Origin of the sequence: Amnibacterium kyonggiense, assembly GCF_004364555.1 — a bacterium.
GTDB classification, from domain to species: domain Bacteria; phylum Actinomycetota; class Actinomycetes; order Actinomycetales; family Microbacteriaceae; genus Amnibacterium; species Amnibacterium kyonggiense.
Genome location: NZ_SOAM01000001.1, coordinates 218,622 through 331,490 on the forward strand (window position 1 = coordinate 218,622; position 112,869 = coordinate 331,490).

Below are 112,869 nucleotides of genomic sequence, written 5' to 3' on the forward strand. Positions count from 1 at the left end.
GCGTCGGCGGGCGGGCGGGTGGAGGGACATGACGTGCTCCTTGCAGTGGTCGACTTCATCGTGACCGGGGCCGACTTCGGCGGCGGTTGCCGAGAAGGAGAAACGTTTTCGCTCGCGGCTGCAACGGTTTCGGAGAGTTTCGACACCTTTCGACGCGACGCGCCGGAGGGCCAGGGCTCCCGGTGCGCGCTCGGCGCGGATGCGCGAGGCTGGGCGGGCCCGTGCGCCGCCGCCGGGCGGATCGGAGGTCGTCGGTGAGTCCCGATGCGGTGCCCGAAGGGGCGATCCGCCGTGCCCGCACGAGCGGCGGCGACCGCTGGGTCGTCCGCCGCGACGGCGTCGACCACCTCGTCGAGGGCGGCCTCGCCGACCTGCTCGCGCTGCCGCTCGAGGAGGCCCGCGTCCGCGTCGACGCGGCCCGGCCCGTCGACCACAGGTTCGCCGTCGTGGCGCCGGTGGACCTCCAGGAGGTCTGGGCGGCGGGCGTGACCTACGAGCGCAGCCGGGACGAGCGGATGGCCGAGTCGACGGAGGCGTCGATCTACGACCGGGTCTACGCCGCCGAGCGGCCCGAGCTGTTCTTCAAGGCGCCCGCCGGACGCGTCGTCGGTCCGGGCGAGCCGGTCGGCATCCGCGTCGACTCGGCGTGGGACGTGCCCGAGCCCGAGCTGGGGCTCGTGTTCACGAGCCGGGGCGAGCTCTTCGGCTACGTCCCGGGCAACGACATGTCGAGCCGCTCGATCGAGGGGGAGAACCCGCTCTACCTGCCGCAGGCGAAGGTCTACGAGGCGGCGTGCGCGCTCGGGCCGGCGATCGTCCCCGTGTGGGCGGTCGAGGGCCCGTTCGACATCCGGCTCGAGATCGAGCGCGACGACGCGATCGTGTTCGAGGGCACGACCTCGACGTCGTCGATCACCCGGACGGCGGAGGACCTGGGCGCATGGCTCTTCGCCTCAATGCCGTTCCCGCAGGGTGCGATCCTCCTGACCGGGACGGGGATCGTGCCACCGGAGTCGTTCACGCTCGCCGCGGGCGACGTCGTCCGCGTGACGGTCGACCGCGTCGGCGTGCTGGAGAACCCGGTCCGCGAGGTCGGTGTCGACCTCCGCGGCCGCGCAACGGGAGGACAGCGATGACCGACACGACCCCGGAGCAGCTCGACCGGGTCCTCGACGCGGCGGTCGCCGCGGCCGGCGTGCTGCGCGATCGGCCCCCGGCCGAGCGCGCGGGCTGGCTGCGCGCGGGCGCGGACGCCCTCGACGCGGCCGCCGACCGGCTGCTGCCGCTGGCGCAGGAGGAGAGCCGGCTGCCCCCGCCCCGTCTGACCGGCGAGCTCAAGCGGACGACGTTCCAGCTGCGGCTCTTCGCCGAGGAGATCGAGGCCGGGGCATACCTTCACGCCGTCATCGATCACGCCGATGCCGATTGGGGCATGGGTCCCCGCCCGGACCTGCGGCGCATGCTCGTGCCGCTCGGCCCGGTCGCCGTCTGGGCGGCCAGCAACTTCCCGTTCGCCTTCTCCGTCGCGGGTGGCGACACGGCGTCCGCGCTCGCGGCCGGCTGCCCGGTGGTCCTCGTCGCGCACCCGGGGCATCCGCGGCTGTCGCACGCGACGGCGGAGGTGCTCGTCGCCGCACTGGAGGGCGCGGGTGCCCCGGCCGGCGTGTTCGCGCTCGTCGAGGGGCAGGACACCGGCCGGGCGCTGATCACGGACGCCCGGATCACCGCCGGGGCGTTCACCGGCTCGCTCCGCGGCGGCCGCGCCCTGTTCGACCTCGCGAGCGGGCGGGAGACGCCGATCCCGTTCTACGGGGAGCTCGGCAGCACCAACCCGGCCTTCGTGACCGGCGGTGCCGCGGCCGCGCGGGCCGAGGAGATCGCGGCCGGGTTCGCCGGCTCGATGACGCTCGGCGTCGGGCAGTTCTGCACGAAGCCCGGGCTGCTGTTCGTGCCGGCCGACTCCGCGATCCCCGGGCTCGTGGTCGAGCGACTGCGCGACGTCGCGGGCGCGCCGATGCTGAACGACCGCATCCGCTCCGGGTACGGCTCGGCGCTCCGCACGCTCGCGTCGCACGAGGTCGTCGAGCTGCTCGAGGGGACCGTGGACCCCGACGACGATCCGACGCCGACCCTGCTGCGCACGAGCGCGGCGGAGGTGGTCGCCGACCCGCGACCGCTGACGGCGGAGGTCTTCGGCCCGGCCGCGCTCGTCGTCGAGTACGCGGACGACGAGGAGCTGCTCGCCGCCGCGCGGGCGCTCGACGGCCAGCTGACCGCGACCGTGCAGGCTGACCCGGACGACCAGGTCGTTCCCGCGCTCCTCGACGTGCTCGCCGAGCGTGCCGGGCGGGTCCTGTGGGGCGGCTGGCCGACGGGCGTCTCCGTGACGTACGCGCAGCAGCACGGCGGCCCCTACCCGGCGACGACCGCCGTCACCACGACGAGCGTGGGCACCGCGGCGATCGAGCGCTTCCTCCGCCCGGTCGCCTACCAGGACCTGCCGGAGGCGCTCCTCCCGGAGCCGCTGCAGGACGCGAACCCGTGGTCGGTGCCGCAGCGCGTGGACGGCGCCCTCCCCCGCTGACCTCCCGGATCCGCAGTTCTGCCGCGGATCCGCAAATCTCCCTCGACGGCATGGAGACGCACGCCGGTGCGGCCGCGGTGGAGCGCGATCACGTCCGCGACGCGACGATCGCGCAGTTCGGCACGCCGCCGCTCCGCTTCACGCAGAACCAGGCGATCCGCGCGACGACCTGGGTCGTCGACGTCCTCGAGCGCGTGTGGCTCCGCGGATCCGCAGAAACGGCCCGACACGCCGCGCGTCGACCCGCCGAACGCGGCGTGTCGGCTGAGAAGTGCGGATCCGCGACGGAACTGCGGATCCGGGAGGGTCAGCCGGCGTAGGCGTGCTGTCGCGCCCCGCGGACCCCGGTCTCCAGGGCGAAGACCGAGCCCGCCTCCGGCTCCGCGTGCTCCTCGCCCCAGCCGTCGCGGGAGGTGGTGATGTACAGCGTGGACCGGTCGACGCCGCCGAACGCCGGGCAGGTGACGTCGCGCGTGGGCACCTCGACGACCTCCGTCGGCGTGCCGTCGGCGTCGAAGCGCCGCACCGCCCAGCCGCCGTACATGGCGACCCAGAGGCCGCCCTCCTCGTCGATGGTCATCCCGTCCGGGTGCCCCTGCTCCTCCGACAGGTCGATGAACGGCTCACGGTCGTGGAAGGTCCCGTCGGACCCGTCGTAGTGGAACCGCCACACCGTGTCGGTGGGGGTGTCGACGTAGAACGCGGTGCCGCCGTCGGCCGACCACTGCAGCCCGTTCGAGATGGTCACGTCCCGGAGCACGGGCGTGACGGAGCGGTCGGCGTCCAGCCGGTAGACCGTGCCGCGACCGGTCGCCGCGTCGTAGGCCATCGAGCCGACGAGGAGGCGCCCCTGCGGATCGCAGCCGCCCTCGTTCATGCGGACCGTGGCGTCCTCGAACACGGGGAGGTCCTCGCCCGTCGGCGCGAGGTCGTCGTCGAGGAACCGGAAGCCGCGCTCGACCGCGAGCACGTACCCGCCGGCGTCGCGGCGGCGGATCACGGCGGCGATCCCGCCGAACTCGTGCCGCGCGGGCACGAGGTCCGGTCCGAGCTCGACGACGGCGCCCGCGAGCATGTCCACGAGCAGCACGCGGCCACGGGGCTCGTCCCAGAACACGCCCTCGCCGTGGAACGTGCAGCGGTCCGTCACCCTGGTCGCCCTGCTCATCGCAGCCCCCTCGTCCTCGACCCGCCGGTGCGCCGTGCAGGCGCGGGGCCGTCCGGCAGCCAAGCACAGCAGGATGCGAGCCGCGCCCGCGGCCGCCGGCTCAGGAGCGCTCGGGCGCGGCCGCGCGCGACGCGACGGCCTCGTCGAGCAGCGCCGTCAGCGCGCGCCGCTCGGCCTCGTCCACGAACGCGGCGTCGAAGGAGTTCCGCGCGAGCGTCTCGAGCTGCGCCTCGGTGGCGCCCGCGGCGCGGAGGGCCTCGAGGTTCGCGTCGACCTGACCGCCGAAGTACGCCGGGTCGTCGCTGCTGACGGTCACGCGCGCGCCCAGCTCGAGCATGGCGAACAGCGGGTGGTCCTCCATCCGCGGCACCGCACGGAGGGCGACGTTCGAGAGCGGGCACACCGTCAGGGCGATCCTCTCGTCGACGATCCGGGCCATGAGCTCGGCGTCCTCCATCGCCCGCAGCCCGTGGTCGATCCGCTCGACGTGCAGGACGTCGAGGGCCTCGCGCACGTAGTCGGGTCCGCCCTCCTCGCCCGCGTGCGCGACGAGTCGCAGCCCGTCCGCCGCCGCACGCGCGAACACGTCCCGGAACAGGGAGGGCGGCCAGCCGACCTCGGCGGAGTCGAGGCCGACGCCGATGAAGTGCTCGCGGAACGGCAAGACCGCGTCGAGCGTCGCCTCCGCGGCCTCCGCGCCGAGATCGCGGGTGAAGCACACGATCAGGTCGCACGACATGCCGGTCGCGCGCGCCTCGGCGAACGCCGATCCGAAGCCGCGCATCACCGCCTCGACCGGCACGCCGCGCTGCAGGTGCACCATCGGGTCGATGAACGACTCCGCGCGGACGACCCCCGCGGCGCGGGCGGCGCGCAGGTAGGCCGCGCCGAGCTCGTGGAAGTCCTCCTCCGTCCGCAGCACGGCCAGGTCGCCGTCCCGCCGGTCCAGGAAGGACTGGAGGTCCACGAACTCCGGCTCCGGGTCGGTGCCGTCGAAGGCGGTCCCGAACCCGTTGAGGCGCGCGAAGGACCGCAGCAGGTCCGGGCCGAGCGCCCCCTCGACGTGCAGGTGCAGCTCGGCGACGGGCAGCGGTACGCGTGCGGTGGTCCCAGGACGCGGATCGGAGGGCATCCGGGCATGATCGTCGCCGCCCGTGTCGGGGATGTTTCCGAGCGCGATCAGCGCGACCGCAGCCGCTCCCGGGTCCGCGTGACGAGCCGCCGCGCGGTGTAGGTCACGAGCTCGCGGGTGCCGACGCCGTTCAGGTCGGCGGGCGCCCGCCCGGTGATCGAGTCGAAGCGGGGCATGCCGTGCGCCGACGCGGTCATCATGCCGACGAGCAGCTCGGCGGCCGCGTCGATGCTCACCGTGGAGGGGTCCTCGACGGTCGGCACGGGCGCACGCGACGGCGCCACCAGGGCGTCGAGGTCGCCGACGGTCCGCACGCCGGCGTCCCGGACACCGGCCACCATGTCCGCCATCAGCTCCCCCGCCCGGTCGGCGGCCCACTGCGGCACCTCGATGCGCTGGTCGGAGCGCAGCAGCTCGGGGTGCTCGCGCAGCGCGCGGATGGCGCCGAATTCGATGAGCACGGCCTGCACGTCGGCGCTCGATCCCGGCAGGCTGTGGAAGCGCTCGTTGAAGCGCCGGACGACCTCGGCGAGCGGGTGGCTGAGGGACACGTTGTCCGACTTCGGGTCCGGCACGAGCGTGCCGTCCGGGAGGCCGGTGAGCGTCTCGAAGGTGCGGAGGACGAAGTCCCGCGGCGCGTCCGCGAGCGACACGACCGTCACCCGCTCCGGTCCGACGAGCGTCGCCCACCGCCGCGCGAGCGCGTCGACCCGGGTCTTCTGCCAGAACTCGGGCTGGGAGCCGTGCAGCGTGTCCTCGCGCAGCAGCATCGACTCGAGCCACTTCGGGTAGGAGGTCCGCGAACCGGTCTGCACGTACTGCTGCCAGGAGGACGACAGCATGTCGACGAGGGGTCGCATGGTGATGACCACGTGGGTGCGGCCCGCGCCGAACGCGTCGATCACGTCCTTCGCGCGCGCGTCGTTCGCCCGGGCGAAGGTCTCGCTCGAGATCACCACCATCCGCGCGGTCGATCCGTTCACCTCGTCGACGAGCTTCGGCCAGGCCTCGAGCCCCGAGTGGTGACCCGCGATGCGGCGGCCGAGGGCGACCGCGCCGGCGGCGGCGCGAGGCTGGGAACCCCTGCCCGCGTAGTGCACGCCGTGGGCCGCGAGCGCCTCGCGGTTGTGGTGGAACCCGCTCTGCAGGCTGGTCGTCCCCGTCTTCGCGGGGCCGATGTGGAGGAGTCGGGTGCCGTCGGGCAGCGGTTCGGTCATCGGGATCCTCCAGTGGTCGGGCCGGGATCGTGTCGTCGTGCCGAGGTCGCGTCGGGCAGCCGATCGGACGACCATCGGTCCCTGCAGTGCACCTGACCGCGGTATGCGCACACCATGAACGCGGCGGCACGTCGCCGTGCGGCGCACCCCATTGTTCATCTTCTTGCCATGTATCCACCGCCCGTCGGCGCGTCGTCTCGCGTCCGGCGGCGCCCGTCGTGTTGCGTCGTGTGGTCCGCGGGCAGACCCGAGCCGCAGGACGCACTCGAGGAGCACGCGATGGATGTGAACCCGGCGATGGCCGTCGTGGGTCTCGCCATCGGCACCCTCGTCGGCCTGACGGGCATGGGCGGCGGCGCCCTCATGACCCCCGTGCTCGTCTTCTTCTTCGGCGTCGACGCGCTGGCGGCGATCTCGAGCGACCTCGTCATCAGCCTCTTCATGAAGCCGTTCGGCGGGGTCGTGCACCTGGTCAAGCGCACGGTCGACCTGCGGCTCGTCGGCCTGCTCATGATCGGCAGCGTCCCGGCGGCGTTCCTCGGCGCGCTCAGCACCGCGCTCCTCCCCGGGGATCACGTGCAGTCGGTCCTCCTGGTGCTCCTCGGCTGCGCGCTCCTCCTGGCGTCCGCCGGCCTGATCGCGCGGGCGTGGATGCAGATGACGCGGGCGGGCGCACCGCTCGGCGAGGGCGCGGCGCGGCTGAGCCGCCCCCCGATGAAGCTCCGTCCCGCGTCGACGATCGCCCTCGGCGCGGTCGCCGGACTCATCGTCGGACTCACCTCCGTCGGCGCCGGCTCGATCGTCATCGTCGCGCTGCTCCTCCTGCACCCGGCGCTGAAGGCGTCCCAGCTCGTCGGCACCGACCTCGTGCAGGCGGTGCCGCTCGTCGCGTCCGCGGCGCTCGGCCACGCGCTGTTCGGGCAGGTGGACCTCGGCGTCGCCGGCTCCGTCCTGATCGGCGCGATCCCGGGCGTGCTGCTCGGCGCCTGGCTGTCCTCCCGCGCGCCGGGCGGCGTCATCCGCCGCGTGCTGGCGGTGCTGCTGATGGCGAGCGGGCTGAAGCTGATCGGCACGCCGACGCCCGTCGTGATCGCGGCCGGCGTCGGCGCCGTCGTGCTCGGGAACGTGCTCTGGATCGCCCTGCGGCACCGCTACAGCCCGACGCTCCGGGCGAGACGGGCGGCCGAGGTCCAGGAGGCCGGTGCGGGGGCGACGCGTGACTGAGCGCGCGGTCGCCGGAGCCGACCTCGACCTCCTCGAGCTCGCGCTGATGCTCGGTCTGCGGCTCCCCGGTGCCGAGGCGGGCGTCCTCACCGACGCGGAGCGCACGCCGATCGCGCGGATCGAGCCCGACGGGTCCGTCAGTGCGCTGCGTCCCCTCGCGCCGCGGCCGGAGCTGCGCGGCGCGGCCGCGCCGGCGCTCCCGCTCCGTCGACCGGGGGTCGGCGCGCTCGTCTTCGACGACCTGCCGACCCGCGACCAGGTCGGTCTCGCCGACGCGGCCGGCGGCGAGCTCGTCTGGATCGCGCTCACGGGTCGCGAGCGTGACCGCATCCCCGCCGGCGCGCTGCTCGCCGCCGTGGAGGCCGCGGCCTCCGCGTGGTCGGCGCGGACCGGACGGCCCGCGTCCGTCGTGCCCCTGCCCTGGTCGCTCGACGCGCGGCCGACGCTGCTGCCCGCGCCCCAAGAACTCGTCGGCGGCGGCGACGCGCTCGCCGGCTGGATCGCGGAGGCGCTCGGAGTCGAGACCGCGCTCGTGCTCGGCGAGACCGACGGGCACCGCGCGCTGCGCGGGCTCGAGGAGGACGCGGCGCACACCGCGCGGGCGCTGCTGCCCGCCGCGGTGCAGCCCTTCCGCCGGGGTGCGCCGGACCGCGGACTCGTCGTGCTCCTGAGCGGGCTGTCGGGGTCGGGCAAGTCGACGATCGCGCGCGCGCTCGCGGCGGCGCTCGAGGCCGACGGCACGACCGTCTCCGTCCTCGACGGCGACGAGGTGCGGCAGCTGCTCTCCGCCGGGCTCGGGTTCGACGCGGAGGGCCGGGCGCTCAACGTGCGGCGGATCGGCTGGGTCGCGGCCGAGATCGCGCGGGCCGGCGGCACCGCGATCGCCGCGCCGATCGCGCCCTTCGCGGCGGGGCGCGCCGAGATGCGACGGATGGTGGAGGAGCGGGGCGGCCGCTTCGTGCTCGTGCACGTGGCGACGCCGCTCGGGGTCTGCGAGGCCCGCGACCGGAAGGGCCTCTACGCAGCCGCGCGGGCGGGACGCATCGCCGACTTCACGGGCATCTCCTCGCCGTACGAGACACCGCTCGACGCCGACGTGACGGTGGACACCGCCGTCGCCTCGGTCGAGGAGGCGGTCGCCGCGGTGCGCGCGGCCGTGGAAGGAGGCGCCCGATGACGACGGACGACACGGCCCTGGCCGGGGAGCTGGCCCGATCGGCGGTCGCGCTCCTGCAGGAGCTGCGCGCGGGGAGCCCCCTGGAGGGCACCGCGCTGAAGGACGCGGGCGACGCCGCGAGCGAGCGGTTCCTCGCCGAGCGGTTCCGGTCGGCGAGGCCCGGCGACGCCGTGCTGTCGGAGGAGGCGGTCGACGACCCGGCGCGCCTGACCGCGGACCGCGTCTGGATCGTCGACCCGCTCGACGGCACGCGCGAGTTCTCGGAGGGGCGCGACGACTGGGCGGTGCACGTCGCGCTCTGGGAGCGGGGACTCGGTCTCACCGCCGGCGCCGTCGCCACGCCGACCGGCACCCGGACCACCGGCGACGCGGCACCCGGCGACGCCGGGCTCGCCGAGGCGCTGGACGGCCTCCGGCGGCTGCGGCTCGCGGTGAGCCGCAGCCGGCCGCCCGCGCTCGTCGGCGGCCTCCTGAACCTGCTCCGCGCCGAGGCGGTGCCGATGGGCTCGGCCGGGGTGAAGACCCTCGCCGTCGTCAGCGGCGCCGCGGACGCCTACGTGCACGCGGGCGGCCAGTACGAGTGGGACTCGGCGGCGCCCGTCGCCGTCGCCCGTGCCGCCGGCCTCCACACGAGCCGGATCGACGGCAGCCCGCTCGAGTACAACCGGGCGGACCCGCTCCTGCCCGACCTCGTCGTCTGCCCGCCCGCCCTCGCGGACCGGCTGCTCGGCGCCATCGCCACCGTCCTGGAAGGGGAGGCGTGACCCCCATCACCCGCAGCATCTCGTACGCGCTGTCGACCCTGCGCGCGCTCGAGGCCGAGAGCATCGCGATCATCCGGGAGGTGGCCGCGGAGATGCAGCGGCCGTGCCTCCTGTTCTCGGGCGGCAAGGACTCCGTCGTGCTGTCCTACCTCGCCCGCAAGGCGTTCGCCCCCGCCCGCGTGCCGTTCCCGATCATGCACGTGGACACCGGCCTGAACTTCCCCGAGGTCCTCGCCTTCCGCGACCGCTGGGTCGCGGAGCAGGAGCTGCGGCTCGTCGTCGCCTCCGTGCCGGACGCGATGGCGCGCGGGCTGGTGCAGGAGGAGCCGAGCGGCTCCCGGAACCGCATCCAGACCCCCGTGCTGCTGGAGGCCGCCGAGGCGAACGGCTTCGACGCCCTGTTCGGCGGAGCGCGGCGCGACGAGGAGAAGGCCCGGGCCAAGGAACGCGTGTTCTCCTTCCGGGACGAGTTCGGCCAGTGGGACCCGAAGGACCAGCGGCCGGAGGTCTGGTCGCTCTACAACGGCCGGGTGCACCAGGGCGAGTCCATCCGGGTGTTCCCGCTGTCGAACTGGACCGAGCTCGACATCTGGAACTACATCGCGGAGGAGGACATCCCCCTCCCCTCGCTCTACTACGCGGCCGACCGGGAGGTCGTCGAGCGGGCCGGGATGCTCTACGCGGTCAATGGGTTCGTGCCGCTGCGGGACGGGGAGACGAGCGCCGTCCGGCGCGTCCGCTACCGCACCATGGGCGACGCGAACCTGACCGCGGCGGTCGAGTCCGACGCCGCCGACGTGCGCGCCGTGGTCGCCGAGATCGCGACCGCGCGGGTCACCGAGCGCGGCGCGACGCGCGGCGACGACCGGGTGAGCGAGGCCGCCATGGAGGACCGCAAGAAGGAGGGGTACTTCTGATGGCCGATCTGGTCCGATTCGCCACGGCGGGCAGCGTCGACGACGGCAAGAGCACGCTCATCGGGCGCCTGCTGCTCGACAGCAAGTCGCTGTTCGACGACCACCTCGAGACGGTCGAGCGGGTCAGCCGCGAACGCGGCGACGACTACACCGACCTCGCCCTGCTCACCGACGGCCTGCGGGCCGAGCGGGAGCAGGGCATCACGATCGACGTCGCCTACCGCTACTTCGCGACGCCCAAGCGGAAGTTCATCGTCGCGGACACCCCGGGGCACGTGCAGTACACGCGGAACATGGTCACCGGCGCCTCGACGGCGGACGTGGCCCTGATCCTCGTCGACGCGCGCAAGGGCGTCTCGGAGCAGTCGCGGCGGCACGCGTTCCTCGCGAGCCTCCTCGGCGTGCCGCACCTCGTGCTGCTCGTGAACAAGATGGACCTCGTCGACTGGGACGAGGGCGTCTTCGACGCGATCAGCGAGGAGTTCGCCGAGTTCGCCAGCCGGCTCCGCATCCACGACCTCACCTTCATCCCGGTGTCCGCGCTGCACGGCGACAACGTCGTCGACCGCAGCGCCAACACGCCCTGGTACGGGGGCAGCACCCTCCTCGGGCACCTCGAGCGGCTGCACGTCTCGTCCGACCGGAACCTCGTCGACGTGCGCTTCCCCGTCCAGTACGTCATCCGCCCGCAGTCCTCGAGCACCGTGGACTACCGCGGGTTCGCGGGCACGGTCGCGTCCGGCGTGCTGAAGCCCGGTGACCGGGTCACGGTGCTGCCGAGCGGGTTCGAGTCCACGATCGCCGCGATCGACGGCCCGACGGGACCGGTCGAGGAGGCGTACCCCCCGATGTCCGTCGTCGTCCGCCTCGCCGACGAGATCGACGTGAGCCGCGGCGACATGATCTGCCGGCCGCAGAACTCGGCGACCGCGACGCAGGACCTCGACGCGCAGATCTGCTGGATGGACGAGCGCGCGCCGCTGACGGCCGGCCGGGTCTACGCCGTGAAGCACACGACGCGGTGGGCGCGCGCGAAGGTCCGGGAGGTCGCCTACCGGGTCGACGTCAACACGCTGCACCGGGACGCCGAGGCGACGCAGCTCGGCCTCAACGAGATCGGACGGGTGCGGCTGCGCACGACGTCGCCCCTCTTCGTCGACGCCTACCAGGACAACCGCGCGACGGGGTCGTTCATCCTCGTGGACGAGTCGACGAACCGCACCGTCGCGGCCGGGATGATCACGGGATCCCACGGGGCCTGACGACCTTCGTGCCAGGGGCGCCCCGCGATCGCGGGACGCCCCTGGCGTCGTTCACCGGCCCGACGCGCTCTGCCCTCGCGCGCTCGGACGACGTGCTCCGCCGCCTCGACCGCGGCCGCCTGTGCGCAGCGTCTTGCACTGGATCGAACACTGTTCTAAATTCTCGAACACCGTCCGAGAATCGGACGCCGTTCGAGAGTGAGGTCCTCCCATGAGCGCTTCGACGATCATCACCGCACCCCGCACACCCCAGACGCTCCGCGCCGCCGCCGTCCCGCTGGCCGCGCTGTGCCTGGCCTTCTTCGTCGAGATGGTCGACAACACGCTGCTCGGGATCGCGCTGCCGACGATCGGTCGCGCACTGGACAGCGGGACCACCGGGCTGCAGTGGGTGACCGGGGCCTACTCGCTCACCTTCGGCGGCCTGCTGCTGACCGCGGGCTCCGCCGCCGACCGCTTCGGGCGTCGGCGGGTGCTGCTGACCGGGCTGGCGGCGTTCGGGCTGATCAGCCTCCTCGTCGTGCTCGTCACGAGCATCGGCCAGCTGATCGCCCTCCGTGCGGCGCTCGGCCTCGCGGCCGCCGCCATGGCGCCCGTGACGATGTCGCTGATCTTCCGGCTCTTCGAGGACGAGAAGCTGCGCATGCGCGCGATCACGATCGTGATGGTCGTCGGCATGTCCGGCTTCGTCCTCGGCCCGCTGCTCGGCGGCACGATCCTCAGCAGCTTCAGCTGGCAGTGGCTCCTCGTGATCAACGCGCCGATCGCGCTGATCGCCTGGATCGGCGTGCGCATCGGCGTGCCGGCGGACCACCGCGCGGACCTGACGTCCGACCGGCTCGACCTGCCCGGCGCCGCCCTGACCGTCGTCGCGATCGGCCTCGGCTGCTACACCCTCACGAGCGGCGTGCAGGCCGGCTGGCTCTCGCCGATCACGATCGCCTGCGGGGTCGCGACCGTCGCGGCGATCGCCGCCTTCATCCTGCGGGAGCGCCGGGCGGCGGTCCCGATGCTCGACCTCGCGCTCCTGCGCACCGGCCCCGTCCGCGGCGCCGCGCTCACCCAGCTCGGGGCGAACGTGGCGTTCGCCGCCGTGATGTTCGCGCTGATCCTGCACTTCCAGGACGCGTACGGGTGGAGCCCGCTGCGCGCCGGCCTCGCGAACCTGCCGTTCATCGTCACGATGATCGCGGCGACCCCGATCGCGGAAGGGCTCGCCGGCCGCCTCGGTCACCGGATCGCCTGCCTCGTCGGCACGGGCTTCCTCGTCGGAGCGCTCCTCGGCATGGCTTGGGCGGTGGACGAGGGCTACGTCGCGATCGCCGTGATGATGGTCCTGCTCACGATCGGGCTGCGGACCATCCTCACCGTCTGCGCCGTCGCGCTCGTCGCAGCGATGCCCGCGAACCGCACGTCGATCGGCGCCGCGCTGAACGACACGGCGCAGGAGATCGGGACCAGCCTCGGCACGGCCGTGGTCGGGACCCTGATCGCCCTCCTCGTCACGAACGCGCTGCCCACGGGGGCCTGGAGCCCCGCACTGATCGCCTCGTACTTCACGGGCGAGCGGATCGTGTTCATCGCCGTCGCCGTGCTGACCGGCGTGATCGCCACGATCGGCTCGCTCACGCTGACCGACTCCCGCGCCACCGAGGAGGCGACTCCCGCCGACGAGCCCGTCGGAGCCGCGGTGCCGCAGCGCTGAGTCCAGCGGACCTGCAGCACGCGAGCAGGCCGGACGTACTCCAGCAGGCCGGAATCGCGCTCGGCAGCCTGCCGAAGCGGATCCGGCCTGCTCAGGTGCGGGCGTACGACCGAACCCGTCGGGTCGGCCGACCGCGTCAGGCGGCCGGGACGTCGACTCCGGCGGTCGGCTCGGGGCGAACGGTCCGAGCCGGCGACAGTGAGAAGGACGCGAGCAGCCCGATGACGAGGAACGCCGCGGCGGTGTAGGCGGCGAAGGCGGTGGAGTCCGAGAACGCGGCTCGGGCGGCCGCCGCCACCGCCCGTGTGGCGCCGTTCGCCTCCAGCCCGGCGATCGCGGTGCCCGCACTGTTCACGACGGCGTCCACCAGCGGCGCGCTCGCGCCACGAGGCAGGCCCGCGTCGTCGAGGCGCCTCTGCAGGACCGCCTGCGCTCCGCTGTAGAGGACCGTCCCGAGCACCGCGACGCCGAGTGCGGAGCCGATCTGCCGCGCCGTGCTCGTGATCCCGGAGCCCGCGCCGGACTGCTGCACGGGGACGTCCACCAGTACGACGGAGGTCAGCTGCGCGGTCGCGAGGCCCACGCCGACGCCGTACACGAAGAGGCACGGCACGAGCCAGCCCCAGCCCTGGTCGGGCTGCACCGCGACGCCCGCCAGCGCGACGCCGACGATCTCCAGGACCAGGCCGATGCGGACGACCGTGATCGGCTGCAGCTTGCCGCTCGTCGCTGCGGCGGCGCCGCTGGCGGCGAACGAGCCGACGGCGAGCGCGAGCAGGACCAGCCCGGTCTGCAGGGCCGTAAGCCCCTCGACGTTCTGGAGCCAGATCGGCAGGGCGAGGATGATCCCGAACTCCCCCAGGCTGACCGCGACGGCGACCAGGTTGCCGTTGCGGAAGCTGCGGATGCGCAGCAGGCGGAAGTCGACGAGGTTCGCGCGGCCGGCGCGGATGCGCGCCCGACCGCGCACGATGAAGGCGCCGAGCACGAGGATCCCGAGCGCGAACGCGACCGGGATCGGGGAGAGCGCGAACGGCCAGGACCACGACCCGATCGCGAAGCGCGACGCCGTCGCCCACCAGCCGTACTCGCGCCCCTCAATGAGACCGAAGACGATCGCGCCGAATCCCGCCGCGACGAGGAGCGCGCCGACCACGTCCAGGGCACCGGCCCGCTCGGCGCGCGACTCGCGGACGAAGAGGAGCGTGCCCACGACGATCGCGACGCAGATCGGCAGGTTGATGCCGAACGCCCAGCGCCAGGAGAACGCGGTGGTGAGCCACCCGCCGAGCAGCGGGCCGACCGCCGCCATCCCGCCGATCGTCGAACCCCACACGGCGAACGCGATCCCGCGCTCCCTCCCCGTGAAGGTCGCGTTGATGAGCGACAGGCTCGTCGGCAGGACCATGGCGCCGCCGACGCCCTGCAGCACCCGGCTGCCGATCAGGAGGGGGCCGGAGGGCGACGTCGCCGCGATCACCGACGCGATCGCGAACAGCGTCGCGCCGATCACGAGCATCCGCCGCCGGCCGATCCGGTCCGCGATCACGCCGAACACGAGGAGGGTCGCGGCGAAGACGAGCGTGTAGGACTCCTGCACCCACTGCACCTCGGTGGACGACAGGTCGAGGTCGCGCACGATGTACGGCACCGCGACGTTGACGATCGTCGAGTCCACGACGATCAGGGCGACGCCGAGACTGATCGCGATGAGGCCGAACCACCGCGCCCGCTGCTGATCCATGCGAACTCCTTCGGTCACCGAACTGTACGACGACCGACCCGAAGTGCGCTGCGAGCGCTGCGGCGCGACGCCGACGCGGACCCGCTCGACGCCGACCTCGACGGGGGCGGCGTCCGGCCCGAGGCCGAGCTCGCGACGACGATCGCGGGCGACCCGGCACGAGCACCCGAGGAGGTCCCGATCGGCACGGAGTCGTTGACGCACGGAGCGGAGGGCGTGGGATTCGAACTAGAAAACCGGCGTGTCGGCACTTCGCGCTGGTCTGCACAACATCGATTTGATCAGGGAATACGCCCTGAACGCTTCTCGATGCGTTGCACTGGATCGCACAGAAGTGTGGGCAAATTGTGGGCAGAACGAGGGCTCGCAAGCGGCAGTGTCGCTCGTCGGGAGCGCTGCGCCCGGCACGGCTGGTGATTCGATCCGCCGTCTGGGGGCTAAACCGATCGCCTACGACGAAGGGTTGATCGAGCGCATCCACGCCGCGGCGCCCGCGGGGGTGGATCTCGCGCTCGATGTCGCCGGCAACGGCATCCTTCCCGAACTCATCGAACTGACGGGGTCTGCAGATCACGTCGTCACGGTGCCCGATTTCGCGGGAGCGCTCGCGCATGGGGTTGTTGTCGCGTTGGTGCCTGCGGGGGCGCCTGCTCGCGCCATTGCGCTGCGGCAGTGCTTCGTCGCGATCGCGCTGATCGATGCCGTGGCGCTGGCGCTCGCGGTCGTGCCGCAGGGGCTCCCGGCATCCCAACTCGTGGTCACAATCGCGAGACCGCTGGTCGTCGTCGTCAAGGGTGGGGCGATCCTGGCGCGGCGGAATCGTCCCGGACCGCTGGATCGGGCGACGCCCACCAGGCGCGGGACCCAGGCGATCAGGTCGCGTGCGCGGCTCTCCCGGAGCACGTTGGCGGCGCCCGCTCGTGCAGTCTCCCGGCGGCGACTCCGGCTTGTTCCACCGGTCGCGCGACCTGATCTCGCCCGTCGAGCATCGAGGCAACCCACGCGCATCAGCGGATCGGAGGCACTCATCGAGGCTCCGACCTCGGCATTCAGCCCACCTCGACGAACTCGCCGCGCACCTCGACCTCATCGCCGTGGGTCAGCTGTCTGCCACGCCGGCGTTCAACTTCTCCATTCACACGCACCTGGCCGTTGGTGATTGCCTGCCGGGCGTCCGCACCCTGGTCGATCAGGTCGGCGAGCTTCAGAAACTGCCCTAGCCGGATGGAGTCGTCTCGGATCGAAACGGTTCGCCTGCTCACGATTTCTCACGCATGTCTGGCATTCTCCAGCACTCCTTGATCAACGCTGTCACGAAGAAGCCTCGAAGACCGTTGAGCTTCCCGTTCTTCGCGTATTGGGCCGAACCGAACCGCGACAGCACGATTCGAATTCGCGGGTTTTCAGGAGTAAGTGCGGGATCTCGCTCGATCGCAGGAGTTGTTTGACCAGGTCTTCCTCGTTCTCGCTCGATCACAGGAATACCTCAGAGATCGCGCTCAATCTGCGGGGGAAGTGCGGGATATGGATCGAGCGCGCCCCATCGAGAGCCTTGCCTGTGCTCATCACCAAGACCGGTCTGTTGCCGAACCCATCGGTGCAGGCCAGGGCGGCTCTCGAGGGATCTTGGGCATCTCGGCGCGCGGAGACATTGTGGCGATGCGACGTGTGATCGGCGACGGCGGCTGGTACTTCCTGATCGCACACATCGCGACGCTGCCCGAGCATCAGGCGCCAGCAACCTGCGGGTGGGGTCACTGGCGGCTGCGATTGAAGGCGCCGCAGTCCGGGCACTGAAACAGTCGCCCCGAGACCTCGATAACCGAGGTCATGCCTTCACAGATCGCGAACCCGCATCGCCAGCAGGTGAAGTCGATGTCTCCATCTCCGATCAGGATCGGCATGAGGCCGCCAGCGGAGGTCAGCACCACGTTCGAGCGCCTGGGACGAGTGATCAGCGGCAGAAGGGACACGCGCATGGGGGGAGCGTGTGCGCAGTCGTCCAAGATGCGTCCAAGGACGAACTCCTTCCGCCAATCACCTCTTCCTTGGTCTCGCGTCGATCACTCGCCGGTCCGGAGACACGTGCGTCCGAACGAGAACCCGCGCGCGGCGAGAGGGTCACCTGACCGGATTCACCGGGCGACGGTAAGAATCGGCACAGCCGGCCTGCATCTGTGCCCCGTTCGGCATTGCGTCGCGGGGCGACGCCGGGTGGCGCCCATCGTCAAGCCTTCCGTCAACGCGGTCTGAGCCGTTTCGGTCTGGACGCAGGGCGCGTTGCGGTCGTACCGAACTCGGGTCTGCTCCGAGCCTGAACGGTGATTCGCGCGACGTTCCTTCTTGGTGGTTCCTTCGTCGTGCGAGGCAACCGTGTGCTGCATGTCAGCATCTGCACCGGCCAGCCGGCCTCCAAGGGCCCAGGCGGGCACGCTGATCGTGATCCCCACCTACAACGAGCTCGAGAACCTGCCGATGGCGGTGACCGCGGTGCTCGAGGCGCTGCCTGACAGCCATGTGCTCGTCGTCGACGATTCGAGTCCCGACGGCACGGGTGCCCTCGCAGATGTCATGGCGGCGCGCGAAGCCCGAGTCCATGTCCTGCACCGGAGCGTGAAGGACGGACTCGGCGGGGCCTATCTCGCGGGCTTCGCCTGGGCGTTGGACCGCGGCTACGCCTTCATCGGCGAGTTCGACGCGGACGGCTCCCACCCGGCCGCAGCACTGCCGCTCATGCAGGACGTCATCCGGCGCACCGACGGAGCCGCATTGGTGATCGGCTCACGATGGGTCATAGGCGGCACGGTCGTGGACTGGCCCCTTGCTCGACAGCTGCTGAGCCGAGGTGGCAACACCTACGCGAGGGTCGCACTCGCTCTGCCGGTGCACGATGTGACGGCCGGATTCCGGCTCTACCGGGCTGAAGCGCTCCGCGTCATGGATCTCGGCTCCGTCAGGTCGAAGGGGTACTGCTTCCAGATCGACCTCACCGTGCGGCTGCTGGCCGCAGGCGGCCGGATCACCGAGCTCCCGATCGAGTTCCGAGAGCGTCGGTACGGGACGTCCAAGATGAGCCGAGCGGTCGTCGTCGAGGCGATGGCGCTGGTCACGGTCTGGGGAATCGCACGGGTCCTCGGCCGGCCAAGACGCTGGACCGCCGCACGGCTCGGATCCCCGGTCGTGCGACCGTGGACCGGGTCCGACCTCACTCGTCGTTGATCATGCGGTCGCCCTCAGTGGGGGCCGAGGCCGCTCCAAGTGCGCCGAGTACCGTGTCGCGGCCGCCCCGGCCTCGCACCGCCGAGTCCCGGTTCCGCTTCTCCGCGGCGCTGATCGGGATCGGCGTCCTCGCGTACGCCGTCCGGCTGTCGATCATGCTCCGCGGTGGCGGGCTGCACGGGCTCGGTGGATACGACGACGGCGTCTATTACGCGGCCGCTGATGCGCTCGTCCACGGCCGGATCCCGTACCGCGACTTCCTCCTGATCCAGCCGCCGCTGATCGTCGTCGTGACCGCACCGTTCGCCGCGCTCGGCGGGCTGATCTCCGACCCGGCCGGCTTCGCGCTCGCCCGGCTGGTCTTCATCGGTGTCGGCGCGATGAACGCCGTGCTCACCGGGTGGATCCTGCGTCGCTTCGGGCGCGTGGCCGTGCTCGTCGGGGGAGTCGGCTACGCGGTCTTCTACCCCGCCGTCTACGCGGAGCGGTCGGTGCTGCTCGAGCCGCTCGGCACGCTGGGCATCCTGGTCGCGCTGCTCCTGCTGCAGCGGGCATCGACGCAGCCGCAGCTCGCGATCCTCGCCGGCATCGCAGCGGGGCTCGGAGTCGGAGCGAAGATCTGGTACATCGTCCTGAGCCTGCTGCTGCTCGCGACCGCCGCGCGACTGCGTCTCCGCTACCTCGTCGGACTCGCGGTCGGTGGCTGCGGGATCTACCTGCCGTTCCTTCTCCTCGCCCCGCAGCGCATGCTGCAGGATGTGGTCCTCGACCAGCTGGGACGCCCGAGCGCGAACTCCGCCGATACGGGGCGGCGCATTCAGGAGATCCTCGGTGCCCATTCCACGCTCGGGGTTGCACCCGATGTGATCGCTCCGGTCCTCGGCGTGCTGGCGATCGCCTCGATCATCGCGGCTCTCCTCACGCCCGGTGCGCGCACGTTCGGCGTCCTCGCGATCGGCGCGCTCGCGGTGCTGCTGCTCGCTCCGTCCTGGTTCCCGCACTACAGCGCCCTGACGGCCCCGCCGCTCATGCTCTGCGCGGGCGTCGGCGCTGCGCGCGCCGCGGCGTCGCTGCCGCATGGCCGGCCGCGGTGGGTGCTCGCCGCCCTTCTCGTCATCGGCATCCTCGGCGCGAACGAAGCGAATGATCGCCATCCAGTCGGAGTGCGAACGCCCGCAGGGGTGTCCACCGCAGCAGCGGTCGTGCGCGGGTGTGTCACCGCGGACGATCCGGGCGCACTGATCGAGATGAACGTCCTCAGCCGGGACTTGCGGGACACGTCCTGTGCTGTGTGGCCGGATGTCACGGGATGGACGTACGACCCTCGGGACTACCTCGGCGGCAAGCGCGACGAGGTCGCTCGCCGCTTGAACCCGAGGTGGCAGCACGATGTCATGGCCTTCCTGGAATCGGGCGACGCCACTATCCGGCTACGCCGCGCGACCGGGCTCAGCACGGACTCGAAGCGCGCCATCGACTCCGGTGCGATCCTCTTCCGCGACCACCGGTTCGTCGTGCACACTACGCACGGCTGAGCGAGAGACCGAGGTCCGTTCGGCGGGATCCATCTGTCGAAGCGCTCTCGTCGCGGTCAGCGCACCCCTCGGACAGCGAAGCCGATCAGCATCGCGCCGACGACGATAAGCAGCATCGCCGTGGTCAGCAGGCCGAGGTTCGAGTCGATCATCGCGATCGACTCTCCCGCGAACTCCTGGTCGAACGAAGTCCCAATTCGCGTCACCGTCGAACGATCCAGTCTGTGCCCCTCGAGTACGTCGAAGTCGGGACGTCAGGACCCTCAGACCCTCCGGTCAGGGCATCGGAGAACGCACCGGTCATCGTTAGCCGACTGCTGGCGATTCGCTGGCTCATCACACCGGATCTGCGGCGTTGCGAGTCTTAGTGATTGCTGGGTGCGGATGGTCGAGCGTCATCTCGTGACTTCGATGACTGCCCGCCAGATGCTCAACAAGGTGCCTGAGGTCACCGTCTACTTCTGGATCATCAAGGTGCTGTGCACCACGATCGGCGAGACCATGTCCGACAACTTGATGGGCATGTTCGCGGTCGGCGGTGATAACGCCTCGCCGGATCAGCTGCAGATCGCCCTGTACAAGGTCGCAGCGGTCACCGTCGTGGTGCTCGCGATCCTCCTGACCATCCAGTTCCGGCTTCGCCGTTACGTGGCCGTCGTGTACTGGGCGAACATCGTCGTCATCAGCGTGCTCGGGACGCAGATCACCGACATGTTCGAGGGCCAGGGGGACGTGCCGAACAACATGGTCGCGATCACCGTGGTGTCGGTGTCGCTGCTGGCGCTGGTGTTCCTGACCTGGTGGCTCGTGGAACGGACGCTGTCGATGCACTCGATCCGCACGCGACGCCGGGAAGCCTTCTACTGGCTGGCCATCCTCACCACCTTCGCCACCGGTACCGCCGTCGGTGACCTGATCGCCGAGCAGTTCTCGCTCGGCTACCTCACGACGCTGCTGGTGTTCCTCGCCGTGATCGCCGTGATCGCCGCAGTGTGGAAGCTGACGCCGATCAACGGGGTCCTGGCGTTCTGGGCGGCGTACGTGATGACACGGCCGCTGGGCGCCTCGACGGGTGACTGGCTCTCGCAGCAGGACAACCAGGGGCTGGGCCTCGAGACCACCAGCTGGCTGTTCCTCGCCGTCATCGTGGTGCTCGTGATCTATCTGCAGATCCGGAAGCCCGACGTCACCGCCGTCACGGTCACCGACGGGGACGAGGTGCGCCGAAGCGGAGCGACGCGTCGCACTGCGGCGACGCCGGACATCGACGCCAGCCTCTGACGCCGGCAGCCTCGACGGGCCGCGCTCATGCGAACACCGCTGCTGCCCGTCGAGGCCCGCTCCCGATGCGATTCGAGATCGGATCCGCGTCCGCCGAACGGTGTTGATCGTGCGCAGCCCCTCGGCAATCGGTCGCGTCGGGTTCGCGTCGTGGCCGCGGCAGGCGCCGCGCTCCTGGTCGGAAGCCTGCTCTCCGCCTGCAGCCCGCTGAGCGACGGGCCCGCGATCTGCGCGGCCGACCAGTTGACGGCGACCGTGCACGGCGATCAGCACGACAACACCTCGATCTATCGCGTCGTCACGGTGCGCGACCAGGGACCGGCATGTCTGCTCCCGAAGCAGTCGACCGTCTCGATGACCGCTGCAGGACAGCGGCTCGGTCGGCCCGGCTCCTACGACCCGTATGGGTCCGGGGGTTCGGATGCCACCGGTCAGCAGCGACCTAAGCGCGCGATCGCACTGCCTCACCGGGGCACGGCATCGATGTCCGTCATCATCGCCCTCGCCGACTCGACCCGCTGCGATCGCGATCCCGTGGACGCGCTTCACGTCCAATTAAGCGGTTCCGCTGCGATCTCCGCGGCCGTGCCCCCGCACGACCGGCCCCACTCGTTGATCTGCGATCAACGGTCGAGCTCCGTAATGAGCTTCGGCCGATGGGTTCCGGGAGCCGGCGCCTGAGGCCATCGCGCACTCGAGCTCGCTCGCGCTGACTCGACGCCCGACGCGGACCCCAGCGATGTCCGGACTCAACGGTGAGGACGGGCGCCTACCCTGAGAATCCCGCTCTGCCGGGCGGGCTTGAACCGCCAGAATTCTTCGTTCTTCCTGGGCGGACGCCTGCGACGCTCGGGCAATGCCGCACGACGCATCGACGACGCCTCCGTCGACGATCCGGCCTCCGCTGCTCGTGGTCGAGGACGACCTCCAGCTCGGCCCGCTGATGGCGGAGATCCTCGCGGACGAGTACACCGTGACGCTCGCCCAGGACGGTCCCGCGGGACTGGAAGCCGGACGACGCGGCGACTTCGCGGTGGTCCTGCTCGACCGGCGACTCCCCGGCATGGACGGAGTCGAGGTGGTCCGGCAGCTGCGAGACGCCGGTGTCAGGACACCGGTGCTCATGCTCACGGCGCTCGGTGCGGTACCCGATCGGGTCGACGGGCTCGACGCCGGTGCCGACGACTACCTGACCAAGCCATTCGACTTCGCGGAACTCGCGGCGCGCATCCGAGCGCTTCGCCGGGTGCACGGGCAGGGCGAGGAGAAGCTGTTCATCGGCGACTGGGAGTTCCGGCCCTCGAGCCGGCTCATCAATTCGCCGTACGAGGGGCGGAAGGTCCTGACGGAGACCGAGGCGAATCTGCTCGTCCTCCTCGCGAGGCACCCGGACGAGACCCTTTCACGCGAGCGAATCCTGCGTGAGGTGTTCCCTGCGGGTGAGCGCGTCGGCACCGTCGACACGTACGTGCATTACGTCCGTCGAAAGACGGAGCACGACATCATCACGACCGTGCGGGGCCACGGGTACCGCCTGGGGGTGCTCTGATGCCGCCGATGGACCCAGACGTCCTATCCGTGCGCCGAGCGGCTCGCCGCACCGCATGGCAGGTGGCCGCGGTCTCGACGGGACTCGTGGTCGGCATCGTCGGGCTGGCTGCGTTGTTCATCCTCGATCAGTCGCGTCCCTCCGAGCTGCTGGAGCGGCCGGTACCCGGAGAGTCGAAGATCTACATCGGCTCCACCGAGGTGCTGTCTGCCCTCGTCGTCCTGGGCGTTCTCGCCGTGATCGTGATCGGCTTCGCGAGCTGGGGCATCAGCCAACGAGCCGTCGAGCCGATCGGCCGCGCTCTGCGCATGCAACGTGCGTTCGTCGCCGACGCCAGCCATGAGCTGCGGACGCCGTTGGCGGTGCTCGACACCAGGGTGCAGCTGCTCGAGCGGCGGCTCGCTCGTGGGGAGCCGTACCAGGACACGCTGACGGCGGTTCGCGGCGACACCCGCACGATGATCGAGATCGTCACCGACCTCCTGCTCGCCGCAGAGGCCGAGGCGACGACGATCTCCGCGGCGAAGCAGCCTGAGACCGACCTGCGCCAAACGCTCGCGAGCGCCGTCGACGACCTGCGGGTTCTCGCTGAGAGCCGCGGCGTCCGCATCGAGTGCCGTGTCGCGGTGGAGGCCCGCGTGCGCATCTCCGACGTCAGGCTCCGCCGAGCCCTGGTCGTGCTCGTGGACAACGCGATCTGCCACGCGCCTGAGGGCAGCGCCGTGCACGTCGACGCCGGTGCCGAGCGAGGAGTCGCGGTGATCCGGGTCACCGACGCGGGTTCCGGGATCACGGGAGTTCATGTCGAGCGCGTCTTCGAACGATTCGCGCACGGACCCGACACCGGCCGCCGCCGCGGGTTCGGCATCGGGCTCTCCCTGGTCCGCGACCTCGCTCGGCGTCACGGAGGGCGTGTCGCCGTCGAGTCCACCTCCGACGCCGGGACGACCATGCGGCTGGAGCTGCCCGTCTGCTGATGGCCGATCGGCGAAGCCGGTCGTGGTGCGAGGCGGGACCTCGACTGTCCATCGCGTTCGGCCGCCCGCCACCCCCGCCTGTTTCGGCATCCGCGCTCCGGCTGGAGGTCCGGCCCGTCGTCAAGCGGACGCAGGCCCGGGACATCGGCGCCAGCCTCCGCGGACCTGACGGACACGCGCGGAGACAGGCGCACGCTCCGTCCGAGAGCCACCTAGTCGGTCTGCGCGCCTCCGCTGAGCAGCAGCGGGGATCGCGATCGAATGGCGAGTACCGCCACCGTCCCGATGAAGACCATCAGCAGGACGCCGCTTACGGGCCCCGCTCCGAGATCGAGGCCGCCACGCGCACCGGGGACCGCGAACCAGTCCGCGAACGATGCTCCCAATGGGCGGGTCATCACATACGCGGCCCAGAACGTGGCGATCGCCGCTCGGCGGGTCACCAGGAAGATCAACCCGGGCACCGCGAACGCCACGAGGAAGAGGAACCCCGAGCCGAGGTAGCCGAGCCCGAGCGATGCGGCGGAGAAGTCGCCCGCAGCGGTTCCGAGAGCGAACGTCGCCATGACGGCCGCCCAGTAGAACCGCTCACGTCGACCGGTCGTGATCTCGTGCACCGAGAGTGTCCCCTCCGTGCGCCACCAGGTGATGAACACGACGGCCAGGGCGGCGGCGAACAGCGCCGTCGAGACCGCGTACGGCACCCCGATCCCGACATGCAGCACATCGGCCGCCATGGTGCCGAACACGGAGACCATCAGCGCAGTCGTCCAGTACCTGGCCGGGTGATACGTGTGAGCCCGGAGCTGGATGATCAGCACGAGCAGCAGCAGCAGGAATGCCGCAGGAACGACCACCTCAGGAGCGAACGACTTCACGAGGAAGTCCGACGTCGTCTCGCCCATCCCGGTCGTGAGGATCTTCAGGGCCCAGAAGCCGGCACCGGGTTCGGCGACGCGATTCCCCGACCGGACTCGATCTCGGCTCGTTCGCACCGTGGTCACTCGAGCATGGTCGGGCAGCGGCGCAAAGAAACGGCGAAGACGTCGAGCTGCAGCCCTCCTTGCTCGCGGTACCCCCGTCCGCGCGTCGTCGCCGAGGGATCAGGAATCGGCCGAGCGATAGCCCCACGTCAGTCGACGGCGAGTGCCGCCACCGGCGGTACGGCCGTCGCCCGCCGCGTGGGGGCCAGCGAGGCGACGACGGCGAGCAGTGCACTGGACACGACCACCGCGACGACCAGCGGCAAGGGGACCGTCGGCAGGAAGTAGCCGCCGATGTGGTGATCGGACGAGAGCGCCGTCAGCGCGGCCGCCCACCCGTAGAGCACGCCGAGCACCAGGCCGCAGGCGCTGCCGGTCAACGTGATCTGCAGGCTCTCGAACAGGACCATGAGTCGCACCTGCCGACGCTCGAGCCCGATCGCGCGCAGCAGGCCGATCTCCCGCCGCCGCTGCAGCACGCTGAGCGACAGGCTGTTCACCAGCCCGACAGCGGCGATCGCCAACGAGAATCCGATCAACACTCCGAGCACCCCGAGGACCAATGTCACGAACGCCGCGTCGCTCGCCGCCTCCTGCGGACCAGCAGTCGCGGCCACCGCGCCGGCCTCCGTACTGAAGCAGGCCGCCGCGACGGCGAACATCACGACGAGCGTCACCCCGATCACCAGGCTGACCGCTGAGCGGACGCTCCGCTGCGGATGGCGCAGGGCGTTGCCGCGGGACAGCGACGCCGGTGCGGAGCCGCCGAAGAGCCGACCGACCACCTGCAGCACCGGCGGCAGGAACGCGTCCGCCCCGAGGACGAAGCCGAGGAAGCTCACGGCGCCGCCGGGCGCTGCGATGAAGAGTCCGAGCGGCGTCCGGGACCCGATCGCCACCCCGGCGACCAGCATGGCGGTGCCGAGCGAGAGGCAGCCTCGAACGAGCCACGGGCGACGCCGCCGGCGCAGCTCGGTCCGCGTCGGCTCCTGTCCCGCCCCGACCGCCTCCAACGGGGTCACCGTCGACACCCGCCCCGAGCCGAACCATGCAGCGCCGGTGGTCGAAGCGATCCCGATCAAGGCCGGCGCGACGAGGAGCGGTGTCACCAGGGGTGACGGCGTCGGGACGAACGTGCCCGAGGCGGTGAGGAGTGGGATCAGCGCCGCGACGACGGCGACGCCGATCGCCGTGCCCAGCAGGCCGCCAGCGGCACCGACGATCGCACCCTCGAGCATCACGCCCCTGCGGAGCACGCGGCCCTCCGCACCGAGGAGCCGCAGCAGCGCGATCCGGCGTGCCCTGGCCGTCATCACGATGCCGAAGGTGTTCGCGATCACGATGCAGGACACGAAGATTGCGACGAACAGGAAGACCGATCCGAGGACGTCCAGCAGAAGCCGGACGAAGCCGTGAGCGAGGAAGCCGCCCGCCGCGGACTGGCTCGCGAGCACGCGGTCCGCCTCGATGACGATCGTCGCGAACAGCGCGCCCAACGAGGTGACGATGAGCGTCGCGACGTGCTGCGCGGGCGCGACCTGCAACTCGCGCAGGGTCAAACGGATCACCGGGCGCCACCGAGCTCGAGCACCATCTCGGACAGCGTCGAGGCGTCCGTCCTGCCGACGTCGTGCACGATCCGGCCGTCCGAGATGAACAGGACTCGGTCCGCCCACGCCGCCGCCGCCGGATCGTGGGTGACGAGCACGACCGCCTGATCCTGTTCCCGGGTCGCCGACTCGAGCATCGCCAGCACCTCGACGCCGGTCCGGGAGTCGAGATTGCCTGTCGGCTCGTCCGCGAAGATCACCCGTGGCCTGATCGCAAGCGCACGGGCGATCGCGACGCGCTGCTGCTGACCGCCGGAGAGCTGATGGGGTCGCCGCTCGAGCAGCGGCATCAGTCCCAGTTCGGCGGCCCTCTCGAGGATCCATTCGCGGTGCTCGCCACTCGGCTTCGTCCCGCCCAGCTCGAACGGCAGGAGAACGTTCTCCAGCACGGTCAGCGTCGGCACCAGGTTGAACGCCTGGAAGACGAACCCGATGAGGTTCCGTCGCAGCGAGGTGAGCTGACGGTCGCTCAAGCTCGAGAGCTCAAGATCGTCGTAGAGCACGGTGCCGGACGTCGGGCGATCAAGCCCCGCCAGCAGGTGCATCAGCGTCGACTTACCCGACCCGCTCGGGCCCATGATCGCGGTCAGCGTGCTCCCGGTGATGTCGACGGACACGTCGCGCAGGGCGTGCACCTCCGCGCCCTGTGCGCCGTACACCTTGTTCAGTGACCGTGCTCGGATGACGGGCGAACCGGACATCGTCGCTCCTCTGTTCAGGGGGACCGCCCAGCGCGCGACGGCACCGGCGTGTGGACGACGCTGCAGCGCCGACGCGGAGAAACGGACAAGAAACCCGGGAGGCGCCTGACGGGAGCGTGAACGATTCCTCCCTCTCCGAGGAGGGGTCGGGTCGCAGCCCGCGAGGACCGTTCGGAACAGCGCTACTGCAGCCCGGACTGAACATGCCCTCGCGAACCGCGTCGGTTCGCATGCACGAGTGACCAGGACAGGGCGAAGAGCAGGACAGCCGTCGCCACGCCGGCCATGACTGCTGCGAGCACGTCGGACAGCCAGTGCGCGTGCAACGCGGTCCGACTCCACGCCATCGCCACGATCCAGATCACGGCCAGCACCCGCACCACGACCGATCGGGTGAGAAGGAGGACGACGGTCCCGAGCAGGGCGGCGTTCGCGGTATGGCCGGACGGGAAGGCGTTGAACAGCCCGAACGTCGAGTCGGGCCGCGCGCGATGCGCGAGCAGCTTCATCCCGGACACGTCGAGCGCGCTGACGACGCTCGCCACGATCACGAACGCCCCCCACGCCCATCCCCGGAGCACTCCGATCAGCACGCCCACCACCACGGCGACCGCCGCACCGGGAAGTCCAGTCCCCAGAACCGCCAGCGTCGCCGCTGCAGCATGACCGAACGGGGAGGTCGTCGCAGTCATCAACGCGTTCCACCACACGTCGACCGGACCGGGCGACGGACTCACGACGCGGAACACCGCGGAGGCTCCCCAGACAGCGGCCAGTGAGACCGCCGAAGCGAGGACCGCCGCTCCCCGCGGAGCACGTCCTGATTCGAATCGATCGACGGCCATCCGGATGACCGTGCCCGACGACCTCGAAGAAATCGCGAAGCCGGCTCGCGGGGCACGGCTCGCGGCGCCTCGTGCCCTCCTCACCGGTCTGACGCGACCGAACCGTCCGAGGCGGCGGCAGCCGGACCGTCCGACGCGGCATCAGTCTTGGACGTTCCTCCGTGACCGCTCGCGAACATGGAGTCATGGATGTGCAGTCGTTGCTCGAAGGCGTCGGGCCGTGGGCACTCGCGGTGATCGCGGTCTTCGTCTTCATCGAGTCGGGTCTGCTCTTCCCGTTCCTCCCAGGAGACTCCCTCCTCGTCACCGCCGGTCTCACGCACCAGGCCCTGGGATTGTCCGTGCCGCTGATCGCCGCGGTCGCCTTCGTCGCGGCGGCGGCAGGGGACCAGGTCGGCTACCTACTCGGAGACAAGGTCGGCGCGCGGCTCTTCAAGGACGACGCACGGATTCTCAAGACTGCGCGACTCCGTGAGACCGAGGCGTTCTTCCAGAAGTACGGCGGCCGCGCGCTGGTGCTCGGCCGATTCGTGCCGGTGATCCGCACCTACGTGCCGCTCGCTGCCGGAAGCGCGCGATACCCGTACCGACGGTTCCTGCCATGGAACCTCCTCGGCGCCTTCCTCTGGGCGGTCGGGGTGACCGTGGTCGGCTCGCTGCTCGGGGGCGTCCCGTTCATCGCGAACAACATCGACGTGCTGCTCTCCGTGATCGTGCTGCTGTCGGTGCTGCCGATCGTCATCGATCAGGTGCGGAAGCGGATCCTGGCTCGTCGGCATCGGCGCGCGTCCGCCTAGCTGCGAGGGCTGGGCGACCCGGCCAGCGGTGCTCGGGGCGCTGCGGACGTCGATGGCGATCGACCGGCCGGCAGGGGCATGCTTCCTCCACCGCTGGCGCGGCTCGCGGTGCACGACGGTGGTGTGCCTGTGGAACAGGTCACCGAATGTCCGAGGACCATCCCTCGAGCGGCGGATCACTCAGTGGTCGGTGGTCGTACCGCCCCGGGTGTCCGGCCGGCTCACGGCGGTCACAACGCGGCCGGGCAGCGCAGCTTCCAGTCGTCCAAACCTCGGACATCAGCGTCGGCTGCAGTTCGACCCACGCCCCGGATCTGAGTCTTCGGCGCGCGCCGGGCGGACCTCGAAGGCCCACGAGGCGACGCCGCGCACTGTGCGCGGGGAGTCGGTTCCCGCGCCCGAGCTCACGACGCCATCGAGTTCCGGTTCACGGGAGCGAGCGCCGGACCGGTGCTGCCGCGGGTGATGAGGGAGCTCGGGTGGAGATGGGATCGAGTCGGGTCGAGTTCCGGCGTGAGCCCGGAGAGCAGCATGTCGATGGCCGCGGCTCCCATCTCGGCCGGCCGGATCCGGACCGTGGTGAGGTCTGCAGCAAGCGCCTCGGGCTGATCGTTGAAGCCGACGACCGAAAGATCGCGACCGGGCTGAAGGTCGAATCCGCGCGCGGCCTCCAGGACGCCGATCGCGATGTCGTCGGTCACGGCGAACACCGCCGTCGGTCGACTGACGCCCTGCAGCACCCGCCTCGCTACTTCGCGCGCGGAGGTCTGATCGAGGCCGTGCTCGATGACGACCGGTTCCAGACCTCCCGCTTCCATCGCGAGGCGGTACCCCTTCGCGCGCCGCCGGAGGATCAGATGCCCGGCCTGATGCTCCATCGACGCGGTGAAGTGTGCGATGCGCGTGTGGCCCAGTCCGCGGAGATGTTCCGTCGCGCTCCGCGCAGCGGTGAGGTCGTCGATCATCACGGTCGGGAAGCCGAGAGCGCTCCCACCGACGAGCACGATCGGACGAGCCCACGACGTCTCGACGGTCTGCACGCCGGCGCGGTACCGGAATCCCGCAACGACCGCTCCGATGCTGTCGTTCTCGACGAAATCCTCGCGGATCGTGGCCGTCGCAACGGCTGTGGAGTCGTCCGACAGCTCGACGCGGTGAAGGCGCGGCTCGTGACCGTGGGCCCTGGTCCGCTGTTCGGCGCCCCGAACGATCTCCATGAAGTACCACCGATCGATGGCGGGCACCGCGATCGAGATCACACCCATACCGAGTCTCCCTCTTCGCCCGGCATCGACCACGCACTCGCCTGCTCCGCCATCGGCGAGGTCCTGCTCCGACGGTAAGCCCGCACCTCGCCTGCACACTGGAACGCCGCCCATGTCAGCTCGACGACGCTATCCGACGTTCATCCTGTTGACAGCGAGCGGAACAGGTCGAGTCAGGGGCGGCGGCGGGGCCGGCACAGAGTTGCTGGTCGACGCGGGTCGCGTGTTCTTCTTTGAGGACGCCGCACTCGAGCAGTCCGACCTCGATGAGCTCGAGCGGGAGTCGCCGCTGATCTCCTCGGACGCCAGCACAGAGAGCGCGCTCGACTATCTCTTCGGAGCGTTCGCCGAGCCCGGGCGGGAGAACGCGGTCGCATTCGCGTTCGTCGACGCAGGTCGCACCATCCCGGCGATCCACGCCACGATCCTCGCCGCTTACGACGGCATCGAGCGCTCACTCCAACGGATCATCCGCCGAGAGCACCCGGGTCGACCGGATCACGTCTACGGGGCGGTCGCCCAGGCCGTCTTCGCCCTCGCAGCCGGCAACAGCTACGTCAACGATCTCCGACCTTCGACCCGACGCATCGCCGAAGCTCGGCGCGCAGCTGAAGCGCTCATCGACGGGTCGCAAATGCAACCTGAGTTCGCGCGACTGAGCTGCTCAAGGTTCCGAGCTCGATAGGCGACGCGCTAGACCCCCTCGCTGGGCCCGTCGTTGTGTGCGTCGTGCGGGGTGATGGGGGTAGCGAGGGGTTTCGGGCGTTTTGCCCTGTCCTGGCCTGCCACCTCGCCTGGCGGCGCTCCCGAACCACCCACACACAGCAGAAAGAGCGTTGCTGTGCGTGGGTGGTTCGGGAGTGCAGGTGGCAGGCCAGGACAGGGCAAGAAATGAGGATGGGGTGGGGATGGGGTGGGGATTGGTGGAGTAAGTGTCAGGTGAATTGACGGTGCCTGGGGGTTGTGACGAGGTGGTGTGAGTGTCGGTGGACGGTGTTCTCGTTCGCGGGCGAGCGGGGATGTGTTCGTGGGCAGGGGTGATGCGGGATGGTGCAGATCAGGGGTGGCACGGAGCGTCGGGTGTGGGTGGTGCCGCGCGATGAGGCGATGTTCGGCTGGTTCCGGATCGTGCGGATCGCGGACGTGCAGGCGGTCCGGTGGGTGCTCGGTGCGTTGAACGGGACCGACCGGCCGGTCTCGACGCGCCGAGCGCAGGAGTGGGTCGTTCGGATGGAGGCTGCGGGCCTGGTCGAGCGGGTGCAGCTCGGTGGCCGCGGCGGCTCCCTCGTGTTCGGTACCTACGCCGCTACCGGGCAGGGGCGGCCGGGTCTGTATCGGCAGACGACCCGGCATGAGGTCGCCGTGGCTGCGACCTCTGCCCGATACGCCGCGGCCGGGTACTCATGGCGGCGAGATGACAAGCCCGACTACGCAGGCGGACATCAGGCCGACGGAGTCGCCGAGAGCCAGGACTGGGCGGAGCTGATCGAAGTCGAATTGACCGGGAAGCGACTCCCCCGGTACGCGCAGATCTTTACCGCGTTCCGCCGTCGCTTCGACGCCGGAGAGATGGACCAGGTCACCTATATCTGCTCCGACGAAGCAGCACAGACGGTCCGTGCCGCAACCAACGAGCTTCCCGTCGGCCGGACCATCGCTCCCCAGGTCCAGATCCAGCCTGTCTTCGATCCACTGGGTCACTGGGCCGACGACGCGCTGCCGTCGTGGATGCTGACCGCGCGCAATCGAGCCGCCGATGACGCGACTTCACGGAGCGGTGGACCGCGCCCCTCAGTCACGCTGTTCTAGGAGGCACTGCGCGTGGGAACTGTCACCCCGTACGACACCGCCAACGGTCGCCGCTACCGCGTTCGGTACCGCAAGCCCGATCAACACCAGACGGAGCGCCGAGGCTTCCGCACGAAGCGCGAGGCGGAGCTGTATCTCGCGTCTGTCGAAGTGTCGAAGGCGCGCGGCGAGTTCATCGACGCTGTCAGCGCTCGAGAACGGATCGCGGCACTCGGATCGGCATGGCTGACGCAGCAGGCGCACCTGAAGCCCTCATCGCTCTATGTGCTCAAGAGCACCTGGCGCCTGTGGGTCGAGCCGCGGTGGGGCACCACCTCCGTCTCGGACATCCGGCACAGCGACGTCCGCGCGTGGGTGACGGAGATGAGCGAGCAGCGCGGTGCCACGACTGTCATCCGCGCCTACGGGATCCTCGCTGCGATCCTCGATGTCGCCGTGCGTGACCGTCGGATCCCCGCAAACCCGGCGCGCGGGGTGAAGATGCCGCGCAAGCGGCAGCGACCCCACACGTATCTCTCCCACGACCAGGTCAGCGACCTCGCCCAGGCCGCCGGCGATCTCGGACCGCTCGTGCTCGTGCTCGCGTACTGCGGATTGCGCTGGGGCGAGGCATCCGGGCTGCGCGTCGGCGACGTCGACTTCGAGCGCCGCCGGCTGCACGTGCGGCAGAACGCCGTCCTCGTCGGCAGCGAACTGATCGTCGGGACGCCGAAGACCCACAAGCAGCGCTCGGTCCCGTTCCCGCGGTCCCTCCAGCCGGCGATCGCCCGCGCCTGCCGCGGCAAGCGCGCCGAGGACCTTCTGTTCCCCGGGCCCGACGGCGACTTCCTCCGCCGCGTGCACGGACCCGGAAAGGGCTGGTTCTGGAACGCCGTCGTCGCGGCCGGGCTCCCTGCCCTGTCGCTGCACGACCTCCGGCACACCGCCGCGAGCCTCGCGGTGCGTTCGGGCGCGAACGTGAAGGCTGTGCAGCGGATGCTCGGGCACGCGTCGGCAGCCATGACCCTCGACGTCTACGCGGACCTGTTCGACGACGACCTCGACCAGGTCGCCGACCGCCTCGACGTCGAGCTGGCGCGCACGAATGTGGGCAAAATGTGGGCAAACGCCGATCCTGACGGCGTGTCTCAGCATGCAGAACAAGATGCTGATCAGCCGAAACACCAGACTGCCCGGCAGCGGAGGGCGTGGGATTCGAACCCACGAAGCATTGCTGCTTACCGGTTTTCAAGACCGGGTCCATCGGCCGCTCGGACAGCCCTCCAGGCCGCCGACGATACCCGGCCCGGTGCGACGCCTGCGGTCAGCAGGGCTCGGGCGTCGGGGACGCGGCCCGGACCGTGATCCTCCTGCGCCCCAGCGACAGCAGCACGACCAGCGCCGCGATCGCGATGCCGCCCGCGAGGAAGAAGTCGAAGGCGATGCCGAACCGGCCCACCCCAACACCGCCGACGACGGAGCCGAGGGAGATCGCGATCTGGATCGTGCTCACGAACAGCGCGAGGCTGCCGTCCGACGCGGAGGGCGCCGCCCGCGACATCCACGTCTGCAGCCCGAGCGGGAGCGCGCCCCAGACGAAGCCCCACACGACGAGCAGCACCAGGACGCCCGGCAGCGACCAGGCGAGCAGCGGCAGAGCGACGACCGCGAGGGCGAGCACGACCTTCGTGACGGCGAGCGTGCCCGTGACGCTGCGGCTCAGCGTCACGCCCGCGACGAAGTTGCCCGCGATCCCGGCGACGCCGAACGCGAGCAGCGCGATCGTGACCACGGTCGGCGAGACGCGGACCAGGTCCTCGAGGTACGGCGCGACATAGGTGTACGCCGAGAACTGGGCGATGAACGCGAGCGCGGTGGCGATGAGCCCGATCCGGGCGCGGGGGACGCGGAGGAGCTCGCCGAGCGTGCCGAAGCGGACCCGCTGCTGCGACGGGATCCGGGGCAGGAGGACGAGCTGCAGCGCGAGGGCGACCACGCCGAGCGCGGCGCCGATGACGAACGCGAGGCGCCAGGTCGCGACCGCGGAGACGAGGGCGCCGAGCGGGAGGCTGACGACGGTCGCGACGGAGACGCCGCCGGTGATCAGCGAGGTCGCGCGGATGACGGCGCTCTCGCGGACCAGGCGCCCCGCGATGCCCGCGCCGAGCGCCCAGAAGCCGCCGATGCAGAGCCCGAGCAGCATTCGCGACGCGAGCAGGACGCCGAAGGTCGGCGCGATCGCCCCGAGCACGTCGGCGACGACGAGCAGCGCCACGAGCGACCACAGCACGGTCCGCCGGTCGACGCGCGAGGTGAACACGGTCACCACCGGCGCCCCGATCGCGCCGGTGAGCGCGGTGACGACCACCATCAGGCCGGCCGTCCCGACGCCGATGCGCAGGTCGGCGGCGATGGCGGGCAGCAGGCCGATCGGCAGGAACTCGGACAGCACGAGCACGAAGGAGCCGAGCGCGACGGACAGCACCGCGACCCACCCCCGGCGGTCGCTCATCGGGCGCGGTTCGGCGACTGCGGGATCGGCGGTCACGGGGCTCCAGACGTCGCATTCGGAGGGGCGCCGTCCGGCCTCGCAGCAGGCACGCCCGCATCGGCTCGGAGGGGCGCAACCGCGGTCCGCATCGGCGTATGCCCGGCCGCTCGTCCGCGCCCGGCCGGGCGCGTCGACGCCCCCGTCGGCGGCGGGTTCGAGGGGCGTCCTTCCCGCCGCGGAGGTCGGAGGCGGAGGATGGTGCCGTGGCTCCGCGCCGACAGGTCCGCATGACGCCCGAGGAGGCGCAGCGCATCCGCGCCCAGGACGCCGCCGGCCGGCTCGATCACGCCGACCCCGAGGTGCGCCGGGTGATCGAGGACGCGAACCGCACCTCCGTGCGGGCGCACGTGTACGGTCGCGACGCGGCCGCCCGGGGCACGATCCGCTGGTCACTGCTCGTGACGATCGCGGCGACCGCCGTGTTCATCGTCGGGCTGGCGCTGCACTTCCTCCTGCCGCCGATGTGACGCGTGCGGCGGCCGGGTCGTGATCTCGAGGCTCGCTTCGCTCGCACCTCGATCAGCGGGGAGGGGGGCCGCTCGCCTGCACGCGGATCGGACGACTGCATGCGCGGGCGCGCATGCACACGTCCACGAAGCGCGCAGACGGGCCGACGGCGCCGGGGGCGCTCAGGGCAGGGTGTCGAGCACCTTCGCGAGGCCGTCGTCGCGCACCTCGCGCGTCGTCTCGTCCGCGGCGGCGACCACCTCGGCCGGCGCCTGGCCCATCGCGACGCCCCGGCCCGCCCATTCGAGCATGTCGATGTCGTTCCGGCCGTCGCCGATGGCGACCGTGCGCTCGATCGGCACGCCGAGGCGTCCGCGCACCCACTCCATCGCGGTCGCCTTGTTCACGCCGTCGGGCGCGATGTCCAGCCACGCGGTCCAGCCGATCGCGTAGCTGACGCGGGAGAGCCCCATCTGCTCGACGACGCCGAGGAACTCCTCCGTCGCGTGGTTCGGAGAGATCACGACGACGCGGGTGGCCTCGACCTCGAGGAGCGACTCGAACGGCACCTCCTCGCTGCCCGGCCCGACCGCGGACTCGGGGAACCGCGCCGTGTAGCGGAAGCGGCCCTCCGCGTCCTCGACGGCGTAGCGGGCGTCCGACAGCGCGCCGGAGATCGTCGTCAGCACCTCGGTCGGGTCGAACGTCTCGACCCGGGCGCGGCGGTAGCCGGAGGCGTCGTCGGCGTCCCGCTCGAGCGTCACCGCGCCGTTCGAGCACACGAGGTAGCGCGGGAGGACGCCGAGCTGCTCGAGCACCGGTGTCGTGGAGGCCGCGGACCGCCCGGTCGCGAGCATCACCTCGTTGCCGCGGGCGTCGGCGTCGCGCACCGCCCGCCGGACCGTGTCGGACAGGAACCCGTCCTCATGGAGGATCGTGCCGTCGATGTCGAGCGCTGCGAGCCAGCCGCCGGGTCGGAGCGTCATCCGAGGGGCTCGAGCTCGGCGAGCCCGCCGATGAACGGTCGCAGGACCTCGGGCACGACGACGGAGCCGTCGGCCTGCTGGTGGGTCTCGAGGATCGCGGCGATCCAGCGGGTCGTGGCGAGCGTGCCGTTCAGCGTCGCGACCGGGGCGGTGCGGCCGCTCTCCGTGCGGTGCCGGATGGCGAGCCGTCGCGCCTGGTAGGTCGTGCAGTTCGACGTGGAGGTGAGCTCGCGGTAGGTCCCCTGCGTCGGGATCCAGGCCTCGACGTCGAACTTGCGCGCAGCGGAGGAGCCGAGGTCGCCGGCGGCGGTATCGATCACCCGGTAGGCGAGCCCGAGGTCGGTCATCATCCGCTCCTGCATCGCCAGCAGGCGCGCGTGCTCCTGCTCCGCGTCCGCAGGGTCGACGTAGGAGAACATCTCGAGCTTGTCGAACTGGTGGGTGCGGATGATGCCGCGGGTGTCCTTGCCCGCGCTGCCCGCCTCGAGGCGGTAGCAGGTCGACCAGCCGGCGTACCGGAGCGGGCCGTCCGCCAGGTCGATGATCTCGTCCGCGTGGTAACCGGCGAGCGCGACCTCGCTCGTCCCCGTGAGGTAGAGGTCCTCCGACTCGATCCGGTAGACGGCGTCGGAGTGCTTGTCGAGGAAGCCGGTCCCCCGCATGATCTCCGGCTTGACCATCGTCGGGGTGATCAGCGGCACGAACGCGGCCTCGAGGGCGCGGTCGAGCGCCAGGTTCATGAGCGCGAGCTCGAGGCGCGCGCCGACCCCGCGGAGGTAGGAGAAGCGGGCGCCGGACACCTTCGCGCCGCGGACCATGTCGATGGCGCCGAGCAGCTCGCCGAGCTCGAGGTGGTCGCGCGGCGCGAAGTCGAAGGTCGGGATGTTCCCGACCTCCCGAAGGACGACGTAGTCGTCCTCACCGCCCTCGGGCACCCCGGCCAGCACGACGTTCGGGATCGAGGCGACGGCCTCCTCGGCCACGGCCTCCGCCTCGGAGGAGCGCTCGGCCGCGGCCTTCACCGCGGCGGCGAGCTCCTTCACCTGCGCGAGCAAGGCGGGCTTCTCGTCCTTGGACGCGGCGGCGACGCGCTTCCCGAACGCGTTCTGCTCGGCCCGGAGTCGCTCGAACTCGGCGATGGCGTCCCGCCTGGCCGCGTCCGCCTCCGCCGCCCGGGCGACGAGGCCGACATCGGCGCGACGGGCGCGCTGCGACGCCTCGACGACCTCCGGAGCCGCACGGAGCAGCTGCGGATCGATCACGGCCGCCAGCCTACGGGCTCGCGCGGAACGCGCCTCCCGGTCGCACGCCAGTGCACGCGCAAGGACGGCCTTCAAGATTCTTCCAGTCAGCGATCAGGCGCTGCTCAGTACCATCTGGTCATGACCTCGGCCGAGAGCACGTCCTCCCCGTTCGCCGCCGTCGTCTTCAACCCGGTGAAGGTGGACGAGGCCCGGTTGCGGGCCGCCGTCGAGGCCTCGGAGCGGGACGCCGGCTGGGCGCCGAGCCGCTGGTACGAGACCTCGGTGGAGGACCCCGGGGTCGGGCAGGCGAAGCAGGCCGTCGCCGACGGCGCGTTCGTCGTGATGGCGGCGGGTGGCGACGGCACCATCCGCGCGGTGGCCGAGGGCCTCCACGACACCGACGTGCCCCTCACCCTCCTGCCGTCGGGCACGGGCAACCTCCTGGCCCGCAACCTGCGGCTCTCGCTCGACCGGCTCGAGGAGTCCGTCAGCACGGCCTTCACCGGCGTGAACCGGAGCATCGACCTCGGGCTCGTGGAGCTCGAGCGGGAGGACGGCTCCCGCGACCGCCACGCCTTCGTCGTGATGGCCGGGCTGGGGATCGACGCCCAGATGATCGCGAACACCGACCCCGAGCTGAAGAAGCGCGTGGGCTGGCTGGCCTACGTGCAGGGCATCGTGCGGGCGCTCCGCGGTCCGAACGCGGTGCGGCTGCGCTTCCGGCTGGACGACGAGCCGCCGCGGTCCGTCCGTGTCAACACCGTGCTGATCGGCAACTGCGGGCTGCTGACCGGCAACATCCTGCTGCTGCCCGAGGCCGCGGTGGACGACGGCATCTTCGACATCGTCGCCCTCCGGCCGGACGGCCTGCTCGGCTGGATCCAGATCGCCTGGAAGGTCCTCTGGGAGAACGGCGTGATGCGCCGCAGTGAGATGGGCCGCAAGATCCTCAGCAGGACGAAGGAGGTGCGGACGCTGCGGTACCTCAAGGGCAAGAAGGTCGTGTTCCGCGCCGAGACGCCGCAGGAGTTCCAGCTCGACGGCGACGCGATGGGCGAGGTCGTCGCGGTGCGCGCCCACGTCCGGCCCGGCGGCCTCGCCGTCCGGATCCCGGCGACCGAGGCGGACTCCCTCCCGATCTCCGAGGAGGCCAAGGAGGCGCAGGCCGCCTGAGCGGGAGCGTCCCTGGCATAGTCGCTCCCGTGGCGGACGGGATCGAAGGGCTGCTCGTCGTCGTCGGCGCCGCGCTCGGCCCGGGTCGCTGGTTCGCCGACCGGCTCGCCGACGGCGTCCGGCCCGCGGTCCTCGTCGACACCGCCGCAGCGGCGGGCGCGCTGCGCGACCGCGACGACGGCACCACGCTCGTCGCGACGATGGGCGACGACGGCGCCTTCACGCGCGTGGTCGACGGCTCGCGGATCGAACCCGGCGTCGCGTCCACGGTCGTCGTCGCCGTGCCGATGGCGGCCGTGCCGCAGGTGCTGCGCGAGCTCGCCGTGCACACCGGTCCCGAGACCGACGTGGTCGTCGTGACGAGCACGATGGCGACGACGCTCGACGCCGCCCGCCCGCTCGCGGGCGACGTCCGGCTCTGGGCGGCCCACCTCCTCTTCGATCCGAACGTGACGGCCGTCGACGGCCAGGGCGTCTTCGTGGCCGGCGAGGGCGCGGCCCCCGCCTGGCTCGAGGCCGCGGTCGTCGGCAGCGGCGGCGTCCTCCGCTCGGGGACGGCGGAGGAGCACGACGCCGCGATGGCGAGTGTGCAGGCGACGACCCACCGGACCCTCGTCGCCTTCGCGGACGCGGTGACGCGGAGCGAGGTCGACCTCGAGACCCTGTGGACCCTGCGCACCCCGCTCTTCGACAGCCTCTTCGGCCTCACCGCCAGGGCGCTCGACCCCCGGCAGCAGGCGGCGGTCGTCGCGGTGCAGGCCGAGAGCGGCGGCACGGCCGGCGACCTGCTCCGCGCCGCTCTCCGGGACCTGGAGGCGGAGGACTTCGAGGCCTCCGTGGTGCGCGTGCGCGATCGGATCACGGGCGCGCTGTTCGAGGAGCTGCAGGCGTCGGCGACGGCGGGGATCCAGGCCGCGCAGGCGCGCCGGCGCGACATCTCCCGGCGGCGGCGCGACGGCCGGCTCGTCGGACTCCGCCGCGTCGGCACGAGCGGGCCGGTGCGCGTCGGCCGGATCGTCGACGTCTCCCCCACCCGTGTCGAGCTCGCGGTCCTGCTCGTCGGACCGCCCGGCCGCGGGGCGCTGCTCGACGGACCGGGGCTCGACAACGCGCAGCGGCTGGGCGTCTCGATGACGGTGCGGCGTCGGTCGTTCGGGCTGGGGCACATCGAGCTGGTGCCGGAGGCGGAGCTCGCCGCGGTGCTCGACGAGCAGCTCGCCTTCCTCGGCCGGGACGTGCGGTTCCTCGTGCCCGAGTCGGTGGCCGGCGGCGGCGTCGCGCGCGTCGTGGCGCAGTTCGACGGCCTCCGCGACGTGCGGCTCGTCGACGAGGTCGTCCGCACCGGGCAGCGCTCCGTCGTCGTGCACGTCGGGATCCGCGCGGACCGGGACGTCGAGGCGACCATCGAGGCGGTGCGGCGCGAGGTGGAGGCCGCGTACGCCTGGCCCGTCGGCGTCGCGCGGACGCTGTCGCGGGACGTGTTCGACGTGGCGTACCTCGGTCCGTCCGGCACGTTCTCCGAGGCCGCGGCCCGCCAGTGCGCCACGAGCGTCGGGCTCGAGGCCGGGAACCTGCTCGCCCGCGCGACCTTCCCCGACGTGCTCGCCGCGATCCGGCCGGGCACGATCGCGGTGCTGCCGATCTCGAGCTCGGCCTCCGGCCTCGTCTCGCGGTCCGTGCAGGCGCTGCTCGACCACGACGGTGCACTGACCGCGAGCGGCGTCGTCGACGTCGCCGTGCGGTTCGACGCCTACACCGCCGCCTCCCGGCCGCTCGAGTCGTACCGGGGCGCGCAGGTGTTCAGTCATCCGCAGGGGCTCGCGCAGTGCACCCGCTTCATCGCCCGGTGGGGGCTGCGCCCGGTGCCGACCGACTCCACCGCGGCGGCGCTCGCCCTGGCACTCGCCGCCGACGAGCCGGCTGTGGCGCTCGGCGGCGCGGGGCTCGCGACCGGCGACCTGCACGTCATCGAGCGGGAGGTCGACGACCTGTCAGGCTCGATCACGCGCTTCGTGGTGCTCGGAGCGCCGGGGGAGTTCGCGCCGCAGCGCGACGGCTCCGACCCGACGCTGCGCTCCGTGCGCATCGGCGCCCGCGCGGCGGACGCGCTGCCACTGCTCGGCGGCGCGGGTGCGGCGTTCTCGGAGCTGCTGACCGACGATGCCGGACGCTTCCTCCTCATCTCGAGCGCCACGGGCGGGGACGCGCCCGGCACGCGCCTCCTCGGCACGCTCCCCTGGTCGCCCCGCACCCCGGTCGTCCGCGTCCCCTCCTCCTGATCGCACCTCCGCTGACCGACGGGGATGGGTGCACCTCAAGCCGCTTGCGCCAGGATGAGCGCATGAGCTCACGAGCAGGGACGCCGGCGCAGTCGTCCGACCTCATCGACGTCGAGCAGCTGGTCCACGCGTACTGGACCGGCCATCCCGACGTGTCGAACCCCGAGCAGAAGGTGGTGTTCGGCACGTCCGGTCACCGCGGCAGCTCGCTGAACACCGCATTCAACGACGACCACATCGCCGCGATCACGCAGGCGATCGTCGAGTACCGGGCCGCGCAGGGCACGACCGGGCCGCTGTTCATCGGCGCGGACACCCACGCGCTCTCCGCACCGGCGCAGACGACGGCGCTCGAGGTGCTGGTCGCGAACGGCGTCCGGGTGCTCGTCGACGAGTTCGACGGCTACACGCCGACCCCCGCGGTGAGCCACGCGATCATCCGCTACAACCGCACGGCGGCCGCCGACGACCAGGCGGACGGCATCGTCGTGACCCCGAGCCACAACCCGCCGGCGGACGGCGGCTTCAAGTACAACCCGCCGCACGGCGGCCCGGCCGATTCGGATGCGACGAACTGGATCGCGGACCGGGCGAACGCGATCATCGCGGACGGCCTGAAGGCCGTGCGGCGCGCCGAGCCCTCGGCCGTCGAGACCTACGACTTCCGGAAGCACTACGTCGAGGAGCTCGCGGAGATCATCGACATCGATGCGATCCGGGAGTCGGGGATCCGGATCGGGGCGGACCCGCTCGGCGGCGCCTCGGTCACCTACTGGCAGGCGATCGCGGACGAGTACGGCCTCGACCTCACCGTGGTGAACCCGGCGGTCGACCCGCAGTGGGGCTTCATGACGCTCGACTGGGACGAGAAGATCCGCATGGATCCCTCGTCGCCCTCCGCGATGGCCTCGGTCGTCGCGCGCGCCGGCGACTACGACATCCTCACCGGCAACGACGCCGACGCCGACCGGCACGGGATCGTCACGCCGGACGGCGGCCTGATGAATCCGAACCACTACCTCGCGGTCGCGATCCAGTACCTCTACACGCACCGGCCGGAGTGGCCCGCGACGGCGAAGGTCGGCAAGACGCTCGTGTCCTCGTCGATGATCGACCGCGTCGCGGCCTCCATCGACCGGGAGCTCGTCGAGGTGCCGGTCGGGTTCAAGTGGTTCGTGCCGGGCCTGATCGACGGCTCGGTCGCGTTCGGCGGCGAGGAGAGCGCCGGCGCGAGCTTCCTGAAGCGCGACGGCTCCACCTGGACGACGGACAAGGACGGCATCCTCCTGGCGCTCCTCGCCTCGGAGATCCGCGCCGTGACGGGGAAGTCGCCCAGCGAGCTGTACCGCGCGCTGACGGCGGAGTTCGGCGACCCGGCCTACGCCCGCGTCGACGCCGCGGCCACGAAGGCGCAGAAGGCGGCGCTCGGCAAGCTCGACGGCGACGCCGTCACGGCGACCGAGCTCGCGGGCGAGCCGATCGCAGCGAAGCTGTCGAAGGCGCCCGGCAACGGCGCGGCGATCGGCGGGGTCAAGGTGCAGAGCGCGGACGCGTGGTTCGCCGCGCGCCCCTCCGGCACCGAGGACGTCTACAAGATCTACGCCGAGTCCTTCAAGGGCCCGGAGGACCTCGAGAAGGTCCAGGCGGAGGCCAAGCGCATCGTCGACGAGGCCCTCGGCGCCTAGTGCGGTGAGAGCGCGCTGATGCGGTCGGACGCGGGACAACATCAGCGCGTTCGAGCCGCATCAGCACGGCTCGCGAGTGCGGAGTGCGCTCCTCCACACGACGCCGGCCGAGCCCTGCGGCAGGGTGCCGGTCATGTCGGGCTGGGACGTCGAACTGCTGCTCTCACGTGATGGACGCGATCGTCGAGCTCTGGCGCGTGATCGCGCGAGGGGCATCGCGATCCGGGTCCGGCACGGCGTCTCGGTGCTCGCCGCCGACGTCGCTGGGCTGACCCCGGAGGAGAAGCATGTCGTGGCTGCCCGCGCCCTCGTCGCGGTGTCGTCGAGGCCGCTCGTCCTGTCCCACTGGACCGCGGCGGTCGTCGAGGGCACGGACGTCCTCCGGACGGCCCTTGGACGGCTGCACGTGACGTTCCGCGAGCCCGGGGCGAGGGGGCTCGAGAAGGTGGTCGGCCATGTGCTCGCGCTCGACGACGAGGAGATCGTCGAGCGCAACGGGCTGCTCGTGACCGCGATCGGGCGCACGGTGCTCGACATCGCAGCAGGCGGAACCTTCATGGACGGTGTCGTGGCGGCCGACTCCGCTCTGAGAAACGGGCTCCGACCGGAGGAGCTCGAGGCGGCGATCGATCTCGCAGGGCCGCGACGCGCGGCGAGCCGGATCAGTCGCGTCATGGAATTTGCTGACGGGCGGAGCGGATCGGCCGGCGAGTCCGTCAGCCGCGTCACGATGGACGCGATGGGGATCCATCCGGTGCTGCAGCGCAAGCACTTCGACCGAGACGGCTTCATCGGGAAGTCCGACTTCTTCTTCCCGGAGGTGAAGGCCGTCGGCGAGTTCGACGGGCGCGTCAAGTTCTTCGATCCTCGCTACGCGCCGGGCGGCGCCGCCGCCGTCCTCTGGGCCGAGAAGGTCCGGGAGGACCGCATGCGCGCGGTGAACGACGGCTTCGTGCGCTGGGGGTGGTTGGAGGCGAACGACGCCCATCGACTCGCGCCGGTGCTTCGAGCGGTCGGACTCCGCATCCCTGCGCGCTTCTGATGCGGCTCGGATGCGCTGATGCGGCTCGACGCCGACCCGCATCAGCGCATTCGCGCCGCACGAGCGGGGCGGGTCAGTAGTCGGGGCTGTCGGGGAGGCCGAAGAACTGCTCGAGCGTCTTCACGTCGGTGTCGTGCATCTCCGTCGCCGCCGGGACGCCGATGTACCGGAAGTGCCACGGCTCCGTCTGGATGCCGGTGATCTTCGTGTACCCGAGCGGGTAGCGGAGGATCCACCCGTAGCGCCACGAGTTCGCCGCGAGCCACTTCGCCGCGGGGTGCGACTCGAAGCACACCGCGAGGTCGCACGAGGAGCCGTCGCCCAGGTCGTCGGCGAGGCCCGTCTGGTGCTCGCTGTAGCCGGGCCTGGCGGTCAGGCCGAGTGTCGTCTCGCGGCCGAGCTGCCGCAGGTTGCGGTCGAAGATCGAGGTCTGCGTCGCGTAGGAGCGGTAGGCCGACAGGGAGACGAGCGTGATGCCGTCGCGCTTCGCCGCCGCGAACATCGTGACGAGCGCGTCCGCGGCGACCTGCCGCAGCTGCGGCACGTTCGTGTGCGGCACGTCGGGTGTCACGAGGTCCGCGGGGACGTAGGTCTTCGGCTGCAGCGGCCGCTTCTTGTCGACGACGACCCAGATGCTGGTCGGGTCGTCGAGCGAATGCGCGCTCCGATCGAAGGTCGACACGGGCGTCGGGGTGGGCGTCGTCGGGGCGGTCGTGTGCGCCGCGTCAGCGGTGCTCGCCGACCCGGTCGATGGCTGCGTCGGCGCCGATTGCGCTGCCGTGCACGCGGCGAGCAGCAGGACGGCGGACGCGGCGACCACCGCTCGAACGGGACGACCGAGGGAGGGCTGACGCACCCGCCGACCCTAACCACGCCCCGCGGACGGGGGACGTCGACACGGCTGCGGACGGCCGCGCGGTCATGGTCGTGGCACGACCATGACCGGCACCCGTGCATGGCGGAGGAGCCGCGCGGACACCCCGCCGAGGAGCACCCGTCGAGCCGGGCCGTAGCCGCGGGAGCCGCACACGAGCAGGTCGGTGTCCTCGGGCCCGAGGCCGGCGAGCCCCTCGACGACGGGGCCCTCGATGAGCCGGGAGCGCTCGCCCGGCAGGACGGCCTCCGCGAGCGACGCGGCGAAGTCCTCCCGCTGCCCCTCCGCGAACCGTCGGGGCTCGCCGAGCGACGGCCGGACGAGGGTGTCGGGGAGGACGGAGACGACGTCGACGGAGCCCTGCACCTCCGCCGCGTGCGCGCGAGCGGCCTCGAGCGCCGCGCGGCCGTCCGGGGTGTCGATGAACGCGACGCTGACCCGCTGCACCTGGGGCTGCGGCAGCTCCTCGTAGTCCCACGGGACGAGCACCACCGGGCCGGGCGCGCCGGTGAGCAGGCGCTCGGCGGTGCTGCCCGGCGCGGTGCGCCGGACGCCCTTCGTCGTCCGGGACCCGAGCACGGCCACCGCGCCGGGCCCGGCGGCCTCCATCGCCTCGTGGAGCCCGCGGGGCGCGGACTCGGCGGGGATCGCCTCGAAGGTCGCATCGGTTCCGGCGAGCGCCTTCCTGGCGCCGTCGAGAATCGACTCCGCCTCGTGGCGGTTGTAGGCGACCCACTCGGCGTCCACCCGCCCACGCCCGACGGGTGCGCTGCCCGGATACACCGTCACCACCCGGACCGGGCGGCCGGAGGCGCCGCGCCAGCGCGTGGCGAACGTGAGCACGTCCGGACCGGCCGGCCCCTTGTACGCCGCGATCAGCGGCGGCAGCCCGGCGCTCACACCTGCTCCGCCGCGGGGAGCTCGGTGCGCTCGCCGGTGCGCGCCCTCGAGTGCTTGCGGGAGTACGTGAAGTAGATGACGAGCCCGATCGCGAGCCAGACGACGAACCGCACCCAGGTCTCCCACGGCAGCGCCGCGAGCAGGAGGAGGCAGAAGAGCACGCCGATGATCGGCAGCACCGGGGCGCCCGGCACCCGGAACGGCCGCTTCATGTCGGGGCGCGTGCGGCGGAGGACGATCACGCCGAGGTTGACCAGCACGAACGCGAACAGCGTGCCGATGTTCGCCATCTCGACGATGACGCCGAGCGGGATGAGCGCGGCCAGGATCGCGATGAGCACGCCGAAGACGATGGTGAGGTCGAACGGGGTGCCCGTCCGCGGGCTGACCTTCGCGAAGCGGCGGGGCAGGAGGCCGTCGCGGCACATCGCGAAGAAGATCCGGACCTGCCCGTACATGATCACCAGCACGACGCTCGTGATCGCGATGAGCGCGCCGAGCGAGAGCACCGCACCCGCCCAGGGGATGCCCGCGCCCTCGCGGAGCGCCGTGGCGAGCGGGGCGTCGCTGCCGGACAGCTGCTTCGTCGGCGCCACCCCGAACGCCGCGAACGCCACCAGGACGTAGAGGACGGTCGAGATGACGAGCGACCCGATGATGGCGATGGGGAGGTCGCGGCCGGGGTTCTTCGTCTCCTCCGACGCCGTCGAGACCGCGTCGAAGCCGATGTAGGCGAAGAAGATGATGCTCGCCGCGCTCGTGACGCCCGCGACGCCCTCCGGAAGGAACGGCGTCAGGTTGCCGCTCGCGAAGTTCACGAGCGCGACGACGATGAAGAACAGCAGGATCGCGATCTTGATCACGACCATCACGAAGTTCGCCCGCACGCTCTCCCGGGTGCCGTTCGCGAGCAGGGCCATGACGGCCAGCACGATGACGGCCGCGGTGAGGTTGACGACGCCGCCCTCGAACGGGCCGGCGGTGATGGCCTTCGGGAGCTCGACGTCGAAGGTCGCCTTCAGGAACTCGTTGACGTTGCCGCCCCACCCGACCGCGACCGCGCCGACCGAGACGCCGTACTCGAGGATCAGGTCCCAGCCGATGATGAAGGCGACGATCTCGCCGAGCGTCGCGTACGAGAACGTGTACGCGCTGCCCGACACCGGCACGGCCGAGGCGAGCTCGGCGTAGGAGAGCGCCGAGAACGCGCACGTGATCGCGGCGAGCACGAACGAGAGGATCACCCCGGGGCCGGCGAGTTCCGCGCCCTGACCGATGACCACGAAGATGCCGGTGCCGATGATCGCGCCGACGCCGAGGGCCGTCAGGGTGAACGGCCCCATGGTCTTCTTGAGGCGCTCCCCCTCGCCGCCGGTCTCCTCGACCAGCTCGTCGATGTTCCGGGTGATGAAGAGATCTCTGACCGCCACTGCCGACTCCCTCCGGCGGCACGGGCGCCGCTCGACCGACACCCTCCTCTCCCTGAACGGACGATGAACAGGGTTTGGGAGGGAACTCGGAGGAACCCGAAACATGCCCGTCGACCGCGCCGCGGCCGACGCGACGGGTCAGCGGCCGAGCGGACGCCCCGCCATCGCCTCGAGCCGCGCGATGCGGTCCTGCATCGGCGGGTGGGTGGAGAAGAGCCGGCCCACGTCCTGCGCTCGGAACGGGTTCGCGATCATCAGGTGGCTCGACGACTGCAGCTGCGGCTCCGGCGCGAGCGGCCGCGCCTGCGTGCCGACCTCCAGCTTGCGGAGCGCCGACGCGAGGGCCAGCGGGTCGCCGGTGAGCGTCGCGCCGTCCTCGTCCGCGTCGTACTCGCGGGTGCGGCTGATGGCCATCTGGACGAGCCCCGCGGCGATCGGGCCGAGGATCAGCATGAAGATCGCGCCGATGCCGCTGCCGCCGCGATCGCGGTCGTTCCCACCGCCGCCGAAGAGCATCGCCGCGTAGGCGAGGTAGGTGATGACGCTGCTCATCGCCGCCGCGAGCGAGCCCGTGAGCATGTCGCGGTTGTAGACGTGCATGAGCTCGTGCCCGAGGACGCCGCGCAGCTCGCGCTCGTCGAGGATCTGCAGGATGCCCTCCGTGCAGCAGACGGCGGCGTGCTGCGGGTTCCGTCCCGTCGCGAACGCGTTCGGGGCGAGCGTCGGCGACACGTAGAGGCGCGGCATCGGCTGGCCGGCGCGATCGGAGAGCTCGCGCACGATCCGGTGCATGGCGGGCTGCTCCGCCGCCGTCACCTCGCGGGCGCGCATCGCCCGGATCGCGACGGTGTCGCTGAACCAGTAGGAGCCGAGGTTCACCGCGAGGGCGATCACGAGGCCGATCGTGAGCGCCGCGAGGTTCCTGCCGAAGAGCAGGTAGCTCGCGACGAGGACGACCCCGCCGAGCAGTCCGAAGAGCAGAGCGGTCTTCAGGCCGTTGTGGTGGCGGTGCATTCGTCCCTTCCGTTCCTCGCAGCACCGACGGCTGCGGTCATGACAACAGCAGGATGCCCGCTCCGCTTCCCCGCCCGGACGAGGAGCGCCTTGCGGTTCTCGAAGAGATCCCCGAGGACCCGGACGCCGTCGGACGCTCGACGCGCCGAGCGGAAGAAGCCCCGGTTCGGGGGCCGGGGAACTCGTGGGTCCGGGTTCCCAGCGCACCCGATCGCGGGACGCGTGCGCTCGACTTCCGCATGGTTCCGCGGATCGCGAGGCATCGGGCCCTGCTCCCGGAGCGCTCGCGCATCCGGATTGCACCTGGTGGGGGCCGCGTTCTGGGGGATGGGGGGACACGGCGTGTCCCCCCATCCTTCGAGAGGCCCGCTCCGGGCCCTGAAAGGAACCTCCACCCATGATCCCCACCGCTGTCGCGAAGCGCATGCGGTTCACCCCGCTGGCGCTGACCACCGTCCTGCTGTCCGCGGGCCTGCTCTCGCTGTCGGTCACCGGCACCCTCTCCGGCTTCACCGCGCAGATCACGAACGGCGCGAACACCGTCACCACCGGCTCGCTGGTGCTGCAGGAGGGCGTCGGCAGCAACGCGACGACCTTCACCTGCACCTCGGCCGACGGCGCGAGCATCACGACGAACTCCTCGACGTGCTCGACGATCAACACGTTCGGCGGCACCGGCTCCCAGACGATGGTCCCGGGCCAGACGGTGACCCAGAGCGTCACGTTCAAGAACGCCGGCACGATCCCCGCCAGCACCTTCACGCTGCAGCCGACCGCCTGCTCGCAGTCCGCGGTGACGACGCCCGCCGGGTCGGCGACCGACCTGTGCTCCAAGCTCAGCGTCGTCGTCACGCAGTCCGGCGCCACGGGCTCCGTCTACAGCGGCACGCTCGCCGGCTTCACCGCGAATCAGACGCTCACGACCCTCGCGGCCGGCGCCTCGACCACGTTCACCTTCGCCGTGACGCTCGCGAGCGGCGCCGGCAACAGCTACCAGGGCCTCCAGGCCTCGGTGCCGATGACGTGGACGCTGAACAGCTGACCCTCCTCCCCGGTCGGACCGTCTGGACGCTGCGCGACGAGCCGGTCCCGACCGGCGGGGAGGCGCGGACGGAGGCACCGGCCGATCACGCCCTGCGGCACTTCTCGGTGCCCGGGATCCTCGGACCGGAGGACGACCCGGGCTGGGCCGTGCACGCCGACGACCTGGTCGCGGAGCTCCGGGTCGAGGACGCCGGGTCACCGTCGACCGCGGTCCGGCCGCGATCCGGCCGTCCCGCGCTCGTCGTCGCGACGGTCGTCCTGCTGCTGCTCTGCGCGACGGTCGGCGCCGGTCTCCTCGCGGGCTACCGCGGGTTCGTCGTCGAGACGCCCTCGATGGGCACGGCGGCCCCGGTCGGCACGCTCGTCGTGACCGCACCGATCACGACCGCACCGCAGCGCGGCGACGTCATCGCCTTCATCGCGCCGGGCGTGCGCCGCGTCTACACCCACCGCGTGTCCGCGGTCGACGCGGCCGGCGGCATCCGCACGAAGGGCGACATCAACGCGGCTGCGGATCCGTGGACGATCGAGCGCTCGGCGGTGCTCGGGCGCGCGGTCGCGATCGTGCCGGGCGTCGGCTTCGTGCTGCGCGCGGTGCCGCTCCTCCTCGTCGGCGGGCTGCTGCTCACCCTCCTCACGCTGCCGATCCGTCGGCGCGACGTCCGCGCGGCGTCCCGCGTGATCGGCTGGCACCTGATCGGCACCGCGGTCCTGCTCCACCTGCAGCCGCTCGTCCACGTCGTCGTCATCGCGAGCGAGGCGGCCGCCGACGGCGCGCGCGCCTCGATCGTCTCGACCGGTCTGCTCCCGATCCGCCTCGTCACGGCGTCCGGCGACGTGCTCGCGCGGCTCGCCGACGGCGTCCCCGGGACCGTCGCGCTGCCGACAGGCGGCTCGACCCGGATCGTCGCGGTGCCGGACCTGGCACCGGGCGCGCAGCTCCTGCTCATCGGGCTGGCCGTGCTGCCGTCGCTCGTCGTCCTCCTCGTCGGCCTCCCCCGGCGTGAGCGGGTCGCCGCGTGAGGTCGCTGCGCGCGGAGCTGCGCGGTCGCGCGCTCGGGCTCGGCGCGCTCGCGGCGGCCGGGCTGCTCGGCCTGGCCCTCACGGCTGTGCCCGGCGCGTCGGGCGGGTACAGCGCCAAGCTGACGAACGGCGCCGACACCGCGACGACCGCGAAGTACTTCCTCTGCTCCGACGCGCTGGCGCAGGACCAGGCATCGGCGCTGTTCCAGTGGCCGCTGAACGACGCCGCGGGATCCGCAGGACCCGCCGACATCAGCGGTCAGGGTCACACCGGGGCCTATCAGGGCACCGTGACGACGAACGCGTCGACGCCGATCTCCTGCCCCCGCGACGGCGGGACCGCCTGGACGCTCGACGGCGCCACGAACTACGCCGACTACCCGGTCCAGCAGACCAATCCGCAGGTCTTCACCGTCGAGATCTGGTTCCGGACGACCGTCGCGGGCGGGAAGCTGATCGGCTTCGGCGCGAACGCCACCGGCGCGAACACGACGTACGACCGGCACGTGTTCCTCGCGGCGAACGGCTCGCTGGTGTTCGGCGTGTACTCCGGTGGCGCACACACGGTGTCCTCGCCGGGTCCGTACAACGACGGCAGGTGGCACTACGCCGCGGCGACGCTCTCCTCGGCGGGCATGGCGCTCTCCGTCGACGGGAGATCGGCGGTCACCGGGACCACGACGGTGGCCGAGAACGGCAGCGGCTACTGGCGCGTCGGCTACGACTCGATCAGCACGACGTGGTCGTCCCCGCAGACGAAGACGTACTTCACCGGCGACCTCCGCTACGCCGCGGTCTACACGACGGCGCTCACGTCGTCGCAGATCGCCGCGCACTGGGCGGCGGGCGTCGGCAGCTGAGTCAGGGGACGCGCTCGAGCCACTCCCTCGTGGAGAACTTCGTGCGGACCAGCTCCTCCGCCGTGGCGATCTCCTCGGGGGTCAGGTCGCCCCTCGTCGCGCCGGTGAGGCGGACGAAGGTCTCCTCGAGCCGCTCGATGATCGCGGCGCGCGGCAGGCCCGTCTGCTTGCGGAGCGGGTCCACGCGCTTCGCGGCGGACGTGGTGCCCTTGTCGCTCATCTTCTCGCGGCCGATCCGGAGCACCTGGACCATCTTGTCGCCGTCCATGTCGTAGGACATGGTCACGTGGTGCAGGACGGCGCCGCTGCCGAGCCGCTTCTGGGCGGCGCCGCCGATCTTGCCGGCCGACGACGCGATGTCGTTCAGCCCCTGGTAGGTGGCGTCGATGCCGAGGGAGCGGAGGGCCTGCAGGACCCAGTCGTCGAGGTAGGCGTACGACTCGGCGAAGGACATGCCGCGCACGAGGTCGCCCGGCGCATAGAGCGAGTAGGTGACGACGCTGCCGGCCTCCATGAACATCGCGCCGCCGCCGGAGACGCGGCGCACCACGTCGACGCCGTGCTTCGCGGCGCTCTCGAGGTCGACCTCGTTCTTCAGCGACTGGAAGCTGCCGATCACGACCGCGGGCTCGTCCCACTCCCAGATGCGGAGGGTCGGCTTGCGGCGCCCGGCGCCGACCTCCTCCGTCAGCACCTGGTCGAGCGCCAGGTGCACCGCGGGGCGCACGGCGGGCGGGTGGACCAGCTCCCACGCGAAGTCGCGCCAGTCGGCGGCGCGGCCGATCGCCCGCCGGACCGCGGTCGCGACCGCCTCGGAGCTGAAGCCGAGCAGGACCGCGCCCTCGGGGAGCGCGCGGCGGACGGCGCCGGCGAGGTCCGCCGCGGAGGCGTCGGCCGGGAGGCCGATCAGCGACCGGTCGATCGCCTCGAGCGCGTCGTCGGGTTCGAGGAAGAAGTCGCCGGCGAGGCGGAAGGCGCTGATCCGGTCGTCCTCCACGCCGAGGTCGACGACGACGAGCTTGCCGCCCGGCACCTTGTACTCGCCGTGGAGGCGCTGCTCGTCGGTCATGCCCTGATCCCCTTCAGCACGTGCGACTCGATCCAGCCGACCAGGTCGGCGATCACCTCGTCGCGGTTCGTCTCGTTGAACACCTCGTGGCGCGCACCCTCGTAGACCCGCACCGTGACGTCGCGGAGGCCGGCGCGCTCCCGGTAGGCGCGGGCGAGCCGGTGGACGCTGCGGCCGCCGCCGAGCGTGTCGTCCGAACCGACCTGCAGCAGCAGCGGCAGGTCCGCGGGCAGCCGGCGCCCGGGACGGCCGAGCAGGCGGAGCGCGTCGCGCATGCCGATGAGCTTCGCCGTGTTCGCCGGGAAGGTGAGCGGGTCGCGCAGCCAGTCCTGCGCGACGGCGGGGTCGCGGCTGAGCCACTCCGCGCCGGTCGTGCCGAGGGAGCGGTGGCGCCGGTTGAGGTCCCCCGCGTCCATGAACCCCGGGAGGCGGTACGCGGTACCGGTGAGCACGACGCCGTCGTAGGCGTCGGGGCGGCCGTTCAGCGCGATCTGCGCCATCAGCGATCCCCAGCTGTGCGCGACGAGCACGAGCGGCAGGTCGGGGAAGCGCTCCTTCGTGAGGTCGCGGAAGCGGCCGATCGCCGCGATCGTCGCGCGGAGGCCACCCGGCCCCAGCGACCCGAGCTTCGCGGCGTCGCCCCACTGCGCCATGCCGGTCGCCCCGTGCCCGCGGTGGTCGTCGGCGACGACCGTGAACCCGGCGCGGTTCAGGTCGGCGGCGAGCGCGGCGTACCGCCCCGCGTGCTCGCCGATGCCGTGCGAGATCTGGATCACGGCCCGCGGGTCGTCGACCGCCCACTCGACCGTGCTGATGACGACGCCCTCGTCGTCGGTGAAGGAACCCACGGTCCGATTCTGGTGGCGTCGCGCCCGGCCGGTGCGCCAGGCTCGGCTCCGTGACCGCGCCGCGCCTCCCCCTCCGCGTCCGCGCCGCCGTCGTGGTCGTCGCCGTGCTCGGCGTCCTCGCGGTCGTCGGCGGCACCGCCGTGATCCGGACGGGCGCGGACGCCCTCGAGGTCGGCGGCGGGTTCACGGTGAGCGGCCCGTGGTACGCGGGACCGCGCTGGGCCGGCGTCGAGCTCGAGAACCGCTCCTCCGTGCCGATCACGCTGCGGGCGGTGGAGGTCCGGACGGCGTCCAACGTGCGGGTCCTCGGCACCCGGGTCCTCGGTCCGACGGGCGCGCACATCCTCATGAACGACACGTCCGATCCGGACGTCGGGGCCGCGGTCGACGCGGGGCAGCCGGTCGACGGATTCGTCCTCCCGCCGCACAGCCGGTCGAAGTACCAGGTGGCGGTCGAGTTCGAGCCGAGATCGCCCGGGCAGGCCGTGATCAGCGGCACCGCGGTCGTGTACAGCGTGTTCGGCCTCGACCACGGCGCGGTCTCCGGAGGCGTCTACTGCGTGCGCGGCCCCGGGAAGGAGTCCTGCGCGCCGTTCGCCTCATGACGCCCGAGCCTGCGCAGATACACAGGCTGGACTGCATATACTCCTGATTGATGAGTGCGACGACGGGTGCGGGCATGTTCCGCTCGCTCCGCGGCCACGACTACCGCCTCTGGGCGTCCGGCGCGATCGTGTCCAACGTCGGCACGTGGATGCAGCGGACGACCCAGGACTGGATCGTCCTCACCCGGCTGACGGACCACGACGCCTTCGCGGTCGGCATCACGACCGCGCTGCAGTTCGGACCGCAGCTGTTCCTCTCCCCGCTGACCGGGTACGTCGCCGACCGGGTCCCGAAGCGGACGCTGCTGACGATCACGCAGGCGTCGATGGCGATCCTCGGGCTCGGTCTCGGGCTGCTCGTGCTGACCGGCAGGGACACGCTCGTCGAGGTCTACGGCTTCGCGCTGCTGCTCGGCGTCGTGGCCGCGTTCGACGCGCCCGCCCGGCAGAGCTTCGTGTCCGACCTCGTCGGACCGGAGGACGTGTCGAACGCGGTCGCGCTGAACTCCGCGTCCTTCAACCTCGCCCGGCTGCTCGGCCCGTCGGTCGCCGGCCTGCTCACGGAGGCGGTCGGCCCCGGGTGGGTGTTCCTGATCAACTCGGCGAGCTTCGCGGGGGTGCTCGTCTCCCTCCGATTCATCCACGCGCCCGCGTTCGGCGCCGCGGGCAGGCCGACGCGGTCTTTCAAGGACATCGGCGAGGGCTTCACGACCGTGGTGCGGCGGCGGGACCTGGCGATCGTGTTCGTGCTCGTCGCCGTGATGGGGACGTTCGGGCTGAACTTCCCGATTTACGCCTCGACCATGGCCGTGCTCTTCGGGCAGGGAGCGACCGGGTACGGGCTGCTCTCCTCCGCCCTCGCGATCGGCGCCGTGACCGGCGCACTGCTCTCCGCGCGGCGACCGGCGCCGCGGTTCGGGCTGCTCGTGCTCGCGTCCGCGCTGTTCGGGATCGGCCTGCTGCTCGGGGCCCTCGCCCCGTCCTACCTCTGGCTCGCGATCGTGCTGCCGCTCGTCGGCGTCGCCTCGCAGACGTTCATGACGACGGCGAACGGGCTCGTCCAGATGGGTGTCGACCGCGTGGTGCGCGGCCGCGTCATGGCGCTCTACATGGCCACGGTCATGGGCGGCACCGTCGTGGGCGGACCGCTCGTCGGGTGGGTCGCGAACGCGCTCGGGCCGCGCGAGGGGCTCGTCGTCGGAGCGACCGCCGGCGTCGTCGTGGCGGTCATCGGCGCGGTGCACCAGCACCGGCACGCCGACCGGCCCGCGCCGGTGCTGCACACGGACTGAGGCGGCTCGGAGCTCACGGAGCCGACCTTGTGGGGCTCACGAGCACCTCTTTGCTCACGCTTCTTGCCGCCGCGACCTCATCGCGGCGGCAAGAAGCGTGAGCAAAGAGGAGGTCAGGGGAGGAGGTCGTCGGCGAGCGCGAGCGCGCCGACGACGCCGGGGGAGTCGGCGATCGCGGGCGCGACCAGGACGTCCGTCGGATCGGCGGAGGAGAGCGACGCCGGACCGTAACCCCGGGCCAGGTCCGGCAGCGCGGCGCGCACCGCCTCGAGCAGCCCGGGGGACTGCATGACGCCGCCGCCGAGCACCAGCTTCTCCGCCCCGACCGTGAGCATGACGCTGTACGCCATCTGGGCGATGTAGGAGGCGAGGATCGCGATCCGCCCGTCGCGGACGTCCTCGGGGAACGACGAGGCGTCCGCGCCCCAGCGCCCGAGGACGGCGGGGCCGGCGGTGAGGCCCTCGAGGCAGTCGCCGTGGAAGGGGCAGTTGCCGGCGAAGTCGTCGTCCGGGTGCCGGCGGACGAGCAGGTGACCGACCTCCGGCCAGCCGTCGCCGCCGATGGGGCGCCCGTCGACGATCATCCCGACGCCGACGCCCGTGCCGATGGTCGCGTAGGCGAGCGAGGAGGTGCCCCGCCCGGCGCCGTAGCGCAGCTCCCCCACCGCGGCGCCGACGACGTCGCTGACGAACGCGGCCGGGACGCCGTCCGTCGCGACGCGACCGAGCAGGTCCGTGTCCGCCCAGCCGGGCTTCGGGGTGGTCGTGACCCGGCCGAAGCGGGGGCTCGACGGATCGGCGTCGACGGGCCCGAAGGAGGCCAGCCCGATCGCCTCCACCGCGCCCGTCGCCCGGATGAAGTCGTGGATCCGGCCGATCGTCTCGTCCGGCGTCGTCGTCGGGAAGCGCTCGACGCGGAGCGGGACGTCCGGGGAGCCGGCCTCGGCCGCGGCGCAGACGACCTTCGTGCCGCCGGTCTCGATGCCCACGATCATGCCGAACTCCGCTCCGACCGCAGCAGCGCGGTCGACGCCGACCCTAGCGACGCCGAGGGGTCGCCGTACGGCGAGCGATCGTGCAGCCACAGGGTCTAGCGTCTGTCGAGGCGCGGCTCCTCCGGCCCCGCCCGACGGCGGGCGGCCTCACCCAGTCCTACTCGAAAGGCGCGTGCCTCCCGTGACCTCCTCCCCCGTCGACCCCACGACCTCCGGCGCCTGGCAGGCGCTGTCCGAGCTCGCCGAGGGCTTCGCACCCGATCTCCGCGCCTGGTTCGCCGAGGACGAGGGCCGCGCCGACCGCTACACCTTCCAGGCCGCGGACCTCACCGTCGACCTGTCGAAGAACCTGGTGACGGAGGAGGTCCTCGGCCACCTGCTCGAGATCGCCCGCACCGTCGACGTGGCCGGCCGGTACCGGGCGATGATCTCGGGCGAGCACATCAACGTCACCGAGGACCGCGCGGTGCTGCACACCGCCCTCCGGCGCCCGTCCGGCGACGACCTGACGCCGGCCGCGCCGCTCACGGTCGACGGGCAGGACGTCGACCACGACGTGCACGAGGTGCTCGACAGGATCGCGACGTTCGCGAGCGCGGTGCGCGACGGCTCGTGGACCGGCGTCACCGGCAAGCGCGTCGAGACGGTCGTGAACATCGGCATCGGCGGGTCGGACCTCGGCCCGGTCATGGTCTACGAGGCGCTGAAGCCGTACGTCCAGGCCGGCCTGACCGCGCGCTTCGTCTCGAACATCGACCCCTCCGACATCTACGAGAAGACGGCGGACCTCGACCCCGAGACGACGCTCTTCATCGTCGCGTCGAAGACCTTCGGCACGCTCGAGACACTGACGAACGCGCGGCTCGCCCGCGAGTGGCTCTGGAAGGGCCTGTCGCAGGCCGGCGCGATCGAGGACACCGACGAATCGCGCCGCGACGCCGTCTCGAAGCACTTCGTGGCCGTGTCGACCGCCCTCGACAAGGTCGAGGCGTTCGGCATCGACCCGACGAACGCGTTCGGCTTCTGGGACTGGGTGGGCGGCCGCTACTCGGTCGACTCCGCGATCGGCACGTCCGTCGCGATCGCGATCGGCCCGGACGGGTTCGCCGACTTCCTCGCCGGCTTCCACGCGGTCGACGAGCACATGCGGACGGCGCCCCTCGAGGCGAACGTGCCCGTCCTCATGGGCCTGCTGAACGTCTGGTACTCGAACTTCCTCGGGGCCCAGAGCCACGCGGTGCTGCCCTACGCGCAGTACCTGCACCGCTTCCCCGCCTACCTGCAGCAGCTGACCATGGAGTCGAACGGCAAGAGCGTGCGCTGGGACGGCACGCCGGTCGTGACCGACACCGGCGAGGTCTTCTGGGGCGAGCCCGGCACGAACGGGCAGCACGCGTTCTACCAGTTGATCCACCAGGGCACCCGGCTGATCCCGGCGGACTTCATCGCGACCGCCAACCCCGCGCACCCGCTGCAGGACGGCGACACCGACGTCCACGCGCTGTTCCTCGCGAACTTCTTCGCGCAGACGAAGGCGCTCGCCTTCGGCAAGACCGCGGACGAGGTGCGCGCCGAGGGCACCGCGGAGGCCGTCGTGCCCGCCCGCACCTTCAGCGGCAACCGGCCGACGACGTCGATCCTCGCGCCGCGCCTCACGCCGTCGGTGGTCGGTCAGCTGATCGCGCTCTACGAGCACATCACCTTCGTCGAGGGCACCGTCTGGGGCATCGACTCGTTCGACCAGTGGGGCGTCGAGCTCGGCAAGCAGCTCGCGCTGCAGATCGCGCCGGCCGTGCAGGGCGACGCCGACGCGCTCGCGAGCCAGGACCCGAGCACGAAGTCGCTCATCGCGAAGTACCTCGAGCTGCGCGAGTAGGCGCCGGGAACGACGAACGGGCCGCCTCGGCGGGAGGGAGCGACAGCTCCTCCCGCCGAGGCGGCCCGTTGCCTGTGCGGGGGATCAGGCCGCGCGGCCCGCGTGGCCCAGGTGGACCTTCGGCGCGTCCACGTCGAGCGGACGGCGGCGACGGCGCGGGGCCGTCGTGGTGTCGGTGGCGAGGGCGATGCCCGTCGCGTGGGTGCGGACGCCGTGGCCCAGCAGCGGGTTGCGCGCGATCAGCGTGTCGACGAGCCCGCTCATCGGGTGCCCCCGACGTGGACGGCCGTCACCGGAGCGGCGTACTGGAGCGCGGCGTAGCTGTCCCAGCGCTGAACGATCTCACGCAGGACCGCGATGATGCGGTTCGTCATGGTTCCTCCTCGGATGAGCATCTCAACTATTTCGTATGATAGCTGAACGAACGAACCTGTGCCAGTGTTCCCGGGTGCGGGAGCGGATTCGATGACGCTGCCGGAACCCCTCGCGGAGACGGCGGGGCGCGCGCTGCGCGCCCTGCTCGAGCGCGAGCACGCGACGCGGCCGGAGCTCGCCGACGCCCTCCGCGTCACGAAGCAGACCGTCTCCGCGGCGATCGTCGAGCTCGAGGAGCGCGGCCTGGTCGAGGCGGTGGCCGTGCAGCAGGGGCACACCGGCCGCTCGGCCGTCCGCTACGGGCTGCACCGCAGCGCCGGGTGGGTCGCCGGCATCGATCTCGGCTCGGCCCGACTGCGGGTGGCGGCGGCGCGGCTGGACGGCACCGTGGTCGCCGAGCGCCTCGTGCCGAACCCGGCGCCCACGGTGTCGCGGGACTGGCCGGATCAGCTCGAGGTCGCCGCGCACGCGCTGGCGGACGTCGCGCAGGAGCTCTCGGAGTCGCAGGGCGGCCTGCTCGGTGCGGCGATCGCGGTGCCGCGCGCGGTGCCCGTGCGCCGGGACCTGCTCGGCTCCGACGCGGACGACGAGCGCCTCCTCGCCGCGCTCGCCCCGGTCGCGCCCGCCGCGGTGTGGACCGAGAACGACGTCAACTGCGAGGCGATCGCGCAGCTGCGCTACCGCCCCGGCTCCGCCCCGCGCTCGGTGCTGCACCTGCACATCGGCGCGGGGGTCGGCGTCGCGCTGATCGTCGAGGGGACGATCCTGCGCGGGGCGCGGGGGAGGGCCGGGGAGATCAAGGCGCTCGCGTCGCCCATCGCGCGCGGCCGCACCGTGGAGGACGCGCTCTCGATCGCCGGGCTGCTCGACGCGGCGGGCCACTCGCCCGCCGCTCCCCTGCCCGGTGCGCTCGACGACCTGTTCGCCGCCGCGACGACGGGCGACAGCGCCGCCGAGTCGGCGATCGCGGACGAGGCGACGGGGATCGTGCTGCTGCTCCGCGACCTGACCGCCGTGGTCGACCCGGACCTCGTGGTGCTGTCGGGCGCCCTCGGCGCGCGGCGGGAGCTGCACGGCCGCGTCGTCGCGGAATGCCGCCGCCTCGGGGTGGAGCCGGTGCCGGCGGAGGACCCGCTCGGCGACGCCGCTCCGGTGCTGGGCGCCGCGTCGCTCGCCGCCGACCTCGTCCTCGATGCGATCGCCCCCGTCCGCTGACCCGGGGCCCCAGTCTTCGTTTCGGAGGAGTCCGTCTCCTCCAGAACGAAGGGTGCGGCGTCAGGCGCGGGCGAGGAGGCGCTCCGCCGCCGCGACGACCTCCGTCGGCGCGACCGAGGTGAGGCACGGGTGCCCGGGCACGGGGCAGAGCGTCGCGCGCGACCCGCGGCAGGCGGCGTCCCGCCGGCCGAGCAGCTCGACCGGGACGCCGTAGGGCGCCCAGCGCTCCGGCGGCACCACCGCGGAGAAGAGGCTCACGATCGGCCGGCCGACGGCGGCGGCCAGGTGCGCCGGCCCGGTGTTGCCGACGATGACCGCGGACGCCCCGGCGAGCGCCTGGGCCGTGCCCCCGAGGTCGAGCCGGCCGCCGAGGTCGATGCCGCGCTCCCCCGCGACCGCCGCGGTGAGGGCGCGCTCGTGCTCGCCGCCGGTCACCACGACCCGGTGCCCCGCCTCGACGAGGAGGCGCACCACCTCCGTGAAGTGGTGGGCCGGGTACTCGCGCGCCGGGTACTGCGCACCGGGGTGCACGACGAGGTACTCGTCGGGCAGGTCGTCGAGCGCTGCCGGACGGGTGTCCGGCAGGTCCACGCGGAGGGCGCCGTCGTCGCCCTCGGGCAGCGCGTAGCCGGCGAGCCGCACGATCGCGAGGTTCCGCTCGGGCTCCGGGATGTCCTCGGGGAACGTCTCGCCCGGGATCCACCGTCCGTCGAGCAGGCCGGCGGAGGCCTCGACCGACGCGCCGAGGATGCGCGGGACGCCGGCCAGCCGCAGCAGGAGGGCGATCGGCAGCGGCGACTGGTGGGCCGCGGTGAGGATGATCGCCTCGTCGGGCCGGCACTCCTCGACGACCGCGTCCACCTCGGCGACGAGGGCCGCGTCGACCGGGCGGTCCACGGCCGTGATCCACGGGACGCCGACGATCCGCAGCTCGTCGACGCCGGGCAGCAGCCGTGCGGCGGACTTCCCGCGCGGACCGCCGAGGAACCAGACCTCGGTGTCCTCGCGGGCGGCGACGGCGCGGACGGCGGGGCCGGCCATGATCACGTCGCCCATGCTGTCCAGGCGGACGACGAGGATCCGCCGCGTCGCGGTCGTCACGCGGCGCTCAGCGCCGAACGGCGGCGCGCGCGGTGTCCGCGAGCTTCGCCAGCGCGTTCACGCGCGTGTCGGCGTCCGGCACACCCGCGATCGCGAGGCGCACGGCCTTGCGGACCTGCTCGGCCTCGAGGAGCCAGGCGATGTGCCCGAGGAGCTCGGAGAGGTGCTCCTCCGGCGGCAGGTCCTTCGCGGCCGGGCTCAGTCCGAGCTTCGGCAGCACGAGCTCGTGCGCGACGACGAAGGCGCCGATGCCGTACGCGGCGCCGGCCCAGAGCTTGGTCCTCGGGAGGTACTCCGCGGCCACGGCGTACGCGGCGACGGTGACGACGGAGAAGCCGAAGTGCACGGCGAGCACGCCCCAGGGCACCTGGTTGCCGTTGTACTCGTACGTGTACTGGTCGGGATCGATGCCGCGCTGCTGGAGGAAGGTGACCGGCGGCACCTCGCGGTCCGGCTTCCGGGGCGGGAAGAGCGACTCCCACCCCATCTTGATCGCGCCCGAGCTGAGACCGGCGACGACGCCCGCGACGAGCGCGGCGCCCGGTCGGCGGCTCTCCGGGGCGGACAGGTCGAGCAGGCCGAACGGAGTCTTCATCCGTGCATCGTCGTCGGTATCGGCTACACCAGTCTGGGATTCCGCTGCAAGGGGTTGCGCGCGGCTGCACCCTCCCGAGCGACCTGCTCGAAGAGCTCGACCGCCGCGTCGCGCACGTCGTCCTCGTGGACGTCGTGGGTCGCGCTGGCGCCGTGGCCGCACCAGCCGTCGAGCACCCGCAGCCCGCACACCCGGCAGCCGCCGTGCCAGGACACGAGCGCACGATGGCGGGCCCTCGTCAGCGGCGCGACGTCCGCGAGGTTGGCGTGGGTGAAGACCGCGACGGTGGCCGTGCCGACCGCCGCCGCGATGTGCCGCGGGCCGGAGTCGTTGGCGAGCAGGAGGTCGGCACGGGCGAGCAGGCCGACGAGGCCCGGCAGCGCGAGGCCGCCGACGATCGTCTGCACGTCGCCGCCGAAGCCGCGGGCGACGGCGGCGACGCGGTCGGCCTCGGAGGGGCCGCCCACGACGACGACCCGGGCGCCGCGGTCCGCGAGCACGCGGGCGATCCGGCCGAGGCGGTCCTCCGGGTAGCACCGGCGCGGATCCGTCGCGCCGGGGTGGACGACGACCAGGGGCTCGTCCGTCGCCGGCACGACGGCGAGGGAGGCCGTCAGGTCGGCGTCCGTGACCGCGAGCTCGGGCTCGAGCCGCACGGGCGGTGCGCCGGCCGCGCCGACGACCTCCAGCCAGCGGAGCGTGTCGTGCTGGAACGACGTGTAGGGCACCCAGCGGTCCGGCTTCGGCGCGTCGGGGGTGGCCGCGCCGACCGTCGTCGCCGCGCCGAGCCGCAGCAGGAGGCGGTTCGAGTTGCCGCCGCCGCCGTGGAGCTGGACGGCGAGGTCGTACGACTCCGCGCGCCGGTCGGCGGCCCAGGCGTCGATCTCCGCCTCGGTCGCGTCCGGCGCGTCCGACCCGACGCGCACCCCGTGCACGGGCGGGACGACGACGACCCGGTCGACCGGGGCCGGGCGGTCGGCGAGCAGGGCGGCCGTGTGGGCGGCGCCGAGCAGCGTGATCTCCGCGTCCGGGTACGCGGCCCGGAGCGCGGCGAGCGCGGGCTCGCCCACGACGTAGTCGCCGAGGCCGTTCGCGCGGAGCACGGCGATCCGGCGGACGTCGGGGAGGGGCGCGGACGCGGCGTGCAGCGGGTTCATCGGGAACAGTTCTGCCACAGCGCGACCCGGGAGTCGCCCGGCTCTCAGCGAACGAGGGCGACGACGAGCGCGGCGAGGAGGACGCCGGGCGCCGCGGCGGCGACGAGGTCCGACGTCGCGACCCCGGGTCGATCGCGGCGCCGGTACGCGAGCACGAACTCCGCGATGCTCGCCGCGAGGACGACGAGCGTCAGGACCCGCACGGCCGGCCCGGGACCGGTCCCCGCGAGCCCCGCCCCGATCTGCGTGAAGGCGACGACGCCCCACGGCACCACGCCGAGCACCGACCACCAGCGGAGCGCCGCCGGACGCCCGTCCGGCCGGTGCAGCGACCGGAGGAGCACCCCGCCCGCGGAGGAGGCGTAGACGAGCACGAGCGCCATCGCGTCGAGGACGCCGTTCAGGCGGGCGACGAGGAAGAGGACGATCGGCGCCGCAGCACCGGAGGCCCACACGGCCGCCGACCGGTCGAGCCGGCCGGTCGCGTGGAGACCCGCCGCGACGGCGACGAGGAGCGGCGGGACGAGGACGGCGGCCGCGCCCTGGACGGCCGCGATCCGCACGGACGCGGCGCCGAGGTGCGCGACCACGGGCAGCTCGAGCGGGTCGCGGAGCACGGCCGCGACGCCGAGGACGACCACGACGACGAGCAGCGCCGCGGCGAGCACGGCCGACCCCGGCCGGGTCACGGGACGGCGGATCCGGTCGGGTCGCTGTCCGGCGCGGTGAAGCGCCGGTCCGTCCAGCTCTCGACGAACCACGGCCCGGAGCCCGAGCGCTCGAGGACGACGACGCCGGTGTTCGGCAGGCCGTGCTCGGCGCCGAAGTCGTCCGCGACGTTCGCGCCGCGCGCCGTCGCCCAGGTGCGGATCGCGGCGCCGTGGCTCACGCAGAGCACCGTGCCGCCGTCGGCGACCGCGGTCTCGACGGCCGCGTCGTAGCGCGCGAAGAAGTCGGTGCCCGTCTCGGGCGCGCCCGGCATCGTCGCCGACAGGTCGCCCTCCGCCCAGGCGAAGATCGTGCGGAGGTACGCGAGGTGCGAGTCGCGGTCCGCGTTCAGCTCGAGGTCGCCGGCGAGGATCTCCCGCAGCCCGGCGTCGGTGCGGAGTTCGAGGCCGTGCTCGCGCGCGATCGGCCCGGCCGTCTGCACGGTCCGCGCGAGCGGGGACGCGACGACCCGGTCGATCCGCTCGGCCGCGAGCACGTCGACCAGCGCCGCCGCCTGCTCCCGGCCGAGCGTCGTCAGGTCGGCGCCCGGCGCCGCGGTGTCGAGCAGGCCCTGCACGTTCGACCGGGTCTGCCCGTGCCGGACGAGGATCAGACGGGACATGGCGCCATCCTCCCCGAACACTCGTGCACGACCGCTGCGGGCCGTCGGCGCACGCGCGTACCGTTCGCGCATGGACAGCGACGTCACCGGCAGCTCGAACCCCGGCCCCGAGGAGGGCGAGCACGAACCGCACCGTCAGGGCACCGAGGACCCGGGTCCCGGCGGGACGACCCCGGGACAGGGCTCCGGCAACCCCGGGCCCGCGGAGCCCGAGGAGGCCGACGAGCCGAGGACGGGCTCGGAGAACCCCGGCCCGCGCGAATGACGCGGCCGGTCACGCCTCCCGTGTGATCTCGACCTCGACGAACAGGCGGCTGCCGAACGGCCCCGCGTACACGCCGCGCAGCGGGGCGACGTCCGCGTAGTCCCGCCCGCGGCCGACGAGCACGTGGCGCTCCCCGATGGGGAGGTCGTTCGTCGGATCGAAGCCGTGCCACGAGCCGCAGAACCACTCCACCCAGGCGTGCGACTCACCCGTCACCGGCGTCCCGATCGGGAACGCCGGGTCCGGGTGCAGATAGCCCGACACGTACCGCGCAGGCACGCCGATGGCGCGCAGCGCCCCGATCGCGATGTGGGCGATGTCCTGGCAGACGCCGCGGCCGTGCTCCCACGACTCCTGGGCCGTCGACTGCACGCCGGTCACGCCCGCCATGTAGACGACGCGACGGTGGATCTCCCGGCAGACGGCGAGCGCCGCGGCGCAGGGGTCGAGGTCCGCGGCGGCCGCCCGTGCGATCGCGACGACCTCCTCCGGCGGCTCGGTGAGCCGCGTCTGCTGCAGCTGCTCGACGGTGTCGACGGACGCCTGCGCCGCGGGGCCCAGGTCCGTCCACGACAGCCCCGGCTCCGCGTGCGCCGCGCGCTGCACCTCGACGAGGCTCGTCGCCGTCAGCGACAGCTCATCGTGCGGCGTGAGGATCTCGAACGAGTTGACCCGCGTGCCCCAGTAGTCGACGTACGCCTGCGACGACGAGATGGGGGAGATCTCGAGGTTCGCGGCGAGGACGAACTGCCCGTCACCGGAGCCGGGCAGCATCCGCGCCTCGTTGTAGGACTGCGTCACGCCGCCGCCGTACTGGTAGCCCGTCACGTGCCGCACCCGCAGCCGACTCATGCCGCACCGCGCATGTGCTTCGTCGCCATCAGAACTCCCCCACCCAGACCGGCGTCGCGTTCGTCGGGAAGTACCGCTGCCGGATCGCCTCGGACGCCGCCGACGTCGCGCCCTGCACCGCCTCCATCTGCACCGCGAGCTCGTCGAGGATCTCGTCGATCGGCCGGAACTCGAGCTCCGACCGGATCTGCCCGAGTACGCGCAGGGCGCGGTCCGAGGTCCCGACCCGCTCGTTGCGCGGCTCGAGCTGGCGGAGGCACGACTCCGCGCGCTGGATCGAGAACAGGATCGACCGCGGGAAGAGGCGGTCGACGGCGAGGAACTCGGCCGCGTTCTGCGCCGACGGGTTGCCCCGGTACGTGCGGAGGTAGGCCTCGTAGCCGCCGCAGGACCGCAGCAGCGTCGTCCAGCTCGGCCCGTTGTTGCCGGTGAGGGCGTGCGTCGCGAGCAGCCGGGCGGTCATGTCCGCGCGCTCGAGACTCCGGCCGAGCGTGAAGAACTGCCACACGTCGTCGCGGCTCGTGGCGCTCTCGATGATCCCGACGGCGAGCGCGGTGCGCTCCCGGACCCAGTCGAAGAACTCCGAGACCCGCGCGGGGGAGACCTGCCGCGGCATCCGGGCACGCGTCGTGTTCAGGCACTCCCAGAGCTCGGTGCTGACGATCTCGCGGGCGCGGCGAGCGTTCTCGCGCGCCGCGGTGAGCGAGTAGGCGATGGAGGCGGGGTGGGTCCGGTCGATGCCGAGGATCGCGAGCACGTCGCCGCGGGCGAGCCTCCCCTCCTCCGCCGGCGCCGACCCCATGACGGAGAGCAGTGCGCGGCAGGCGGTGTCCTCGTCGACCCACGGGTCCTCGAGGAGGAGCTGGAGGTGCACGTCGAGGATGCGCGCGGTGCCGTCGCCCCGCTCGATGTACCGCCCGATCCAGAACAGGCTCTCGGCGATGCGGCTCAGCACGGGGCGCTCCGGTCGATGCCGCTCGCGGTGGTCTCGAGGCTCGCTCCGCTCGCACCTCGACCAGCCGAGCGGGCCGACTGCTGCTGCTGCTGTTGCTGCTCGCCCGTGTCGTCCACCGCGTCGAGCGGCGCGTGGTCGGGCTCGTGGGAGGTCGGCACGGCGCGCTCCTCGCGGTCGTGGGACGCCTGCCCGCGCACGATCGCGCCGACGGAGCGCTCGGTCGGCGCGGGGTCCGACCCGATCACCCAGGTGTCCTTCGAGCCGCCGCCCTGGCTCGAGTTCACGACGAGCTGCCCCTCCGGCAGCGCGACCCGCGTCAGGCCGCCCGGCAGCACCCACACGTCGCGGCCGTCGTTCACGGCGAACGGGCGCAGGTCCGCGTGCCGCGGCCGGACGCCGTCCTCGACGAGCGTCGGGATCGTCGACAGCTGGACGACCGGCTGCGCGATCCAGCCGCGCGGATCCTCGATCAGGCGCCGGCGGAGGTCGTCGAGCTGCGACCGCGTCGCCTTCGGGCCGACGACGAGGCCCTTGCCGCCCGACCCGTCGACCGGCTTCACGACGAGCTCGTCGAGCCGGTCGAGCACCTCCTCGAGGGCGCCCGGGTCCTCGAGCCGCCACGTGTCGACGTTCTTCAGCTTCGGCTCCTCGCCGAGGTAGTAGCGGATGAGGTCCGGCAGGTACGTGTACACGAGCTTGTCGTCGGCGACGCCGTTCCCGACCGCGTTGGCGATCGTGACGTTGCCGAGGCGGGCCGCGAGCATCAGACCGGGGGAGCCGAGCAGCGAGTCGGCCCGGAACTGCAGCGGGTCGAGGAACTCGTCGTCGACGCGGCGGTAGATGACGTCGACCCGGGTCGGGCCCGCCGTCGTCCGCATCCAGACCCGCCCACCGGAGCAGAAGAGGTCGCGGCCCTCCACGAGCTCGACGCCCATCAGCCGCGCGAGGAGGGTGTGCTCGAAGTAGGCGGAGTTGTACACGCCCGGGGTGAGCACCACGACCGTCGGATCGTCGATGCCCGGGGGAGCGGCGGACCGGAGCGCCTGCAGGAGCCGGCGCGGGTACTCCCCGACCGGGCGGATGCGCATCTGCACGAACAGCTCCGGCAGGGTCTGCGCCATGACCCGGCGGTTGGAGATCACGTAGCTGACGCCGGACGGGACGCGCACGTTGTCCTCGAGCACCCGCCACTCGCCGTGCTCGTCGCGGATCAGGTCGATGCCGGACACCTGGATCCGCACGCCGTTCGCCGGCACGATCCCCGCGGCCTGCCGGTGGAAGTGGGAGGAGGAGCTGATCAGCCCCGCGGGGATCACCCCGTCGCGCACGGCCGCCTGCGGGCCGTAGACGTCGGCGAGGAACGCCTCGAGGGCCGTGACCCGCTGCTGGACGCCGGCCTCCACGAAGGCCCAGTCGTCCGCCTCGATCACGCGCGGCACCGCGTCGAGCGGGAACGGCCGCTCCTCGCCGGCGAAGTCGAACGTGACGCCCTGCGCGAGGTAGGAGTCGGCGAGCGCCGCGGTCCTCCCCCGCAGCTCGGCCTGCGTCATCGACGCGAGTGCCGAGTGCACCTCCTTGTACGGCGCCCGCGGCACCGCGTCGGCGGTCGTCATCGGCAGATCCGCGAACATCTCGTCGAACGGGGCCGCACCCGGCGCCGGCGGCGTCGCCGTGCGCGCGTATCCGTCGAAGAGGTCCGCCATTCCCGAAGCGTAACCAGGGCGGTGTTCCGGGCTTGTTACGGGATCCGACCCGTGCGCATCCCGCGCGGACGGCCGTCGTGCCGGGGCGACGAGCCTCCGCTCCCCTACGATCGCGCCATGTCCGGCCCGCCGTGGACCGCGCGCCGCGCGCTGTCGGACGGGCTGCGCGCAGCAGGGCTCTGGTACGGGTCCACCGCGCTCGTCCTCGCGTGGACGACGACCGCCCTGATCCACGGATCGCCGTCGACGCTCGGCCTCCTCGCCGTCACCGCCGCGGTCGTCGCCCTCGGGGGCCTCGTGTTCGTGCTCCCCGCGCCGCCGCGGGTGGGCGCGGTCGTCGTGCTCGCGGCCGTCGTCGTCATGGCCGCCGGCTTCACCGCGACCCTCGTCGTGGTCGCGCGGTCCCCCCTCCCGCCCGGCTCGACCGCCGGGTTCCCGCTCTCGCCGGTGAAGACCGCGATGCTCGCGTTCGCCGTGAACGCCGGGCGTCGACGGGCGCCGCTGCTCGCCGGCGCGGCGCTCGCCGTCGTCGTCGAGACGGTGTGCGCGGTCCTCGGCCCCGCGCTCGGCGTGCCCTGGGCCTTCGATCTGCCGGAGGCGGCGACGCTCGCGCTCGTCGCGCTCGCGTCCTCCGGGTTCCTCATCGCGGGGCGCCGGACGGAGCAGCCGCGCCGCGCCTCGAAGGCCGCGGCGTTCGAGGAGGCGCTGACCCGCACGCGGTCGATCGCCCGGTCGCGCGCCGCCGCGGTGGTGCACGACACGGTCCTCGGCGATCTGGCGGCGGTCGCCGCCGTCGGCCCGGGCCGGCTGACGCCCGCGGCCGCGCGGCGGCTGGGGGGCACCCTCGAGCTGCTGGCATCGCCCGACTGGGCCGCACCCGCCGGCGGCGAGCCCGCGGCGGTCGGCGGGCCGGTCCTCGCCGCGATCGAGCGCACCGAGGCCGCCGGGCTGTCCGTGCGCCTCGACGGGGAGCTCGCGGAGCTCGGCGGTCTCGCGCCGGACGTCGAGGCGGCGCTGGCCGCGGCCGTCGAGCAGTGCCTCGTGAACACGCGGACCCACGCGGGCACCGACGTCGCGGACGTCACCGTGCTCGCCGACCGCGACGGCCTGACGGTGATGGTCGCCGACTCCGGCAGCGGCTTCGACCCCGAGGCGGTCGACCGCGACCGGCTCGGCATCAGCACGGCGGTGCGGGCCCGGGTCGAGGAGGTCGGCGGCGCCGTGCGGGTGTTCGCGCAGCCCGGGGTGGGCACCACCGTGCTGCTGACCGTGCCGAAGGGGGGCGCGGCATGAGCCTCGCCGCGCGCGAACCGCTGCTGCTGGGCGCTCCGGCCCCCGTCCTCGCCGGCGGCGGCGCCGCGCTCGCCGTCGCCACCGCGGTCGCCGAGACCGTGCTCGGCCGCGCACAGGTCGCCTCCTGGCCCGTCGAGGCGGCCGCGCTCGCGGTCCTCGTCGCGGCCGGCGTCGTCGTGGTGGTGCAGGCGAGCCCGTTCCGCGCGCCGTTCCGCGCGCGGTCCCACGTCGCGGTGCTCGGTCTCGTGCTCGCCGCTGCCGTGCTCGACGAGCTCGCGCAGATCGGCAGGGACGTCCTCATCCACGACGACTGGGGCCTCGTCGTCGTGCCGGTGTTCCTCCTGGTCCTCGCGACCCTCCGGCCGCCGCGGGAGGTGCTCACCGGCGGGCTCGCCGCGGTCGCGGTCGTCGCGGCGACCGTGCTGGCGCTCTCGCCGTTCCTCGCCGGGCCGCTCCCGGCGCCCGCACGGGTCGGGATCGCGGTGACGCAGGTGCTGCCGCCGGCCCTGGCCGCAGCGGCGCTCGCGAGGACGACGCTCCGCGCGCTGGTCGGGCGCCGGGCACCGGCGCCCGAGACGCCGGACCCGACGCTGTCGGTGCAGCAGGAGGCCGTCGCGCGGCTCGAGGCGGAGGCGATCCCGCTCCTCACGGCGGTCGCCGCCGCGGGCGCGGCGACCGCGGGGCAGGCGGACCGGGCGCGCGCGATCATGGCGGAGCTCCGCGCCGCGCTCGTCGCCGACCTCGCGCGGGGCTGGCTCGCGGAGGCCGGCTTCGCGGTCGACGACCCGGACGGCTACGGCGAGCGGATGACCGCCGAGCAGCGCACCGCGCTCCGCACGACCGTCGCGAGCCTCCCGCTCGCAGACTTCGAGCGGCCGGGCACGGCATCAGCCCGCGGCCAGGACCGGGAGGCGGTCCTGGTGCTCGACCTCCCGGTCGCCGCGCGCCCGCGGCGGACGCGGGTCGCGCCTCTCGTCCCCCTGCTCCGCACGGCGTTCGGGCGCGCGGACGTGCGCATCGACGACGAGCGGGTAGTGGTCGAGGTGGGGTTCTCGGTCGCGCGCTGAGCGCCGTCGCCGGGTCCCGGGTTCAGGAGGCGGTCGCCTCCGCCGGCGTCCGCGCCGCGGACGGCTCCGCGCCCGGGGCCGGCACCACCCGCGGCAGCCGCAGCTCGAGCACCGCTCCCGGCAGGTCGCCGGGCCCGCCGTCCACGCAGGCGAGCGAGCCGCCGTGCGCCTCCGCCAGGCCGCGCGCGATGGGCAGGCCGAGCCCGGCGCCGCCGCGCGCCGCGGACCGCGCCGGGTCGAGGCGCACCATGCGGTCGAAGACCGCCTCGCGCGACGCTGCCGGGATGCCCGGCCCGTCGTCGGAGACCCGCACGACGGCGTCGCCGCCGTCGATCCGGGCGTGCAGCCGCACGCGTCGGGCGCCGGCGGCGCCGGCGTTCGCGATGAGGTTCGCGAGGACCTGATCGATGCGGCCCGCGTCGACCGCGACCGTCGCGTCGTCGCCCGACACCTCGACGGTCGGGGCGTCCCGCCGCGGCGCCGTGCGCTCCGCCGCGTCGACCAGCAGGTCGTGCACCGAGCGCGGTCGTGCGTCGATAGTCAGGTCGCCGAGCCGGGAGACGAGGAGGAGGTCCTCCACGAGCCGGCCCGCGCGGCGCGTCTCCCGCACCAGCTGCACGAGCACCCGGTCGCGGTCGGCGTCGTCGAGCGGCTCGCGGATGAGGCGCTCCGCTCCCGCGGACACGGCCGCCAGGGGCGTCCGCAGCTCGTGCGAGGCGTCGGAGAGGAAGCGCCCGAGGCGGTCGGCGGACTCCTCCGCGCGGCGCTCCGCGCCCTCCAGCTCCTCGAGCATCGCGTCGAACTGGCTCGCGGCCCGGCCGAGGTCGCTGGCGGGATCCTGCGGGTCGAGGCGTCGGCCGCGTCCGCCCGCCGCGGTCTCGGTCGCCGCGCGAGTGAGCTCGTCGAGCGGTCGCATCGCGCGACGCAGCACGAGCGGCAGCAGCGCCGCGGCGAGCGCGATCGCGACGACGCTGGCGATGGCCATGATCAGGCGGAACCGCGCGAGCTCGGCCTCGATCTGCCCGCTGTCGGTCTCGAGCTTCAGCGTGACGCCGGGACGGAGGGTCTCCCTCGCGACGAGCTTCCCGCCCTCCTGGGTGATCGCTGCGGCGGGGGTCGTCGCCTCCGGCGGCTTCGGCGGCCTGCCGGTCGGACGCTGCCCGGGCTGCGGTGTGCCGATGACGGTGTCCCCGGACGGGTACTCGATGCTCGCCTCGATGCCGGGCATGCTCAGGCGGTCCGCCAGCTTCTGGTCGGAGAGGCCGGTGAGCGCGGTGGCCAGCGAGGCGACGGACTCGAGTCGCTGCCGCTGCTCCGCCTTCAGCACGGTCCCGAGCGCGAGGTCGACGCTCACCCCGACGACGAGCAGCAGCAGGGCGAGGACCGAGACCGACCAGAGGACGACGCGGCGCCGGAGGGACGGCGTCCTCACGCCGCCTCCGCCCGGTCGATCGGCCGCAGCACGTAGCCGAAGCCGCGGACCGTGTGGAGGACGCGGGGGCCGTGCTCCTCGAGCTTGCGCCGGAGGGCGCTCACGTGCACCTCGACGAGGTTCGCGTCGTAGTCGTCGTAGCCCCACACCTGGGTGAGCAGCTGCGTCTTCGAGAGGATCCGGCCGCGCTCGCGGGCGAGGTAGCCGAGCAGGCGGTACTCCGTCGCGGTGAGGTCGAGGACGACGCCGCCGCGGACGACCTCCGCGCTCTGCTCGTCGATGACGAGGTCGCCGAGCTCCATCGTGGCCGGCACCCGACCCAGGCGGCGCAGGACGACCCGCACCCGGGCGATCAGCTCCTCGACGATGAAGGGCTTGACGATGTAGTCGTCCGCGCCCGTACCGAAGCCGGCGAGCCGGTCCGCGCCGCTGTCCCGCGCCGTGAGGAAGATCACCGGCACGTCGCGGTCGCGGCGGAGCGAGCGCGCGAGCCGGAGGCCGTCGACGGGTCCGGGCAGCATCACGTCGAGCAGGGCGAGGTCGGGCCGGAAGTCAGTGGCGATCCGGGCGACGTCCGTGCCGTCGGGGAGCGCGTGGACGGAGAACCCGGCGCGCTCGAGCGCGGCGGCGACGGATTCGCGGATGAGGGCGTCGTCCTCGACGACGAGCACGCGGGCGGGGGAGGGCATGCGTTCGACCCTGCGGGCCGGCGCTGAAGCGGACCTGAAGCGGCGCCGATGAATCGTCTGAGAACGCGGAGGGTGCTGAACCGGCGCTGAAGACCTCCGGCGCTTCAGGTCCGCTTCAGAGCCGGGCCGTGTCGTGGATGTCGAGCGGCGCATCGGTCGCTCGACACCGAAGGAGCACCCCATGAACTCGTTCTTCCGATCGAAGCGCACGGCGATCATCGGCTGCGCGGCCGGTGCGGCCGTGCTCGCGGCCGTCGGCGTCGGCGGCGCCGCGTTCGCCGACGGCGGCCCGGCGACCCCGTCCACGAGCGCCTCGCAGGGCGCGATGGCGCCGAGCGGCGCACCGAGCGCCCCCTCCGGCGCCCCCTCCGGCGCGCAGACCGCGCCGTCCGGCGCCCCCGCCGCACCGCCCGCCGGCGGCCCCGCCGGTGGGCCGGCCGCGAAGGGCGGGCCGGCCGGCAAGGGCGGCCCCGCGGCGAAGCACGAGCCGCACATCGGCGGCGAGGTCCGCTCCGTGGACGGCGACACCGTCACGGTGCAGGACCCGGACGGCTTCACCCGAACCATCCGCCTCGCGGACGGCGCGACCGTCACGAAGGACGGCGCGACGTCCTCCGTCTCCGCGATCACGAAGGGCGTGCACATCGACGCGACCGGGAAGGTCGACGCGAACGGCACGACACTCGACGCGACCGCGGTGACGATCGGGCTGCCGACGCCCCCGAAGGGCGGACCGGCGGGCCCCGGCGCCGGCGCGCCGAAGGGAGGGACGGCTCCCGCCGCTCCCGCCGCTCCCGCCGCCCCCGCCGCCGGCGGCGGCTCGTCGTCCACCGCGCCGGTCGCGCCCGGGACCGGGCCGTCCTCGACGCCGTCCGCGTCGACGCCGACCGGTTCCTGATCCTCGGCGTCGGGACCCTTCGTACGATGGGTCCCGACGCGGACGGAGGCCTCCGACGACCATGAGCTCGCGAAGCAGGGACTTCTGGGAGGGCCGCTACCGCACCGCCGCCGAGGCGGGCACGAGCCTCTGGGGCGACGCGCCGAACGGCTGGATCGCCGAGCGGGTCGCCGGGCTCGCGCCCGGCGTCGCCGTCGACATCGGAGCCGGGGAGGGCCGCAACGCGCTCGCGCTCGCCCGGCGCGGCTGGCGGGTCATCGCGACCGACTTCTCGCCCGCCGCCGTCGAGGGCATGCGGGCCGCCGGGGCCGGGCTCCCCCTCGAGGCGGTCGAGGCGGACGCGACGACCTGGACGGCGCCGGAGCCCGCCGACCTCGCGGTGCTCTGCTACCTGCAGCTGCGGCCCGAGGGGCTGGCCGCGGCGATCGCCCGCGCCGCCGAGTCGCTCGCACCGGGCGGGGTGCTGCTCGGCATCTGGCACGACCGGGAGGACGTCGAGCGCGGCCTCGCCGGGACGATGGATCCCGCGATCCGGACCACCCCGGACGAGACGCGGGCCGCCGCGGAGGCAGCCGGTCTCGTCGTCGAGCTGTCCGGGCGCCGCGACCGGGAGACCGCAGCGGGGCTCGCCTGCGACTGCCTCCTCATCGCCCGGAGGCCCGTGGACCACACCGGTTGAGCCGGGCGCCCCGCGCCCGCGCCGAGACCACCCCGGACGAAAGGTCCACTCCGGGGTGGTCTCGAGGCTCGCTGCGCTCGCACCTCGACCAACGGGTGGCGCGGAGCGACGCGGGCGGGGCGGGTGGCGCGGAGCGACGCGCGGCCGCTACGAGCGGAGGGCGCCCTCGAAGACGTCGATCGCGTGGTGGAGGTCGGACTCCTCGATGACGATCGGGGGCGCGAAGCGCACGGTCTGGCCGTGGGTGTCTTTCGCGAGGACGCCGCCGGCCATCATCCGCTCGCAGACCTCGCGCGCGGTGCCGACCGCGGGGTCGATGTCGACGCCCGCCCAGAGGCCGCGGACGCGGACGGCGGTGACGCCGTGCCCGATGAGCGGCTCCAGTCGCGCGCGGAGGACCTCGCCGAGCTCGCGGGCGCGGCGCTGCGGCTCGCCCGTGGCGAGCATGCGGACGACCTCCAGGCCGACGGCCGCGGCGAGCGGGTTGCCGCCGAAGGTCGACCCGTGCTCGCCGGGCCGGAGGACGCCGAGCACGTCGTCGTCGCCCACCACGGCCGACACCGGGACGATGCCGCCGCCGAGCGCCTTGCCGAGGAGGTAGAGGTCCGGCACGACGCCGACCAGGTCGCAGGCGAAGGTGGCGCCGACGCGGCCGAGGCCGGACTGGATCTCGTCCGCGATCATGAGCACGTTCCGCTCGTCGCAGAGGCGGCGCACGGCGGGCAGGTAGTCGTCCGGCGGCACGACGACGCCGGCCTCGCCCTGCACGGGCTCGAGCAGGACGGCGACCGTGGTGTCGTCGATCGCGGCCTCGAGCGCCTCCGCCGAGCCGTACGGCACCATCCGGAAGCCCGGCGTGTACGGGCCGAAGCCCTCGCGCGCCGACGGGTCGTCGCTGAACGAGACGATCGTGGTGGTGCGGCCGTGGAAGTTGCCGCTCGCGACGACGATCGTCGCAGCGCCGTCCGGCACGCCCTTCACCCGGTAGCCCCAGGCGCGGGCGACCTTGATGCCGGACTCGACGGCCTCGGCGCCGGTGTTCATCGGCAGCACCATCGTCTTGCCGGCGAGGGCGGCGAGCTCCCGGGCGAACGGCTCGAGCCGGTCGTTCTCGAAGGCGCGGCTGACGAGCGTCACCCGGTCGAGCTGCGCCTTCGCCGCGGCGATCAGCTGCGGGTGCCCGTGCCCGAAGTTCACGGCGGAGTAGGCGGCGAGCAGGTCGAGGTAGCGGCGACCGTCCGAGTCGACGACCCACGCGCCCTCGCCCGTCGCGATCTCGACGGGCAGCGGGTGGTAGTTGTGCGCGAGCGCGCTGCGCTCTTCCACGGCGCTCATCGGTCGCCCCGCAGCTCGAGCGTGCAGCACTTGACCCCGCCGCCGCCGAGCAGCAGCTCGGCCAGGTCGAGGCCGATCGGGGTGTAGCCCCGCTCCTTCAGCGAGGCCTCGAAGCCGACGGCGCGGGAGGCAATGACGACGTTGCGGCCGTCGGAGATCGAGTTGAGGCCGAGCCAGCGAGCGTCCTCGAGGCCGACCTCGATCGCGTCCGGGTAGCGGCGGTGCAGCTCGGCGCGGCTCACGTCGTCGAACGCCTCGGGCAGGAACGCGATGTTCGCGTCCGCGCCCGTCGGGTCGAGCACGGCGAGCGCGGTGTCCAGGTGGTAGAACCGCGGGTCGACGAGGCGGAGGGTCACGACCTCCCGGCCCGTGACCTGCGCCAGCTCCGCGTGGCTCTCCACGCTCGTGCGGAAGCCGGTGCCGGCGAGGATCACGTCGCCGACGAGGAGGAAGTCGCCCTCGCCCTCGTTGACCTCCCGCGCCTCGTGGACGCGGAAGCCGTGCTCGGCGAACCAGGCGCCGTAGGCGGGGCCCTCGGGCTGGCGCTCCGGGTGGGTGAACCTCGCCGTGTAGGCGACGCCGTCGAGCGTGAAGCCGCCGTTCGCGGCGTAGACCATGTCGGGCAGGCCGGCGATCGGGTCGATCAGCTCGACGTCGTGACCGAGGCCGACGTAGGCGTCGTACAGGGTCTGCCACTGGCCGAGGGCGACCGACGTGTCGGTCGGGTCCTCCGGGTTCATCCAGGGGTTGATCCGGTACGCCACGGTGAAGTGCTCGGGACGGCACATCAGGAAGCGGCGCCGGAGGGCGGTCCGCCCGGCGACGGCGGAGGGTGCGGGAAGCGACACGACGGTCCTCTCGGGGTGCAGCGGAAGCTGGACGTGCCGGACCAGGTCGACGGCGCATCCAGTGTGACCCGAGGACTGCGCAATCGGCGCCAGACCTGCGCAACGATCGTGCGGCCGAACTGCTCTGACTGATCTTTCCGTGCGTTGTACCGCCGATCGACGGTGCGGACCGCGCGATCAGCGGTGACCGGGCACGCGGTGCGGCGTGCCGGCCACGCCCGCGCTCACACCGCCGGCGCCGGCGAGGCGTCGCTGGGCCTCCCGCGCCCGCATGGCCTCGATCCGCTCGACCGCGCGCCGGTGCCGCCGGACGCCCCGCCGGCCGCGGACGACGAGGAACAGCCCGAGCGCGAGCAGCAGGGCGCCGCCGAGCATCGGCCAGAAGGCCGCGACCGACACGAACCCGATCACGAGCTCGGCGACGAAGCCGGGGATGGAGCCGACGTGCACGACGAGGACGAGCGCGCCGACGAAGGCCATCGTGCCGCCGACGCCGATCTCCACCCGCGACGGGGTGGGCGGTGCGGATGCACGACTGGACACGGCGCGACCGTATGCCGCCGAGCGGACCGACCGCCCTCCCCAGTCCGGGTCGGGCGCAGCGATGCTGCGTCGAGGACCTGGTCGACGCAACGACCCGTAGGGTCGGCGCATGGATGCCATCGACTCCCGCATCATCGACCTGCTGAAGCGCAACGCGCGCTCCGCGTACGGCGACATCGGCGCCGTGGTGGGCCTGTCGGCGTCCGCGGTGAAGCGCCGGGTCGACCGCCTGCTGGCCGAGGGCGTCATCCGCTCCTTCACCGTGCAGGTCGACCCCGCGACCGAGGGGATGAGCACCGAGGCGTGGGTCGAGCTGTTCTGCCGCGGCACCGTCTCCCCCACCGAGCTGCGCCGCATCCTCTCCGCCGTGCCGGAGGTCGTCTACGCCGGCACCGTGACCGGCAGCGCGGACGCGATCGTGCACATGCGGAGTCGTGACATCCCGAGCCTGGAGCTCGCGCTCGAGCGCGTCCGTGTGGCGCCGAACGTCGACCACACCCGCAGCGCGATCGTCCTGTCGCGGCTCGTGAACCGCACGGCGGGCTGATCCGGCGCCGATTCCGCTGAGCGGGATTCCGCGGAGCACCCGCAGAACGGACCGTCGCACCCTGGGAATCCCGGGCACGACCTGGGGTTCGTGTCTCGATCCGGCAACACGCTCGGCGCGTCGTCGGCGCCGGACGCCCTCGATCCACTAAGCGCGCATTCGCCTCGTCGTGATCCTCCTGTTACCTTCCTCGGCGACCTCCGCGGCCCGATCACCACCCGGGCTGCGAGCCATCAGGCGCGCCCCCCATCGCGGCCGACGACCACCCCGTCCGGCCTGCCTCCGGCGCGCCCGCGGCACGCCCTCGGGCGGCCGCCCGACCCGAGGAGATCCCCAGTGCCCCGAAGGACGATCAGGACCGCCGCGATCGCACTGACCGGAGCGGCGACCGCCGCGACCGTCGCCGCCGGATGCCTGCTGGGCGCCGCGCACGCGGCCCCGCCGGCGCAGCCCGCAGCGGCTGCCTCCCCCGACACCGCCGCCGTGGTGCAGGTCGTCCGCACGCGGCTGACGGTGCTCGAGACGCAGGCCGACGCCGCCGGTCGCGCCGCCCAGCTCGCGGACGAGGCGGTGCTCGAGCACGACACCGCGGCGAACCGCGCCGCGGCCGACCGCGCCGAGGCCGCCCTCGCCACGCTGGCGGATTCGCAGACGCCCGAGCTCACGCGCCTGCTCGACCGCCTCACCGCCCTCGGGGTCCGGGTCGACGACCCCGCCTCCGACGGCGCGACCGCCACGACGGCGGCGCTGGTCGGCAAGACGCGCGCGCTGCGGGCCGTCTCCTTCGCCCGCAAGCAGATCGGCGACCCCTACGGCTTCGCGAAGGCGGGCCCGGGCCGCTGGGACTGCTCCGGCCTCACCATGAAGGCCTACACGGCCGTGCACGTCTCCATCGGCGGCCACAGCGCGACCGCGCAGTGGCGCAAGGCGAAGCAGCGCCACGACCTGAAGGCCTGGAAGCAGCGCAAGCCGGGCGACCTCATCTTCTACGGCCGCCCCGGCGCCGTGTACCACGTGGCGATCTACGTCGGCCACGGCCGGATGATCGAGGCGCCGTACCCCGGCAAGCGGGTGCGCGAGGTCAAGGTCCGCAACGCCGGCCGGCTCTCGCAGGTGGCGCGCCCGGCCTGACCGCGCGGGGCGCGCGGAGGCCCTCGGTACGCTCGAGCGGTCCGTGTTCGAGCGCCGAGGAGCGGAATGCCCGTCGACCCCACCGATCCCGACCTCCCGCTGTACGGGGCGTCGCCGCTGACCGCCTACGCGCGCTACTGGAAGCGGTACGTCGTGTTCACAGGGCGGGCGAGCCTGTCCGAGTACTGGTGGTCCGTGCTGCTCAGCTCGGTCATCGCGATCGCGCTCGGCGTGCTGGGCGGGATCCTGCTCGCGGTCGGCGCCGCGCTGGCCCAGCAGGGCTCGGCTGCGGCGGCGATCCCGAACGCCCTCGGCGCGGTGCTCCTGTTCGCCCTCGTCGCCTTCGCCCTGGCGCAGATCGTGCCCGGGATCGCGATCTCGGTCCGGCGGCTGCACGACGCGAACCTGTCGGGGCTGCTCTACCTGCTCGCGTTCATCCCCTCGGTCGGCGGCCTGATCCTCCTCGTGCTGAACGTGCTGCCGTCGAATCCGGAGGGCCGCCGCTTCGACGCCGGCGCACCCCTCTGGCAGCCGGTGATGCCGCAGCCCGTCGTCGCGTCCGGGGCGGCCGCTCGCCCCGCGCCGACCCCGGCGCCCGTGAACGGCGGCTTCGACGCCTGGCCGGCCCCGTCCGCACCGCCGCCCGCGACGGCGCCGCTGCCCGTCACGCCGCTCGTGGACGCCGCGCCGGAGCCGGACGACGCGATCGTCGCCGCGTGGAGGACCGTCGGCCGCGTGGACCGGGTCGAGGCGAAGCTCGGCATGCAGCCGTCGTGGCGCCGGCAGGCCTACCTCATCGTCCGTCGTGACGACGGCGTCGAGATCCTGACGACCGACGGGCTCGGCGAGGAGGAGGGGGCCGCGGCCCTCGGCGCCGGCGCGGAGGTCTACCTCGCGGGCCGGGACCTCGGCGCGACCCCGGAGGACGTCGCGGACGGCTGGCGCTTCACGCTCGTCGCCGCGGTCGCGCGACGCATCGGCGCGAGCGGGATGCACCTGCCCGCGGAGCTCGAGCAGTACGGCGCGCTCTCGATGTCCGTGCCGGCCGACGCCCCCGCCGAGTGGCGCACGCCGGACGGCGGCGTCGGCGTCCTGATCGGGGTCGGGCTGCCCGGCGTGCCCGAGGCCGTCGCCACGACGGCCGGGGAGGTCCGCCTCGTCGGCCTGGTGCCCCTGCGGCCGGAGGAGCTGCAGCGCATCCTCGACGGCGGCCGCGACGCCCGCTCGGCGATCGCCGGGCGCCTCGCCGCGCTGCCGCCGGCCGTCCTCACCGATCCGGCGCGGCCCGCGGTCTGACGCCGGTCAGTGGAAGCGGTGGTCCTGCGGGGCCAGCCGCTGCGCGCGCCGCGGCGGACCGACCCCGCTCGCGACGATGAGCCGCATGACCCGCTGCCGGTGCCCCCGCCACGGCTCCAGCAGCTCGAGCATCCCCGCGTCGTCGACCTTCCTGCCGATGAGCGCGGTGCCGACGATGCCGGGCAGGTGGAGGTCGCCGAAGCTCGGCGCGTCCGGGTCGCCGTGCGAGCGCTGGCTCGTCTCCGCCGCGGTCCAGATGCCGACGCCGGGCACGCTGCGGAGTCGCTGCGCGATCTCCGCGCCGCCGCGGCCCAGCGCGAGCGTGCGCTCGAGGCCGGGGGCGACGGCCGTGGCCGCCATCACCGCGGCGGAGCGCTTCGGATCGACACCGGCCCGGTGCCAGTCCCAGGAGGGGACCCGGCGCCAGGTGCTCGCGGACGGCGCGACGCGCATGCCCTCGGGCGCCGGTCCCGGTGCGGCCTCGCCGTGCCGCCGGACCAGCCACGCCCAGGCGCGGTGGGCGTCGACCGTCGCGACCTTCTGCTCCAGGATCGCCGCGACGAGCATCTCGAGCACCTGGCGGCACCGCGTCAGCCGCAGGCCCTCGTGGCGGCGCAGGGTCTCCGCGAGCAGCGGCACCGCGGCGACGTCGAGGTCGTCCCACTCGTCGCCCGCGCCGAGCAGCTCCGGCACGCCGTCGATGGCCCACTCGGCGCCATCGCCCCAGGCGTACGCGTGCACGGACCCGTCCGCGTGCTGCGCGAGGCGCAGGGTCGCGGGCCCGTCGGGGGTGCGGACTGCCCGCCAGACCACGGGCCGGTCGAGCTCGCGGCGGTAGGTCGGGTCGCCGGCGCCGCGGCGCAGCACCCGCACGGTGGCGATCAGATCGACCGGCGCGGCCGGCGCATAGACCGTGCGCACGACGCGCTCGGCCGCGATCGTCGCGCCCGCCGTCCCCCGCACCCGGCCAGCGTAGATCGCGCGAACGACAGGCGTGTGGTTCGTGCGCGCTTCGTCGCAGGGCGCACGCGCAGGGTTCTCGCCCGTCGGTCGGCTACCGTCCGGCGGATGGCGACCAAGGAAGAGCTCGAACAGCTCGGCACGATCATCGGCAAGGCGCGGATCGGCATCATCACCACCGTCAACGAGCACGGCGCGCTCGTGAGCCGGCCGATGTCGGTCAAGGACCGGGAGTTCGACGGCGACCTCTGGTTCTTCACCGAGGACCCGTCGCACAAGACGGACGAGGTCCGCGCGAACCCGCAGGTGAACGTCGCGCTCGACTCCGGCAAGGGCTGGGTGTCGATCGCCGGGGAGGCGTCGATCGTCAAGGACCCGGCGAAGATCGACGAGCTCTGGGACACCGGCGCCGAGGCCTGGTTCGAGGACGGACGCCAGGATCCGAAGGTCGCGCTGCTCAAGGTGACGGCGCACACGGCCGAGTACTGGGCGACCGACGCCCCGACGCCGCTCGTGCTCCTCAAGTACGCGAAGGCCGCGGTCACGGGCGGCCGCCCGGACGTGGGCGAGGCGCGCACCGTCGACCTCGACGGCTGACCGTGCGGGCGATCGTCGCGTCCGAGGCGGGCGCACCGGCGGCGCTCGGCGACCGTGCCGAACCGGACGGGCACGTCCTCACGGCGCTCTGGTCGTCCCTCAACTACAAGGACGCCCTCGCACTGCGGGGGCGTCCCGGTGTGCTGCGGTCGCTGCCGCTCGTGCCCGGCATCGACGTCGTCGGCCGGGACGCGGCGGGTGAGGTCGTCGTGGTGACCGGCGCCGGGCTCGGCGAGCGGACCGACGGCGGGCTGGCGGAGCGCGTCGCGATCGATCCGGCGACGGCCGTGCCCGTCCCGGCGCCGTTCACGCCGCAGCAGGCCGCCGGGATCGGCACGGCTGGCGTCACCGCGGCGCTGGCGGTCGCGGCGCTCGAGCGCGACGGCCTCCCCGACGGCCCGGTGCTCGTGACCGGCGCGGGAGGCGGGGTCGGCGGCTTCGCGATCGCCCTGCTCGCGGCGGCGGGCCGCGAGGTGCACGCCGCGACGGGACGCGCGGACGCGATCGGGGACCACCTCCGCGCGCTGGGCGCCTCGCGGGTGGTCGACCGACTGCCCGCGGAGCCGGGCCGGCCGCTGCAGAAGGCCGTCTGGGCCGGCGTCGTCGACTCCCTCGGTGGCGGTGCGCTCGTGAACGCGATCGCGCAGACCCTCCCCGGCGGCACCGTCGCGGCGTGCGGGCTCGCGGCCTCGCCGGACCTGCCGGGCACGGTGCTGCCGTTCATCCTGCGCGGTGCGACCCTCGCGGGGATCTTCTCCGTCGACCTCCCTGCGGCACGGCGCCGCGCGGCGTGGGACCTGCTCGCCGAGCGGATCGACGGCGCCGTCGTCGACCGGCTCACCGAGCGCGTCGTCGAGCTCGCCGAGGCGCCCGCGGTCGCGGAGGACGTGCTCGCGGGCGCCGTGCGCGGGCGGGTCGTGGTGCGGATCGCACCGTGAGCGGCACGACCGTCGTACCGGCGTCCGCGGACGCCTTCGACGACGTGGAGCTCGCGCTCGGGGCTCGCGGAGACGAGCCACCCCGTCGCCGTGCCCGGTCATGACCCTCGCGGCCTGAGCCGTCCCGTCAGGCGGCCGGCGGAGCGGTCGACGACCGGACGACGAGCTCCACGGGCGCCGGAGCGGTGCTGACCGCGCCGCGGCGCGCCCCGAGGTCCGCGAGGAGCAGGTCGGCCGCACGAGCGCCCTGCTCGGCGGGCGACTGCCGGACGGTCGTGAGCCCGTAGCCCGCCGAGTAGGGGTGGTCGTCGAGGCCGGCGACCGACAGGTCCTCGGGCACGCGGAGCCCGAGCCGCTGCGCCGCGAGCAGCACCCCGAACGCCGTCTCGTCGGTCGCGGCGAACACGGCGGTCGGGCGGTCCGGCCGGGCGAGCAGCTGCAGCGCCGCGGCGCGGCTGCCGTCGATGCTGAGGCCGCCCGACGCGAACCACCAGGAGGGCGCGGCGACGCCCGCCTCCGCGAGCATCGTCGTCCAGGCCTCGCGCCGCGCGCCCAGCACGCTCTCGAGCACGCCGGGGTCGAGCACGGCGCCGACGTGCGCGATGCGCCGGTGCCCGAGGGCGAGCAGGTGTCCCACGGCGAGGCGCGCCGCGTCCGCCTCCGGGATCGAGATCCCCCGCACGCCGGCGAACCGCCCGCCGACGGACACGAGCGGGGCGCGGACGTCGCGGAGCACCTGCTGCTCGTCCGCGTCGAGTCCGAACCCGATCACGACGTGGGCCGACGCCTGTCCGGCCCGGAGCTCCGCCGCGGTGAGGCGGCGGCGCGCACCGCCGGGCTCGGCGAGGTTCACGAGGCTCGTCGCCCAGCCCGCGCGTCGCAGCGCGGCGTCGACGCCCTCGAGCACGGCGGCGTAGAACCACCCCGTCAGCAGCGGCGTGACCACGCCGACGACCTTCGGGCGCCCCGTCGCGAGCGCGGCGGCGTTGCGGGACGGGACGAACCCCAGCCGGTCGGCCGCCTCCCGCACGGCCTCGACGGTCTCCGGGGCGACGTGCCGGAGGTCGCGGAGGGCGCGCGAGACCGTGGCCTCGGACACGCCGGCCAGCCTGGCCACGTCCCGGATCGTCGCCGGCATCCCACCCGTCCCCGCGCCGGCCGATCCGGCAGGGACAACGCTACGGCCGCGCGACGCGCCGGACGAGGGGTTTGCTCCGCAATCGCTTGCAGATCGAGGCTTCTCGGGTCTTCACGCGCGCCGGTGCCGGGGTCGGCGCCAGTGCTGCCGATGCCGTTCCGGAGATGCGCACCGCCGCCCGCCACATCCCGGGAACCGCCTCGTGTCCACGAACACCGCCTCCATCGCCGCCGTCCGCCTGTCGCCGGGCGACGCCCTCCGGCCCCGCGCGCGGGCCACCGTCGTCGTCATCCTCGGGCTGCTCGTCGCCCTCGGCCCGTTCACGACCGACCTCTACCTCCCCGCGTTCCCCGCCGTGCAGGCCTCGTTCGCGACGACGGACGTCGCCATCCAGCTGACGCTCTCCGCGACGGTCGCGGGCTTCGCGCTCGGCCAGCTCCTCGTCGGTCCGCTGTCCGACCGGTTCGGGCGGCGCGTCCCCCTCCTGGTCGCGACGAGCGTGCACGTGCTCGCCTGCCTCGGCGCCGCGATGGCGCCCGACGTGGGCGTGCTCGCCGCCCTGCGGCTGCTGATGGGCATGGGCGCGGCCGGCGGCGGCGTGGTCGCCGCGGCGATGGTGCGGGACCTCTTCCACGGGCACCGCCTCGTGCGCATGCTCGCGAACATGGGCCTCGTGTCGGGCGCCGCCCCGATCATCGCGCCGCTGATCGGCTCCCAGCTGCTCGCCGTGCTCGACTGGCGCGGTCTCTTCGTCTGCCTCGCCGTCTACGGCGCGGGCGCGCTGACCCTGGGCGCCATCGGCATCGGCGAGACGCGACCGGCGGAGCAGCGCGCCTCCCGCGTCCGGCGGACCGTCCGATCCCGCTACGGCGCCGTGCTGCACGACCGCTTCTTCGTCGGCGCGATGGTCGTCGGCGCCATGAACGGCGCGGGGCTGTTCTCCTACCTCGCCGTCTCGCCGTTCCTCCTGCAGGGCGGCTACGGCCTCGACCCGCAGCAGTACGGCGTCGTGTTCGCGATGAACTCCGTCGGTGTCATCGGCGGCGCGCAGCTCTCCGCCCGGGTGATGCGGCGCATCGGCCCGCAGTGGATCCTCGTCGGCACGATCTCGGCGCAGCTGCTGAGCGCGGGCGCACTGCTCACCACCCTCCTGTACCCGGCCCCGCTCGTCGCGGTCCTCGTGCCCCTCGCCGTGTTCCTGACCGCGTGCGGGTTCACGTTCCCCTGCGTGCAGGTGCTCGGCCTCCTGCACCACGGGGAGGAGGCCGGCACCGCGGCCAGCCTGCTGGGCGTCGGCAACTTCGGCCTGGCGGCGGTCACGCCCCTGATCGTCGGTTTCCTCGGCGCCGCGGTCGCGTCGTCGATCGGGATCGTCGCCGCCGTCGCCGGCGTCGTCGCGGCGACCGCGCTGCTGCTCCTCGTGCGGCCGAGGACGGTGCCGCCGATCGCCTGACCCGGCGCCGGGCCCGTTCTCGGGGAAGGGGTCAGGCGGGCGGCGTCGCGGCGGCCGCGGCGCGGGCCGCGGCCGGCAGGGCCTCCTCGACCCGGGCGAGCGCCGCGTCGTCATGCGCTGCGGTGAGGAACCACGCCTCGAACACGGAGGGCGGCAGGCTCACGCCCTGCTCGAGCATCGCGTGGAAGAACGCGGGGTGCCGCCACGACTCCTGGGCGCGCACCTCGTCGTAGTCGCGCGGGGCCCGCTCGAGCCCGAACGCCACGCTGAACAGGTTGCCGGCCCGGGAGATCGCGTGGGCCACGCCGGCCGCCGAGAGCGCCGAGCCCACCGCCGCGACGACGCGGTCGGCCGCGGCGTCGACGCGGGCGTACACGCCGTCGTCCGCCGCGCGCAGCGTCGCGAGGCCCGCCGCGACCGCGAGCGGGTTCCCGGACAGGGTGCCCGCCTGGTACACGGGGCCGAGAGGCGCGAGCAGGTCCATGACCGACGCCCGACCGCCGAGGGCCGCGAGCGGCATGCCGCCGCCGATGACCTTGCCGAAGGTGAGGAGGTCGACGTCCACCGCGCCCGCGGGGTCGAGCGCCCACCAGCCGCCGGCGTGGACGCGGAAGCCGGTCAGCACCTCGTCCATGATCACGAGCGCGCCGTCGGCGTGCGCGACGTCGACGATCGTGCGGTTGAAGCCGTCGTCCGGCGCGACGACGCCCATGTTCGCCGCGGCCGCCTCGGTGATCACCGCGGCGATGCGACCGGGGTGGCGCTCGAACGCCAGGCGGAGCGCCGCCTCGTCGTTGTAGGGCAGCACGAGGGTCTGCGCCGCGATCTCCGCCGGCACCCCGGCGGAGGCGGGCAGCGCGAACGTGGCGAGCCCCGACCCGGCGTCGGCGAGCAGCCCGTCGGAGTGCCCGTGGTAGTGCCCGGCGAACTTCACCACGAGGGACCGGCCGGTCGCGCCGCGGGCGAGGCGGACGGCGGTCATCGTCGCCTCCGTCCCCGTCGAGACGAGGCGGAGGCGCTCGATCGGCGAGCGACCATCGCGGTGGACGCGGGCGCGGACGAGCTCGGCGAGCTCGACCTCGCCCTCGGTCGGCGCGCCGAACGACAGCCCGCGGTCCGCGGCGCGCTTCACCGCGTCGACGACGGCCGGGTTCCCGTGCCCGAGCAGGGCGGGCCCCCAGCTGGCGACGAGGTCGACGTACTCGCGGTCCTCGGCGTCGTAGACGTACGGCCCGGACGCGCGCTGCACGAATCGGGGCGCGCCGCCGACGGAGCGGTATGCGCGGACGGGGGAGTTGACGCCGCCCGGGATGGAGCGCTGCGCCCGCTCGAACAGCCGCGCATTCGCGTCGAACGCGGCGTCCTGAGGCCCTCGAAGGGGCTCCTCCGGCGCCGCGACGCGCTGCTCCGCGTCGGGCGCGTCCGCGAGGTGCGCGCCCGCCGTCGAACTCACCGGTTCCGCAGCCATCCGGCCACCTCCGTCGCCCAGTAGGTCAGGACCGCGTCCGCGCCGGCGCGGCGGATCGCGGTCACGGACTCGAGGATCGTCCGTTCGCGGTCGATCCAGCCGTTCGCCGCGGCCGCCTCGACCATCGCGTATTCGCCGGACACCTGGTACGCCCACACCGGCACCGGGCTCTCGCGCGCGACGTCGGCGAGCACGTCGAGGTAGAAGGAGGCCGGCTTGACCATGACGACGTCCGCCCCTTCGGCGACGTCGAGTACGGCCTCCCGCCGCCCCTCGCGGCGGTTGGCGGGGTCCAGCTGGTAGGTGCGGCGGTCGCCCTGCAGCGCCGACTCGACCGCGTCCCGGAAGGGGCCGTACAGCGACGAGGCGTACTTCGCGGAGTAGGCGAGCAGCAGGACGTCCTGGCGCCCGGCCGCGTCGAGCGCCTCCCGGACCGCCGCGGTCTGGCCGTCCATCATCCCGGAGAGGCCGAGCATGTGCGATCCGGCCTCCGCCTGCGCGAGCGCCATGTCGCGGTAGCGGAGGAGGGTGGCGTCGTTGTCGACCGAGCCGTCGGCGGCGAGCACGCCGCAGTGGCCGTGGTCCGTGAACTCGTCGAGGCACAGGTCCGTCTGGATCACGACCGCGTCGCCGACCTCCGCGGCGACCGCGCGGGTCGCGACGTTGAGGATGCCGTCGGGATCCGTGCCGCCGGAGCCGATCGCGTCGCGGTGCTCGGGCACGCCGTAGAGCATCAGCCCGCCGACGCCCGCCGCCACGGCCTCGACGGCCGCGCGCCGGAGGCTGTCGAGGTCGTGGTGCAGCACGCCCGGCATCGACTCGATGGGGCGGGGCCCGGTCGCCCCCTCCCGCACGAACATCGGCAGCACGAGCTGCGCCGGATCCGTGCGGGTCTCGCTCACGAGCCGGCGGACGGCGGCCGACTGCCGGAGGCGACGGGGACGGACGACGGGGCTCATGGCAGCGGTCCTTGCATGGGTCGGTGGAGGGCGAGCTCCTCGAGGGTGTCGATCAGCGACTCGCTGCTCCGCTCCCGCGCGACGAGGTCGACGCGCAGGCCGGCCGCCTCGGCGTCGACGGCCGTGCGCGGGCCGATGCAGGCGATGATCGTGCGCGACGGCACGAGACCGATCTGCATGGAGATCTGGTTCGCGACGCTGCCCGAGGTGATGAGGATCGCGTCGAACTGGCCGGACGCGACCTGCGCGATCGTCTCCGGCGCGATGGGCACGCCGACGGTGCGGTAGGCGACGACGGAGTCGACGTCGTGCCCCGCGGCGCGGAGACCGTCGGTCAGCACCGGCTTCGCGATGTCGCTGCGCAGGGCGAGGATCCTGAGCGGCACGACGCCCTCGGTCGCGTCGCCCCACTCGGCCAGCAGGCCGGCGGCGGAGTTGTCGCGGCGCGGGACGAAGTCGACCCGGTAGCCGGCGGCGCCGAGCGCGGCCGCGGTCGTCTCGCCGACCGCGGCGACCTTCGTGCGCTCCGGGAGGACCACGCGATGGGCGGACAGCACGTCCACCGTCGTCGCGCTCGTGACCGACATCCAGTCGTACTCGCCGCCCGTGAGGCGGGTGAGCGCCTGGTCGAGCGCCGGGCCGTCGGCGGTGCCCGCGAAGTTGATCGAGGGCGCGACGACGGGATTCGCGCCTCGGAGCCGCAGCTCCGCGGCCACCCCGTGGCCCCACGGGCCGCCGCGCGGGACGAGCACCTTCCAGCCGCGCAGCGGCTTGTCGCCGGTCATGCCTGCGCTCCGAGCGGTGCGAGATCCGCGGCTCCAGCGGCGAGCAGCTCCGCGGCGAGGGCGTCCGCCGCGGCGGCGAGCTCGGCGCCGCGGTCATCGGCAGCGAAGGAGACCGTCCGCCGGCGATCGAGCCGTCGCCCGCCGCCGGGCCGGTGCACCGAGGCCCAGAGGGTCGCCGATCCCTCGCCGACGGTGCTCGCGACGCCGATCGGGGCGGCGCAGCCGGCCTCGAGCAGTCCGAGCACGCGGCGCTCCGCCGTGGCCGCGTCGCGCGCGGAAGGATCGGTGAGCTTCGCGATCACCGCGCCGATCGGCGTCGCCGGGTCGGAGTCGGCCTCCCGCACCTCGAGTGCGAGCGCGCCCTGCCCCGCGGCGGTCGGCCACGACTCGAGGTCGAGCACCTCCGTCGCGGCGTCGAGCCGGCCGAGCCGCGCGAGGCCGGCCCAGGAGAGCACGACCGCGTCGAGCGCGCCGTCCCGCACGCGGCCGAGGCGGGTGTCGACGTTGCCGCGGAGGTCGACGACGCGCAGGTCGTCCCGCCGGTCGATCAGCTGCGCGTGCCGGCGGGGCGAGCCCGTACCGACCGTCGCGCCGGCGGGCAGGGCCGCCAGGTCGAGGCCGTCGCGCGCGCAGAGCACGTCGCGCGCGTCCTCCCGCACGGGCACGCCTGCCACGACCAGCCCGGGCGCCGGGTCGATCGGCAGGTCCTTGAGGGAGTGGACGACGAGGTCGACCTCCTCCGCCAGGAGCGCCGCGCGCAGGGCGCCGGCGAACACGCCGGTGCCGCCGATCTGCGCGAGCGACGCCTTCGACACGTCGCCCTGGGTGGTCACGACGACGAGCTCGCAGGGCTCGCCGAGCGCCTGGATCGCGTCGCGGATGCGCCCGGCCTGGGCGAGCGCGAGCGCGCTCCCCCTCGTCCCGAGGCGCACCGTCACGGGGTGAGGCCGGCGACCGCGGGTCGGAACCCGAGCCTCGCGTTCTCGCAGCAGCCGGGTCGGCACACGTCGTACCAGGGGCCGAGCTCGGTCTCCGCCGGCCGGTCCGCGGTCGGGGTGCCGTGCACGCGCTCGAGCACGAGGTCCACGAGGCCGGCGACGTAGGCCGGGTCGACGCCCGGGGTCGGCGTCCGGACCGAGACGATCCCGAGCTCGCGCGCGGTCTCGGTCGCCTCCTCGTCCAGATCCCACATGACCTCCATGTGGTCCGACACGAAACCGAGCGGCACGAGCAGCACGGCCTTGACGCCACGGCCCGCGAGGTCGCGGAGCGCGTCGTTCACGTCGGGCTCGAGCCAGGGCTGCGTGGGCGGCCCGCTGCGGGACTGGTAGACGAGGTCCCAGGGCACGTCGCGGCCGCTGCGGGCCATGACGACCTCGGCGACCGCCGTGTGCTGCGCGGCGTACGCGCCGCCGTCGCCGAACCCGCGCGCCGCCGGACCGCTGTGCGACGCGTCGCCGGTCGGGATCGAGTGCGTGCAGAACAGCACGTGCGCCTCGTTCGCGAGATCGATGCCGGGGACCTGCCGCTCGAGCTCGGCGAGTCCCTCCTCGACGCCCTTCGTGAACGGCGCCACGAAGCCGGGGTGGTCGAAGTACTGCCGCACCTTGTCGATCACCATCGTGTCGGCGAGGCCCGTCGCGTCGAGCTCGCGCGCGAAGTCCTCCCGGTACTGCCGGCAGGAGGAGTAGGAGCTGTACGCGCTCGTCGCGATCGCGATGAGCCGGTTCGAGCCCGCCGCGGCCGCCTCCTGCAGCGCGTCCGCGAGGAACGGGCCCCAGTTCCGGTTGCCCCAGTACACGGGCAGGTCGACGCCGCGGGCCGCCAGCTCGGCCTCGAGCGCGGCCTTCAGCGCGCGGTTCTGCGCGTTGATGGGGGAGACGCCGCCGAAGTGCCGGTAGTGGTGCGCGACCTCCTCGAGGCGCTCGTCCGGGATCCCGCGACCGCGGGTGACGTTGCGGAGGAAGGGGATGACGTCGTCCTGGCCCTCCGGGCCGCCGAAGCTCGCGAGCAGGATGCCGTCGTACGCGACGGGGACCTCGACGTGCTCCGGGCCGGAGGACGCGGGCTCGGAGGCGTTGCGCACCGCGCCGATGTTCACCGCGGTCACGACAGCACCTCGTACAGCTCGTGCAGCTCGATGCGGCGGCCGGTGAAGAACGGCGTCTCCTCGTTCACGTGGAGCCGCGCCTCGGTCGCCCGGAGGTCGCGCATCATGTCCACGAGGTCGCTGAGCGAGTCGGACTCCATCGGCAGGATCCACTCGTAGTCGCCGAGCGCGAACGCCGAGACGGTGTTCGCGACGACGGAGGTGAACGCGGCGCCCTTCCTGCCGTGCTCCGCGAGCATCCGCTTGCGGTCCTCCTCGGGCAGCACGTACCAGTCGTAGCCGCGCACGAAGGGGTACACCGCGAGCCAGTCGCGCGCGCGCTCGCCGCGGAGGAAGCCGGGTACGTGACTGCGGTTGAACTCCGCCTCGCGGTGCACGCCGAGGGCGCTCCAGGTCGGGATCAGCGGCGCGAGCATGGCGGTGCGGCGGATGCGGCGCACGGCCCACTGGAGCACGGCCGGGTCGTCGCCGTGGAACCAGAACATGAGGTCGGCGTCGGCACGGAGTCCCGAGACGTCGTACACCCCGCGGGTCGTCACGCCCCTGTCGGAGAGCTCCTGGAGGACCTGCTCCAGGTGCTCGGTCGAACTGTCGCCGGGCACCTGCCCGGCGGTCCCTCGGCGGAACACGGCCCAGAGGGCCCAGCCTCCGTCTGTCATGGTGCGGCACTTCCTCGAAAGCAGCACGTGGGTGCACCCGCGCGGGCTGCTGCGACCCTGCGCATCGGACGCCGTCTGCTCGACGTCGTCTCGGCCGCGACGGCGCAGGCCGCAGACAGTGTCGCACCTCGTGGATGGGTGCCCGGTCCCGCCGGGCACCCTCTCGGCGGGAGGGGACCCCCACCCGCCGCTACCTCCTGGTCGCGCTCCGGATGATCAGCGCGGTGACGCCGGCGACGAGCCCGAGGGCTGCGGCGAGCGCGGCGTACACGACCTCGGGACGCTCCTGCCGGACTGTGTCGAGGGTGTCGATCGCGTCACGGAGGGCCGATCGGACGCGCTTCGGCACGTCCAGGCGGTCCTCGATCGCGTCGAGGGTCTCCGCGAGCCGCTGCCGGGTGGCCTCGATGTCGGACCGGATCTCGGAGAGCTGGCGCTCCTTGTCATCGGTCATACTGCTGGACCCCCTTGAACGCCTTCACGTCGTCTTTCACGCTGTCGACCGCTTCCTTCGGCACCGGCGGCACGCCCTTCTTGAGGCGCGAGACGCCGATGAGCACGAGGACGACCGCGATGATCAGCAGCAGCGCGCCGATGATCAGCGCGGACAGCCACAGGGGCAGCGCCTCACCGAGCCCGAGCACCGCCGCGGCGAGCAGCGGGAACGCCGCGAAGTAGAGGAACACGGCCGCGCCCGCGAAGAGCGCGATGCCGATGCCCGCGCTCTTCAGGCGCGTGACGAGCTCCCGCTTCAGCTGCTCGATCTCGTCCCGGATCAGCGTGGTGATCAGGCCGGGCAGCTCGCCGATCAGGGTGAAGACGGACTTCTTGCCGTCGTTCTTGTCAGCCGCCATCGTCGTCAGATGGACGGCGACGGCTCGCCGTCGTCCGTCCGCTTCACCTTCGAGACGACCTTCTTGGCCTGGCCCACGACGGCGTCCTGCACCTCCGGCGCCTTCTCCTTGACGAAGCCCTGCACCGTGCCGACGACCTCGTTCACGCCCTTCTGGACGTTGCGGTCGTTCCACAGGCGGTCGGCCGCGGACTTGATCTGGTCGTAACGCCGTCGGCCCGCCCGGGCACCGAGGACGTACCCGACCGCTGCACCGGCGACGAAGAAGATTCGACCCGCCATGGTTCACCTCTTTGCTCGGACGTGTCGCCGTTCCGGTCTGAACGACGTCGGCAACTGTATCGACCGCCGACTGAGTGCTCAGGATGTTCCCGACGGATGATCAGGATGCTCCTGGTGCGGTTCAGGACGTCCGCGGTCGCGCCGCGCGCTCGGCGCCCGCGACCACCGACGCGAGGCCGGTCCCCGCGACCCACGAGCCCGCGACGGTGAGGCCCGGCGGCAGCGTCGTCCGCGCGAGCGCCGACCGGAGGGCGATCGTCTCCGGGGCGAGGGCCGGGGCCGTGTCCGTCCAGGGCGCGTCGACGCGGGCGGCCGCGTGCAGAGCGTCGACCCCGAGCAGGGCGGCCGCGTCCCCGAGCACGACCGCGTCCGGCACCGCGTCGTGCCCCCGGTACGCGAGGCGGAGCAGGTGCCGTCGCCGTCCGGCGCGGTCGGCGAGCCACGGCCACTTCGCGGTGAGGTGCGTGATCGCGGTCGCGCGGACGTCCGTCCTGCCGGCGGCCCGCAGCACGCCGGTCCCGCGCGGGGCGCCGTCGAGCCGGGCGTCCTCGACGAGCAGCACGACCGCGCGCGTCTCGGCCGGCGCGGGTCGGGGCATCGCGGCGAGCGCCGGGGCGGCATCGCGGAGGAGGTCGAGCGCTGCGGCCCCGTCGACGGCGAGCACGACGCGGTCCGCCTCGAGGTCCTCCCGCTCGGTGACGACGGTGAAGCCCTCCCCCTCCGGATGCGGGTGCAGCCCGATCACGGGCGCATCCGTGCGCACGTCGGCGCCGAGGGAGCGCACGCGCGCCGCGAGGGCGTCGACGAGCCGGTGCACCCCGCCCTCGAGACCCTGCGCCGCCGCGCCCGCGGGAGCGGCGGCCCGCAGGCCCAGCACGGCGCCCGACAGCGACCCGGCGGCCGTGATCGCCGCGTTGAGGCCCGGTGCGATCAGCTCGACCGGCACCTCGTCGGGGTCGGCGCCGTAGACGTTCTCCACGACCGGGGCGACCAGCCGCTCGAGCACGCGGTCGCCCATCCGCGCCCGGACGAGCGGGCCGAGCCGTTCGTACCGGCCGACCTTGAGCACGGGCAGCAGCCGATCCAGGTAGGCGCGGGCCGCGCCCCTCCCGTCGATCACGCGGACGACGTCCGTCGCGACCGGGGACGAGGGGATGCCGAGGACCCCGCCCGCCGGCAGCGGCACGGTGCGGTCCGCGAGCGCGACCCACGCCGATCCGGCCGGCTCGCGGACCGCGTCGCCGAGCCCGAGGTCGTCGACGAGGGTCCGCACCACGCCGCCGCGCACGGCGAAGCTCTCCGCCCCGACGTCGACGGTCACGCCGCCGACGTCGAGGGGTCGGATGCGCCCGCCGAGCCGGTCGGACGCCTCGAGCAGCACGACGTCGTCGCCGTGGATCGCGAGGCGCCGGGCCGCGACGAGCCCGGCGACGCCGCCCCCGATGACGACGGTGCGCATCAGCGGCGGTGGGCCCAGTCGACGATGCGCGTGAGCACGCCCGGATCGGTCTCCGGCGGCACCCCGTGCCCGAGGTTCAGCACGTGCGCGGGCGCGGCGCGACCCGCCTCGACGACCTGCTCGAGGTGCCGCTCGAGCACGGGCCACGGGGCGGCGAGCAGCGCGGGGTCGATGTTCCCCTGCACGGGCGTCGTGCCGCCGAGCAGCGCGGAGGCCGCGTCGAGCGGGATGCGGTGGTCGACGCCGACGACGTCCGCCCCCGCATCGCGCATGGCCGCGAGCAGCAGGGCCGTCCCGGTGCCGAAGTGGACCTTCGGCACGCCGTCGACCGCGGCGAGCGCGGCCGCGGAGGCCGGCAGCGCGCCGGCGCGGTAGTCCGCCTCGGAAAGCCCGCCCGCCCAGGAGTCGAACAGCTGCACGGCGCGGGCGCCGGCTCGGACCTGCGCGGCGAGGAAGGCGCCGGAGAGGCGGGCGAGGAAGTCCGTCAGCGTCCGCCACGCCTCCGGGTCCGCGTGCATGAGGGTCCTGGCGCGCAGCTGATCCTTCGAGGGACCGCCCTCGACGACGTAGGAGGCGAGGGTGAAGGGAGCGCCGGCGAAGCCGATGAGCGGCACGTCGCCCAGCTCGGCGACCGTGCGCGCGACGGCCTCCTCGATCGGCGCGAGCGCGTCGTCGGGCAGGTCGTGGGCGACGAGGTCGGCGAGGTCGGCGGCGTCCCGCACCGGGCGGCCGAACACGGGGCCGCGGCCGGGGGCGATCTCGACGTCGACCCCGGCGAGCTTCAGCGGGACGACGATGTCGCTGAAGAAGATCGCGGCGTCGACGCCGTGGCGCCGGACCGGCTGCAGCGTGATCTCGGCGGCGAGCTCGGGGGTCAGACAGGCGTCGAGCATCGCGGTGCCGGCGCGCGTCGCCTTGTACTCGGGCAGCGAGCGGCCGGCCTGGCGCATGAACCAGACGGGCAGGCGCTCGGATCGGACGCCGCGGTAGGCCTGGAGGAGCGGGGAATCGGCGGGCACGGACCGGCATCCTGCCAGGGGCGCCCGCGGACCGTGCACATCACCTGACCCTCGTCGGCCCGGCGCCCGGCCCGGATTCGACGACTGGTAGAATCGCCCGCCGTGCTGACCGCTCTGACCGCCGACTACCGCACGGCGGGGTTCGAGGTCCTCGAGCGGCTCGCGACCGTGTCCCCCGAGACCTTCGCGCGATTCGTCGGCGCCCATCGGGGCGTGCGCGGCGGCGTGCTGCTGGCGACCTGCAACCGCTTCGAGGCCTACCTCGACGTCGCCGACGAGGCGGAGGTCGACGGGCTGCTCGACTTCGCCGCCGCGGAGGCGGGCGTCGACGCGGCCGCGGTCGCCGACGCCGCCGCCCGCCGCACCGGGTCCGACCTCGCCGGACACCTCTTCGCGGTGTCGAGCGGCCTCGAGTCCCTCGTCGTCGGGGAGGCGGAGATCGCCGGTCAGGTGTCCCGCGCGCTCGAGGCGGCGCGCGGGCTCGGCACGACGACGCCCGACCTCGAGCGCCTCTTCCAGCGCGCCTCCCGCACCTCCAGCGCCGTCCAGCAGCGCACGCGGGTCGGCAGCGCGGGCCGCAGCATCGTCCGGCTCGCCCTCGACCTCGCGGGCAGCCGCGTGACGGACTGGGCGACGACCCGGGTGCTGCTCATCGGCACCGGCACGTACGCCCGGGCGACGCTCGCCGCCCTGCGCGACCGCGGGGTGCACGAGATCGCCGTGTACTCGCCGAGCGGCCGCGCCCTGAAGTTCGCGCAGCGGGAGGGCGTCGTCGCCGTGACCCGCACGGATCTGCCGCACCGCCTCGCCCTCGCGGACATCGTCATCTCGTGCAGCATCGCGACGACCCCGATCCTCGACGCGGAGAAGCTGCGCCGGGCCCGCTCGGTCGTGGCCGAGCCTGCCCGCCAGCTCGTCGTCGACCTCGGCATGCCCCGGAACATCGAGCCGGACGTCGCGGGCCTGCAGGACGTCGACCTGCTCGACCTCGAGACGATCGGCAAGCACGCCCCGCTGCCCGAGCTGCAGGCGACCGACGACGCGCTCGCCCTCATCGCGGAGGCGGTCGCCGAGTACGGCGCCGACCAGCGCGCGACCGCGGCGACCCCGGCGGTCGTCGCCTACCGCGCCCACGTGTTCGAGCTGGTCGATCAGGAGATCGAGCGCCTCCGCCGGAAGGGCGAGGCGACGGAGGCCGTGGAGCGCGCGATGCGCCACCTGGCGGGCGTGCTCGTGCACACGCCGTCCGCCCGCGCCCGCGAGCTCGCCGCCGCGGGCGAGGCGCAGCGCTTCGCGGACGCCGTCGAGACCCTGCACGGGCTCAGCACGTCGCCGGCGAGCGACGAGCAGCCCGGCACGGTTCTCGCCGGCTGACGCCGCTCAGTCCTGCGGCGGTCGCCAGCCGATCGCGCGGACGCCGAGGTGGATGCTGCCGACGAGCAGCGCGATCACCGCGAGGACGCCGCTCAACGCGAAGCACCCTCCGCCGCCCGTCGGCGTCTGCTGCAGTCCCGCACCGATGAAGAGCAGCAGCACCGTCAGCGTGCCCGCCGAGGCCCAGATGATCCCGAGCGCGGCGTCGTACGGGTTCCGGACCCGCCGGACGACGCCGTCGACCTGCAGCGCCGGAGGGACCGCGCGGAACCCGGTCTCCGGGTCGAATGTGCTCATCGCTGGATGCTGGCAGAGGAATGCGCCGCAGCGCACCCTCGGATTCGCGGAATGCGCTCTCGAGGATCTCCCAAGACACGTGCGAGAACCCGTAACCTCCGCGTAACTTCCGCGTATCATCCGCACCGTGGCGTACCGAGTCGTGATCCCGCGCAGCATCCCGTTCGGCGAGTCGAACCGGGTGCAGCAGGCGGTGTGGAAGCGCGGCTACAGCACGCGCATCGCGGGCCGCGACGCCGCACAGCCGGACCAGGTCGTGGTCGAGTTCCTCCGCATGGTCGACGAGCTGCCCGAGCCGGGCGACGTCCCGGCGCTGGAGCAGGACCTCGAGCGGCTCCTCTCGAGCAGCCGCATCGATGCGCCGTTCATGGGCCGCGGCGGCTGGGTCGAGACGGTGCAGAACCGCCCGGCCCGCAAGCGCATCGCCTGAGAGCACATCAGCAGGAGTCCACGAGCACGACGGCAGGAACGATGCGCTTCAGCAGGAACCCCGGGCCGCCTGCTTCCTGCTGAAGCGTCTGCTTCTTGCTGACGGACTCCCCCGTCGGAGGACCTCCCCGTCGGCGGAGCAGCCCGTGGGCGAACCCGCGCCGGTTCAGCAGACGTACTCGAGGATCCCGATCCCGATCGTGCGCATGGCCTGCAGCACCGCGAGGCGCCGCGTGTGCAGACGGTCCTCGAACTCGATCGTGACCGTGTAGGCGACGGAGGCGCGCGGTCCGCGCAGCACCCCGGCCTCGCTCCGCACCCCGGGGGCCGACCCCGTCTTGTTCAGCAGGCTGAGCCCGTGATCGCTGCGCACGTGCGACAGCGGGTCGAGCGCGAACGCGGAGGCGACGAGGGACAGGTCGGCGTTCAGCGCGAGCCAGTCGGACACGCGGGAGGACACCGCCCGGCTGACGGCCTCGCCCCGCGCGATCCGCGCGAACAGCGTCGTCAGCTCCGCGGCCGAGCCGACCGAGAGCTGCGGGGCGTCGTCCGGGCCCCGCCGGTCGCGGACCCGGTCGAGCAGCGCGGTGCGCCGGAGGCCGAGCGAGTCGGCCCGCGCGCGCACGGCGTCCAGCCCCACCGCGCGGAGCAGCACGTTCGTCGCCAGGTTGTCGCTCGTCGCCGCGACGAGGGCCGCGAGGTCGGTCAGCGGCAGGCTCGGCGCGTGCAGGTACTGCCAGACGCCGGCCTCCGCGACGAGGTCCTCCGGCGTCCGGTCGAGCAGGTCGAAGCGGGTGTTCACCTGCTCCTCGAGCCGCGCGGCGATCTCGAGCAGCAGGAGGACCTTGCCGACGCTCGCCGTCGGGAGCACGACGTGGTCGTCGACCGAGAACAGGGCCTTGCCCGACAGCAGGTCGATCACCCGCGCGGACACCTGCGCGCCGTCGAGCGCCAGGTGCGCGAGCGCGGTGAAGCCGTCGGTGAAGTCCGCGCGCACCGCCTCGCCCCGGTGCCGGGCGTTCTCCTCGCCGCTCCGCGACCGCGTCCGCCTGGACTCGGCCGGAGCGGCGGTCACCAGATCGTGACCCTGCTCTTCGGATCCAGCCACAGGGCATCCGTCTCGGTGAGGTCGAACGCCGCTGCGAACTCGTCCAGGTTCTTCACGATCTGGTTGCAGCGGAACTCCGGCGGGGAGTGCGGGTCGATGGTGAGCAGGCGCTTCGCCTCCGCCTCGCGCCGCTTCTCCCGCCAGACCGTCGCCCAGGCGATGAAGAAGCGCTGCGCGCCGGTCAGCCCGTCGATCACGGGCGGCTCCGCGCCCTCGAGCGAGAGGACGTAGGCCTTCCACGCGATCGTGAGGCCGCCGAGGTCGCCGATGTTCTCGCCGATGGTGAGCGCGCCGTTGACGTGGTCGGTGAGCCCCAGGGGCACGAGCGCGTCGTACTGCGCGATCAGCGCCTTCGTCCGCTCCTCGAACGCGGAGCGGTCCGCCTCCGTCCACCAGTTCTCGAGCCGACCGTCGCCGTCGAACTGCGAGCCCTGGTCGTCGAACCCGTGACCGATCTCGTGCCCGATCACCGCGCCGATGCCGCCGTAGTTCGCGGCGTCGTCCCGGTCGGGGCCGAAGAACGGCTCCTGGAGGATCGCAGCGGGGAACACGATCTCGTTCATGCCCGGGTTGTAGTACGCGTTCACCGTCTGCGGCGTCATGAACCACTCGTCGCGGTCGACCGGCTTCCCGATCTTCCCGAGCTCGCGGTCGAACTCGAAGGCGCTCGACGCCTGCACGTTGCCGACCAGGTCGTCCGCGGACACCTCGAGCCGGGAGTAGTCCCGCCAGACGGCCGGGTACCCGATCTTCGGGGTGAACTTCCCGAGCTTCTCGAGCGCGCGGGCGCGGGTCTCGTCGCTCATCCAGTCGAGGGAGGAGATCGAGTCCCGGTACGCCGCGACGAGGTTCGCGACGAGCACGTCCATCCGCACCTTCGCGATCGGCGGGAAGTGCTCCTCCACGTAGAGCTTGCCGACCGCCTCGCCCATGGCGCCCTCGGCGAGCGCGACGCCGCGCTTCCAGCGGGCCCGCAGCTCCTGCGCCCCGGTGAGCGCGGTGCCCGTGAACGCGAACTGCGCGTCGACGAACGCGGAGGAGAGGTAGGGCGCCAGCGGGCGGATCACGCGGATCGCCAGCCAGTCGCGCCACGCCTCGAGGCGGTCGTGCGTGAGCAGCGCGAGCACGCCGGAGACGAAGCTCGGCTCGCGGACGACGACCGTGTCGAGCGCGCCGATCGGGGCGTCGAGGCCGGCCGCCCAGGCGTCGAGCAGCGCGCCCCGCTCGCCGGCGGACGCGACGAGGTCGGCCCAGGAGGTCGGGTTGTAGGTCGCCTGCACGTCGCGGGTCGCGACCGCGTCCCAGTGGGTCGCCGCGATCTCGGTCTCGAGCGCGAGCACGCGGTCCGCGCGCTCCTCGGCGGCGTCCTGCCCCGCGAGGGAGAACATGCTCGTGAGGAAGGTCCGGTACGCGTCGCGATGGGACGCGAAGTCGTCCTCCCGGTAGTAGCGCTCGTCCGGCAGGCCGAGGCCGCCCTGCTCGAAGAAGACGAGGTACCGCCCGGGATCGCCGGGGTCGTTGTCGACGAAGAGGCGGAACAGACTGCCGCCGCCGCGGCGCTCGAGGGTGCCGAGCACGGCCAGGACGGTGGCGACGGAGTCGGCCGCGGCGACCAGGCCGAGCGGCTCGGCGAGGGGCGCGGCGCCGAGCGCCTCGACCCGGGCCTCGTCCATGAAGGAGGAGTAGAGGTCGCCGATCTTGCGGGCCTCGGTGCCGGGCTCCGCCTGCTGGGCGCGCTCGACGATGGCGCGGACCGCGACCTCCGCGTCGTCCACGAGGTCGAGGAACGCCCCGGACCGGGCGCGATCGGCGGGGATCTCCGCCGTCGCGAGCCATTCGCCGTTGACGGCGCGGTACAGGTCGTCCTGGATGCGCGGGGGGACCACCGCGCCGGGCTGCCCGGAGGCGCTCGAAGGGTCGGGTTGGGCCACGGGTGGAGTCTAGGAGCGCTCGTCCCCCGTGGGCGGGACGGCTCGCGCGGTTCGGCCGCCTCACGGCCGGACCGCGGGCGTCGGTGCCCGCTGCCAGGATCGTCCGGTGCGCCGCCGCGGGATCCTGCTGTTCGCGGGCCTCGGCATCGCCTGGGGCATCCCCTACCTGCTGATCAAGATCGCGGTGCAGGAGGTCGATCCGGCGGTCGTCGTGCTCGGGCGCAGCGCCATCGGCGCGCTCGTGCTCCTCCCCGTCGTCGTCGCCCGCCGGCAGGTGCTGCCCGTGCTCCGGCGCTGGCGCCCGCTGCTCGCCTACACGGCGGCGGAGATCGTCGTGCCGTGGTTCTTCCTGACGTCGGCCGAGCAGCGCCTCCCGAGCTCGCTCGCCGGGCTGCTGCTCGCGGCGGTGCCGCTCGTGGGGGTCGCCGTCGCGGCGCTCTCCGGCCGCCCCGAGGTGATGAGCCGCGTCAACTGGCTCGGCGTCCTGGCCGGCATGCTCGGCGTCGCGGCCCTCGTCGGGCTCGACGTGGGCGGCTCGGACGTGCTCGGCCTCCTCCAGATGGTGATCGTCGTGGTCGGCTACGCGATCGGCCCGGTGATCCTCGCGCGGCGCATGTCCGACCTGCCCGGCACGGGCGTGGTCGCGCTGTCGCTCGCCATCACCGCGCTCGTCTACGTCCCGCTCGTGCCGCTGCTCGGCTCGTGGCCGACCGCGATCCCGTCCGGCGCTGCGATCGCGTCGATCGTCACCCTCGGCGTCGTCTGCAGCGCGGTCGGCTTCCTGCTCATGTTCGCGCTGATCGCGGAGGTCGGGCCGGTGCGGGTCACGATGATCACCTACGTGAACCCCGCGGTGGCGGTGGCCGCCGGCGCGCTCGTGCTGCACGAGCAGGTCACCGTCTGGACGCTCGTCGGCTTCGTGCTGGTGCTCACGGGCTCGTACCTGGTGAGCCGCAGGCGGCAGGTGGCGCAGGTCGCCGCCACGTAGGCTCTCGGCCCGTGCGACTCGTGGTGGCGGAGTGCTCGGTCGACTACGCGGGCCGGCTGTCGGCCCATCTCGACCCGGCGCGCAGGGTGCTCATGCTGAAGGCCGACGGCAGCGTGCTCGTGCACGCGGACGGCGGCTCCTACAAGCCCCTGAACTGGATGAGCCCGCCGTGCTCCCTCGCGGTCGAGGAGCCGGACGAGGACGTCGCCGCGACCGGCGTCCGCGAGGTCTGGCGCGTCACGCACGGGAAGACGGGCGACGTGCTCGTCATCCGGATCCACGAGCTGATCGTCGACGAGCAGGTCGAGCTCGGGATCGATCCGGGACTCGTGAAGGACGGCGTCGAGGCGGACCTGCAGCGGCTGCTCGCCGAGCAGATCGAGCTGCTCGGCGACGGCCACTCCCTCGTCCGGCGCGAGTACATGACGGCGATCGGCCCCGTCGACATCCTCGCCCGCGACGCGGGCGGGGTGTCCGTCGCGGTCGAGATCAAGCGGCGCGGTGACATCGACGGCGTCGAGCAGCTGACCCGCTACCTCGAGCTGATGAACCGCGACCCGCACCTCGCGCCGGTCTCCGGCGTCTTCGCGGCGCAGGAGATCAAGCCGCAGGCGCGCACCCTCGCGGAGGATCGCGGCATCCGCTGCCTCGTCCTCGACTACGACGCGATGCGAGGCGTCGAGGTCGGCCCCGCCCGCCTCTTCTGAGTTCATTGCGAGCGCGACTCGTCTCCGATCCTCGACGCGCGACGCACCGGGATCTCCGGATCGGTGGTCCGCGGGCGACACGCGCTCATGGCGGATCCACAGCCGTCCGGGCCGCTGCGGTGCTGGGCTGACGCGCAGCTCCACCAGAAAGGCGGCGACGATGCCGATTCCCTCTGCCCTGCGCTCGCGTCCACGACGCGGGCTCCTCGCCCTCCTCGGGGCCGCGACGCTCGTGACCGGCGTCCTCGCAGCCGCGCCGGCGGCCGGCGCGGCCCCGACCGCGCGGCCCGGCCAGCCGGACCTCGGCCCGAACACCGTCGTGCTCTCCCCCGACATGCCGCAGGCGGAGGTGCAGGCGAAGCTCGACGCGATCGCCGCCGACCGCGTGCCCGACCAGTTCGGCCCCGGTCGCGTCGCCGTCCTGTTCCTCCCCGGCACCTACGGCTCGGCGGCGGACCCGCTGAACTTCCAGCTCGGCTACGGCGAGGAGGTCGCCGGGCTCGGGAAGTCGCCGTCCGACGTCGTGATCAACGGCACGGCGAACGTCTACAACCAGTGCGCGGGCGATCCCGGCGGCAACGTCTCGGACGGCTGCGTGGCGCTCAACAACTTCTGGCGCTCGCTCTCGAACCTCACGATCAACCCGATGGGCGGTGAGGGCTGCCACGCGAACACGGAGTTCTGGGCCGTGTCACAGGCGGCGCCGATGCGCCGGGTGCAGGTCAACGGCCCCACGACGCTCATGGACTACTGCACGAACCCGTCCTACGCGAGCGGCGGGTTCATCGCCGACTCCGCCCTGGGAGCCGTGACCAACGGCTCCCAGCAGCAGTGGCTGACGCGCAACAGCAGCGTCGCGAGCTGGTCGAACGGCGTCTGGAACCAGGTCTTCTCCGGCGTGCAGGGCGCTCCTGCCGAGACGTTCCCCGCCGACGGCCACGCGGTCGCCGACGGCCCGAACCCGTACACGGTCGTCGACCGCACCCCGGTCAGCCGCGAGAAGCCGTTCCTCTACGTGGACGACCGCGGCGCCTGGAAGGTCTTCGTCCCCGCAGCGCGGACGAGCACGACCGGCACGAGCTGGTCGACCGGGTCGGAGGCGGGCCGTTCGCTCCCGCTGTCGCGGTTCCGGATCGTGCAGCCGGGCGACAGCGCGGCGAGCATCCAGCGGTCGCTGCGGAGGGGGCAGGACCTGCTCGTCACGCCGGGCGTGTACGGCATCGACCGCTCGCTCACGGTGACGCGCCCGAACACGGTGGTCCTCGGGCTCGGCTTCGCGACGCTGACCGCCGAGCGCGGCGCCGTGCCGATCCGGGTCGCCGGCGTCCCGGGCGTCGACCTCGCGGGGCTGATCGTCGACGCGGGTGCGACGAACTCCCCCGCGCTCGTCGAGGTCGGCGCCCGCCGCGGGGCGGGCGGCTCCGCGAGGAACCCGATCGCCCTCCAGGACGTCTTCTTCCGGATCGGCGGCCCGCACGCCGGGCGGGCGACGACGAGCCTGGTCGTGAACAGCGACCACGTCGTCCTCGACGACATCTGGGCCTGGCGGGCCGACCACGGCACCGGCGTGGGCTGGACGCAGAACACGGCGCGGAACGGCGTCGTCGTGAACGGGGACGACGTCACCGCGACCGGCCTCTTCGTCGAGCATTACCAGCAGTACAACGCGATCTGGAACGGCGAGCGGGGGCGCACGATCTTCTTCCAGAACGAGCTGCCCTACGACGCGCCCAGCCAGGCGGCCTGGCGGCACGGCTCCGTGAACGGGTACGCGGCCTACACGGTCGCGGACTCCGTGCGGTGGAACCGGGTCGACGGCGCGGGCTCGTACATCTACACGAACGTCGTCCCGACGCTGCACGCCTCCCGCGCCTTCGAGGTCCCGCGGCGGCCCGGCGTGCAGCTGCGGCACCTCGTGACCGTCAGCCTGAACGACGCGGGGACGATCGACCACGTCGTGAACGGCACCGGGGAGGCGGCGGTGCCGAAGACGGGCGGCAGCGACGTCGTCTTCCTGAACCGCTACCCCTGATCGACCGAGCACGATCGCAGGAACGGATCGCTGCAGCAGGAATCCGGGCGCCCCGGGTTCCTGCTGCAGCGCCTGGTTCCTGCTGTCGTGCTCCGGAGTCCCTGCCGTCGCGCTCCGGCCCGATCTGGGGCGCGACCGCGCTCCGGTCGAGCCGCCAGGATGGGCCCTGATGTCCGAGCCCTTCACCGTGATCCTGGTCGACCTCGACGGCACCGTCATGGACTCCGCCCTCGGGATCACGCGGAGCCTCGCCGTCGCGCTCGAGGAGCTCGGCCTGCCGGTGCCGCCGCCGGCGCGCATGGTCGAGTTCGTGGGACCGCCGATCCTCGACGGCCTCCGGGACGTCGCGGGTCTCGAGCCCGCGGACGCCGCCAGGACGCTCGAGCGCTACCGCGAGCGCTACCGGCGGCTCGGCGCCTTCGAGGCGGAGCCGTACGCGGGGATCCGGGAGGCGCTCGAGCGCCTCCGCGAGCTGGCGCCGCTCGCCATCGCGACGTCGAAACCGGAGGGCATCGCGACCCGGATCCTCGAGCACTTCGCCTTCGCACCGCTCTTCACCGTGATCGCGGGCGCCTCCGACGACGAGACGCGCAGCACGAAGGCCGACGTGATCACGCGCGCCCTCGAGCTGCTGGTCGAGCGCGGCGTCGACGTGTCGCGCCCGGTGATGATCGGCGACCGCATCCACGACGTGGAGGGCGCCGCCGCGCACGGCATCCCGACCGTCGTCGCCGGCTGGGGCTACGGCGCGCCCGAGGAGGCGGCCGGCGCCGTGGCCATCGCCGACGCGCCCGCGGACCTGCCCGCGATCGTGGCCGCGGGCGCCCCGGAACCGGTCTGACGGGCGCTCGGCAGTCCGCGCTCAGCGCTCCTCGTCCAGGAAGGGACCAGAATCTTCACATGACCCTCACGCAGGCGGAGCGGCAGTACCAGAAGGCCGCGCAGTCGACGGCACCGCACGTCGTGGTCCTCTTCGGAGCGGCCGGCGACCTCGCGAAGCGCAAGCTCCTCCCGGGGATGGCGAACCTCGTGCTGTCCTCCCTCGCGCCGGACATCGAGATCGTGGGCACCTCGCTGGAGGACCTCGACGACGACACCTACCGCGAGCAGGCGAAGGCGGCGCTCGACGAGTTCGACCGCCGGCACCTCACCGACGACGAGTGGAAGCACTTCGCGGAGAAGCTCCACTACGTGCCGAGCAAGGCCGGTCCGAAGGCGCTCGCGCAGGCGGTCGCCGCTGCGGCGGGTCGGCTGGGCCCGTCCGCCCGGCGCATCCACTACCTGTCGGTGCCGCCGAAGGCCGCCCTCGCAGCGGTCGAGACGATCCGCGACGCCGGCCTGGTCGAGGGCTCGCGGATCATCATGGAGAAGCCGTTCGGCACCGATCTGGCGAGCGCCGTCGAGCTGAACCGGCGCCTCCACGAGACCTTCGCCGAGAACCAGATCTTCCGGATCGACCACTTCCTCGGCAAGGAGCCGGCGCAGAACATCCTCGCGATCCGGTTCGGCAACGGCCTCTTCGAGCCCATCTGGAACCGCAACTTCATCCAGCAGATCCAGATCGACGTGCCGGAGACGCTCGGGCTCGAGCAGCGCGCCACGTTCTACGAGGCGACCGGCGCGTACCGCGACATGGTCGTGACGCACCTGTTCCAGATCCTCGCGTTCGTCGCGATGGAGGCCCCGACCGCGCTGGAGCCGAAGGCCATCAGCGAGGAGAAGAACAAGGTCTTCAACTCGATGAAGCCGATCGACCCCGAGTCGGTCGTCCGCGGCCAGTACGTCGGATACAAGGACATCCCGGGCGTCTCGCCGGAGAGCGAGACGGAGACCTTCGTCGCGCTGAAGTGCGAGATCGACAACTGGCGCTGGGCCGGCGTCCCCTTCTACCTCCGCACGGGGAAGAAGCTCGCGGAGGGCCAGCGCATCGTCTCGATCGCCTTCAAGGAGCCGCCGCAGTCGATGTTCCCGGCCGGTTCCGGCATCGGCGCGAAGGGGCCGGACCACCTGACGTTCGACCTCGCGGACGCGTCGAAGATGTCCCTGTCGTTCTACGGCAAGCGGCCCGGGCCGGGCATGCGCCTCGACAAGATGTCGATGCAGTTCGCGATGCAGGACACCGCGAACGCCGGGGAGGTCCTCGAGGCCTACGAGCGCCTGATCCTCGACGCGATGCGCGGCGACCACACGCTGTTCACCTCCGCCGCGGGCATCGAGCGCCTGTGGGAGGTCAGCCAGCCGCTGCTGGACGACCCGCCCCCCGTGCGCCCGTACGCGGTGGGGAGCTGGGGTCCGAACGCGATCCACCAGCTGATCGCCCCGTACGCCTGGCGCCTCCCCTTCGAGCGCGTCTGGCGCGAGTCCCACCACTCGTAGTCGTCCGGTTCACCGATACGGAGATCCGGGAGGCTCTGCGCCTCGGATCTCCGTATCGGTGACACGCGACCGAGGACCTCCCGATCGGGGGATCCGCACCTAGCGTCGAGGACGTGCAGGTGATCCCGGTTCTCGGCGGCCGGTACCGGCTCGGTCCCGAGATCGGCTCGGGCGGCATGGGCGCCGTCCACCGCGCGTGGGACGAGCGGTTCGACCGCGAGGTCGCGATCAAGATCCTGCGGGCCGGTTCGGACGCCGTCGAGCGCGAGCGCCTTCGGCGCGAGGCCCAGTACCTCGCGCGGCTCGACCACCCGAACCTCGTCGCCGTGCTCGACGCAGGCTCGGACGAGCTGCGGAAGCGCGAGGCCGTCTGGTTCGCGATGGAGCTCGTCGACGGGCCCGACCTGCGCACCGTCGTCCGGCAGGACGGCCCGCAGACCGGCGCCGTCGTGCGCCGCGTGCTGGCCGGGCTGCTCGCCGCGCTCGACGCGCTCCACACGGCGGGCGTGGTGCACCGCGACCTCAAGCCGGCCAACGTCCTCCTCACCGCCGAGCCCGCCACGGGCCGGTGGGACGTGAAGCTCGTCGACCTCGGCATCGCCCAGCACATCCGGACCGACCACCTCACCTCGACGGGCCAGATCGTCGGCACGGCCGCGTACCTGAGCCCCGAGCAGGTGAGCGGCCAGCCGATCGGCGCCGCGACGGACGTGTACGCCCTCGGCCTCGTCGCGATCGAGGCGCTCACGGCCCGCATCGCGTTCCCCGGCGCCCCCGCGGAGTCGGCCGTCGCCCGCCTGGTGCGCGCACCGGAGCTGCCGGCGGACATCGGTCCCTCCTGGCGCGCGGTGCTCACCGCGATGACGGCGCTCGACCCGGCGCACCGGCCCACCGTGGCGGTGCTGCGCGAGATGGTCGAGCGGCTGCCGGACGACGTGCTCGACCCCACCGCCGTGGAGACGCCGACGGCGCTGCTCACCGCCCTCCACGAGGCTCCCTCCCTGGCGACCGCGGTCCTCCCGCGGTCCGGCGCCCGCGCCGCCCGGGCGCGGAAGCCCCGGCGCCACCTGCTCGTCGCCGCCTTCCTCGTCCTGATCCTCGCCGCTGCCGGCGGATGGGTCGCAGCGCTGTCCGGCGGTCCCGCACCGACCGCGGCGGCGGTCGTCGAGCACACGCCCTCGGCGGCCGCGACGACCCCGAAGCCGGCGCCGACGGTCACGGTCACCGCGGCTGCCGCGGTGCCGATCCCGACCGCGACCACCCCGTCCGCAGCTCCGCCGGTGCCGTCGGTCGCGAAGGACTCCCGGGACCGCGTCCGCAAGGCGTGGGAGCGCCGCATCCGCGATCTGCTCGACCACCAGCGCCCTCACCACTGACGCGCAGGCGCCCCCGAGGGGGCGCGTCCTAGGGTCACGGCCATGGCTGATGACCTCAAGAAGGGCGACCACGTGTCGTGGAAGTCGCACGGTGGAGAAGCGGAGGGCGAGGTCGAGAAGAAGATCACGTCCGAGACCGACGCGGGCGGTCGGCACGTGAAGGCGTCGAAGGACGACCCGCAGTACCTCGTGAAGAGCGAGAAGTCCGGCGGCGAGGCCGTCCACAAGCCCGACGCCCTGCAGAAGGACTGACGGTCCTGCGGCCGCTGGCCGCGCCCCACCCGCACCGGTCCTTCGCGTCGCGATCTGTGCCGCGCGCATCGTTCAGGTGCGGCACGAATCGCGACGCGAAGGAGTGCGACGGCGGGGCCGCCGGCGATCAAGGAGTCGCGGAGCCTGGCCGATCTGCATCATGATCAGGGCGTGAGCTTCAACGCGCGCCTCCGGGCCCTGGTCGGCATCCGACCCGGCAGCGCGGTGTCCTCCAGCCTGCGGAACGCCGCGCAGATCGACGTCTACGGCGTCGTGCGGCGGCCCGGCCCCTTCGACCTGCCGCCGGAGGAGCCGGTCGAGCTCGCCGATCCGGTGCCGTGGGAGCTGCAGGACGGCCACGGCGCGGTCGCGGACTGGGTCAACGAGCGCTGATCCGAGCCGGACGAACACGGAAGGCCCCCGGCGGACGCCGGGGGCCTTCCGTTCGTGCGCGAGGGGGGAGTTGAACCCCCACGCCCTTTCGGGCACACGGACCTGAACCGTGCGCGTCTGCCTATTCCGCCACTCGCGCGTGCGCGGCGCCGGTGGGCGCCGAAGGCCCGGAAAGGCTAGCACGACGCCGCTGCCCGCTCCGGGTGCACGGATCGCCGATCCTCCGGCGCGCGCGGGGCGGTGACCCCCCTCCGAACCCCCCGCGTTACCCTGGGCCATTCGCGGGCGGGCCCTCCGTGCGCAGACACGATCACGGAACGGTTCCCGCAGGTGGGCATTCTCGACAGCTTCGAGCGAGGTCTGGAGCGCGCGGTCAACGGCGCGTTCGCCCGGACGTTCCGCTCCGGGCTGGCCCCCGTGGAGATCACGGCGGCCCTCCGCAAGGAGCTCGACACCCACGCGTCGCCGGTCGCGCGCGACCGCGTCCTCGTGCCGAACCGCTTCGTCGTCCGCATGAACCCCGAGGACCACGCCGCGATGACGGCCCTCGGCGACGGGCTGATGGACGAGCTGACGGGGCTGCTCGTCGAGCACGCGACCCGGCAGGGCTACCAGATGGTGTCGCCGCCGGTGATCTCGCTCGAGGCCGACCCGTCGATCACGCTCGGCCTGCTCGACGTGCGCTCCTCGTCCGAGAAGGTCGAGGTCGCCTGGCAGCCGACGGTCGAGATCGACGGGCAGCGGCACGCACTGGGCGAGCGCACGGTCATCGGACGCGGCTCGGAGGCGGACATCACCGTCGACGACCCCGGCATCAGCCGCCGCCACCTCGAGATCGTCTGGGACGGCCGGCGCGCGGAGGCGCGCGACCTCGGCTCCACGAACGGCTCCACGCTGAACGGCGCCCGGTTGACGCACGCCGCGCTGCCGAACGAGTCCGTGATCCAGATCGGCCGCACGCACATCGTGTTCCGCGTCGTCGCGCGCGCGAAGGAGCGGTGAGATGAGCGAGCTCACCCTCCTGGTCCTGCGGGTCGCGTTCCTCCTGCTGCTCTGGGTCTTCGTCTTCGCGGTCGTCTACTCGCTCCGGAGCGACCTGTTCGGCGGCCGCGTCCGTCGGGTCCCCGAGGGCGCCGCGCCGCCGGCACCCGCACCGGCGAGCACGCCGCCCGCCGTGCAGTCGCTGCCGTCCCCGCCGACGCCGGGCGGCGGCGCCCGGGTGCACCAGGGCCCCGCCTCGGTGCTCGTGATCACGTCCGGCGGCAAGGCCGGCCTGGAGATCCCGCTCGGCACCGAGCCGCTCATGATCGGCCGGGCCAGCGACGCCGGGCTGCAGATCCGCGACGACTACACGTCGACGCACCACGCCCGCCTGCTGCTGTGGGGCTCCGACTGGGTGATCCAGGACCTCGACTCCACCAACGGCACGTTCGTCGACGGCGCCCGCATCGACTCCCCCACCCAGGTGCCCGTCGGGGTGTCGGTGAAGGTGGGCGCGACCACGTTCGAGCTCCGTGGCTGACCGGGTGGCGACGATCACGACGGGCGCGGCCGTCAGCCACGTCGGCCGGGTGCGCACGCAGAACCAGGACTCCGGCTACGCGGGCGGGTCCCTGTTCGTGGTGGCGGACGGCATGGGCGGCCACGCAGGCGGCGACATCGCGTCGGCGATCGCGGTGCGGCGCATCGCGGAGACCGACCGGCTCGACTTCGCGACGCCGCAGGAGGCGGAGTTCGCGCTGCAGTCGGCGATGATCGCCGCGAACCAGGACATCAGCGCCGCGGTCGAGGACCGACCGGAGCTCACCGGGATGGGCACGACCGTGAGCGCGCTCGTGCGCGTCGGGGACGTGATCGCCACCGCCCACATCGGGGACTCGCGGATCTACCTCCTCCGCGACGGCGAGCTGTCGCAGATCACGAACGACCACACGTTCGTCCAGCGCCTCGTCGAGACGGGCCGCATCACGCCCGAGGAGGCGGCGGTCCACCCGCGGCGCAGCGTGCTCATGCGGGTGCTCGGCGACATCGACCAGTCGCCCGAGATCGACACCGCCATCCTCGGCACGGTGCCGGGCGACCGCTGGATGCTCTGCTCCGACGGCCTCACCAGCTACGTGCCGCTCGAGCGCGTGCTCGTCGCCATGGCCGGCGCCGGCACGGCGGCGGAGGCCGCGGAGGCCCTCGTGGGCGAGGCGCTCGAGCACGGCGCCCCCGACAACGTGACGGCGATCGTCGTCGACATCGACCGGCCGGGCAGCGGCCCCGCCGCGCCGCAGCTCGTCGGTTCGGCGTCGAGCGGCCTCGACCCCGAACTGGCCGCCTCCGGTCGCGCGCACAACCGCCTCCCCGCGCTGCTGCTCCACCCGATCCGCACCGCGACGCCGGAGGCGAGCTTCCAGCCGGAGTCGGAGGACTACCTCGACGCGCTCATCAAGGAGGACCGACGGCGCCTCTGGCGGCGGCGCCTCACGTGGCTCGCCGCGACCGCGCTCATCGTCGCCGCGCTCGTCGGGGCCGCCTTCCTCGGCTACCGGTACACGCAGACGCGGTACTACGTGGGCTTCGCGGGGCAGGACGTCGCGATCTACCAGGGCGTGCAGGGGACGATCGGCCCGATCAAGCTGAGCCACGTCGTGCGGGTGACGGACATCACGCGCAGCGACCTCAGCGCATTCACGCGGTCCCAGATCGCCGAGACGATCTCCACGTCGTCGCTGGCCGACGCGGAGACGGTCGTCGAGAACGCGAGGACCGACAGCGGTGGTTGACGCGACGACGACGCTGTCGCGTCCGGAGGTCGACCGGGCGCCGGTCGTGCGGCCGTCGACCCGGCTCCGCAACATCGAGCTCGGCCTGCTGCTCCTCGCCCTCGCGGTCTCCGCGGCGGCGATCGTGCTCGTGCAGCTCGGCGCGCTCGGGAAGATCGACCTCGACGTCGTCAAGCTCGCGGGCGGCGTCGGTGCGCTGGCGGTCGCGCTGCACGTCGTGCTGCGGATCGTCGCGCGGGACGCCGACCCGTTCATCCTCCCGATCGCCACCACCGTGAACGGCCTCGGCATCGCGGAGATCTACCGGATCGACCTCAGCCCCACCGGCGTCGCCAAGCACTGGGACTACGGGTCGAACCAGATCGTGTGGACCGCGCTCGGGATCGGCGCGGCGATCGTCGTGCTGTTCGCCATCCGCAACCACCGGATGCTGCAGCGGTACACGTACATCGCGATGCTCGCGTCGATCGTGCTGCTGATCCTGCCGCTGGTGCCGGGGCTCCGCCTCAGCGGTGCCGCGGCCTACGTCTGGGTCAGCGTCGGCCCCCTCAACTTCCAGCCCGGCGAGATCGCGAAGATCACCCTCGCGATCTTCTTCGCGGGCTTCCTCGTCGCGCGCCGAGACTCCCTGGCGATGGTCGGGAGGAAGGTCCTGTTCGTCCAGCTGCCGCGCGCCCGCGACCTCGGGCCGATCCTCGTGGTCTGGGTGCTCGCCCTCGGCGTCATCGTCGGCGAGCACGACCTCGGCACCGGTCTGCTGCTGTTCGGGATGTTCGTCGCGATGCTCTACGTCGCCACGGGCCGGACCAGCTGGATCGTCCTCGGCCTCGTCCTCGCCGCCGGGGGCGCCTACGCCGCGACGCAGATCCTCAGCTACGTCCAGGGCCGCATCACGAACTGGCTCCACGCCTTCGACGGCACCCTGTACGAGGACCAGGGCGGCAGCTACCAGGTCGTGAACGGCGTCTTCGGCCTCGCGCACGGCGGCCTGTTCGGCACGGGGCTCGGCCAGGGCCGCCCCGACATCACGCCGGCGGCGAACAGCGACTTCATCATCGCGTCGCTCGGCGAGGAGCTCGGTCTCGTCGGGGTCTTCGCCATCCTCTGCCTCTACCTCCTCTTCGTCTCCCGCGGCTTCCGGATCGGCTTCTCCGGGCCGGACGACTTCGGGAAGCTCCTCGCGGTCGGTCTCGCGTTCGTCTTCGCCCTCCAGGTCTTCATCGTGGTCGGCGGCGTGATGCGGGTGATCCCGGAGACGGGCCTGACGACGCCCTTCCTCGCCGCCGGCGGCTCGTCGCTCGTGGCGAACTGGATGATCGCGGCCCTGCTGCTGCGCATCTCCGACACGATCCGCAGCGGCCCGAGGACGGTGATCTGACGTGAACCGGGAGCTGAAGCGCATCAGCGCGCTCGTGCTGGTGATGTTCACCGCGTTGTTCGTGGCGTCGTCGATCATCCAGGTGTTCCAGACCGACAACCTCGACGCCGACCCCCGGAACCAGCGGGCGCGCGCCGACCAGTACTCGATCGAGCGCGGGCAGATCCTCACCGCCGACGGCAAGCCGATCGTCACCTCCGTGAAGTCCGGCGACACCTACCAGTTCGACCGGAAGTACAAGGACGGCAAGCTGTACGCCGCCGTCACCGGCTACTACAACCCGATCGGTGCGCCGACCGGCATCGAGGGCGCCGAGAACGCGCAGCTCGCCGGCACGTCCTCGGACCAGGTGCTCGACCGGCTGCAGAACATCGTCACCGGGCAGACGCCGAAGGGCGCCTCCGTGCAGCTGACGATCCAGCCGAAGGTGCAGCAGGCCGCCTACGACGCGCTCGGGTCCCTCCGCGGCGCCGTCGTGGCGATCCAGCCGAAGACCGGCAAGGTGCTCGCGATGGTGTCGAAGCCCTCGTACGACCCGAACCTCATCGCGGACCACACGAACGGCATCGCCTCGTACGAGTCCCTCTCGAAGCGGTCGCCGAACCCGCTCGTGAACCGCGCGATCGCCGGGAACCTCAACCCGCCCGGGTCGACCTTCAAGCTGATCACCTCGTCCGCGGCCCTCGAGAGCGGGAAGTACACCTCGAACTCGAGCTTCCCCAACCCGCCGGCGTACACGCTGCCGGGCACGAGCACGACGATCCACAACGCGGACGGCGAGTACTGCGGCGCGTCGAAGAAGGCGTCGATCTTCACCGCGGTGAAGCTCTCCTGCAACATCCCGATCGCGCAGCTCGGGGCCAAGCTGGGCTCCACGGCGCTCCGGACCCAGGCCGAGAAGTTCGGCTTCGACCGGCCGCTCTCCATCCCCCTCACGGTCACGCCGAGCATCTACCCGCCGAGCGACCTCAACAGCGCCGAGACGGCCCAGACGGCCTTCGGTCAGTTCGACGTCAAGGCCACGCCGATGCAGATGGCGATGGTCGCGGCGGCCATCGGGAACAGTGGGGTCGAGATGAAGCCCAACCTCGTCGAGAAGGTCGTGTCGCCCTCGCTCGCGAGCTCGCAGGCGTTCAGCCCGGCCGTGCTCGGGAACCCCATCAGCGCGAAGACGGCGAGCGAGGTGAAGGCGATGATGGTCGCTTCTGTGGCCAGCGGTGCGGCGACCAATGCAAGAATCGACGGGGTCACGGTCGCGGGGAAGACGGGGACGGCCCAGAACGGTGCGGAGGATCCGTACACGCTCTGGTTCACCGGGTTCGCTCCCGCGGACGACCCGCAGGTGGCGGTGGCCGTGGTGATCGAGAACGGTGGGGGTCTTGGTCAGTCGGGGTTCGGCAACCAGCTGGCCGCTCCGATCGCCAAGCAGGTCATGGAGGCGGTGCTGAACGGATGAGACCGGTGTCCGGGCTCACTTTCGGGGGCCGCTACGAGCTCTCCTCGCGCATCGCCATCGGCGGCATGGGCGAGGTGTGGGAGGCCACCGATCTCGTCATCGGGCGTCCCGTCGCCATCAAGATCCTGAAGGACGAGTACCTCGGCGACCCCGGGTTCCTCGAGCGGTTCCGCGCGGAGGCGCGCCATGCGGCGCTCGTGAACCACGAGGGGATCGCGAACGTCTACGACTACGGCGAGGAGGACGGCTCCGCGTTCCTCGTCATGGAGCTCGTCCCCGGCGAGCCGCTGTCCTCCATCCTCGAGCGCCAGCACACGCTGCCGCCGGACCGCGTGCTCGACGTCGTCGCGCAGACCGCGATGGCGCTGCACGCCGCGCACGCCGCCGGTCTCGTGCACCGCGACATCAAGCCGGGCAACCTGCTCGTCACCCCCGACGGGCGCGTGAAGATCACCGACTTCGGCATCGCGCGCATCACGGATCAGGTGCCGCTCACGGCGACCGGCCAGGTCATGGGCACCGTGCAGTACCTGTCGCCCGAGCAGGCGAGCGGGCAGCCCGCGTCGCCGGCCACCGACATCTACTCCCTCGGCATCGTCGCCTACGAGGCGCTCGCGGGTCATCGCCCGTTCACGGGCGAGTCGCAGGTCGCGATCGCGATGGCGCAGATCAACGACATCGCGCCGGACCTCCCCCACTCGGTGCCGGAGCCCATCCGCCGGCTCGTGTTCGCGTGCATCGCGAAGGCGCCGTCCGACCGTCCGACGACCGCGGCGCTCCTCGCGCGCGCCGCCCAGGCCCTCCGCCGCGGCGACGTGCTCGCGGCCGCCTCCGCGGTGCCCGCCGTCCTCCCCGCCGGCGTCGCCGCGCCCACCATGGCGATGCAGACCGACCAGGCCACGAGCGTGATGCCGTCCCAGTCCCCGGGCTTCGACACCATGCTCATGGGCGTGCCGGGCGCCGGTGCGCCCACGGGCGCGACGGCCGCGTACCAGCAGACGCCCGCCGGGCCGCCGACCGTCACGGGTCCCTACGGCACCGGTGACGGACCGCGCGACGACGGCCCGCGCAAGCGCAGCGCCTGGACGATCCCGCTGATCGCCCTCATCGTCGTGCTGGCGCTCCTGCTCGGCTGGTTCCTGATCTCGAACCTCACCTCGCAGAAGGCGACGCCCGGGAGCAGCAAGCCGGCGTCGAGCGCGAGCAGCTCGGCCCCGTCGAAGTCCGCCTCGGCCTCCGCGTCCGCGATCTCCCTCGATGCGAGCAAGTACTACGGTCGCCAGTACTCCGCGGTGAAGGCCGACCTCCAGCAGCTCGGCCTGCAGGTCGAGCCG

The 112,869-nt window shown here is 73.1% G+C and carries 109 protein-coding genes, 2 tRNA genes and 1 pseudogene (2 of these 112 running past the window's edge); 58 read left to right on the top strand and 54 right to left on the bottom strand.

Annotation, left to right across the window (positions count from 1 at the left end; genetic code table 11):
* On the bottom strand, window positions 1-30 hold the 5' portion of the coding sequence (locus tag CLV52_RS01210) for an endo-1,4-beta-xylanase (RefSeq protein ID WP_133764102.1). Its footprint begins 1,071 nt before the window's first position; 30 of the gene's 1,101 nt are visible here — the first part of the coding sequence; its start codon is at window positions 28-30; its stop codon lies off the left edge, out of view.
* Between the two features lie 224 nt (window positions 31-254).
* Here CLV52_RS01210 and CLV52_RS01215 point away from each other — a divergent pair, with 224 nt between their 5' ends.
* Genes CLV52_RS01215 through CLV52_RS01225 form a run of 3 tightly spaced genes read left to right on the top strand, consistent with a single transcriptional unit; the run spans window position 255 to window position 2,904 of the window.
* Complete coding sequence (locus tag CLV52_RS01215; protein WP_246017876.1) at window positions 255-1,136, top strand: fumarylacetoacetate hydrolase family protein; 882 nt, start codon at window positions 255-257, stop codon at window positions 1,134-1,136.
* The gene (locus CLV52_RS01220) at window positions 1,133-2,584 is read left to right on the top strand and encodes an aldehyde dehydrogenase (NADP(+)) (RefSeq protein WP_133764104.1); all 1,452 of its coding nucleotides are present in this window, start codon (window positions 1,133-1,135) and stop codon (window positions 2,582-2,584) included. Before CLV52_RS01215 ends, CLV52_RS01220 begins: the two co-directional genes overlap by 4 nt.
* A gap of 50 nt (window positions 2,585-2,634) precedes the next feature.
* Window positions 2,635-2,904, top strand: a complete 270-nt coding sequence (locus CLV52_RS01225; protein WP_133764106.1) for a hypothetical protein — start codon at window positions 2,635-2,637, stop codon at window positions 2,902-2,904.
* On the opposite strand, the gene CLV52_RS01230 is transcribed toward CLV52_RS01225, so the two are convergent.
* The 3 genes from CLV52_RS01230 to CLV52_RS01240 all read right to left on the bottom strand — a co-directional run bounded on the left by CLV52_RS01230 (window position 2,892) and on the right by CLV52_RS01240 (window position 6,101).
* Window positions 2,892-3,752, bottom strand: a complete 861-nt coding sequence (locus CLV52_RS01230) for an SMP-30/gluconolactonase/LRE family protein (protein ID WP_133764108.1) — start codon at window positions 3,750-3,752, stop codon at window positions 2,892-2,894. The two genes, CLV52_RS01225 and CLV52_RS01230, sit on opposite strands and share 13 nt — an antisense overlap.
* A 100-nt stretch (window positions 3,753-3,852) precedes the next feature.
* On the bottom strand, window positions 3,853-4,884 hold the full coding sequence (add, locus tag CLV52_RS01235) for an adenosine deaminase (protein WP_133764110.1): 1,032 nt from the start codon (window positions 4,882-4,884) through the stop codon (window positions 3,853-3,855).
* A gap of 47 nt (window positions 4,885-4,931) precedes the next feature.
* Window positions 4,932-6,101 carry a hypothetical protein gene (locus tag CLV52_RS01240; RefSeq protein ID WP_133764112.1) on the bottom strand — a complete coding sequence of 390 codons (1,170 nt, stop codon included), beginning with the start codon at window positions 6,099-6,101 and terminating at the stop codon, window positions 4,932-4,934.
* Window positions 6,102-6,380: 279 nt separating this feature from the next.
* Between CLV52_RS01240 and CLV52_RS01245 the strand changes: the two genes are divergently transcribed.
* The 6 genes from CLV52_RS01245 (at window position 6,381) to CLV52_RS01270 (ending at window position 13,150) form a co-directional block, all read left to right on the top strand.
* Window positions 6,381-7,325: a sulfite exporter TauE/SafE family protein gene (locus CLV52_RS01245; RefSeq protein WP_133764114.1), complete on the top strand. Its 945-nt coding sequence runs from the start codon at window positions 6,381-6,383 to the stop codon at window positions 7,323-7,325.
* On the top strand, window positions 7,318-8,502 hold the full coding sequence (gene cysC / locus CLV52_RS01250; protein ID WP_246017881.1) for an adenylyl-sulfate kinase: 1,185 nt from the start codon (window positions 7,318-7,320) through the stop codon (window positions 8,500-8,502). Before CLV52_RS01245 ends, cysC begins: the two co-directional genes overlap by 8 nt.
* Window positions 8,499-9,266: a 3'(2'),5'-bisphosphate nucleotidase CysQ gene (locus CLV52_RS01255; RefSeq protein WP_133764116.1), complete on the top strand. Its 768-nt coding sequence runs from the start codon at window positions 8,499-8,501 to the stop codon at window positions 9,264-9,266. Before cysC ends, CLV52_RS01255 begins: the two co-directional genes overlap by 4 nt.
* Window positions 9,263-10,183 (top strand): sulfate adenylyltransferase subunit CysD, encoded by a 921-nt coding sequence (cysD, locus tag CLV52_RS01260; RefSeq protein ID WP_211342581.1) that lies wholly within the window; start codon window positions 9,263-9,265, stop codon window positions 10,181-10,183. The genes CLV52_RS01255 and cysD overlap by 4 nt, the downstream gene beginning before the upstream one ends.
* A complete protein-coding gene (locus CLV52_RS01265) occupies window positions 10,183-11,445 on the top strand; it encodes a sulfate adenylyltransferase subunit 1 (protein WP_133764118.1) in 1,263 nt (420 codons plus the stop codon). The genes cysD and CLV52_RS01265 overlap by 1 nt, the downstream gene beginning before the upstream one ends.
* 211 nt (window positions 11,446-11,656) lie before the next feature.
* Window positions 11,657-13,150, top strand: a complete 1,494-nt coding sequence (locus CLV52_RS01270; RefSeq protein ID WP_133764121.1) for an MFS transporter — start codon at window positions 11,657-11,659, stop codon at window positions 13,148-13,150.
* Window positions 13,151-13,286: 136 nt separating this feature from the next.
* On the opposite strand, the gene CLV52_RS01275 is transcribed toward CLV52_RS01270, so the two are convergent.
* The 3 genes from CLV52_RS01275 to CLV52_RS18225 all read right to left on the bottom strand — a co-directional run bounded on the left by CLV52_RS01275 (window position 13,287) and on the right by CLV52_RS18225 (window position 16,873).
* Window positions 13,287-14,894: a DHA2 family efflux MFS transporter permease subunit gene (locus tag CLV52_RS01275; RefSeq protein WP_133764123.1), complete on the bottom strand. Its 1,608-nt coding sequence runs from the start codon at window positions 14,892-14,894 to the stop codon at window positions 13,287-13,289.
* A 1,049-nt stretch (window positions 14,895-15,943) separates the two neighbouring features.
* Window positions 15,944-16,156 (bottom strand): RNA-binding S4 domain-containing protein, encoded by a 213-nt coding sequence (locus CLV52_RS01285; RefSeq protein WP_133764125.1) that lies wholly within the window; start codon window positions 16,154-16,156, stop codon window positions 15,944-15,946.
* 492 nt (window positions 16,157-16,648) lie between these two features.
* Window positions 16,649-16,873 (bottom strand): hypothetical protein, encoded by a 225-nt coding sequence (locus CLV52_RS18225; RefSeq protein ID WP_162850666.1) that lies wholly within the window; start codon window positions 16,871-16,873, stop codon window positions 16,649-16,651.
* 403 nt (window positions 16,874-17,276) lie between these two features.
* On the opposite strand from CLV52_RS18225, the gene CLV52_RS01295 reads away from it, so the two are divergent.
* The 6 genes from CLV52_RS01295 to CLV52_RS01320 all read left to right on the top strand — a co-directional run bounded on the left by CLV52_RS01295 (window position 17,277) and on the right by CLV52_RS01320 (window position 23,455).
* The gene (locus CLV52_RS01295) at window positions 17,277-18,113 is read left to right on the top strand and encodes a polyprenol monophosphomannose synthase (protein WP_133764127.1); all 837 of its coding nucleotides are present in this window, start codon (window positions 17,277-17,279) and stop codon (window positions 18,111-18,113) included.
* Between the two features lie 53 nt (window positions 18,114-18,166).
* Window positions 18,167-19,648 carry a hypothetical protein gene (locus tag CLV52_RS01300; RefSeq protein ID WP_133764129.1) on the top strand — a complete coding sequence of 494 codons (1,482 nt, stop codon included), beginning with the start codon at window positions 18,167-18,169 and terminating at the stop codon, window positions 19,646-19,648.
* 438 nt (window positions 19,649-20,086) lie between these two features.
* Window positions 20,087-20,929 carry a COG4705 family protein gene (locus tag CLV52_RS01305; RefSeq protein ID WP_162850667.1) on the top strand — a complete coding sequence of 281 codons (843 nt, stop codon included), beginning with the start codon at window positions 20,087-20,089 and terminating at the stop codon, window positions 20,927-20,929.
* Between the two features lie 150 nt (window positions 20,930-21,079).
* Window positions 21,080-21,610: a hypothetical protein gene (locus CLV52_RS01310; protein ID WP_133764133.1), complete on the top strand. Its 531-nt coding sequence runs from the start codon at window positions 21,080-21,082 to the stop codon at window positions 21,608-21,610.
* Window positions 21,611-21,785: 175 nt separating this feature from the next.
* The gene (locus CLV52_RS01315; protein WP_133764135.1) at window positions 21,786-22,478 is read left to right on the top strand and encodes a response regulator transcription factor; all 693 of its coding nucleotides are present in this window, start codon (window positions 21,786-21,788) and stop codon (window positions 22,476-22,478) included.
* 8 nt (window positions 22,479-22,486) lie between these two features.
* The gene (locus CLV52_RS01320) at window positions 22,487-23,455 is read left to right on the top strand and encodes a sensor histidine kinase (protein ID WP_162850668.1); all 969 of its coding nucleotides are present in this window, start codon (window positions 22,487-22,489) and stop codon (window positions 23,453-23,455) included.
* A gap of 212 nt (window positions 23,456-23,667) precedes the next feature.
* On the opposite strand, the gene CLV52_RS01325 is transcribed toward CLV52_RS01320, so the two are convergent.
* The 4 genes from CLV52_RS01325 to CLV52_RS01340 form a co-directional block, all read right to left on the bottom strand.
* Window positions 23,668-24,459, bottom strand: a complete 792-nt coding sequence (locus CLV52_RS01325) for a COG4705 family protein (protein WP_211342582.1) — start codon at window positions 24,457-24,459, stop codon at window positions 23,668-23,670.
* Window positions 24,460-24,587: 128 nt separating this feature from the next.
* Window positions 24,588-26,006, bottom strand: a complete 1,419-nt coding sequence (locus tag CLV52_RS01330; protein WP_162850669.1) for an ABC transporter permease — start codon at window positions 26,004-26,006, stop codon at window positions 24,588-24,590.
* Window positions 26,003-26,749, bottom strand: a complete 747-nt coding sequence (locus CLV52_RS01335; RefSeq protein WP_133764140.1) for an ABC transporter ATP-binding protein — start codon at window positions 26,747-26,749, stop codon at window positions 26,003-26,005. The genes CLV52_RS01330 and CLV52_RS01335 overlap by 4 nt, the downstream gene beginning before the upstream one ends.
* A gap of 182 nt (window positions 26,750-26,931) precedes the next feature.
* Window positions 26,932-27,342, bottom strand: a complete 411-nt coding sequence (locus CLV52_RS01340) for a phosphatase PAP2 family protein (RefSeq protein WP_162850670.1) — start codon at window positions 27,340-27,342, stop codon at window positions 26,932-26,934.
* A 437-nt stretch (window positions 27,343-27,779) separates the two neighbouring features.
* Between CLV52_RS01340 and CLV52_RS01345 the strand changes: the two genes are divergently transcribed.
* The gene (locus tag CLV52_RS01345; RefSeq protein WP_133764144.1) at window positions 27,780-28,391 is read left to right on the top strand and encodes a DedA family protein; all 612 of its coding nucleotides are present in this window, start codon (window positions 27,780-27,782) and stop codon (window positions 28,389-28,391) included.
* A 404-nt stretch (window positions 28,392-28,795) separates the two neighbouring features.
* Here CLV52_RS01345 and CLV52_RS01350 read toward each other — a convergent pair whose 3' ends face one another.
* A complete protein-coding gene (locus CLV52_RS01350; RefSeq protein WP_162850671.1) occupies window positions 28,796-29,650 on the bottom strand; it encodes a LacI family DNA-binding transcriptional regulator in 855 nt (284 codons plus the stop codon).
* Between the two features lie 229 nt (window positions 29,651-29,879).
* On the opposite strand from CLV52_RS01350, the gene CLV52_RS01355 reads away from it, so the two are divergent.
* From CLV52_RS01355 to CLV52_RS01365, 3 genes and pseudogenes are all read left to right on the top strand, one after another.
* Entirely contained in the window at window positions 29,880-30,341 is a 462-nt protein-coding gene (locus tag CLV52_RS01355) for a hypothetical protein (RefSeq protein ID WP_133764148.1), read from the top strand.
* A 362-nt stretch (window positions 30,342-30,703) separates the two neighbouring features.
* Window positions 30,704-31,465 (top strand): hypothetical protein, encoded by a 762-nt coding sequence (locus tag CLV52_RS01360; RefSeq protein ID WP_133764150.1) that lies wholly within the window; start codon window positions 30,704-30,706, stop codon window positions 31,463-31,465.
* Window positions 31,466-31,477: 12 nt separating this feature from the next.
* Window positions 31,478-32,434 (top strand): annotated as a pseudogene (locus CLV52_RS01365) (tyrosine-type recombinase/integrase); the annotation flags it as partial.
* A gap of 210 nt (window positions 32,435-32,644) precedes the next feature.
* On the opposite strand, the gene CLV52_RS01370 reads toward CLV52_RS01365, so the two are convergent.
* Window positions 32,645-32,729: transfer RNA gene (locus CLV52_RS01370), tRNA-Ser, on the bottom strand.
* Between the two features lie 39 nt (window positions 32,730-32,768).
* Window positions 32,769-33,956 carry an MFS transporter gene (locus CLV52_RS01375; protein ID WP_133764152.1) on the bottom strand — a complete coding sequence of 396 codons (1,188 nt, stop codon included), beginning with the start codon at window positions 33,954-33,956 and terminating at the stop codon, window positions 32,769-32,771.
* A 242-nt stretch (window positions 33,957-34,198) separates the two neighbouring features.
* Between CLV52_RS01375 and CLV52_RS01380 the strand changes: the two genes are divergently transcribed.
* Window positions 34,199-34,462, top strand: coding sequence for a hypothetical protein (locus tag CLV52_RS01380; RefSeq protein WP_133764154.1), 264 nt, complete (start codon window positions 34,199-34,201; stop codon window positions 34,460-34,462).
* 162 nt (window positions 34,463-34,624) lie between these two features.
* Here CLV52_RS01380 and CLV52_RS01385 read toward each other — a convergent pair whose 3' ends face one another.
* The gene (locus CLV52_RS01385; protein ID WP_133764156.1) at window positions 34,625-35,428 is read right to left on the bottom strand and encodes an HAD family hydrolase; all 804 of its coding nucleotides are present in this window, start codon (window positions 35,426-35,428) and stop codon (window positions 34,625-34,627) included.
* Entirely contained in the window at window positions 35,425-36,690 is a 1,266-nt protein-coding gene (serS, locus tag CLV52_RS01390) for a serine--tRNA ligase (RefSeq protein WP_133764158.1), read from the bottom strand. The genes CLV52_RS01385 and serS overlap by 4 nt, the downstream gene beginning before the upstream one ends.
* A 120-nt stretch (window positions 36,691-36,810) precedes the next feature.
* On the opposite strand from serS, the gene CLV52_RS01395 reads away from it, so the two are divergent.
* The 4 genes from CLV52_RS01395 (at window position 36,811) to CLV52_RS01410 (ending at window position 42,851) form a co-directional block, all read left to right on the top strand.
* The gene (locus CLV52_RS01395; RefSeq protein ID WP_133764160.1) at window positions 36,811-37,845 is read left to right on the top strand and encodes a diacylglycerol/lipid kinase family protein; all 1,035 of its coding nucleotides are present in this window, start codon (window positions 36,811-36,813) and stop codon (window positions 37,843-37,845) included.
* Between the two features lie 29 nt (window positions 37,846-37,874).
* Complete coding sequence (locus CLV52_RS01400) at window positions 37,875-40,124, top strand: prephenate dehydratase domain-containing protein (RefSeq protein WP_133764162.1); 2,250 nt, start codon at window positions 37,875-37,877, stop codon at window positions 40,122-40,124.
* 62 nt (window positions 40,125-40,186) lie between these two features.
* Window positions 40,187-41,809, top strand: coding sequence for a phosphoglucomutase (alpha-D-glucose-1,6-bisphosphate-dependent) (gene pgm, locus CLV52_RS01405; protein WP_133764164.1), 1,623 nt, complete (start codon window positions 40,187-40,189; stop codon window positions 41,807-41,809).
* A gap of 292 nt (window positions 41,810-42,101) precedes the next feature.
* Window positions 42,102-42,851 (top strand): hypothetical protein, encoded by a 750-nt coding sequence (locus tag CLV52_RS01410; protein WP_133764166.1) that lies wholly within the window; start codon window positions 42,102-42,104, stop codon window positions 42,849-42,851.
* A gap of 73 nt (window positions 42,852-42,924) precedes the next feature.
* Here the strand turns inward: CLV52_RS01410 and CLV52_RS01415 are convergent, their stop codons facing one another.
* From CLV52_RS01415 to htpX, 4 genes are all read right to left on the bottom strand, one after another.
* On the bottom strand, window positions 42,925-43,707 hold the full coding sequence (locus CLV52_RS01415) for a M15 family metallopeptidase (protein ID WP_133764168.1): 783 nt from the start codon (window positions 43,705-43,707) through the stop codon (window positions 42,925-42,927).
* Window positions 43,708-43,770: 63 nt separating this feature from the next.
* Entirely contained in the window at window positions 43,771-44,625 is an 855-nt protein-coding gene (locus tag CLV52_RS01420) for a universal stress protein (RefSeq protein WP_133764170.1), read from the bottom strand.
* Entirely contained in the window at window positions 44,622-46,055 is a 1,434-nt protein-coding gene (locus tag CLV52_RS01425; RefSeq protein WP_246017883.1) for an amino acid permease, read from the bottom strand. The genes CLV52_RS01420 and CLV52_RS01425 overlap by 4 nt, the downstream gene beginning before the upstream one ends.
* Before the next feature lie 138 nt (window positions 46,056-46,193).
* Window positions 46,194-47,069 (bottom strand): zinc metalloprotease HtpX, encoded by an 876-nt coding sequence (gene htpX, locus CLV52_RS01430; RefSeq protein WP_133764174.1) that lies wholly within the window; start codon window positions 47,067-47,069, stop codon window positions 46,194-46,196.
* A gap of 397 nt (window positions 47,070-47,466) precedes the next feature.
* Between htpX and CLV52_RS01435 the strand changes: the two genes are divergently transcribed.
* The 3 genes from CLV52_RS01435 to CLV52_RS01445 are packed head-to-tail and all read left to right on the top strand — an operon-like array spanning window position 47,467 to window position 49,996.
* Entirely contained in the window at window positions 47,467-48,111 is a 645-nt protein-coding gene (locus CLV52_RS01435; RefSeq protein ID WP_133764176.1) for a hypothetical protein, read from the top strand.
* The gene (locus CLV52_RS01440) at window positions 48,093-49,136 is read left to right on the top strand and encodes a S24/S26 family peptidase (RefSeq protein WP_133764178.1); all 1,044 of its coding nucleotides are present in this window, start codon (window positions 48,093-48,095) and stop codon (window positions 49,134-49,136) included. The genes CLV52_RS01435 and CLV52_RS01440 overlap by 19 nt, the downstream gene beginning before the upstream one ends.
* Window positions 49,133-49,996, top strand: coding sequence for a LamG domain-containing protein (locus CLV52_RS01445; RefSeq protein ID WP_133764180.1), 864 nt, complete (start codon window positions 49,133-49,135; stop codon window positions 49,994-49,996). The genes CLV52_RS01440 and CLV52_RS01445 overlap by 4 nt, the downstream gene beginning before the upstream one ends.
* 1 nt (window position 49,997) lies before the next feature.
* Here the strand turns inward: CLV52_RS01445 and lplAB are convergent, their stop codons facing one another.
* Entirely contained in the window at window positions 49,998-51,065 is a 1,068-nt protein-coding gene (gene lplAB / locus CLV52_RS01450; protein WP_133764182.1) for a lipoate-protein ligase LplAB, read from the bottom strand.
* Window positions 51,062-51,913, bottom strand: coding sequence for an alpha/beta fold hydrolase (locus CLV52_RS01455; RefSeq protein WP_133764184.1), 852 nt, complete (start codon window positions 51,911-51,913; stop codon window positions 51,062-51,064). The genes lplAB and CLV52_RS01455 overlap by 4 nt, the downstream gene beginning before the upstream one ends.
* A 50-nt stretch (window positions 51,914-51,963) precedes the next feature.
* Between CLV52_RS01455 and CLV52_RS01460 the strand changes: the two genes are divergently transcribed.
* Together CLV52_RS01460 and CLV52_RS01465 are read left to right on the top strand one after the other, a co-directional pair.
* On the top strand, window positions 51,964-52,518 hold the full coding sequence (locus tag CLV52_RS01460; RefSeq protein WP_133764187.1) for a hypothetical protein: 555 nt from the start codon (window positions 51,964-51,966) through the stop codon (window positions 52,516-52,518).
* 50 nt (window positions 52,519-52,568) lie between these two features.
* Window positions 52,569-53,810, top strand: a complete 1,242-nt coding sequence (locus CLV52_RS01465) for an MFS transporter (protein ID WP_246017884.1) — start codon at window positions 52,569-52,571, stop codon at window positions 53,808-53,810.
* A gap of 113 nt (window positions 53,811-53,923) precedes the next feature.
* On the opposite strand, the gene CLV52_RS01470 is transcribed toward CLV52_RS01465, so the two are convergent.
* Entirely contained in the window at window positions 53,924-54,805 is an 882-nt protein-coding gene (locus tag CLV52_RS01470; RefSeq protein WP_133764189.1) for an ROK family protein, read from the bottom strand.
* Between the two features lie 181 nt (window positions 54,806-54,986).
* Here CLV52_RS01470 and pgi point away from each other — a divergent pair, with 181 nt between their 5' ends.
* The gene (gene pgi, locus CLV52_RS01475) at window positions 54,987-56,681 is read left to right on the top strand and encodes a glucose-6-phosphate isomerase (RefSeq protein WP_133764191.1); all 1,695 of its coding nucleotides are present in this window, start codon (window positions 54,987-54,989) and stop codon (window positions 56,679-56,681) included.
* Window positions 56,682-56,765: 84 nt separating this feature from the next.
* On the opposite strand, the gene CLV52_RS01480 is transcribed toward pgi, so the two are convergent.
* Window positions 56,766-56,945, bottom strand: coding sequence for a hypothetical protein (locus CLV52_RS01480; RefSeq protein WP_133764193.1), 180 nt, complete (start codon window positions 56,943-56,945; stop codon window positions 56,766-56,768).
* A 201-nt stretch (window positions 56,946-57,146) separates the two neighbouring features.
* On the opposite strand from CLV52_RS01480, the gene CLV52_RS01485 reads away from it, so the two are divergent.
* Complete coding sequence (locus CLV52_RS01485; protein WP_133764195.1) at window positions 57,147-58,271, top strand: ROK family transcriptional regulator; 1,125 nt, start codon at window positions 57,147-57,149, stop codon at window positions 58,269-58,271.
* Between the two features lie 60 nt (window positions 58,272-58,331).
* Here the strand turns inward: CLV52_RS01485 and CLV52_RS01490 are convergent, their stop codons facing one another.
* Genes CLV52_RS01490 through CLV52_RS01510 form a run of 5 tightly spaced genes read right to left on the bottom strand, consistent with a single transcriptional unit; the run spans window position 58,332 to window position 62,454 of the window.
* Window positions 58,332-59,372: a glycosyltransferase family 9 protein gene (locus CLV52_RS01490; RefSeq protein ID WP_342773123.1), complete on the bottom strand. Its 1,041-nt coding sequence runs from the start codon at window positions 59,370-59,372 to the stop codon at window positions 58,332-58,334.
* 7 nt (window positions 59,373-59,379) lie between these two features.
* Window positions 59,380-59,967, bottom strand: coding sequence for a DUF1440 domain-containing protein (locus tag CLV52_RS01495; RefSeq protein WP_133764197.1), 588 nt, complete (start codon window positions 59,965-59,967; stop codon window positions 59,380-59,382).
* A 23-nt stretch (window positions 59,968-59,990) separates the two neighbouring features.
* The gene (locus CLV52_RS01500) at window positions 59,991-61,142 is read right to left on the bottom strand and encodes a glycosyltransferase family 9 protein (RefSeq protein WP_133764199.1); all 1,152 of its coding nucleotides are present in this window, start codon (window positions 61,140-61,142) and stop codon (window positions 59,991-59,993) included.
* 26 nt (window positions 61,143-61,168) lie between these two features.
* Window positions 61,169-61,813, bottom strand: coding sequence for a hypothetical protein (locus tag CLV52_RS01505; RefSeq protein WP_133764201.1), 645 nt, complete (start codon window positions 61,811-61,813; stop codon window positions 61,169-61,171).
* The gene (locus tag CLV52_RS01510) at window positions 61,810-62,454 is read right to left on the bottom strand and encodes a histidine phosphatase family protein (RefSeq protein ID WP_133764204.1); all 645 of its coding nucleotides are present in this window, start codon (window positions 62,452-62,454) and stop codon (window positions 61,810-61,812) included. The genes CLV52_RS01505 and CLV52_RS01510 overlap by 4 nt, the downstream gene beginning before the upstream one ends.
* Before the next feature lie 70 nt (window positions 62,455-62,524).
* On the opposite strand from CLV52_RS01510, the gene CLV52_RS01515 reads away from it, so the two are divergent.
* Window positions 62,525-62,719, top strand: coding sequence for a hypothetical protein (locus CLV52_RS01515; protein ID WP_133764206.1), 195 nt, complete (start codon window positions 62,525-62,527; stop codon window positions 62,717-62,719).
* A gap of 9 nt (window positions 62,720-62,728) precedes the next feature.
* Here the strand turns inward: CLV52_RS01515 and CLV52_RS01520 are convergent, their stop codons facing one another.
* The 3 genes from CLV52_RS01520 to CLV52_RS01530 are packed head-to-tail and all read right to left on the bottom strand — an operon-like array spanning window position 62,729 to window position 66,229.
* Window positions 62,729-63,571: a transglutaminase family protein gene (locus CLV52_RS01520; protein ID WP_133764208.1), complete on the bottom strand. Its 843-nt coding sequence runs from the start codon at window positions 63,569-63,571 to the stop codon at window positions 62,729-62,731.
* A 28-nt stretch (window positions 63,572-63,599) separates the two neighbouring features.
* Window positions 63,600-64,526, bottom strand: coding sequence for an alpha-E domain-containing protein (locus CLV52_RS01525; protein ID WP_133764210.1), 927 nt, complete (start codon window positions 64,524-64,526; stop codon window positions 63,600-63,602).
* The gene (locus CLV52_RS01530) at window positions 64,520-66,229 is read right to left on the bottom strand and encodes a circularly permuted type 2 ATP-grasp protein (protein WP_133764212.1); all 1,710 of its coding nucleotides are present in this window, start codon (window positions 66,227-66,229) and stop codon (window positions 64,520-64,522) included. Before CLV52_RS01530 ends, CLV52_RS01525 begins: the two co-directional genes overlap by 7 nt.
* Window positions 66,230-66,346: 117 nt before the next feature.
* Between CLV52_RS01530 and CLV52_RS01535 the strand changes: the two genes are divergently transcribed.
* Both CLV52_RS01535 and CLV52_RS01540 read left to right on the top strand, forming a co-directional pair.
* A complete protein-coding gene (locus CLV52_RS01535; RefSeq protein WP_133764214.1) occupies window positions 66,347-67,522 on the top strand; it encodes a sensor histidine kinase in 1,176 nt (391 codons plus the stop codon).
* Window positions 67,519-68,589, top strand: coding sequence for a hypothetical protein (locus tag CLV52_RS01540; RefSeq protein WP_133764216.1), 1,071 nt, complete (start codon window positions 67,519-67,521; stop codon window positions 68,587-68,589). Before CLV52_RS01535 ends, CLV52_RS01540 begins: the two co-directional genes overlap by 4 nt.
* A 22-nt stretch (window positions 68,590-68,611) precedes the next feature.
* Here the strand turns inward: CLV52_RS01540 and CLV52_RS01545 are convergent, their stop codons facing one another.
* Together CLV52_RS01545 and CLV52_RS01550 are read right to left on the bottom strand one after the other, a co-directional pair.
* On the bottom strand, window positions 68,612-70,021 hold the full coding sequence (locus CLV52_RS01545) for a HAMP domain-containing sensor histidine kinase (protein WP_133764218.1): 1,410 nt from the start codon (window positions 70,019-70,021) through the stop codon (window positions 68,612-68,614).
* The gene (locus CLV52_RS01550; protein ID WP_133764220.1) at window positions 70,018-70,710 is read right to left on the bottom strand and encodes a response regulator transcription factor; all 693 of its coding nucleotides are present in this window, start codon (window positions 70,708-70,710) and stop codon (window positions 70,018-70,020) included. Before CLV52_RS01550 ends, CLV52_RS01545 begins: the two co-directional genes overlap by 4 nt.
* A gap of 181 nt (window positions 70,711-70,891) precedes the next feature.
* Between CLV52_RS01550 and CLV52_RS01555 the strand changes: the two genes are divergently transcribed.
* Entirely contained in the window at window positions 70,892-71,608 is a 717-nt protein-coding gene (locus tag CLV52_RS01555) for a single stranded DNA-binding domain-containing protein (RefSeq protein WP_133764222.1), read from the top strand.
* Between the two features lie 61 nt (window positions 71,609-71,669).
* On the top strand, window positions 71,670-72,287 hold the full coding sequence (locus CLV52_RS01560) for a class I SAM-dependent methyltransferase (RefSeq protein ID WP_133764224.1): 618 nt from the start codon (window positions 71,670-71,672) through the stop codon (window positions 72,285-72,287).
* A 147-nt stretch (window positions 72,288-72,434) separates the two neighbouring features.
* On the opposite strand, the gene rocD is transcribed toward CLV52_RS01560, so the two are convergent.
* From rocD to CLV52_RS01575, 3 genes are all read right to left on the bottom strand, one after another.
* On the bottom strand, window positions 72,435-73,622 hold the full coding sequence (gene rocD / locus CLV52_RS01565) for an ornithine--oxo-acid transaminase (protein WP_133764226.1): 1,188 nt from the start codon (window positions 73,620-73,622) through the stop codon (window positions 72,435-72,437).
* A complete protein-coding gene (gene ddaH, locus CLV52_RS01570) occupies window positions 73,619-74,410 on the bottom strand; it encodes a dimethylargininase (RefSeq protein ID WP_133765781.1) in 792 nt (263 codons plus the stop codon). Before ddaH ends, rocD begins: the two co-directional genes overlap by 4 nt.
* A gap of 237 nt (window positions 74,411-74,647) precedes the next feature.
* Entirely contained in the window at window positions 74,648-75,013 is a 366-nt protein-coding gene (locus CLV52_RS01575) for a hypothetical protein (protein ID WP_133764228.1), read from the bottom strand.
* Between the two features lie 109 nt (window positions 75,014-75,122).
* On the opposite strand from CLV52_RS01575, the gene CLV52_RS01580 reads away from it, so the two are divergent.
* The 3 genes from CLV52_RS01580 (at window position 75,123) to CLV52_RS01590 (ending at window position 77,987) form a co-directional block, all read left to right on the top strand.
* On the top strand, window positions 75,123-75,560 hold the full coding sequence (locus tag CLV52_RS01580) for an Lrp/AsnC family transcriptional regulator (RefSeq protein WP_133764230.1): 438 nt from the start codon (window positions 75,123-75,125) through the stop codon (window positions 75,558-75,560).
* A gap of 336 nt (window positions 75,561-75,896) precedes the next feature.
* On the top strand, window positions 75,897-76,691 hold the full coding sequence (locus CLV52_RS01585; RefSeq protein ID WP_133764232.1) for a C40 family peptidase: 795 nt from the start codon (window positions 75,897-75,899) through the stop codon (window positions 76,689-76,691).
* A gap of 66 nt (window positions 76,692-76,757) precedes the next feature.
* A complete protein-coding gene (locus CLV52_RS01590) occupies window positions 76,758-77,987 on the top strand; it encodes a DUF805 domain-containing protein (RefSeq protein WP_133764234.1) in 1,230 nt (409 codons plus the stop codon).
* A 6-nt stretch (window positions 77,988-77,993) separates the two neighbouring features.
* Here CLV52_RS01590 and CLV52_RS01595 read toward each other — a convergent pair whose 3' ends face one another.
* A complete protein-coding gene (locus tag CLV52_RS01595) occupies window positions 77,994-78,950 on the bottom strand; it encodes a DNA-3-methyladenine glycosylase family protein (protein WP_246017887.1) in 957 nt (318 codons plus the stop codon).
* Window positions 78,951-79,055: 105 nt separating this feature from the next.
* Here CLV52_RS01595 and CLV52_RS01600 point away from each other — a divergent pair, with 105 nt between their 5' ends.
* The gene (locus CLV52_RS01600; protein ID WP_133764236.1) at window positions 79,056-79,544 is read left to right on the top strand and encodes a pyridoxamine 5'-phosphate oxidase family protein; all 489 of its coding nucleotides are present in this window, start codon (window positions 79,056-79,058) and stop codon (window positions 79,542-79,544) included.
* Between the two features lie 2 nt (window positions 79,545-79,546).
* Complete coding sequence (locus CLV52_RS01605) at window positions 79,547-80,482, top strand: zinc-binding dehydrogenase (protein WP_133764238.1); 936 nt, start codon at window positions 79,547-79,549, stop codon at window positions 80,480-80,482.
* Between the two features lie 127 nt (window positions 80,483-80,609).
* Here CLV52_RS01605 and CLV52_RS01610 read toward each other — a convergent pair whose 3' ends face one another.
* Window positions 80,610-81,599 (bottom strand): LacI family DNA-binding transcriptional regulator, encoded by a 990-nt coding sequence (locus CLV52_RS01610; RefSeq protein ID WP_162850672.1) that lies wholly within the window; start codon window positions 81,597-81,599, stop codon window positions 80,610-80,612.
* A gap of 223 nt (window positions 81,600-81,822) precedes the next feature.
* Between CLV52_RS01610 and CLV52_RS01615 the strand changes: the two genes are divergently transcribed.
* Complete coding sequence (locus CLV52_RS01615; RefSeq protein WP_246017888.1) at window positions 81,823-83,073, top strand: multidrug effflux MFS transporter; 1,251 nt, start codon at window positions 81,823-81,825, stop codon at window positions 83,071-83,073.
* 31 nt (window positions 83,074-83,104) lie between these two features.
* Here CLV52_RS01615 and CLV52_RS01620 read toward each other — a convergent pair whose 3' ends face one another.
* The 11 genes from CLV52_RS01620 to hemE all read right to left on the bottom strand — a co-directional run bounded on the left by CLV52_RS01620 (window position 83,105) and on the right by hemE (window position 92,667).
* Window positions 83,105-84,541, bottom strand: coding sequence for a glutamate-1-semialdehyde 2,1-aminomutase (locus tag CLV52_RS01620; RefSeq protein ID WP_133764243.1), 1,437 nt, complete (start codon window positions 84,539-84,541; stop codon window positions 83,105-83,107).
* Window positions 84,523-85,500, bottom strand: coding sequence for a porphobilinogen synthase (hemB, locus tag CLV52_RS01625; RefSeq protein ID WP_133764245.1), 978 nt, complete (start codon window positions 85,498-85,500; stop codon window positions 84,523-84,525). The genes CLV52_RS01620 and hemB overlap by 19 nt, the downstream gene beginning before the upstream one ends.
* On the bottom strand, window positions 85,497-86,285 hold the full coding sequence (locus CLV52_RS01630; RefSeq protein WP_133764247.1) for a uroporphyrinogen-III synthase: 789 nt from the start codon (window positions 86,283-86,285) through the stop codon (window positions 85,497-85,499). The genes hemB and CLV52_RS01630 overlap by 4 nt, the downstream gene beginning before the upstream one ends.
* Window positions 86,282-87,223, bottom strand: a complete 942-nt coding sequence (gene hemC / locus CLV52_RS01635) for a hydroxymethylbilane synthase (RefSeq protein ID WP_211342583.1) — start codon at window positions 87,221-87,223, stop codon at window positions 86,282-86,284. Before hemC ends, CLV52_RS01630 begins: the two co-directional genes overlap by 4 nt.
* The gene (locus CLV52_RS01640; RefSeq protein ID WP_133764249.1) at window positions 87,220-88,395 is read right to left on the bottom strand and encodes a ferrochelatase; all 1,176 of its coding nucleotides are present in this window, start codon (window positions 88,393-88,395) and stop codon (window positions 87,220-87,222) included. The genes hemC and CLV52_RS01640 overlap by 4 nt, the downstream gene beginning before the upstream one ends.
* Window positions 88,392-89,054 carry a hydrogen peroxide-dependent heme synthase gene (hemQ, locus tag CLV52_RS01645; protein ID WP_133764251.1) on the bottom strand — a complete coding sequence of 221 codons (663 nt, stop codon included), beginning with the start codon at window positions 89,052-89,054 and terminating at the stop codon, window positions 88,392-88,394. Before hemQ ends, CLV52_RS01640 begins: the two co-directional genes overlap by 4 nt.
* Window positions 89,055-89,244: 190 nt before the next feature.
* A complete protein-coding gene (locus tag CLV52_RS01650) occupies window positions 89,245-89,508 on the bottom strand; it encodes a DUF3618 domain-containing protein (protein WP_133764253.1) in 264 nt (87 codons plus the stop codon).
* Window positions 89,498-89,908: a phage holin family protein gene (locus CLV52_RS01655; RefSeq protein WP_133764255.1), complete on the bottom strand. Its 411-nt coding sequence runs from the start codon at window positions 89,906-89,908 to the stop codon at window positions 89,498-89,500. The genes CLV52_RS01650 and CLV52_RS01655 overlap by 11 nt, the downstream gene beginning before the upstream one ends.
* 5 nt (window positions 89,909-89,913) lie before the next feature.
* A complete protein-coding gene (locus tag CLV52_RS01660; protein ID WP_133764257.1) occupies window positions 89,914-90,189 on the bottom strand; it encodes a YtxH domain-containing protein in 276 nt (91 codons plus the stop codon).
* A 121-nt stretch (window positions 90,190-90,310) separates the two neighbouring features.
* Entirely contained in the window at window positions 90,311-91,648 is a 1,338-nt protein-coding gene (locus CLV52_RS01665; protein ID WP_133764259.1) for a protoporphyrinogen/coproporphyrinogen oxidase, read from the bottom strand.
* On the bottom strand, window positions 91,648-92,667 hold the full coding sequence (gene hemE, locus CLV52_RS01670) for a uroporphyrinogen decarboxylase (protein WP_425455650.1): 1,020 nt from the start codon (window positions 92,665-92,667) through the stop codon (window positions 91,648-91,650). The genes CLV52_RS01665 and hemE overlap by 1 nt, the downstream gene beginning before the upstream one ends.
* Before the next feature lie 102 nt (window positions 92,668-92,769).
* Between hemE and CLV52_RS01675 the strand changes: the two genes are divergently transcribed.
* The gene (locus CLV52_RS01675; RefSeq protein WP_133764263.1) at window positions 92,770-94,041 is read left to right on the top strand and encodes a glutamyl-tRNA reductase; all 1,272 of its coding nucleotides are present in this window, start codon (window positions 92,770-92,772) and stop codon (window positions 94,039-94,041) included.
* Between the two features lie 6 nt (window positions 94,042-94,047).
* Here the strand turns inward: CLV52_RS01675 and CLV52_RS01680 are convergent, their stop codons facing one another.
* Complete coding sequence (locus tag CLV52_RS01680) at window positions 94,048-94,338, bottom strand: hypothetical protein (protein WP_133764265.1); 291 nt, start codon at window positions 94,336-94,338, stop codon at window positions 94,048-94,050.
* 127 nt (window positions 94,339-94,465) lie between these two features.
* Between CLV52_RS01680 and CLV52_RS01685 the strand changes: the two genes are divergently transcribed.
* Window positions 94,466-94,768: a hypothetical protein gene (locus tag CLV52_RS01685; protein WP_133764267.1), complete on the top strand. Its 303-nt coding sequence runs from the start codon at window positions 94,466-94,468 to the stop codon at window positions 94,766-94,768.
* 165 nt (window positions 94,769-94,933) lie between these two features.
* On the opposite strand, the gene CLV52_RS01690 is transcribed toward CLV52_RS01685, so the two are convergent.
* Both CLV52_RS01690 and CLV52_RS01695 read right to left on the bottom strand, forming a co-directional pair.
* On the bottom strand, window positions 94,934-95,842 hold the full coding sequence (locus CLV52_RS01690) for a serine hydrolase (protein WP_133764269.1): 909 nt from the start codon (window positions 95,840-95,842) through the stop codon (window positions 94,934-94,936).
* A complete protein-coding gene (locus tag CLV52_RS01695) occupies window positions 95,839-97,806 on the bottom strand; it encodes a M13 family metallopeptidase (protein WP_133764271.1) in 1,968 nt (655 codons plus the stop codon). Before CLV52_RS01695 ends, CLV52_RS01690 begins: the two co-directional genes overlap by 4 nt.
* A 106-nt stretch (window positions 97,807-97,912) precedes the next feature.
* On the opposite strand from CLV52_RS01695, the gene CLV52_RS01700 reads away from it, so the two are divergent.
* From CLV52_RS01700 to CLV52_RS01735, 8 genes are all read left to right on the top strand, one after another.
* Window positions 97,913-98,794, top strand: a complete 882-nt coding sequence (locus tag CLV52_RS01700; protein ID WP_133764273.1) for a DMT family transporter — start codon at window positions 97,913-97,915, stop codon at window positions 98,792-98,794.
* A gap of 11 nt (window positions 98,795-98,805) precedes the next feature.
* Window positions 98,806-99,501 carry an endonuclease NucS gene (gene nucS, locus CLV52_RS01705; RefSeq protein WP_133764275.1) on the top strand — a complete coding sequence of 232 codons (696 nt, stop codon included), beginning with the start codon at window positions 98,806-98,808 and terminating at the stop codon, window positions 99,499-99,501.
* A gap of 160 nt (window positions 99,502-99,661) precedes the next feature.
* A complete protein-coding gene (locus tag CLV52_RS01710) occupies window positions 99,662-101,533 on the top strand; it encodes a pectate lyase family protein (protein WP_133764277.1) in 1,872 nt (623 codons plus the stop codon).
* 169 nt (window positions 101,534-101,702) lie between these two features.
* Window positions 101,703-102,374 carry an HAD hydrolase-like protein gene (locus CLV52_RS01715; protein WP_133764279.1) on the top strand — a complete coding sequence of 224 codons (672 nt, stop codon included), beginning with the start codon at window positions 101,703-101,705 and terminating at the stop codon, window positions 102,372-102,374.
* Window positions 102,375-102,433: 59 nt separating this feature from the next.
* On the top strand, window positions 102,434-103,909 hold the full coding sequence (gene zwf, locus CLV52_RS01720) for a glucose-6-phosphate dehydrogenase (protein ID WP_133764281.1): 1,476 nt from the start codon (window positions 102,434-102,436) through the stop codon (window positions 103,907-103,909).
* A gap of 113 nt (window positions 103,910-104,022) precedes the next feature.
* The gene (locus CLV52_RS01725) at window positions 104,023-105,285 is read left to right on the top strand and encodes a serine/threonine-protein kinase (RefSeq protein ID WP_133764283.1); all 1,263 of its coding nucleotides are present in this window, start codon (window positions 104,023-104,025) and stop codon (window positions 105,283-105,285) included.
* Between the two features lie 42 nt (window positions 105,286-105,327).
* On the top strand, window positions 105,328-105,537 hold the full coding sequence (locus tag CLV52_RS01730; protein ID WP_133764286.1) for a hypervirulence associated TUDOR domain-containing protein: 210 nt from the start codon (window positions 105,328-105,330) through the stop codon (window positions 105,535-105,537).
* Between the two features lie 171 nt (window positions 105,538-105,708).
* Entirely contained in the window at window positions 105,709-105,930 is a 222-nt protein-coding gene (locus CLV52_RS01735; RefSeq protein WP_133764288.1) for a hypothetical protein, read from the top strand.
* 55 nt (window positions 105,931-105,985) lie between these two features.
* Here the strand turns inward: CLV52_RS01735 and CLV52_RS01740 are convergent.
* Window positions 105,986-106,069 (bottom strand) — tRNA-Leu (locus CLV52_RS01740).
* A 191-nt stretch (window positions 106,070-106,260) separates the two neighbouring features.
* Between CLV52_RS01740 and CLV52_RS01745 the strand changes: the two genes are divergently transcribed.
* The 6 genes in view from CLV52_RS01745 to CLV52_RS01770 are tightly spaced (at most 1 nt apart) and all read left to right on the top strand, a layout consistent with a single transcriptional unit that may run on beyond the window.
* Window positions 106,261-106,932: an FHA domain-containing protein gene (locus CLV52_RS01745; protein ID WP_133764290.1), complete on the top strand. Its 672-nt coding sequence runs from the start codon at window positions 106,261-106,263 to the stop codon at window positions 106,930-106,932.
* A gap of 1 nt (window position 106,933) precedes the next feature.
* A complete protein-coding gene (locus tag CLV52_RS01750; RefSeq protein ID WP_133764291.1) occupies window positions 106,934-107,452 on the top strand; it encodes an FHA domain-containing protein FhaB/FipA in 519 nt (172 codons plus the stop codon).
* Window positions 107,445-108,701 carry a PP2C family protein-serine/threonine phosphatase gene (locus CLV52_RS01755; RefSeq protein ID WP_246017892.1) on the top strand — a complete coding sequence of 419 codons (1,257 nt, stop codon included), beginning with the start codon at window positions 107,445-107,447 and terminating at the stop codon, window positions 108,699-108,701. Before CLV52_RS01750 ends, CLV52_RS01755 begins: the two co-directional genes overlap by 8 nt.
* A complete protein-coding gene (locus CLV52_RS01760; protein ID WP_425455651.1) occupies window positions 108,694-110,079 on the top strand; it encodes an FtsW/RodA/SpoVE family cell cycle protein in 1,386 nt (461 codons plus the stop codon). Before CLV52_RS01755 ends, CLV52_RS01760 begins: the two co-directional genes overlap by 8 nt.
* Before the next feature lies 1 nt (window position 110,080).
* Window positions 110,081-111,535, top strand: a complete 1,455-nt coding sequence (locus CLV52_RS01765) for a peptidoglycan D,D-transpeptidase FtsI family protein (RefSeq protein ID WP_133764293.1) — start codon at window positions 110,081-110,083, stop codon at window positions 111,533-111,535.
* Window positions 111,532-112,869 carry the 5' portion of a serine/threonine-protein kinase gene (locus tag CLV52_RS01770; RefSeq protein ID WP_133764296.1) on the top strand. Its footprint extends 486 nt past the window's final position, so the window shows 1,338 of its 1,824 coding nt (coding positions 1-1,338); the start codon lies at window positions 111,532-111,534; the stop codon falls past the right edge of the window. Before CLV52_RS01765 ends, CLV52_RS01770 begins: the two co-directional genes overlap by 4 nt.

Bases quoted from the DNA above. Each gene is read 5' to 3' on its own strand.
- rocD (WP_133764226.1), bottom strand. From the start codon at position 73,622: ATGAGCGCCGTGGAAGAGCGCAGCGCGCTCGCGCACAACTACCACCCG.
- CLV52_RS01530 (WP_133764212.1), bottom strand. From the start codon at position 66,229: ATGGCGGACCTCTTCGACGGATACGCGCGCACGGCGACGCCGCCGGCG.
- CLV52_RS01600 (WP_133764236.1), top strand. From the start codon at position 79,056: ATGGCGACCAAGGAAGAGCTCGAACAGCTCGGCACGATCATCGGCAAG.
- CLV52_RS01255 (WP_133764116.1), top strand. From the start codon at position 8,499: ATGACGACGGACGACACGGCCCTGGCCGGGGAGCTGGCCCGATCGGCG.
- CLV52_RS01240 (WP_133764112.1), bottom strand. From the start codon at position 6,101: ATGACCGAACCGCTGCCCGACGGCACCCGACTCCTCCACATCGGCCCC.
- CLV52_RS01360 (WP_133764150.1), top strand. From the start codon at position 30,704: ATGGTGCAGATCAGGGGTGGCACGGAGCGTCGGGTGTGGGTGGTGCCG.
- CLV52_RS01495 (WP_133764197.1), bottom strand. From the start codon at position 59,967: ATGAAGACTCCGTTCGGCCTGCTCGACCTGTCCGCCCCGGAGAGCCGC.
- CLV52_RS01650 (WP_133764253.1), bottom strand. From the start codon at position 89,508: ATGACCGATGACAAGGAGCGCCAGCTCTCCGAGATCCGGTCCGACATC.
- CLV52_RS01320 (WP_162850668.1), top strand. From the start codon at position 22,487: ATGGACCCAGACGTCCTATCCGTGCGCCGAGCGGCTCGCCGCACCGCA.
- CLV52_RS01515 (WP_133764206.1), top strand. From the start codon at position 62,525: ATGGACAGCGACGTCACCGGCAGCTCGAACCCCGGCCCCGAGGAGGGC.
- lplAB (WP_133764182.1), bottom strand. From the start codon at position 51,065: ATGACCGACGAGCAGCGCCTCCACGGCGAGTACAAGGTGCCGGGCGGC.
- hemQ (WP_133764251.1), bottom strand. From the start codon at position 89,054: ATGACAGACGGAGGCTGGGCCCTCTGGGCCGTGTTCCGCCGAGGGACC.
- CLV52_RS01435 (WP_133764176.1), top strand. From the start codon at position 47,467: ATGATCCCCACCGCTGTCGCGAAGCGCATGCGGTTCACCCCGCTGGCG.
- CLV52_RS01465 (WP_246017884.1), top strand. From the start codon at position 52,569: ATGAGTGCGACGACGGGTGCGGGCATGTTCCGCTCGCTCCGCGGCCAC.
- CLV52_RS01480 (WP_133764193.1), bottom strand. From the start codon at position 56,945: ATGAGCGGGCTCGTCGACACGCTGATCGCGCGCAACCCGCTGCTGGGC.
- CLV52_RS01265 (WP_133764118.1), top strand. From the start codon at position 10,183: ATGGCCGATCTGGTCCGATTCGCCACGGCGGGCAGCGTCGACGACGGC.
- CLV52_RS01660 (WP_133764257.1), bottom strand. From the start codon at position 90,189: ATGGCGGGTCGAATCTTCTTCGTCGCCGGTGCAGCGGTCGGGTACGTC.
- CLV52_RS01580 (WP_133764230.1), top strand. From the start codon at position 75,123: ATGGATGCCATCGACTCCCGCATCATCGACCTGCTGAAGCGCAACGCG.
- CLV52_RS01295 (WP_133764127.1), top strand. From the start codon at position 17,277: ATGTCAGCATCTGCACCGGCCAGCCGGCCTCCAAGGGCCCAGGCGGGC.
- CLV52_RS01470 (WP_133764189.1), bottom strand. From the start codon at position 54,805: ATGATCGTGGGCATCGAGACCGGCGGCACGAAGGTCGTCTGCGCCGCG.
- ddaH (WP_133765781.1), bottom strand. From the start codon at position 74,410: ATGTGCCGTCCCGAGCACTTCACCGTGGCGTACCGGATCAACCCCTGG.
- CLV52_RS01275 (WP_133764123.1), bottom strand. From the start codon at position 14,894: ATGGATCAGCAGCGGGCGCGGTGGTTCGGCCTCATCGCGATCAGTCTC.
- CLV52_RS01230 (WP_133764108.1), bottom strand. From the start codon at position 3,752: ATGAGCAGGGCGACCAGGGTGACGGACCGCTGCACGTTCCACGGCGAG.
- zwf (WP_133764281.1), top strand. From the start codon at position 102,434: ATGACCCTCACGCAGGCGGAGCGGCAGTACCAGAAGGCCGCGCAGTCG.
- CLV52_RS01345 (WP_133764144.1), top strand. From the start codon at position 27,780: ATGGATGTGCAGTCGTTGCTCGAAGGCGTCGGGCCGTGGGCACTCGCG.
- add (WP_133764110.1), bottom strand. From the start codon at position 4,884: ATGCCCTCCGATCCGCGTCCTGGGACCACCGCACGCGTACCGCTGCCC.
- CLV52_RS01395 (WP_133764160.1), top strand. From the start codon at position 36,811: ATGACCTCGGCCGAGAGCACGTCCTCCCCGTTCGCCGCCGTCGTCTTC.
- CLV52_RS01335 (WP_133764140.1), bottom strand. From the start codon at position 26,749: ATGTCCGGTTCGCCCGTCATCCGAGCACGGTCACTGAACAAGGTGTAC.
- CLV52_RS01620 (WP_133764243.1), bottom strand. From the start codon at position 84,541: ATGGCTGCGGAACCGGTGAGTTCGACGGCGGGCGCGCACCTCGCGGAC.
- pgm (WP_133764164.1), top strand. From the start codon at position 40,187: ATGAGCTCACGAGCAGGGACGCCGGCGCAGTCGTCCGACCTCATCGAC.
- CLV52_RS01630 (WP_133764247.1), bottom strand. From the start codon at position 86,285: ATGACCGGCGACAAGCCGCTGCGCGGCTGGAAGGTGCTCGTCCCGCGC.
- CLV52_RS01315 (WP_133764135.1), top strand. From the start codon at position 21,786: ATGCCGCACGACGCATCGACGACGCCTCCGTCGACGATCCGGCCTCCG.
- CLV52_RS01225 (WP_133764106.1), top strand. From the start codon at position 2,635: ATGGAGACGCACGCCGGTGCGGCCGCGGTGGAGCGCGATCACGTCCGC.
- CLV52_RS01655 (WP_133764255.1), bottom strand. From the start codon at position 89,908: ATGGCGGCTGACAAGAACGACGGCAAGAAGTCCGTCTTCACCCTGATC.
- CLV52_RS01385 (WP_133764156.1), bottom strand. From the start codon at position 35,428: ATGACGCTCCGACCCGGCGGCTGGCTCGCAGCGCTCGACATCGACGGC.
- CLV52_RS01270 (WP_133764121.1), top strand. From the start codon at position 11,657: ATGAGCGCTTCGACGATCATCACCGCACCCCGCACACCCCAGACGCTC.
- CLV52_RS01710 (WP_133764277.1), top strand. From the start codon at position 99,662: ATGCCGATTCCCTCTGCCCTGCGCTCGCGTCCACGACGCGGGCTCCTC.
- CLV52_RS01540 (WP_133764216.1), top strand. From the start codon at position 67,519: ATGAGCCTCGCCGCGCGCGAACCGCTGCTGCTGGGCGCTCCGGCCCCC.
- CLV52_RS01520 (WP_133764208.1), bottom strand. From the start codon at position 63,571: ATGAGTCGGCTGCGGGTGCGGCACGTGACGGGCTACCAGTACGGCGGC.
- htpX (WP_133764174.1), bottom strand. From the start codon at position 47,069: ATGCACCGCCACCACAACGGCCTGAAGACCGCTCTGCTCTTCGGACTG.
- CLV52_RS01715 (WP_133764279.1), top strand. From the start codon at position 101,703: ATGTCCGAGCCCTTCACCGTGATCCTGGTCGACCTCGACGGCACCGTC.
- CLV52_RS01680 (WP_133764265.1), bottom strand. From the start codon at position 94,338: ATGAGCACATTCGACCCGGAGACCGGGTTCCGCGCGGTCCCTCCGGCG.
- CLV52_RS01245 (WP_133764114.1), top strand. From the start codon at position 6,381: ATGGATGTGAACCCGGCGATGGCCGTCGTGGGTCTCGCCATCGGCACC.
- CLV52_RS01590 (WP_133764234.1), top strand. From the start codon at position 76,758: ATGCCCGTCGACCCCACCGATCCCGACCTCCCGCTGTACGGGGCGTCG.
- CLV52_RS01510 (WP_133764204.1), bottom strand. From the start codon at position 62,454: ATGTCCCGTCTGATCCTCGTCCGGCACGGGCAGACCCGGTCGAACGTG.
- CLV52_RS01485 (WP_133764195.1), top strand. From the start codon at position 57,147: ATGACGCTGCCGGAACCCCTCGCGGAGACGGCGGGGCGCGCGCTGCGC.
- hemB (WP_133764245.1), bottom strand. From the start codon at position 85,500: ATGAGCCCCGTCGTCCGTCCCCGTCGCCTCCGGCAGTCGGCCGCCGTC.
- CLV52_RS01665 (WP_133764259.1), bottom strand. From the start codon at position 91,648: ATGCGCACCGTCGTCATCGGGGGCGGCGTCGCCGGGCTCGTCGCGGCC.
- CLV52_RS01220 (WP_133764104.1), top strand. From the start codon at position 1,133: ATGACCGACACGACCCCGGAGCAGCTCGACCGGGTCCTCGACGCGGCG.
- CLV52_RS01555 (WP_133764222.1), top strand. From the start codon at position 70,892: ATGAACTCGTTCTTCCGATCGAAGCGCACGGCGATCATCGGCTGCGCG.
- CLV52_RS01560 (WP_133764224.1), top strand. From the start codon at position 71,670: ATGAGCTCGCGAAGCAGGGACTTCTGGGAGGGCCGCTACCGCACCGCC.
- CLV52_RS01750 (WP_133764291.1), top strand. From the start codon at position 106,934: ATGAGCGAGCTCACCCTCCTGGTCCTGCGGGTCGCGTTCCTCCTGCTG.
- CLV52_RS01535 (WP_133764214.1), top strand. From the start codon at position 66,347: ATGTCCGGCCCGCCGTGGACCGCGCGCCGCGCGCTGTCGGACGGGCTG.
- CLV52_RS01375 (WP_133764152.1), bottom strand. From the start codon at position 33,956: ATGAGCGACCGCCGGGGGTGGGTCGCGGTGCTGTCCGTCGCGCTCGGC.
- CLV52_RS01730 (WP_133764286.1), top strand. From the start codon at position 105,328: ATGGCTGATGACCTCAAGAAGGGCGACCACGTGTCGTGGAAGTCGCAC.
- CLV52_RS18225 (WP_162850666.1), bottom strand. From the start codon at position 16,873: ATGCGCGTGTCCCTTCTGCCGCTGATCACTCGTCCCAGGCGCTCGAAC.
- CLV52_RS01550 (WP_133764220.1), bottom strand. From the start codon at position 70,710: ATGCCCTCCCCCGCCCGCGTGCTCGTCGTCGAGGACGACGCCCTCATC.